General features: G+C 71.9%; 100 protein-coding genes, 6 tRNA genes, 1 other RNA gene and 1 riboswitch (2 of these 108 cut by a window edge). Of the genes, 79 read left to right on the top strand and 28 right to left on the bottom strand.

All coding sequences use genetic code 11. The features are described from left to right. Both RE027_RS00785 and RE027_RS00780 read right to left on the bottom strand, forming a co-directional pair. Positions 1 to 1,136, bottom strand: the beginning of a protein-coding gene (locus RE027_RS00785) for an alpha/beta fold hydrolase (protein ID WP_368806606.1). Its footprint begins 1,558 nt before the window's first position; 1,136 of the gene's 2,694 nt are visible here — the first part of the coding sequence; it begins with the start codon at positions 1,134 to 1,136; its stop codon lies beyond the left edge, outside the window. Positions 1,137 to 1,264: 128 nt separating this feature from the next. Then, on the bottom strand, positions 1,265 to 2,290 hold the full coding sequence (locus RE027_RS00780; protein ID WP_368806329.1) for a 3-oxoacyl-ACP synthase III: 1,026 nt from the start codon (positions 2,288 to 2,290) through the stop codon (positions 1,265 to 1,267). 261 nt (positions 2,291 to 2,551) lie between these two features. Between RE027_RS00780 and smc the strand changes: the two genes are divergently transcribed. Continuing rightward, on the top strand, positions 2,552 to 6,217 hold the full coding sequence (smc, locus tag RE027_RS00775) for a chromosome segregation protein SMC (protein WP_368806328.1): 3,666 nt from the start codon (positions 2,552 to 2,554) through the stop codon (positions 6,215 to 6,217). A gap of 10 nt (positions 6,218 to 6,227) precedes the next feature. Here smc and RE027_RS00770 read toward each other — a convergent pair whose 3' ends face one another. After that, positions 6,228 to 7,463 (bottom strand): MFS transporter, encoded by a 1,236-nt coding sequence (locus RE027_RS00770; RefSeq protein WP_368806327.1) that lies wholly within the window; start codon positions 7,461 to 7,463, stop codon positions 6,228 to 6,230. A 74-nt stretch (positions 7,464 to 7,537) separates the two neighbouring features. Here RE027_RS00770 and ftsY point away from each other — a divergent pair, with 74 nt between their 5' ends. The 24 genes from ftsY (at position 7,538) to RE027_RS00650 (ending at position 30,367) form a co-directional block, all read left to right on the top strand. Then, positions 7,538 to 8,692, top strand: a complete 1,155-nt coding sequence (ftsY, locus tag RE027_RS00765) for a signal recognition particle-docking protein FtsY (protein WP_438612399.1) — start codon at positions 7,538 to 7,540, stop codon at positions 8,690 to 8,692. Between the two features lie 209 nt (positions 8,693 to 8,901). Further along, on the top strand, positions 8,902 to 10,215 hold the full coding sequence (locus tag RE027_RS00760; protein ID WP_368806325.1) for an ammonium transporter: 1,314 nt from the start codon (positions 8,902 to 8,904) through the stop codon (positions 10,213 to 10,215). 51 nt (positions 10,216 to 10,266) lie between these two features. Then, a complete protein-coding gene (locus tag RE027_RS00755; RefSeq protein ID WP_368806324.1) occupies positions 10,267 to 10,605 on the top strand; it encodes a P-II family nitrogen regulator in 339 nt (112 codons plus the stop codon). Between the two features lie 200 nt (positions 10,606 to 10,805). Then, positions 10,806 to 12,398, top strand: a complete 1,593-nt coding sequence (ffh, locus tag RE027_RS00750) for a signal recognition particle protein (protein ID WP_368806323.1) — start codon at positions 10,806 to 10,808, stop codon at positions 12,396 to 12,398. Positions 12,399 to 12,405: 7 nt separating this feature from the next. Next, a complete protein-coding gene (locus tag RE027_RS00745; RefSeq protein ID WP_368806322.1) occupies positions 12,406 to 12,891 on the top strand; it encodes an NUDIX domain-containing protein in 486 nt (161 codons plus the stop codon). A gap of 71 nt (positions 12,892 to 12,962) precedes the next feature. Then, positions 12,963 to 14,300, top strand: a complete 1,338-nt coding sequence (locus RE027_RS00740; protein ID WP_368806321.1) for a hypothetical protein — start codon at positions 12,963 to 12,965, stop codon at positions 14,298 to 14,300. A gap of 67 nt (positions 14,301 to 14,367) precedes the next feature. After that, positions 14,368 to 15,870: a sensor histidine kinase gene (locus RE027_RS00735; protein WP_368806320.1), complete on the top strand. Its 1,503-nt coding sequence runs from the start codon at positions 14,368 to 14,370 to the stop codon at positions 15,868 to 15,870. Continuing rightward, positions 15,867 to 16,541 carry a response regulator gene (locus tag RE027_RS00730; RefSeq protein WP_368806319.1) on the top strand — a complete coding sequence of 225 codons (675 nt, stop codon included), beginning with the start codon at positions 15,867 to 15,869 and terminating at the stop codon, positions 16,539 to 16,541. Before RE027_RS00735 ends, RE027_RS00730 begins: the two co-directional genes overlap by 4 nt. A gap of 151 nt (positions 16,542 to 16,692) precedes the next feature. Then, complete coding sequence (locus RE027_RS00725; RefSeq protein WP_368806318.1) at positions 16,693 to 17,631, top strand: ABC transporter ATP-binding protein; 939 nt, start codon at positions 16,693 to 16,695, stop codon at positions 17,629 to 17,631. Then, positions 17,628 to 18,809: an ABC transporter permease gene (locus tag RE027_RS00720; protein ID WP_368806317.1), complete on the top strand. Its 1,182-nt coding sequence runs from the start codon at positions 17,628 to 17,630 to the stop codon at positions 18,807 to 18,809. Before RE027_RS00725 ends, RE027_RS00720 begins: the two co-directional genes overlap by 4 nt. Positions 18,810 to 19,038: 229 nt before the next feature. Further along, complete coding sequence (rpsP, locus tag RE027_RS00715; protein ID WP_368806316.1) at positions 19,039 to 19,452, top strand: 30S ribosomal protein S16; 414 nt, start codon at positions 19,039 to 19,041, stop codon at positions 19,450 to 19,452. Between the two features lie 2 nt (positions 19,453 to 19,454). Further along, positions 19,455 to 19,700, top strand: a complete 246-nt coding sequence (locus tag RE027_RS00710) for an RNA-binding protein (RefSeq protein WP_368806315.1) — start codon at positions 19,455 to 19,457, stop codon at positions 19,698 to 19,700. Between the two features lie 144 nt (positions 19,701 to 19,844). Further along, positions 19,845 to 20,423, top strand: coding sequence for a ribosome maturation factor RimM (rimM, locus tag RE027_RS00705; RefSeq protein ID WP_368806314.1), 579 nt, complete (start codon positions 19,845 to 19,847; stop codon positions 20,421 to 20,423). Further along, positions 20,423 to 21,259: a tRNA (guanosine(37)-N1)-methyltransferase TrmD gene (gene trmD, locus RE027_RS00700; protein WP_368806313.1), complete on the top strand. Its 837-nt coding sequence runs from the start codon at positions 20,423 to 20,425 to the stop codon at positions 21,257 to 21,259. The genes rimM and trmD overlap by 1 nt, the downstream gene beginning before the upstream one ends. Positions 21,260 to 21,457: 198 nt before the next feature. Next, positions 21,458 to 21,862 carry a 50S ribosomal protein L19 gene (gene rplS / locus RE027_RS00695; RefSeq protein WP_368806312.1) on the top strand — a complete coding sequence of 135 codons (405 nt, stop codon included), beginning with the start codon at positions 21,458 to 21,460 and terminating at the stop codon, positions 21,860 to 21,862. A 16-nt stretch (positions 21,863 to 21,878) separates the two neighbouring features. Continuing rightward, complete coding sequence (gene lepB / locus RE027_RS00690; RefSeq protein WP_368806311.1) at positions 21,879 to 22,559, top strand: signal peptidase I; 681 nt, start codon at positions 21,879 to 21,881, stop codon at positions 22,557 to 22,559. Positions 22,560 to 22,621: 62 nt separating this feature from the next. After that, positions 22,622 to 23,527, top strand: a complete 906-nt coding sequence (gene lepB, locus RE027_RS00685; RefSeq protein WP_368806310.1) for a signal peptidase I — start codon at positions 22,622 to 22,624, stop codon at positions 23,525 to 23,527. After that, complete coding sequence (gene rnhB, locus RE027_RS00680) at positions 23,517 to 24,278, top strand: ribonuclease HII (protein ID WP_368806309.1); 762 nt, start codon at positions 23,517 to 23,519, stop codon at positions 24,276 to 24,278. Before lepB (RE027_RS00685) ends, rnhB begins: the two co-directional genes overlap by 11 nt. Next, complete coding sequence (locus RE027_RS00675) at positions 24,275 to 24,619, top strand: DUF2469 domain-containing protein (protein ID WP_368806308.1); 345 nt, start codon at positions 24,275 to 24,277, stop codon at positions 24,617 to 24,619. Before rnhB ends, RE027_RS00675 begins: the two co-directional genes overlap by 4 nt. Before the next feature lie 137 nt (positions 24,620 to 24,756). After that, on the top strand, positions 24,757 to 25,125 hold the full coding sequence (locus RE027_RS00670) for a YraN family protein (RefSeq protein ID WP_368806307.1): 369 nt from the start codon (positions 24,757 to 24,759) through the stop codon (positions 25,123 to 25,125). Between the two features lie 90 nt (positions 25,126 to 25,215). Further along, positions 25,216 to 26,403, top strand: a complete 1,188-nt coding sequence (locus RE027_RS00665; protein WP_368806306.1) for a hypothetical protein — start codon at positions 25,216 to 25,218, stop codon at positions 26,401 to 26,403. Between the two features lie 185 nt (positions 26,404 to 26,588). Continuing rightward, complete coding sequence (locus RE027_RS00660; protein WP_368806305.1) at positions 26,589 to 28,145, top strand: YifB family Mg chelatase-like AAA ATPase; 1,557 nt, start codon at positions 26,589 to 26,591, stop codon at positions 28,143 to 28,145. Between the two features lie 47 nt (positions 28,146 to 28,192). Then, on the top strand, positions 28,193 to 29,419 hold the full coding sequence (dprA, locus tag RE027_RS00655) for a DNA-processing protein DprA (protein WP_368806304.1): 1,227 nt from the start codon (positions 28,193 to 28,195) through the stop codon (positions 29,417 to 29,419). 444 nt (positions 29,420 to 29,863) lie between these two features. Next, entirely contained in the window at positions 29,864 to 30,367 is a 504-nt protein-coding gene (locus tag RE027_RS00650) for a DUF3145 domain-containing protein (protein ID WP_368806303.1), read from the top strand. Positions 30,368 to 30,464: 97 nt separating this feature from the next. On the opposite strand, the gene RE027_RS00645 is transcribed toward RE027_RS00650, so the two are convergent. The 6 genes from RE027_RS00645 to aceE all read right to left on the bottom strand — a co-directional run bounded on the left by RE027_RS00645 (position 30,465) and on the right by aceE (position 38,584). Then, entirely contained in the window at positions 30,465 to 31,724 is a 1,260-nt protein-coding gene (locus RE027_RS00645) for a beta-ketoacyl-[acyl-carrier-protein] synthase family protein (protein ID WP_368806302.1), read from the bottom strand. A 112-nt stretch (positions 31,725 to 31,836) separates the two neighbouring features. Further along, positions 31,837 to 32,082 (bottom strand): acyl carrier protein, encoded by a 246-nt coding sequence (locus tag RE027_RS00640; protein WP_368806301.1) that lies wholly within the window; start codon positions 32,080 to 32,082, stop codon positions 31,837 to 31,839. A gap of 208 nt (positions 32,083 to 32,290) precedes the next feature. After that, positions 32,291 to 33,358, bottom strand: coding sequence for a beta-ketoacyl-ACP synthase III (locus RE027_RS00635; protein ID WP_368806300.1), 1,068 nt, complete (start codon positions 33,356 to 33,358; stop codon positions 32,291 to 32,293). A 111-nt stretch (positions 33,359 to 33,469) separates the two neighbouring features. Next, on the bottom strand, positions 33,470 to 34,384 hold the full coding sequence (locus RE027_RS00630) for an ACP S-malonyltransferase (RefSeq protein WP_368806299.1): 915 nt from the start codon (positions 34,382 to 34,384) through the stop codon (positions 33,470 to 33,472). A gap of 78 nt (positions 34,385 to 34,462) precedes the next feature. Beyond that, positions 34,463 to 35,737 (bottom strand): PucR family transcriptional regulator, encoded by a 1,275-nt coding sequence (locus RE027_RS00625; protein WP_368806298.1) that lies wholly within the window; start codon positions 35,735 to 35,737, stop codon positions 34,463 to 34,465. 108 nt (positions 35,738 to 35,845) lie between these two features. Then, entirely contained in the window at positions 35,846 to 38,584 is a 2,739-nt protein-coding gene (aceE, locus tag RE027_RS00620; RefSeq protein WP_368806297.1) for a pyruvate dehydrogenase (acetyl-transferring), homodimeric type, read from the bottom strand. A 425-nt stretch (positions 38,585 to 39,009) separates the two neighbouring features. On the opposite strand from aceE, the gene RE027_RS00615 reads away from it, so the two are divergent. The 5 genes from RE027_RS00615 (at position 39,010) to gnd (ending at position 42,591) form a co-directional block, all read left to right on the top strand. Next, positions 39,010 to 39,426 carry a DUF3052 domain-containing protein gene (locus tag RE027_RS00615; RefSeq protein WP_368806296.1) on the top strand — a complete coding sequence of 139 codons (417 nt, stop codon included), beginning with the start codon at positions 39,010 to 39,012 and terminating at the stop codon, positions 39,424 to 39,426. A 37-nt stretch (positions 39,427 to 39,463) separates the two neighbouring features. Beyond that, positions 39,464 to 39,922 carry a peroxiredoxin gene (locus RE027_RS00610; protein WP_368806295.1) on the top strand — a complete coding sequence of 153 codons (459 nt, stop codon included), beginning with the start codon at positions 39,464 to 39,466 and terminating at the stop codon, positions 39,920 to 39,922. A 29-nt stretch (positions 39,923 to 39,951) separates the two neighbouring features. After that, positions 39,952 to 40,854, top strand: a complete 903-nt coding sequence (locus RE027_RS00605) for an NAD-dependent protein deacetylase (RefSeq protein WP_368806294.1) — start codon at positions 39,952 to 39,954, stop codon at positions 40,852 to 40,854. Positions 40,855 to 40,985: 131 nt separating this feature from the next. After that, positions 40,986 to 41,058, top strand: a tRNA-Val gene (locus tag RE027_RS00600). A 75-nt stretch (positions 41,059 to 41,133) separates the two neighbouring features. Continuing rightward, on the top strand, positions 41,134 to 42,591 hold the full coding sequence (gnd, locus tag RE027_RS00595) for an NADP-dependent phosphogluconate dehydrogenase (RefSeq protein WP_368806293.1): 1,458 nt from the start codon (positions 41,134 to 41,136) through the stop codon (positions 42,589 to 42,591). Between the two features lie 81 nt (positions 42,592 to 42,672). Here the strand turns inward: gnd and epsC are convergent, their stop codons facing one another. From epsC to msrA, 3 genes are all read right to left on the bottom strand, one after another. Further along, positions 42,673 to 43,257 carry a serine O-acetyltransferase EpsC gene (gene epsC / locus RE027_RS00590; protein WP_368806292.1) on the bottom strand — a complete coding sequence of 195 codons (585 nt, stop codon included), beginning with the start codon at positions 43,255 to 43,257 and terminating at the stop codon, positions 42,673 to 42,675. A gap of 178 nt (positions 43,258 to 43,435) precedes the next feature. After that, positions 43,436 to 44,371 (bottom strand): cysteine synthase A, encoded by a 936-nt coding sequence (gene cysK / locus RE027_RS00585; RefSeq protein WP_368806291.1) that lies wholly within the window; start codon positions 44,369 to 44,371, stop codon positions 43,436 to 43,438. 127 nt (positions 44,372 to 44,498) lie between these two features. Further along, entirely contained in the window at positions 44,499 to 45,077 is a 579-nt protein-coding gene (gene msrA / locus RE027_RS00580; RefSeq protein ID WP_368806290.1) for a peptide-methionine (S)-S-oxide reductase MsrA, read from the bottom strand. Between the two features lie 91 nt (positions 45,078 to 45,168). Between msrA and RE027_RS00575 the strand changes: the two genes are divergently transcribed. Both RE027_RS00575 and RE027_RS00570 read left to right on the top strand, forming a co-directional pair. Beyond that, positions 45,169 to 46,092, top strand: a complete 924-nt coding sequence (locus RE027_RS00575; protein ID WP_368806289.1) for a Nif3-like dinuclear metal center hexameric protein — start codon at positions 45,169 to 45,171, stop codon at positions 46,090 to 46,092. Continuing rightward, positions 46,089 to 46,823 (top strand): zinc ribbon domain-containing protein, encoded by a 735-nt coding sequence (locus tag RE027_RS00570; protein WP_368806288.1) that lies wholly within the window; start codon positions 46,089 to 46,091, stop codon positions 46,821 to 46,823. Before RE027_RS00575 ends, RE027_RS00570 begins: the two co-directional genes overlap by 4 nt. 58 nt (positions 46,824 to 46,881) lie before the next feature. Here the strand turns inward: RE027_RS00570 and rnpB are convergent. Further along, positions 46,882 to 47,274, bottom strand: an RNA gene (gene rnpB / locus RE027_RS00565) — RNase P RNA component class A. A gap of 109 nt (positions 47,275 to 47,383) precedes the next feature. On the opposite strand from rnpB, the gene RE027_RS00560 reads away from it, so the two are divergent. Beyond that, entirely contained in the window at positions 47,384 to 48,157 is a 774-nt protein-coding gene (locus tag RE027_RS00560; protein WP_368806287.1) for a YaaA family protein, read from the top strand. 16 nt (positions 48,158 to 48,173) lie between these two features. Here RE027_RS00560 and def read toward each other — a convergent pair whose 3' ends face one another. From def to orn, 3 genes are all read right to left on the bottom strand, one after another. Then, the gene (gene def, locus RE027_RS00555; protein ID WP_368806286.1) at positions 48,174 to 48,746 is read right to left on the bottom strand and encodes a peptide deformylase; all 573 of its coding nucleotides are present in this window, start codon (positions 48,744 to 48,746) and stop codon (positions 48,174 to 48,176) included. A gap of 97 nt (positions 48,747 to 48,843) precedes the next feature. Continuing rightward, positions 48,844 to 48,917: transfer RNA gene (locus RE027_RS00550), tRNA-His, on the bottom strand. A 121-nt stretch (positions 48,918 to 49,038) separates the two neighbouring features. Continuing rightward, the gene (gene orn, locus RE027_RS00545) at positions 49,039 to 49,656 is read right to left on the bottom strand and encodes an oligoribonuclease (RefSeq protein ID WP_368806285.1); all 618 of its coding nucleotides are present in this window, start codon (positions 49,654 to 49,656) and stop codon (positions 49,039 to 49,041) included. A gap of 165 nt (positions 49,657 to 49,821) precedes the next feature. Between orn and mptB the strand changes: the two genes are divergently transcribed. The 6 genes from mptB (at position 49,822) to ettA (ending at position 55,609) form a co-directional block, all read left to right on the top strand. Next, entirely contained in the window at positions 49,822 to 51,393 is a 1,572-nt protein-coding gene (gene mptB, locus RE027_RS00540; protein ID WP_368806284.1) for a polyprenol phosphomannose-dependent alpha 1,6 mannosyltransferase MptB, read from the top strand. Positions 51,394 to 51,462: 69 nt separating this feature from the next. Beyond that, positions 51,463 to 51,535: transfer RNA gene (locus tag RE027_RS00535), tRNA-Arg, on the top strand. A gap of 188 nt (positions 51,536 to 51,723) precedes the next feature. Continuing rightward, entirely contained in the window at positions 51,724 to 51,945 is a 222-nt protein-coding gene (locus RE027_RS00530) for a hypothetical protein (protein WP_368806283.1), read from the top strand. A 256-nt stretch (positions 51,946 to 52,201) separates the two neighbouring features. Beyond that, positions 52,202 to 52,636 carry an ester cyclase gene (locus RE027_RS00525; protein WP_368806282.1) on the top strand — a complete coding sequence of 145 codons (435 nt, stop codon included), beginning with the start codon at positions 52,202 to 52,204 and terminating at the stop codon, positions 52,634 to 52,636. Positions 52,637 to 53,241: 605 nt separating this feature from the next. Continuing rightward, positions 53,242 to 53,817 carry a single-stranded DNA-binding protein gene (locus RE027_RS00520; RefSeq protein WP_368806281.1) on the top strand — a complete coding sequence of 192 codons (576 nt, stop codon included), beginning with the start codon at positions 53,242 to 53,244 and terminating at the stop codon, positions 53,815 to 53,817. A gap of 109 nt (positions 53,818 to 53,926) precedes the next feature. Then, complete coding sequence (ettA, locus tag RE027_RS00515; RefSeq protein ID WP_368806280.1) at positions 53,927 to 55,609, top strand: energy-dependent translational throttle protein EttA; 1,683 nt, start codon at positions 53,927 to 53,929, stop codon at positions 55,607 to 55,609. A gap of 153 nt (positions 55,610 to 55,762) precedes the next feature. Here ettA and RE027_RS00510 read toward each other — a convergent pair whose 3' ends face one another. Beyond that, positions 55,763 to 56,653, bottom strand: a complete 891-nt coding sequence (locus RE027_RS00510) for an acyl-CoA thioesterase (protein ID WP_368806279.1) — start codon at positions 56,651 to 56,653, stop codon at positions 55,763 to 55,765. 97 nt (positions 56,654 to 56,750) lie between these two features. On the opposite strand from RE027_RS00510, the gene RE027_RS00505 reads away from it, so the two are divergent. Further along, positions 56,751 to 57,245, top strand: a complete 495-nt coding sequence (locus RE027_RS00505; RefSeq protein WP_368806278.1) for an acyl-CoA thioesterase — start codon at positions 56,751 to 56,753, stop codon at positions 57,243 to 57,245. After that, complete coding sequence (locus RE027_RS00500; RefSeq protein ID WP_368806277.1) at positions 57,242 to 57,931, top strand: DUF8185 domain-containing protein; 690 nt, start codon at positions 57,242 to 57,244, stop codon at positions 57,929 to 57,931. The genes RE027_RS00505 and RE027_RS00500 overlap by 4 nt, the downstream gene beginning before the upstream one ends. On the opposite strand, the gene RE027_RS00495 is transcribed toward RE027_RS00500, so the two are convergent. Together RE027_RS00495 and pepN are read right to left on the bottom strand one after the other, a co-directional pair. Continuing rightward, positions 57,915 to 58,325: a globin gene (locus RE027_RS00495; protein WP_368806605.1), complete on the bottom strand. Its 411-nt coding sequence runs from the start codon at positions 58,323 to 58,325 to the stop codon at positions 57,915 to 57,917. The genes RE027_RS00500 and RE027_RS00495 overlap by 17 nt on opposite strands. 134 nt (positions 58,326 to 58,459) lie before the next feature. After that, entirely contained in the window at positions 58,460 to 61,027 is a 2,568-nt protein-coding gene (pepN, locus tag RE027_RS00490; protein WP_368806276.1) for an aminopeptidase N, read from the bottom strand. 206 nt (positions 61,028 to 61,233) lie between these two features. Here pepN and RE027_RS00485 point away from each other — a divergent pair, with 206 nt between their 5' ends. From RE027_RS00485 to RE027_RS00475, 3 genes are all read left to right on the top strand, one after another. Then, on the top strand, positions 61,234 to 61,755 hold the full coding sequence (locus RE027_RS00485) for a ribose-5-phosphate isomerase (RefSeq protein ID WP_368806275.1): 522 nt from the start codon (positions 61,234 to 61,236) through the stop codon (positions 61,753 to 61,755). Beyond that, positions 61,756 to 62,646 (top strand): Fpg/Nei family DNA glycosylase, encoded by an 891-nt coding sequence (locus RE027_RS00480; RefSeq protein WP_368806274.1) that lies wholly within the window; start codon positions 61,756 to 61,758, stop codon positions 62,644 to 62,646. A 189-nt stretch (positions 62,647 to 62,835) separates the two neighbouring features. Beyond that, positions 62,836 to 63,477: a class I SAM-dependent methyltransferase gene (locus tag RE027_RS00475; RefSeq protein WP_368806273.1), complete on the top strand. Its 642-nt coding sequence runs from the start codon at positions 62,836 to 62,838 to the stop codon at positions 63,475 to 63,477. Positions 63,478 to 63,563: 86 nt separating this feature from the next. Here RE027_RS00475 and RE027_RS00470 read toward each other — a convergent pair. After that, positions 63,564 to 63,634: transfer RNA gene (locus RE027_RS00470), tRNA-Gly, on the bottom strand. Positions 63,635 to 63,846: 212 nt separating this feature from the next. On the opposite strand from RE027_RS00470, the gene RE027_RS00465 reads away from it, so the two are divergent. The 6 genes from RE027_RS00465 (at position 63,847) to RE027_RS00440 (ending at position 69,160) form a co-directional block, all read left to right on the top strand. After that, positions 63,847 to 63,919: transfer RNA gene (locus tag RE027_RS00465), tRNA-Pro, on the top strand. 109 nt (positions 63,920 to 64,028) lie between these two features. Then, positions 64,029 to 65,453: a trigger factor gene (tig, locus tag RE027_RS00460; RefSeq protein WP_368806272.1), complete on the top strand. Its 1,425-nt coding sequence runs from the start codon at positions 64,029 to 64,031 to the stop codon at positions 65,451 to 65,453. A 201-nt stretch (positions 65,454 to 65,654) separates the two neighbouring features. Beyond that, the gene (locus tag RE027_RS00455) at positions 65,655 to 66,320 is read left to right on the top strand and encodes an ATP-dependent Clp protease proteolytic subunit (RefSeq protein ID WP_368806271.1); all 666 of its coding nucleotides are present in this window, start codon (positions 65,655 to 65,657) and stop codon (positions 66,318 to 66,320) included. A 60-nt stretch (positions 66,321 to 66,380) separates the two neighbouring features. Next, a complete protein-coding gene (locus RE027_RS00450) occupies positions 66,381 to 67,058 on the top strand; it encodes an ATP-dependent Clp protease proteolytic subunit (RefSeq protein ID WP_368806270.1) in 678 nt (225 codons plus the stop codon). Positions 67,059 to 67,200: 142 nt separating this feature from the next. Continuing rightward, complete coding sequence (clpX, locus tag RE027_RS00445; protein ID WP_368806269.1) at positions 67,201 to 68,496, top strand: ATP-dependent Clp protease ATP-binding subunit ClpX; 1,296 nt, start codon at positions 67,201 to 67,203, stop codon at positions 68,494 to 68,496. A 67-nt stretch (positions 68,497 to 68,563) separates the two neighbouring features. Next, a complete protein-coding gene (locus RE027_RS00440) occupies positions 68,564 to 69,160 on the top strand; it encodes a mycothiol-dependent nitroreductase Rv2466c family protein (RefSeq protein WP_368806268.1) in 597 nt (198 codons plus the stop codon). Between the two features lie 84 nt (positions 69,161 to 69,244). Here the strand turns inward: RE027_RS00440 and valS are convergent, their stop codons facing one another. After that, positions 69,245 to 71,881, bottom strand: a complete 2,637-nt coding sequence (gene valS, locus RE027_RS00435) for a valine--tRNA ligase (RefSeq protein ID WP_368806267.1) — start codon at positions 71,879 to 71,881, stop codon at positions 69,245 to 69,247. Positions 71,882 to 72,210: 329 nt separating this feature from the next. On the opposite strand from valS, the gene ileS reads away from it, so the two are divergent. The 4 genes from ileS to ndk all read left to right on the top strand — a co-directional run bounded on the left by ileS (position 72,211) and on the right by ndk (position 77,923). Continuing rightward, positions 72,211 to 75,558: an isoleucine--tRNA ligase gene (ileS, locus tag RE027_RS00430; RefSeq protein ID WP_368806266.1), complete on the top strand. Its 3,348-nt coding sequence runs from the start codon at positions 72,211 to 72,213 to the stop codon at positions 75,556 to 75,558. After that, positions 75,555 to 76,928, top strand: a complete 1,374-nt coding sequence (locus tag RE027_RS00425; protein WP_368806265.1) for a bifunctional folylpolyglutamate synthase/dihydrofolate synthase — start codon at positions 75,555 to 75,557, stop codon at positions 76,926 to 76,928. Before ileS ends, RE027_RS00425 begins: the two co-directional genes overlap by 4 nt. Before the next feature lie 100 nt (positions 76,929 to 77,028). Beyond that, complete coding sequence (locus RE027_RS00420; protein WP_368806604.1) at positions 77,029 to 77,463, top strand: DUF4233 domain-containing protein; 435 nt, start codon at positions 77,029 to 77,031, stop codon at positions 77,461 to 77,463. A gap of 43 nt (positions 77,464 to 77,506) precedes the next feature. Next, positions 77,507 to 77,923 carry a nucleoside-diphosphate kinase gene (gene ndk / locus RE027_RS00415; RefSeq protein ID WP_368806264.1) on the top strand — a complete coding sequence of 139 codons (417 nt, stop codon included), beginning with the start codon at positions 77,507 to 77,509 and terminating at the stop codon, positions 77,921 to 77,923. Between the two features lie 73 nt (positions 77,924 to 77,996). Here ndk and RE027_RS00410 read toward each other — a convergent pair whose 3' ends face one another. After that, positions 77,997 to 78,629 (bottom strand): vitamin K epoxide reductase family protein, encoded by a 633-nt coding sequence (locus tag RE027_RS00410; RefSeq protein WP_368806263.1) that lies wholly within the window; start codon positions 78,627 to 78,629, stop codon positions 77,997 to 77,999. 416 nt (positions 78,630 to 79,045) lie between these two features. Between RE027_RS00410 and RE027_RS00405 the strand changes: the two genes are divergently transcribed. From RE027_RS00405 to RE027_RS00300, 22 genes are all read left to right on the top strand, one after another. After that, complete coding sequence (locus RE027_RS00405) at positions 79,046 to 82,258, top strand: Rne/Rng family ribonuclease (RefSeq protein ID WP_368806262.1); 3,213 nt, start codon at positions 79,046 to 79,048, stop codon at positions 82,256 to 82,258. A gap of 93 nt (positions 82,259 to 82,351) precedes the next feature. Further along, a riboswitch (TPP riboswitch) is annotated at positions 82,352 to 82,445 on the top strand. Next, a complete protein-coding gene (gene thiM / locus RE027_RS00400; RefSeq protein WP_368806261.1) occupies positions 82,437 to 83,312 on the top strand; it encodes a hydroxyethylthiazole kinase in 876 nt (291 codons plus the stop codon). (Overlaps the previous riboswitch by 9 nt.) Further along, positions 83,309 to 83,992, top strand: a complete 684-nt coding sequence (thiE, locus tag RE027_RS00395) for a thiamine phosphate synthase (protein ID WP_368806260.1) — start codon at positions 83,309 to 83,311, stop codon at positions 83,990 to 83,992. The genes thiM and thiE overlap by 4 nt, the downstream gene beginning before the upstream one ends. After that, the gene (gene thiD / locus RE027_RS00390) at positions 83,989 to 85,509 is read left to right on the top strand and encodes a bifunctional hydroxymethylpyrimidine kinase/phosphomethylpyrimidine kinase (protein WP_368806259.1); all 1,521 of its coding nucleotides are present in this window, start codon (positions 83,989 to 83,991) and stop codon (positions 85,507 to 85,509) included. The genes thiE and thiD overlap by 4 nt, the downstream gene beginning before the upstream one ends. A 219-nt stretch (positions 85,510 to 85,728) precedes the next feature. Next, complete coding sequence (rplU, locus tag RE027_RS00385; protein ID WP_017834600.1) at positions 85,729 to 86,040, top strand: 50S ribosomal protein L21; 312 nt, start codon at positions 85,729 to 85,731, stop codon at positions 86,038 to 86,040. Between the two features lie 63 nt (positions 86,041 to 86,103). Continuing rightward, a complete protein-coding gene (gene rpmA / locus RE027_RS00380; RefSeq protein ID WP_017834601.1) occupies positions 86,104 to 86,361 on the top strand; it encodes a 50S ribosomal protein L27 in 258 nt (85 codons plus the stop codon). 152 nt (positions 86,362 to 86,513) lie between these two features. After that, positions 86,514 to 88,079 (top strand): GTPase ObgE, encoded by a 1,566-nt coding sequence (obgE, locus tag RE027_RS00375; protein ID WP_368806258.1) that lies wholly within the window; start codon positions 86,514 to 86,516, stop codon positions 88,077 to 88,079. 119 nt (positions 88,080 to 88,198) lie between these two features. Beyond that, complete coding sequence (gene proB / locus RE027_RS00370; RefSeq protein ID WP_368806257.1) at positions 88,199 to 89,452, top strand: glutamate 5-kinase; 1,254 nt, start codon at positions 88,199 to 88,201, stop codon at positions 89,450 to 89,452. Further along, complete coding sequence (locus tag RE027_RS00365; RefSeq protein WP_368806256.1) at positions 89,449 to 90,804, top strand: glutamate-5-semialdehyde dehydrogenase; 1,356 nt, start codon at positions 89,449 to 89,451, stop codon at positions 90,802 to 90,804. Before proB ends, RE027_RS00365 begins: the two co-directional genes overlap by 4 nt. A gap of 123 nt (positions 90,805 to 90,927) precedes the next feature. Further along, on the top strand, positions 90,928 to 91,176 hold the full coding sequence (locus tag RE027_RS00360) for a hypothetical protein (protein WP_368806255.1): 249 nt from the start codon (positions 90,928 to 90,930) through the stop codon (positions 91,174 to 91,176). Between the two features lie 120 nt (positions 91,177 to 91,296). Then, entirely contained in the window at positions 91,297 to 91,923 is a 627-nt protein-coding gene (gene nadD, locus RE027_RS00355; protein ID WP_387919329.1) for a nicotinate-nucleotide adenylyltransferase, read from the top strand. Next, positions 91,923 to 92,798 carry a hypothetical protein gene (locus RE027_RS00350; protein WP_368806254.1) on the top strand — a complete coding sequence of 292 codons (876 nt, stop codon included), beginning with the start codon at positions 91,923 to 91,925 and terminating at the stop codon, positions 92,796 to 92,798. The genes nadD and RE027_RS00350 overlap by 1 nt, the downstream gene beginning before the upstream one ends. A gap of 90 nt (positions 92,799 to 92,888) precedes the next feature. Further along, positions 92,889 to 93,323: a ribosome silencing factor gene (rsfS, locus tag RE027_RS00345; RefSeq protein WP_368806253.1), complete on the top strand. Its 435-nt coding sequence runs from the start codon at positions 92,889 to 92,891 to the stop codon at positions 93,321 to 93,323. A 115-nt stretch (positions 93,324 to 93,438) separates the two neighbouring features. Further along, positions 93,439 to 93,514: transfer RNA gene (locus RE027_RS00340), tRNA-Ala, on the top strand. A 219-nt stretch (positions 93,515 to 93,733) separates the two neighbouring features. Beyond that, positions 93,734 to 94,951: a formaldehyde dehydrogenase, glutathione-independent gene (gene fdhA / locus RE027_RS00335; protein ID WP_368806252.1), complete on the top strand. Its 1,218-nt coding sequence runs from the start codon at positions 93,734 to 93,736 to the stop codon at positions 94,949 to 94,951. A 107-nt stretch (positions 94,952 to 95,058) separates the two neighbouring features. After that, entirely contained in the window at positions 95,059 to 96,129 is a 1,071-nt protein-coding gene (locus RE027_RS00330) for an App1 family protein phosphatidate phosphatase (RefSeq protein WP_368806251.1), read from the top strand. A gap of 58 nt (positions 96,130 to 96,187) precedes the next feature. Beyond that, positions 96,188 to 97,663, top strand: a complete 1,476-nt coding sequence (locus tag RE027_RS00325) for an aldehyde dehydrogenase family protein (protein WP_368806250.1) — start codon at positions 96,188 to 96,190, stop codon at positions 97,661 to 97,663. Positions 97,664 to 97,959: 296 nt separating this feature from the next. Continuing rightward, complete coding sequence (gene nrdH, locus RE027_RS00320) at positions 97,960 to 98,196, top strand: glutaredoxin-like protein NrdH (RefSeq protein ID WP_368806249.1); 237 nt, start codon at positions 97,960 to 97,962, stop codon at positions 98,194 to 98,196. A gap of 95 nt (positions 98,197 to 98,291) precedes the next feature. Then, positions 98,292 to 98,777, top strand: coding sequence for a class Ib ribonucleoside-diphosphate reductase assembly flavoprotein NrdI (nrdI, locus tag RE027_RS00315; RefSeq protein WP_368806248.1), 486 nt, complete (start codon positions 98,292 to 98,294; stop codon positions 98,775 to 98,777). Beyond that, the gene (gene nrdE, locus RE027_RS00310; RefSeq protein WP_368806247.1) at positions 98,774 to 100,933 is read left to right on the top strand and encodes a class 1b ribonucleoside-diphosphate reductase subunit alpha; all 2,160 of its coding nucleotides are present in this window, start codon (positions 98,774 to 98,776) and stop codon (positions 100,931 to 100,933) included. The genes nrdI and nrdE overlap by 4 nt, the downstream gene beginning before the upstream one ends. 100 nt (positions 100,934 to 101,033) lie before the next feature. Beyond that, positions 101,034 to 102,032, top strand: a complete 999-nt coding sequence (gene nrdF, locus RE027_RS00305; RefSeq protein WP_368806246.1) for a class 1b ribonucleoside-diphosphate reductase subunit beta — start codon at positions 101,034 to 101,036, stop codon at positions 102,030 to 102,032. Between the two features lie 68 nt (positions 102,033 to 102,100). Beyond that, a protein-coding gene (locus RE027_RS00300) for an IS5 family transposase (protein WP_368806245.1) occupies positions 102,101 to 103,001 on the top strand; the annotation gives its coding sequence in 2 pieces (ribosomal slippage) (positions 102,101 to 102,457 and positions 102,459 to 103,001; 900 coding nt in all). Positions 103,002 to 103,672: 671 nt separating this feature from the next. Here the strand turns inward: RE027_RS00300 and RE027_RS00295 are convergent. The 5 genes from RE027_RS00295 to RE027_RS00275 all read right to left on the bottom strand — a co-directional run bounded on the left by RE027_RS00295 (position 103,673) and on the right by RE027_RS00275 (position 110,878). Beyond that, positions 103,673 to 107,065 carry a DEAD/DEAH box helicase family protein gene (locus RE027_RS00295; RefSeq protein ID WP_368806244.1) on the bottom strand — a complete coding sequence of 1,131 codons (3,393 nt, stop codon included), beginning with the start codon at positions 107,063 to 107,065 and terminating at the stop codon, positions 103,673 to 103,675. Between the two features lie 312 nt (positions 107,066 to 107,377). Beyond that, the gene (locus tag RE027_RS00290; protein ID WP_368806243.1) at positions 107,378 to 107,653 is read right to left on the bottom strand and encodes a restriction endonuclease; all 276 of its coding nucleotides are present in this window, start codon (positions 107,651 to 107,653) and stop codon (positions 107,378 to 107,380) included. A 101-nt stretch (positions 107,654 to 107,754) separates the two neighbouring features. Continuing rightward, positions 107,755 to 108,111 (bottom strand): winged helix-turn-helix domain-containing protein, encoded by a 357-nt coding sequence (locus RE027_RS00285; RefSeq protein WP_368806602.1) that lies wholly within the window; start codon positions 108,109 to 108,111, stop codon positions 107,755 to 107,757. Positions 108,112 to 108,191: 80 nt separating this feature from the next. After that, positions 108,192 to 109,361 carry a restriction endonuclease subunit S gene (locus RE027_RS00280; RefSeq protein WP_368806242.1) on the bottom strand — a complete coding sequence of 390 codons (1,170 nt, stop codon included), beginning with the start codon at positions 109,359 to 109,361 and terminating at the stop codon, positions 108,192 to 108,194. Then, positions 109,358 to 110,878: a type I restriction-modification system subunit M gene (locus RE027_RS00275; protein WP_368806241.1), complete on the bottom strand. Its 1,521-nt coding sequence runs from the start codon at positions 110,876 to 110,878 to the stop codon at positions 109,358 to 109,360. Before RE027_RS00275 ends, RE027_RS00280 begins: the two co-directional genes overlap by 4 nt. Before the next feature lie 592 nt (positions 110,879 to 111,470). On the opposite strand from RE027_RS00275, the gene RE027_RS00270 reads away from it, so the two are divergent. Together RE027_RS00270 and RE027_RS00265 are read left to right on the top strand one after the other, a co-directional pair. After that, on the top strand, positions 111,471 to 112,229 hold the full coding sequence (locus RE027_RS00270) for a TnsA-like heteromeric transposase endonuclease subunit (RefSeq protein WP_368806240.1): 759 nt from the start codon (positions 111,471 to 111,473) through the stop codon (positions 112,227 to 112,229). Continuing rightward, a complete protein-coding gene (locus tag RE027_RS00265; protein WP_368806239.1) occupies positions 112,226 to 112,711 on the top strand; it encodes a hypothetical protein in 486 nt (161 codons plus the stop codon). Before RE027_RS00270 ends, RE027_RS00265 begins: the two co-directional genes overlap by 4 nt. On the opposite strand, the gene RE027_RS00260 is transcribed toward RE027_RS00265, so the two are convergent. After that, complete coding sequence (locus RE027_RS00260; protein ID WP_368806238.1) at positions 112,664 to 113,674, bottom strand: IS481 family transposase; 1,011 nt, start codon at positions 113,672 to 113,674, stop codon at positions 112,664 to 112,666. The genes RE027_RS00265 and RE027_RS00260 overlap by 48 nt on opposite strands. Before the next feature lie 154 nt (positions 113,675 to 113,828). Between RE027_RS00260 and RE027_RS00255 the strand changes: the two genes are divergently transcribed. After that, positions 113,829 to 115,343 carry the 5' portion of a TnsB C-terminal domain-containing protein gene (locus RE027_RS00255; protein ID WP_368806237.1) on the top strand. The gene runs 54 nt beyond the window's last position, so the window shows 1,515 of its 1,569 coding nt (coding positions 1-1,515); the start codon lies at positions 113,829 to 113,831; its stop codon lies off the right edge, out of view.

Raw genomic sequence — 115,343 nt, 5'->3', positions numbered from 1 at the left:
TCGGCCCAGCTCAGGCTCGCCCGCACGGGCGCCACGCCGGCCCGCGGCCCCGTGGCCCCGGAGCTGGGGGCCATGTCGACCACGGCGGGGCCGAGGTCGGCGCGCCGCTCGTCGAGCTCCGCGGCGAAGGGGACGTGGGCGCCCCGGGCCGTGGCGCGGCGCTGCAGGTGCAGCTCCCGCCGGGTGGGGCCGGTCCCGAAGCGGTCGGCGAGCCAGGCCATGACCGGGCCGGCGATGTCCCGCGCCTCGGGCAGCAGGTGCTGGGCGCCCTCGTAGCGGTGGACGTCGGCGTGCGGCATCCGCCGCACGAGGTCCTGGAGGTAGCGCTCCTGGAAGACCGGGTCCCCGGTGCCCCACAGGAACAGGGCGGGGACGTCGAGGCCGGCCACGCCGGCGGCGATCTGCTCGAAGCGCGCGTGGGAGGGGTGGTCCGCGGGGATCGGGATGTCGGCCACGAAGTTGCGGATCGCCTCGCGCCGGGCGCTCGTGGCGTAGGGCGCGCGGTAGGCCGCCCGGACGTCGGGGGGCAGCGACGGGTCCGCCAGCGCCAGCGCGACGTCGAGGAAGGCCGTGGTCCGTTCGGTGAGCAGGGCGTGGGCGGCCGGGGCCAGCGCCAGGCGCAGGGAGGCGGGGATCTCCTCGGAGCTGTCGTGGTGGACGGCGGTGTTGGTGAGGACCACCCCGCGATGCACGGCCGGGTGCTCCAGCGCCCAGCCGGCGGAGACGAGCCCGCCCCAGTCGTGGGCGAGGGTCACCACCGGCGTCGTCGCGTCGTCGAGGCCCAGCTCGGCCGTGAGGTCGGCCAGGTCCCGGACCCGGTCGTCGAGACGGCGGAAGAGCCCGGTCCGCTCGGAGAAGCCCATGTCGAGCTGGTCCACGGCCACGACCCGCCACGGGTTGTCGGGGTCGAGGCCGGCGGCCAGCACGTCCCGCCACAGGTAGGACCAGGTGGGGTTGCCGTGCACGGCGAGCACCGTCCCGCGGGGGGTGAGCCCGGCGGCCTCCAGCGAGCCCGCGTTGTCCAGGAGGTGCCAGCGGCGGCGCCGGCCGGGCACGGGCTCCACGGGGGCGGTGGAGGCGACCGTGACCGTGCGGGACCACGCCGGGTCCACCCCGGGCAGGGGCACCTCCGTCATGGGCAGCCGCGCCGCGTCCGGCCCTTCGTGCTGGGGGGTCGTGGACGGTCGTCTGCGTGCCATGGTCGTGGGCTCCTCGTCGGCTGCGGTCGGGCGGGTGCGGTCGGGCGGCGCTCAGCGCCGGGGGATCACCAGTCGATCTCCATGTAGGTCGAGTTCAGCCCCGAGCCGACGCCCAGGAGGAGGACGCGCTGGCCGGCCTCGAGCTGCTCGGCCTCCAGGGCGAGGGTCATCGGCAGGGCGGCGGCCGCCACGTTGCCCCAGAACGGGAACGTCAGCGGGAAGCGGTCCGGGTCGATCCCGACGTCCTCGAGCAGCTTGTTGGTGTGGGACGTGGAGACCTGGTGGGCGATGTAGCGGTCCATGTCGGTCCAGTCCCAACCGTCGTCGTGGGCGTCGTGCCAGGCGTCCACGAGCAGGCCCACCCCGTGCTTGAGCAGGCCGGTCGCGTCGGTGTACATGCCGTCGAAGCCGCCGATGCACAGCCCGTGGTGCTGGGTCGCGGAGCGGGCCACGGACCCGGCGATGCGGTGCCCCTCGGGGTGCCGGTCGGTGGGGCCGACGACGGCCGCGGCCGCGCCGCAGCCCAGGGTCAGCGTGGCGAACTCGCGCACCACCTGGTCCCGGGTGACGTCCGGGGCCTGCAGTCGCTCGTAGGTCTCGCGGTGCCACGGGGTCGGGTCCTCCCCGGCGATCACCACGGCGTACTCGATCGCGCCGGAGTCGATCATCGACGAGGCGATGGTGAGGGCGTTGACGAAGCCCAGGCAGGCGTTGGTCACGTCGAAGTTCAGGGCCGACGGGGACAGGCCGAGCCGGTGGTGGACGGCCACGGAGACCGCGGGCTCGTAGCCGTCGCGGGTCACCGACGCGTTGATCAGCAGCCCGACCTGGTCCGGGCGGACACCGGCCTGCTCCATCGCTGCCACCCCCGCTTCCACGGCGCCGTCCGAGAAGTGCCGTCCCGGCGCCCACTCGCGCCGTTCGTTCACACCTGCCAGCCGCTGGAGCAGCCCCTTGGGCATCTTGAGTCTCGCGAAGGTCTCCTCGAGGATCTCGTCGGACCGCGACGAGGGGACCACCTCGTCGGCCTCCACCTTGGTGATGGCCAGGAGGGCGGCGTTCTGGTGACGGATCGTGGAATTACCGGTCAAGGTCTCTGGCTTTCGTTAGGGGCTCGCCGACGACCCCGTCCGGGGCCCGAGGGGCGCGGTCACGGGGAGGGCAGGTCGTGCTGGTCGCGGTCAGTCTACCGGCCGGTTCCGGGACCGGCGCTCGGACCCCCGCGTTTCTCTGTAGGCTTACCTTTTCCGCCGGCCGCCGCGCAGGCGGGCGGTGCCGCCGCCGCGGGAGTGCGCCCGAGTACAGTGGATGCGACCCCCCGACGCTTCCCCATTCCAGGAGACCGGCCGCCCGTGCACCTGAAGACCCTGACCGTGCGGGGGTTCAAGTCCTTCGCCTCGGCCACCACGTTCGAGTTCGAGCCCGGGGTCACCGCCGTCGTCGGGCCCAACGGCTCGGGCAAGTCCAACGTGGTGGACGCCCTCTCGTGGGTCATGGGGGAGCAGGGCGCGAAGTCGCTGCGCGGCGGCAAGATGGAGGACGTGATCTTCGCGGGCACCGCCGGGCGAGCCCCGCTCGGCCGCGCCCACGTCTCGCTGACCATCGACAACGCCGACGGCGCCCTGCCGATCGAGTACTCCGAGGTCACGATCTCCCGCACGCTCTTCCGCTCGGGGGGCTCCGAGTACGCCGTCAACGGGCGGGCCTGCCGGCTGCTCGACATCCAGGAGCTGCTCTCCGACTCCGGGCTCGGCCGCGAGATGCACGTCATCGTGGGCCAGGGCCAGCTCGACCGCATCCTGCACGCGAGCCCCGAGGAGCGCCGCGGCTTCGTCGAGGAGGCCTCGGGGATCCTCAAGCACCGCCGCCGCAAGGAGCGCACGCTGCGCAAGCTCGAGTCGATGCAGGCCAACCTGGACCGGCTCGAGGACCTCACGGCGGAGATCCGCCGCCAGCTCACGCCGCTGGGCCGGCAGGCGCGGGTGGCCCGCCGCGCCCAGCGGATCCAGCACGATGTCCGCGACGCCCGGGCCCGGCTGCTCGCCGACGACCTCGTCCGGGCCCGCACGTCCCTCGCGGCCGACGACGACCTCGAGCGCCGGCTGCGCGCCGAGCGGGCGGAGGCCGAGCAGGGCCTCGGCGCCGGGCGCGCCCGGCAGGCCGACGTCGAGGCCCGCGCCGCGCAGGCGACCCCCGCGCTCAACGCCGCCCGGGACACGTGGTACCAGCTCACCGCGGTGCAGGAGCGCTACCGCTCGCTGGCCTCGCTGGCCGCGGAGCGCCGCCGCCTGCTGGGCCCGGCGGCCGAGCCGCCCGAGCCGGTCCGTGATCCGGAGCGGCTCGCGGCCCAGGCCGCCCGCACCCGGGAGGAGCTGGAGCGGCTCCTGGGCCGGGTCGAGGCCGCCACGGACGCGCTCGCCGCGGCCGTCCAGGACCGGGAGGACGCCGAGGCCGCCGCGCGCGCCCAGGACGCCGAGGTCACCGGTCTGCTCCGGGCCGCCGCCGACCGGCGGGAGGGCCTGGCCCGGCTGACGGGCGCCGTCACGGCGGCCCGCTCCCGGGTGGAGGCGGCCGAGAACGAGCTCTCCCGGCTGCACGCCACCCACGCGGAGGCCGGGCAGCGCCGGGCGCGGGCCGGCACGGAGGCCGACGGCCTCGCGCTGGCCGCCCGGGACGCGGCCGCTGCCGCCGGACGGGCGCGCGCGGAGCACGAGGAGGCGGAGGCCGCGGCCGGCGACGCACGCGCGGCCGCGCGGGAGGCGGAGGACGCCGCGCAGGAGCTGCTGCGCGCCCACGACGCCCAGCGGGCCCGCGCCGAGACCCTGCGGGCGGGCCTGCGCCAGCCCGACGGCTCGGAGGCCGTCCGGGAGCGGCACCCGGACGCCGTGCAGGGCGCCGTCGCCGACCTCGTGGGCGTCGAGCCCGGCTGGGAGCGGGCCGTGACCGCCGCGCTGGGCCCGCTCGCGGAGGCTCTCGCCGTGCGCTCTCACGGTGCCGCCGTCTCGGTCTTCGAGGACCTGCGTGGTGACGGGGTGGGCCGGGTGCACCTCCTCGTCGCCGGCGATCCCGGCCCGGCCGCACCGGCCCCGGCCGTCCCGGACCTGCCCGGGGTCCGGCCCGCCGGCGCGGTCCTCGTCCCCGGCGCCGGGGCGGCGGCCGGGGACGACGGCGCGGTCCGCGGCGCGGCCGCGGTCCGCGCCCTGCTGGCCGGCACCGTGCTCACGGAGGACCCGGCCACGGCGGCCCGGATCGTGGCCGCTCGGCCGGAGCTGACCGCCGTGACCCGCGACGGCGACGTGTTCACCGCCTCCAGCGCCTGGGGCGGGGCCGCCGAGGCCGCCGGCACGCTCGAGACCCGCGCCGCCGCCGAGCGCGCCGAGCAGGAGCAGACCCGGCTCGCCGCGTCCCTCGACCGGGCCCGGGCCGCGGCGAGCACGGCCGCGCAGCTGCGCGGGACCACCCGCGAGCGCGCCCGGGAGACCGCGGCGGCGGCCCGCTCCGCGGAGCGCGCGGCCGAGCGGGCCGGCTCCGAGCTGGCCCGGGTCCGGGCCGTGCTGGAGTCCGCCGAGGCGGAGACCGGCCGCTTCCGGGAGCAGGTCGCGGCCGCGGACCGTCACCTGGCCGGGGAGCAGCAGCGGCTGCGCGAGGTCGTCGAGCGGCTCGAGGCCGCCGAGGACCTCGGCACGGAGGACACCGAGGACGCCCAGCTGGAGGCCGCCGCCCGCCGCGACGCGCGGCACCGCACCGCCGCGGCCGCCCGTACCGCCGAGACCGAGGCCCGGCTGGCCCTGCGCTCCCTCGAGGAGCAGGCCCGCGCCCTGGGCAGCCGGGCCGCCTCCCAGGAGCGGGCCGCCGCCGCGGAGCACCGGGCCCGGGAGGAGGCCGAGCGCCGGGCGCAGCGCCGCCGGCTCCAGGCCCGCACCGCCGAGGCCGTGCTCACTGCGGCCGAGCGGATGCTGCTGCGCATCGAGGCGTCCGTGGCCGCCGCCGCCCGGGACCGGGACCGGGCCGAGGCCGTGCGCGCCGGGCTGGACGCGGAGCTCACGGAGCTGCGGGCCACGAACGACCGGCTCGCCGCCCGGGTCGCCGAGCTCACCGACTCCGTGCACCGGGACGAGCTGGCCCGGACCCAGCAGCGCGCCCGGATCCAGGCCCTGGAGGAGCGCTCCCTCGAGGAGCTGGGCCTCACGCCGGACGCGCTCGTGGAGCACTACGGGCCGCACCTGCCGATCCCGGACCCCGCGGCACAGACGGACCCCACAGCAGAGACGGACCCCACGGCAGGGACGGGCCCGGCGGGACCGGAGGGCCCCGGCGACGGGCAGGACGTCTCGTCCGGGGACGCGGAGGGCGCGCCCTTCGTGCGCGCCGAGCAGGAGAAGCGGCTGCGCCGCGCCGAGAAGGAGCTGGCCTCGCTGGGCCGGGTGAACCCGCTGGCGCTGGAGGAGTTCGCGGCGCTCGAGGAGCGGCACCGCTTCCTCGCCGAGCAGCTCGAGGACCTGAAGCGCTCCCGGCAGGACCTGCGCAGCATCCTCCGCGAGGTGGACGAGCACGTGGAACGGGTCTTCACCGAGGCCTACGCCGACACCGCGCGCGAGTTCGAGGGAGTCTTCGCGACGCTCTTCCCGGGGGGCGAGGGCCGGCTGCGGCTGACCGACCCCACGGACATGCTCGGCACCGGCATCGACGTCGAGGCCCGTCCCGCGGGGAAGAGGATCAAGCGGCTGTCCCTGCTCTCCGGCGGGGAGCGGTCGCTGACCGCGATCGCGCTGCTGGTGGCGATCTTCAAGGCCCGCCCCTCGCCCTTCTACGTCATGGACGAGGTCGAGGCGGCCCTCGACGACCGCAACCTCGGGCGGCTGCTGAGCATCTTCCGCCAGCTGCAGGAGACCTCGCAGCTGATCATCGTCACGCACCAGAAGCGGACCATGGAGATCGCCGACGCCCTCTACGGCGTCGCCATGCGCGGCGACGGCGTGACCACCGTGGTCGGGCAGCGGCTCGCCGAGCTGCGCTGATCCCGGAGGGCTACGGCGCGGCCGGGCGCGCGGCCACGGCGCCGGGCCGCTCCATGGTGTCGCGCACGGGCAGCCACGCCCCGGCCGCCAGCAGCACGAGCGCCCCCGAGACGCCGAAGGCCCAGCCGAAGCCCGCGGCGTCGGCGAGCGCGCCGGCCACCACGGGACCGAGGATCTGGCCGGCGTCGGCGCTCATCTGGAACCGCGCCAGCACCGGCCCGCCGGCCCGGTCCGGTCCGATGACGTCGGCCACGGTGGCCTGCTGGCCGGGGTTCATCGTCCCGGAGCCCATGCCCGCCACCAGGGACAGGACCACGAACCACGGGACGTCCTGGACCAGGCCGAGGCCCATGGTGGCGACACCGTTGACCAGGAGCCCGGTGAGCACGAGCGGCTTGCGCCCGTACCGGTCGGTCAGCCGGCCGGTGACCGGCAGGGCCAGCGCGTTGCCCGCCGCGTAGACGGCCAGGGCCAGGCCCGCCACGGCGGGACCGGCCCCGAGGACGGCGACCGCGAACAGCGGCACGAGGGCCACCCGGATGCCGTGGGCGGTCCACCCGTTGGCGAAGCTGGAGACGAGCGCGGAGCGGTAGGCGCCCACCCGGCGGGCCTCGGCCACGGTCATCACCGGCTGGTTCCTCCGGTCCTTGCCCGTCCCGAGGACCTCGTCCTTGAGCCGGAAGTGCACCACGGCCACCGCCACGAGCAGGGCGACCGCGTAGATGAGGAACGGGGCCTGCATCCCAAGCCCGGCGAGCAGACCGCCGACCACCGGTCCCAGCACCCCGCCCACGAGGAACGCCGAGGCGTAGTAGCCGGAGACCCGCCCGCGCATCCGCGGCGGGGCCAGCCGCACGATGAGGCCCATCGCCGAGATCGTGAACATCACCGACCCGATCCCACCGAGGCCCCGGAACAGCAGCAGCTGCCAGTAGGTCTCGGCGAACGCGGTGGCCGCCGAGGACAGCGCCACGATGAGCACGCCCAGCACGTAGGTGGGCCGCTCGCCGATCCGGTTCAGGATCCGCCCGCCCACCGGGGCGAAGAACAGGCGGGCGAGGGCGAAGACGCTGACCACGGCGGAGGCCGCGGCCACCCCGACCCCGAAGGTCGTGGCGAACTGGGGGAGCACGGGCGCCACGATCCCGTAGCCGATCGCGATGACGAAGGCGGCGGAGATGAGCACCGTGATCTGCTGGGGGACGCGGTCGCGCTCGGGCGCGGGGGCGGAGGGCTGAACGGGCACCCGTCGAGTCTAGGACCCCCCTGGGACGCGGGACCCCGCCGCCGCCGGGCGAGGGCCGGGAGCAGTGTGAGAAAGTGGGGGACGTGGATTCGATACCCGTTCTCGCATACGTGCTCATCGCCGTCGTGGTCCTCGGTCTGCTCGGCCTCGTGCTGCTGCGCGGGCCCAAGGCACCCCGCGGCGGATACCCCTCCACCCGGGACGCCGACGACCTCGAGGGGGGTCCCGTCGAGGCCCCCGGGGACCTGGAGCCCGGCACCGCGCCGGCGCCGCCGGCGGACACCCGCCGGAAGCTGGACCGGCCCGAGTCGGCGGCGTCCCGGATGGCCCGCCTGCGCGGCCGGCTGGCCCGGTCCAACAACGTCCTCGGCAAGGGCCTGCTGGCCCTGCTCTCCCGCGACCGCATCGACCAGGACGTGTGGGACGAGGTCGAGGAGACGCTGCTGCTCGCCGACCTCGGCACGGACGCCTCGACGGAGCTCGTGGAGTCGCTCCAGCGCCGGGTCAAGGTGGAGGGCACCGACGACCCCGCCCACGTGAAGGCCATGCTCCGCGAGGAGCTCGTCAAGCTCGTGGACCCCACGATGGACCGGTCGCTGGCCGTGTCCCGCAAGGGCCCGGTCCCCGCCGTCGTCCTCGTGGTCGGCGTCAACGGGGTCGGCAAGACCACCACCGTGGGCAAGCTGGCCCGCGTGCTCGTCGCGGAGGACAAGGACGTCCTGCTCGGCGCCGCCGACACCTTCCGCGCCGCGGCCGCGGACCAGCTCTCCACCTGGGGCGCCCGCGTGGGCGTGCCCACGGTGCGCTCCGACGTCGAGGGCGCCGACCCGGCCTCCGTCGCCTACGACTCCGTGGTCGCCGGCATCGAGCAGGAGGCGGACGTCGTGATGATCGACACCGCCGGGCGGCTGCAGAACAAGGCCGGCCTGATGGACCAGCTCGGCAAGATCAAGCGGGTGGTCGAGAAGGCCGCCGTCATCGACGAGGTCCTGCTCGTCATCGACGCGACCACCGGGCAGAACGGCATGACGCAGGCCCGGGTGTTCTCCGAGGCCGTGGACGTCACCGGCATCGTCCTCACCAAGCTCGACGGCACCGCCAAGGGCGGCATCGTGGTGGCCATCCAGAAGAGCCTCGGGGTCCCCGTCAAGCTCATCGGCCTCGGCGAGGGCCCGGACGACCTCGCGCCCTTCGAGCCGGAGAGCTTCGTGGACGCCCTGCTCGACTGATCCGTCCCCCCGACGACCCACGCGCCCGCCGCAGTTTACACGCACGTCATCATCGCGGCGGGCGCGAAACATGTCCGCAACCCGGGGCGGGGACGGACGAAACATCTCTCTCGGACACTCGACAAGGAACGGTGAGCACCGGACGGCCCCGCGGGGAACGGGCCAGTGGCACCGGTGACCGAACCAACCCTGAGAGAGAGGTGCACATCGTGGAAATCACTGCTGGACACGTGTGGACGATCGTCGCGGCAGCCCTGGTCTTCTTCATGACCCCGGGGCTGGCCCTGTTCTACGGCGGGATGACCCGGGCCAAGGGCGTCCTGAACATGATGATGATGAGCTTCATCTCCATCGCCTTCGTCTCGGTTGTGTGGGTGCTGTGGGGCTACTCGATGAGCGGCGGGGACCCGCTCCTGGGCGGCATCACGGGCAGCCCGGTGCCCTCCTTCGCCCTGGCCGACCTCATCGGCAGCGAGGACCTGCTCGGCGCCGCCTACGGCGGGACCTTCGCCATCATCACGGTCGCCCTGATCTCCGGGGCGATCGCCGACCGCGCCCGCTTCGGCGCCTGGGCCGTCTTCGTGCCCGTCTGGGCCACCCTCGTCTACGCCCCGCTGGCCTACATGGTCTGGGGCGGCGGGCTGCTCACCGAGGACGGGGCCGTGGGCTCGGTCCTCGGCGAGGCCATCGACTTCGCGGGCGGGCTCGTGGTGCACATCAACGCCGGCGTGGCCGCGCTGGTCCTGATCACGATCGTCGGCGCCCGCCAGGGCTTCGGCAAGGACCCGAGCCAGCGCCCGCACAACCTGCCGCTCGTGATGCTCGGCGCCGCCATCCTGTGGTTCGGCTGGTTCGGCTTCAACGCCGGTGCCGCCGGCACCGCGGAGCAGGCCGGGCTCATCTGGATCAACACCCTCGTGGCGCCCGCCGCGGCGATGCTCGGCTGGCTGCTCACCGAGCGCATCCGCGACCAGCACGCCACGTCCCTGGGCGCCGCCTCCGGTGCCGTGGCCGGGCTCGTGGCCATCACCCCGGCCTGCGCCAACGTCTCCCCGGTCTGGGCGATCGTGATCGGCTTCGTGGCGGGGATCTGCTCGGCGCTCGCCGTGGGCCTCAAGTACCGGATGCGCATGGACGACTCCCTGGACGTCATCGGCGTGCACCTGGTCTCCGGCATCGTCGGCACCGTGGCCCTGGGCTTCGTGGCGCTGCCCTCCGAGGGCACCGCGGGTCTGTTCTACGGCGGCGGCTTCGGCCTGCTGCTCACCCAGGTGGTCGCGGTGCTCGTCTCGGTGCTCTACTGCGCCGTGCTGACCTTCGTCATCGCCCTCGCGATCGACAGGACCATCGGCTTCCGGATCACCGAGCGCGACGAGATCGACGGCATCGACATCACCCAGCACGCCGAGTCCGGCTACGCCCTGGCCGGCGACGCCACGGGTTCCTTCACCCCGGGCCGGCACACCGCCGGCGAGGGCGCCACGTCCTTCGAGCCGGGCCGCTCCGAGCCGGTGCGCGGCTGAGCCGTGCGCAGACGCCCGACGCCTCCCACCCCCACGAAAGGCAGCTCCACCATGAAACTCGTCACCGCGATCGTGCGCCCGGAGAAGTTCAAGGACATCAAGTCCTCGCTCGAGTCCTACGGCGTCCAGGGCATGACGGTCCAGAACGTGCACGGCTACGGCCAGCAGCGCGGGCACACCGAGGTCTACCGCGGCGCGGAGTACACGGTGGACCTGCTGGAGAAGGTCCGGGTCGAGATCCTCGTCGACGACCACCAGGCCACGGACATCGTCGACGTCATCGTCTCCTCCGCCAACACCGGCCGCGCCGGTGACGGGAAGGTGTGGGTCACCGACGTGGACCACGCCGTGCGGGTGCGCACCGGGGAGCGCGACGAGACGGCCCTCTGAGCCCTCCCGTCCCGGCGGCCGGCCCCCTCCCGCGGGAGGGGGCCGGCCGCCGTCGTCCCCGGACCGTGACGGCGGCGGGCCCGCGACCGCCCGGAGTTGCTAACCTTGGACACTGACCCGCCACACCGGGCCGGGCCGCGGCCCGCGGCGCAGGCCGCGGCGCACCGGCCGCCTCCCTCGACGAAAGCAGCTTTCGACCCGTGTTCAATTCACTGTCCGACCGGTTGACCGCAACCTTCAAGAACCTCAAAGGCAAGGGCCGCCTGACGGAGGCGGACGTCGACGCCACCGTGCGGGAGATCCGCCGGGCCCTGCTCGACGCCGACGTCGCCGTCCCGGTCGTGCGCGAGTTCACCGCCGCGGTCAAGGAGCGCGCCCTCGGGCTCGAGGTCTCCGAGGCGCTGAACCCGGGCCAGCAGGTCGTGAAGATCGTCAACGAGGAGCTGCAGAACATCCTCGGCGGCCAGACCCGCCGGATCCGGATGGCCAAGACCGGCCCCACGATCATCATGCTCGCCGGCCTCCAGGGCGCCGGCAAGACCACCCTCGCCGGCAAGCTCGGCAAGTGGCTCAAGGGCCAGGGCCACCGTCCCCTGCTCGTGGCCTCGGACCTCCAGCGCCCCAACGCGGTCACCCAGCTGCAGGTCGTGGGCGAGCGCGCCGGGGTCCCCGTCTTCGCCCCGCACCCGGGCACCACCTCCGAGTTCGACGACCCCACGGGCGATCCCGTCCAGGTCGCCCGCGACGGCGTGGCGCAGGCCCGCGCGCGGCTGCACGACGTGGTCATCGTCGACACCGCCGGCCGCCTCGGCATCGACGAGGCGCTCATGACCCAGGCCCGCGACATCCGCGACGCCGTCCGGCCGGACGAGGTCCTGTTCGTCATCGACGCGATGATCGGCCAGGACGCCGTGAACACGGCCCAGGCGTTCAACGAGGGCGTCGACTTCACGGGCGTGGTCCTGTCCAAGCTCGACGGCGACGCCCGCGGCGGCGCCGCCCTGTCCGTGGCCTCGGTGACCGGCAAGCCGATCATGTTCGCCTCCACGGGCGAGAACGTCGACGACTTCGAGCAGTTCCACCCGGACCGCATGGCCTCCCGGATCCTCGACATGGGCGACGTCCTCACCCTGATCGAGCAGGCCGAGAAGCAGTGGGACCGGGCCGAGGCCGAGAAGATGGCCCGGAAGTTCACCGACCAGGAGGACTTCACCTTCGAGGACTTCCTCGCGCAGATGCAGCAGCTGCGCAAGATGGGCTCGATGAAGAAGATGCTCATGATGATGCCGGGCGCCGCCGGCATGCGCGAGCAGCTGGAGAACTTCGACGAGCGCGAGATCGACCGCGTCGAGGCCATCGTGCGCTCCATGACCCCGCACGAGCGGGTGGCGCCGAAGATCATCAACGGGTCCCGCCGCGCCCGCATCGCCAAGGGCTCCGGGGTGACCGTCTCCGAGGTCAACCAGCTCATGGAGCGCTTCGCCCAGGCGCAGAAGATGATGAAGCGGCTGGCCCAGGGCAAGGGCGTGCCGGGCATGCCCGGCGGCATCCCGGGGATGCCCGGGGCCGGTGCGGGCGCCGGCGGCGGCAAGAAGGGCAAGGGCAAGGGCTCCGCGAAGAAGGGCGGCTCCCGCTCGGGCAACCCCGCCAAGCGCGCGCAGGAGAACGCGGCCCTCGAGCAGCAGCGCAAGCAGAAGGCGCCCGCCGGCTCGGCGTTCGGCGCCGGCCAGGCCCAGCCGGACCCCGCGGACCTGAACCTGCCCAAGGGCTTCGAGAAGTTCCTGGAGAAGTGAGGTCCCGATGAGCTCCTACCTCTCCGAGCCCGAGCTGAAGAAGTTCGTGGACTCCCTGCCCACCCGCCGGCTCGCCGCGGAGGCCCTCATCCGCGACCCCGAGGGGCGCGTGCTGCTCGTCGAGCCCAACTACAAGTCGGACTGGACCGTGCCCGGCGGCACCGTGGAGGCGGGGGAGGACCCCCGCACCGGGTGCTTCCGCGAGGTCGTCGAGGAGGTCGGCCTGCACCTGGCCCCCGGCCGGCTGCTCGTCGTGGCCCACGGCGTGGCCATGGGCATCTGGGGGGACTCGGTCTCCTTCGTCTACGACGGCGGCGTGCTCGACGCCGACACGCCCATCACGGTCCAGGAGGAGGAGCTGCTCAGCCACCGCTGGGTGGCCCCGGGGGAGTTGGAGTCCTACCTGCGCCCGGCTCTGGCCCACCGCCTGCGCCAGGCCCTGGCCGCGCTCGAGGACGGGACCACCGGGGAGCTCGTCGACGGCCCCCGCTGAGCGGTCCCCGGCCGGGCCCGGCGCCGGTCCCGGCCCCGGCCCGGCCGGGTCGACGGCGTAGCATGGACGGCATGACCTCACTCCCCGCCGACGACATCGCGTCCCCCACCTCCGCGTGGGACCTGGTCCCCGCCACGGTGCTCCGTGCGACGGAGGCCACCGCCCCGGAGGGCCAGGATCCGCGGCCCACGGGCGAGGGGATGCGCACGGTCATCGCCGAGCACCGCCTGATCAGCGCCTACGCGGAAGGCCCCTCGGCCACGCAGCTCATGTTCCTGGCCGACGCCGGGGGCCGGCTGGCGCGCGCGGCCGAGGACGGCTCCGTGGAGGCCGGCTGCACCCTCGACGAGCTCGCCGGGGCACTCGCCCGCGCGACCGGCCACCAGCTGCAGCCCGAGCACCCCGGCCTGCGCCGGGTGCTGCTCGTGCACCTGGACGCCCCGGAGCTGCCCGTGCTCGCCGCCCTGTCCGGCACCGGGTTCACCGCGGTCTCCCGGCACGGCTGGTCCGTGGTGGTCTTCGACGCCGAGGTCGACTTCTGGACCGTGCGCACCGGGCTCGCCGAGACGGCCGTGACGCTGTCCTCGGACGGCGCCACCCGTTCGTTCGAGGTCCTGCTCGGCGGGGAGGACCCCGCGTCCGTGACCGAGCTCGAGGCGGCCGACGCCGTGTGCGCCCTCGAGTGGGGTCCGGAGTGGCGGCCCGCCGGCGGGGTCGCGGTCGAGGTCGAGGAGACCCCGGCCGCCCGGTTCGAGCGCGACCTCGTCCGGCTGTGCTCCGGTAGCACCTCCGAGCTGCAGACCGAGTCCGTCGCCTCGGTCTTCGACCTCGACCCGGCCGAGGTGAACCGGCTGCGCAACTACGTCCTGGGCGAGTCCACGGACCTGGTCCTGGAGTCGGTCCTGCAGCTGCTGGGCCTGCCCGTGCTGGCCGCGAAGGTCGTGGAGGGCCGCCGCGAGATCACCGAGCTGGAGGGCGCCGAGCACTACGAGCCCGCGGCCGTGGCCTCCGCGCTGATGCACGGGCTCACCATCGCACCCACGGGCGACGGGCTGTTCGCCCGGTACCAGCGCGCCCTCGTCCGCCGCCCCGAGCTGCTGCTGGCCCTCGCCGGCACCGAGACCGCCCTCGGGGTGGGCCTCGCCGGGGCCGCCCGGCGCGGCGGCTCCGGGGCGCGCGTGCTCGGCACCCTCTCGGCGGCGCTGCTCGCCGACGCCGCCGCCGAGAGCGCCTACTACGCCGCGCTGCGCGGCGCCCGCCACCGCCGCACCGGCGAGCGCTCCGGCGCGACTCCTGCGGGGGAGTCCCCGGTGGTCGCGACCGAGGCCCTGCGCACTGGCCCGTCCCCGGTGCCGGGGACGGGCTCGCGCGCACGCTGGCGTCGGTTCTTCGGCCTCGACCGCAGCTGAGCCGCCTCCCGCGGGTTCCCCCGGGCGACGGACCGCGGCCCGGGCCCCGTCGGGCTAGCGTGGTCGCGTGCACACTCCATCCGCCACGGACCACACCGGCGCCGCCCGCGGGACGGCCGACGGCGCCGCGGCCCACGCGGTCACCGACCCGGCCCCGGTCGCCGACGCCCGGCGCCCCCCGTTCCCCGAGCGCGTCGCCGCGTGGCTGAACGACCCCCAGGACCCGTTCTGGGAGCGGCCCGGCCCCACGGCGGCGCAGCAGCGCAACGACGTCCTGGGCACGGCCGTCTTCCTGCTGGTCGCGCTGTTCAGCGCCGTGCTGATGCACAGCTACGCGGGGGTGCCGGAGACGGAGGAGCCGTGGGGGATGTACGTGGGCGTCAGCGCGCTGATCCTCCCCCTCGCGGTGCGGCGCCGCTTCCCCGTCGGCGTGCTGCTGGTGTCCTCCGTCCTGTTCTTCGCCTTCTACTACATCAGCATCGCGGCGGCCTTCCTCCTCGCCTACCAGGTCGCCTACTTCGCGGCCCTGTACGCCGCGGTGGCCTGGACCCGGAACCGGGGCGCGATGCTGACCGCCCTGTCCGTGGTGATCGGCTGCATGGCCCTGTGGCTGGTCGTGGAGCTGACGATCACCCGGGCCTACGCGGAGATCGTCGAGGTGCAGGAGCCCGTGGACGGGCCGATCCCGCAGCTGCTGGCCGTCCAGCTGCACTCCGGGCTCGTCAACGTCGTCTACTTCGGCGGGGCGGTGCTCGCCGGGCGGGCCTCGTGGCGGTCGGCGCTCCAGCGGCACCGCCTGGCCGCCCAGGCGGAGCGGATCAGGGAGCAGTCCGCGGAGATCGCCCGCCGCGCCGTCGTCGACGAGCGGCTGCGCATCGCCCGGGAGCTGCACGACGTCGTCGCCCACCACGTCTCGGTGATCGGCATCCAGGCCGGCGCCGCCCGCAAGGTGCTGGACCGGGACCCCCCGGCCGCCACGGCCGCCCTGCGCACCGTCGAGGAGTCCAGCCGGACGGCGGTGGGGGAGATGCGCCAGCTGCTCGGCGTCCTGCGCGCGGAGGACGAGGACGCCCGCGGGAGCGCCCCGGCCGGGCGCCGGCCCGACCCGGGGCTGGCCGACATCCCCGCCCTGGCCCGCCGGCACGCCGAGAACGGTCTCACGGTGACCGTGCGCACGGTCGAGGACGTGCCGGGGGACCTGGCACGGGTCCCGCCGGGCCTCGGGCTCTCCGTGTTCCGGTGCGCCCAGGAGTCCCTGTCCAACGTCATCCGGCACTCCACGGCGACCACGGCGTCGCTCGTCCTGCGCACCGGGCGCGGCCCGGAGGGGCCCTGGCTCGAGCTCGAGGTGCTCGACGGCGGCTCGCCCCGCAGCGGCACCGCAGGCACCGGGTTCGGTCTGCAGGGGCTGCGGGAACGGGTCCGGCTGCACGGCGGGGAGGCGGAGGTCGGGCCGCGCTCGGGCCGGCCGGGCTGGCGGGTGCGGGTCCGCTGCCCGCTGCCGGTCGACGGCTCGCCGGACGGGGCTGCCGCCGGCGGGCAGCGGTCGGTGGGAGGATCGGGAGCATGATCCGCGTCCTGCTCGCCGACGACCACGCCCTCGTCCGCTCCGGCTTCGCCATGGTGCTGTCCGTCGAGGACGACATCGAGGTCGTGGCCCAGGCCTCCGACGGCGCCGAGGCCGTCGCCGCGGCCCGCGACGGGGCGGTGGACGTGGCCCTGCTGGACGTGCAGATGCCGGTGATGGACGGGATCGAGGCGACCCGCCGGATCGTGGGGACGGGGTGCGCCAAGGTCGTGATCGTCACGACCTTCGACCGGGAGGACTACCTCTTCGACGCGCTCGCCGCCGGTGCCAGCGGCTTCCTGCTGAAGAACGCGGACCCGGACGACCTGGTGGAGGCCGTGCGCGCCGTCGCGGGCGGCCACGCCCTGCTCGCCCCGGAGGCGACGCTGCGCGTGATCCGCGCCCTGACCGCCGACGCGTCCCCGGCCGCGCCGGAGCCCGCGCCCGCTCCGGCCGACCCCGAGCAGCGCCGGATCGTCGCGTCCCTCACCGAGCGCGAGCACGAGGTCCTGCGGCTGGTCTGCGAGGGGCTCTCCAACGCGGAGATCGCCCAGCGGCTGTTCCTGGGCGCGGCCACGGTCAAGACCCACGTGTCCAACATCCTCGCCAAGACGGGATCCCGGGACCGGGTGCAGGCCGTCGTCTTCGCGCACCGAGCGGGCCTGGCCGGCTGAGCGGGCTCCGCCCGGGGACGGACGTCCCGCCCGCCGGACCGGGGGCCCGGCTCCCCCCGGGTGGGGATCCGCCGGAGCCCCGGACTTCCTAAGCTGGAGCCGAGCCGCCCGGCCCCCTGCGGGCGGGCCCCGGCCGAGAGGACCCAGGCCCATGAGCACCACCACGACGCCCGCGGCGCACGCCGCCCGCAGCCGCCCCGACGGCGACGTCCTGGAGGCCCGCCGGCTGAGCCGCTCGTTCGGGGGGCGCACCGTGGTCGACGACGTCTCCTTCACCGTGGAGCCCGGCCGGATGACCGGCTTCGTCGGGGCCAACGGAGCGGGCAAGACCACCACCATGCGGATGCTGATGGGCGTGCTGCGGGTCTCCGCCGGGCAGGTCCTGTGGGGCGGGCGGCCGATCACGGCCGCGGACCGCGCCGGCTTCGGCTACATGCCCGAGGAGCGCGGGCTCTATCCCCGGCAGGCGGTCCTCGACCAGCTCGGCCACCTCGGCCGGCTCCACGGCATGACCCGCCGCGACGCGCTGGCGGAGGCCACCCGGCTGCTGGAGCGCTTCGGCCTGACCGAGCGCGCCCGGGACAGGCTGGAGTCCCTGTCCCTGGGCAACCAGCAGAAGGTCCAGGTGGCCGCCGCCCTGCTGCACGGGCCCGCCGCCCTGGTCCTGGACGAGCCGTTCTCCGGCCTCGACCCCGTGGCGGTGGACGCCATGGTCGAGCTGCTGCGGGAGCGCACGGCCCGGGGGGTGCCCGTGCTCTTCTCGAGCCACCAACTCGACCTCGTCGACCGCCTCTGCGACTCCCTCGTCATCCTCTCCGGCGGCCGCGTCCTGGCCGCCGGCGCCGTCGACGACCTGCGCCGGGCCGGCCCCCGGCGGCACCGGCTGCGCTGCGAGCAGGACACCGGCTGGGTCCGCGGCCTGCCCGGCGTGCACGTCGTCGACGTCGACGGCCCGACCGCGGTGCTCGAGCTCGCCGACGACCGCGACGCGCGCCACCGTCTGCTCGAGGAGGCCGTCCGGCGCGGGCTCGTGGAGTTCTCCGAGATCGTGCCCGCGCTGGCCGACGTCTACCGCGAGGTGACGCGGTGAGCCCCCGCCCGCCGGCCGACCGGCCGTGGTGGACCGTCGCGGCCCGCGAGATCTCGGTCAAGCTGCGCGACCGCTCCTTCCTGCTCTCGACCGCGGTCACGGTGCTCCTCGTGGCGGCCTCGATCGCCGCCTCCGCGCTGTTCGGGGGCCGGGCCGCCGAGCACGTCGTCGCCACCGCCGGCCCGGAGGCGGCGCCCGTCACGGCACGGGCCGCCCAGGCACTGGCCGACGAGGGGGACGACACCCTGACCGTGCACGGCACGGGCTCCGCCGACGCCGCGCGGGCGGCCGTGGCCGCCGAGTCGGCGGACGCCGCGCTGCTGCGCGGGCTCGACGGCTGGACGGTGGTCGGCCGGGACGGCGTCGACCCCGGCCTCGCCCGGGTGCTGGAGCAGGCGGTCGCCGACGCGACCCTCGCGGCGAACGCCCGCGCGGCGGGCACGACGGCCGCGGAGCTCACGGCGGGCGCCGAGGTGCGCACCGAGCTGCTCACCGGCGGGCCGGACCGCGGGCCCGTGCGCCTCGCCATGGGTCTCGTGTTCGCGCTGCTGTTCTACCTCGCCGCGATCGTCTTCGGCATGGCCATCGCCAACTCCGTGCTGGAGGAGAAGCAGAACCGGGTCGTGGAGATCCTCGCGGCCGCCGTCCCGATCCGGCAGGTGCTCTACGGGAAGGTGCTGGGCAACTGCCTGCTCGCCTTCGGGCAGATCGGCCTCTACGCCGTCGTCGGCCTCGTGGGCGTCAACGTCGCGGGTCTCGCCGGAGACGTCGGCTGGGTGCTCGCGGCCTCCGGCTGGTTCCTGGCCTTCTTCGTGGCCGGCTTCGCCGCGCAGGCCTCCGTCTGGGCCGTGCTCGGCTCCCTGGCCTCCCGCTCGGAGGACCTCCAGACCAGCACCGGGCCGATCATGACCGTGCTCGTCGGCGCCCTGTTCGTGGGCCTCTACGCCGAGGGCACGTGGCTCACGGCCGCCTCCTTCGTGCCCGTCGTCGCCTCCGTGGCCATGCCCGTGCGGATGCTCGGCGGCGACGTGGCGTGGTGGCAGCCCGCGCTGTCCCTCGCCGTCACCCTCGGCGCGGCCTGGGTGCTGCTGCGCGCGGGGGAGCGGATCTACCAGCGCGCCGTGTTCCAGGGCGGGCGGTCGCTGGGCTGGCGGGAGGCCGCACGCCTCGAGCAGTGACCCGGGCCGTGAGCCCGGCCGTGACCCTGGCCGTGGCGGGGCGCCGGACGGGGCCGCGCGCCGGTGGGCGCCGGACTTGACCGCGTCTGGCATACTGGACGGGTACTCGATGCGTGCGGTCCCTCTCGCCGCACGTTTCTCGTGTCCACAGAACCCCTGCGACCGGCCCGCCCCACGGGAGCGGGACCAGGGCGTTCACATCATCCAAGAACCAGGAGAGTCCACTCCAGTGGCTGTTAAGATCCGTCTCAAGCGCATGGGCAAGATGCGCGATCCCCGTTACCGTCTCGTCGTCGTCGACTCCCGCAAGAAGCGCGACGGCCGCGTCATCGAGGAGATCGGCAAGTACCACCCGACCGAGCATCCCTCCTACATCGAGGTCGTCTCCGAGCGGGCCCAGTACTGGCTCGGCGTCGGCGCCCAGCCGTCCGAGGCCGTGGCCGCCATCCTGAAGGTCACCGGCGACTGGCAGACCTTCAAGGGCCTGGAGGGCGCCGAGGGCACCCTCCAGCAGCCCCAGGCCAAGGCCGAGTTCGTCGCCCCGGACAAGGGTTCCGTGATCGTCCCCGAGGCGATCACCCCCAAGGCCGAGAAGACCGAGTCCGACGACGCCCCCGCGGCTGACGCCGAGAAGGCCGAGTAGTCGTGCTCGCCGACGCGTTGGAGCACCTCGTCCGCGGGATCGTGGACAGCCCCGATGACGTCGACGTCCGTTCCAAGAGCGGGCGCCGGGCGGAGACCCTCGAGGTCCGGGTGCACCCCGACGACCTCGGCCGGGTCATCGGCCGCCAGGGCCGCACGGCCAAGGCGCTGCGCACCGTCATCGGCGCGCTCGCCGAGGACGGCCCGGTCCGGATCGACGTCGTCGACACCGACCGCCGCACCCGCTGAGGCGGACCGGTCCGCCGAGGCGACCGGTCCCGCCGCCCGCACGGTCCTCGCATCCGCACCGGATGCGGGGACCGTGCGCGTTGACGGCCCCGCGCCGTCGGCACCCGACCCCGGCCTCGCGGCCGCACAACCCCAGGAGCGCACATGTTGGTCCAGGTCGCCCGCATCGGCAAGCCCCACGGCATCCGCGGGGAGGTCACCGTGCAGCTGTTCACGGACGCCCCCGAGGAGCGCTTCGCGCCCGGTGCCCGGCTGCTGATCGAGCCGTCCTCCCCGCTCGCCCCGCAGGGTGCCGTCACCGTGCGCCGGGCGCGCTGGAACAAGTCCGTGCTCGTCGTGGCCCTCGAGGAGGTGCCCGACCGCAACGGCGCCGAGACGCTGCGCGGCACCCTGCTCTTCGCCGAGGCGCAGGACGAGGACCCGGAGGGCGAGGAGTGGTACGAGCACGAGCTGGTCGACCTCGAGGTCCGCACCGGGCCCGAGGACGGCACGGGGCCGCGGATCGGCGTGGTGACGGGGCTGCGCACCATGCCCGTGCAGGACCTGCTCGAGATCGTCCTGGACGAGGACGGCCGCGGGGCGGCGCTGCCCTTCGTCGAGGAGATCGTGCCGGTGGTCGACCCCGAGGGCGGCTTCGTCGTCGTCACCCCGCCGCCGGGGCTGCTCGAGCTCAGCCTCGAGGAGGGGACGCCCGAGCCCGGCAGCCCGGAGGGCGGACGCTGATGCGCATCGACGTCGTCAGCATCTTCCCCGAGTACCTCTCCGCCCTGGACCTCTCGCTCATCGGCAAGGCCCGGCAGCAGGGGCTGCTCGAGCTGACGGTCACCGACCTGCGCGGGTTCGCCACCGACCGGCACCGCACGGTTGACGACACCCCCTACGGCGGGGGCGCCGGCATGGTCATGAAGCCGGAGCCGTGGGCCCTCGCCCTCGGCGCCGCGCTCGAGCGTTCCCCCGCGGCGGCCGACGGCCCGGGGGAGCGGCCGGTGCTGGTCGTGCCCTCCCCGGCCGGCGAGGTCTTCACCCAGGCCACCGCCCGCGAGCTCGCGCTGCGGGAGCACCTCGTGTTCGCGTGCGGGCGCTACGAGGGCATCGACGAGCGGGTCGTCGACTGGTCGCGAGGGCACTTCGAGGTCCGTCCCATGAGCCTCGGGGACTACGTCCTCAACGGCGGGGAGGTCGCCGTGCTCGCCATGGTCGAGGCGATCGGGCGGCTCGTGCCGGGCGTGATCGGCAACCCGGAGTCGCTGGTGGAGGAGTCGCACTCCGACGGGCTGCTCGAGTACCCCGTCTACACCAAGCCCGCGCTGTGGCGGGACCGTCCCGTGCCCGATGTCCTGCTCTCGGGCCACCACGGCCGGATCGCACGCTGGCGGCGGGACCGCCAGCTGCAGCGCACCGCCGCCCGCCGCCCCGACCTCGTCGCGGCCCTGGACCCCGCAGGCCTCGACCGCGCCGACCGCGCCGTCCTCGCCGAGGCGGGCTGGACCGTGGCCGGCAGCCGGGTGCTGCGCGAGGACAGCACCGGGGGAGACGCGCCCGGGTCACCTGTGGCATAATGACCAGCTGTGTCTGCTGGGCACGCCCCCGCCGCAGGGGGATGAGCGACCAACAGCACGACACCCGGGACACCCCCATCGGAGCCCCGGTCACCACGTCTTGCGGATTCCGCACCCGCCCCGGGTTCCGACCGGGGCGCAGCACGGATCCGTGCCGACCCACGTGAGCGACCTGCGGCGTTCACCAGGAGAAACACCATGAACATCCTCGACCAGCTCGACGCCAAGTCCCTGCGCAGCGATGTCCCCGACTTCCGTCCGGGCGACACCCTCAACGTGCACGTGAACATCGTCGAGGGCAACCGCTCCCGCGTCCAGGTCTTCAAGGGCTTCGTCCTCGGCCGCCAGGGCGCCGGGGTGCACGAGACCTTCACCGTCCGCAAGGTCTCCTTCGGCGTCGGCGTGGAGCGCACCTTCCCGGTGCACTCCCCGGTCATCGAGAAGATCGAGGTCGTCACCCGCGGTGACGTCCGCCGCGCGAAGCTGTACTACATGCGCGACCGCCACGGCAAGGCCGCCCGCATCCGCGAGAAGCGGGACAACACCACGGCCAGGTCCGCGAAGTCGGGCAAGTCCGTCAAGTCCGCCAAGTCCGCCAAGTAGGACAGCGCGCGCCCCGGTGCCCACCGGAACCCGTGCGCGGGACCCGCACACCAGCGGGTCCCACGCCGTGCGGCGAGAACGCCAGCCCCGTGCTCGGGGCTGGCGTTCCGTCGTCCTCGCCCTGCTCGTCGCGGTGCTCGTCGCCGGGCTGCTCCGCGCCTTCGTCGCGGACGTCTACTGGATCGGCTCGGACTCGATGCAGCCCACCGTCGAACCGGGGGACCGCGTGCTGGTGACCAAGCTCCGCGCCGGGGCGGAGCCCGAGCGCGGCGACCTGGTGGTCTTCGACGGCCGCGGCAGCTTCGCACCGCTGCACAGCGAGGACCCCTGGCCCGCCCGGGCCCTGCACGCCGTCGGCCGGTGGACCGGGCTCGCCGGCTCCGACAGCGTGTACCTCAAACGGGTGATCGGCACGCCGGGGGACACGGTCGCCTGCTGCGGACCCTCCGGGCACCTCGTGGTCAACGGCGAGGAGCTCGCCGAGGACTACGTCTTCACAGGGGACCGCCCCAGCGAGGTCGAGTTCACCGCCGTGGTCCCCGAGGGCCGGCTCTGGCTGATGGGCGACCACCGCTCCGTGTCGGTCGACTCGCGCAGTCTGCTCGGCGCGCCCGGTGGCGGACTCGTCCGAGCGGATAAGGTCATCGGAGAACCTGTTGCTGTCCTCTGGCCCCTGGACCGGGCCGGGCAGCTCTGACGCGATCCCCACGGATCCGGACCCGGACGCCTGCACGCGCCCGCCCAGGAAGGACGAGAGCATTGGACGACAGGACCCCGCCCGCCGGCGACGGCGGGCCGCACGAGTCCCCGGGCGCCGCCGGCGACGCAGGCTTTCCCGCCCCGGCGGCCTCCACGGCACCGCTCGAGCCCGCCGCCTCCTCGTCCGCGGAAGCCGGCGAGGAGCCGGGCTCGTCGTCCCTGCGCAGCAGGGGGCGGCGTTCGCGCGGCGGGTCGTCCCGGCAGGAGCGCCCGGACACGTTCTGGGGCTCGGTCCGGGAGGTCGTCCTCGTCCTGGTCTGGGCCGTGCTGATCGCCTTCGTCGTCAAGACCCTGCTCGTGCGCGGGTTCTACATTCCTTCCGGGTCGATGGAGAACACCCTCCAGCTGAACGACCGCATCTTCGTCAACGTCGTCGAGCCCACGTTCGGCCCGCTCGAGCGGGGGGACATCGTCGTCTTCGAGGACTCCAAGGGCTGGCTGCCCGTGCAGCCGGACAGCGGCGGCGGCCCGGCGGACGCCGTCTACGACGCCCTCGCCTTCGTGGGCGTCCTGCCGGACCGCACCGACCAGCACCTCATCAAGCGCGTCATCGGCGTCGGCGGGGACCGCGTCGTGTGCTGCGACGGCTCGGGGCGGATCACCGTCAACGGGCAGGCCCTGGAGGAGCAGGACGCCTATCTGTTCCGCGGGTCCGCCCCCTCGGACATCGCGTTCGAGGTCGTCGTCCCGGAGGACCACTACTTCGTGATGGGCGACCACCGCGACGCGTCCGCCGACTCGCGGGTCCACTTCTCGGAGCTCGTGGAGAACAGCGCCTTCATCAGCCACGACGACGTCGTGGGCACCGCCTTCGTCATCGCCTGGCCCCTCGACCGCTTCCAGTGGCTGCAGAACCCGGACGACGTCTTCGCGGACGTCCCGGACGGGTCCTCAGGTGGCTCCTGAGCCGGGAGCCTCCCGGCGCCCGGCCGGGCCGCAGGGACGGGCGCCCGGGCTCGCCGTCGAGCGCTCCCTCCAGGACGCCGGTGCCCGGCTCGTGGGCGGGATGGACGAGGTCGGCCGCGGCGCCCTGGCCGGCCCGGTCACGGCCGGGGTGGTCGTCCTGCGCCCCGGCACGGTCCGCGGGATCCCCGGGCTGCGGGACAGCAAGCTGCTGAGTCCTGCCCGGCGCGAGGCCCTCGTCCCGCGGATCCGCTCCTGGTGTGCGGCCGGCGGCGTGGGCCACGCGTCCCCGCAGGAGATCGACGGCCTCGGGCTGACGGCCGCGCTGCGCCTCGCCGGGCACCGGGCCCTGGCGGCCGCCGCCCGGGAGGGCACGGCGCCCGACGTCGTGCTCCTGGACGGCCGGCACGACTGGCTCTCGCCGGCGGGGGAGCGGTCCCTGTTCGACGCCTCCGCCCCCGCGGACGAGCCCGCCTGGGCCGGTGCCGTGGTCACCCGGGTCAAGGCCGACCTGACGTGCGCGAGCGTGGCCGCGGCCAGCGTGCTGGCCAAGGTCGAGCGGGACCGGATCATGCGGGAGCTCTCCGGCGCCTGGCCGCAGTACGGTTGGGACAGCAACAAGGGCTACGGTGCCGCGGGCCACCGCGCGGCCCTGGAGGAGGCCGGACCCACGCCCCACCACCGGCTGAGCTGGCGGCTGACCGGGCCGACGGCCGCCACCCGACCCAGCGCGAGCGGAGACGAGACGACATGAGCGCCGAAGAACTCGAGAACTTCGAGACGGACCTGGAGCTGCAGCTCTACCGCGAGTACCGGGACGTCGCCGGTCTGTTCCAGTTCGTGGTGGAGACCGACCGCCGCTTCTACCTGGCCAACTCGGTGCGGATCGATCCGGTCGAGACCCGCAACGGGCTCTACTTCGACGTCGAGCTCAAGGACGCGTGGGTGTGGGACGTCTACCGCTCCGCACGGTTCGTCAAGCACGTGCACGTGATGAGCTTCAAGGACGTCAACGTGGAGGAGCTCGCCCACGCGGACCCCTTCGCCGTGCCCGCGGCCACCGGCCCCACCCCGGAGGACCCCGCCGCTCCCTGAGCTCGGGCTGCAGGATCCCGCGGCATCCCGACCCGCTCTGCACACCGCGCCGGTCCCGCTTCCGCCGCCGGCCGTCGCCGGCCATACTGGATCCCGGTCCGGCACGCCGCGGACCGAGGCGCAGCAGGAGGTGTCACGTGTCCGGGGGACTGGGAGCGCGCGGTGAGCGGCTCGCGGCCGTGCACCTGGCAGGCCTGGGCTACCGCGTGCTGGACCGCAACTGGCGTGCCGTGCCCTCCCGGGACGGCCTGCGGGGCGAGCTGGACGTCGTCGCGGAGCACGGCGGATGGCTCGTCGCCGTGGAGGTGAAGACTCGCTCCAGCCATCGTTTCGGGCATCCCTTCGAGTCCATTACGCGCGAGAAGACGGTGCGGCTGCACCGCCTCGCGGCGGCCTGGGCGAGGGTCCATCAGCGGGACCCGGCGGTGATCAGGGTCGATGCCGTTGCAATTACTTTTGCACACGGCGAGGTCCCGGAGATCGAGGTGCTGCAGCAGATCGAATGAGACGCGGCGCGCCCGGGCCAGGCGTGACATGCCTCGCGCGACGTGCCACTGTGGAACCGTCGACGACCGGGAGAACGACGGAGGTGTGCTGTGGTCGCTGCGGGACCGCTCGCCCCCGCGCGTCGTGCCGCGACCCTCGCCGCGGTCCTCGCGCTGGCCACCACGGGGTGCGGCGCGCTGAAGGCCGCCGAGCCCGAGATCGTCGCGCAGCCGGGGACCGTGACCACCGCCCCGAGCGGACTGAGCCAGGGACCCTACGCCCTCACCACGGAGGAGGGCGCCGTCATCACCTTCGACCTGCCGACCGTGCCCGCACCGGACGACGAGGTCGAGCAGCTGCGGCAGGACCTGCACGTCGAACCCGTCACGTACGTCGAGCTGCACGTCGACAACACCGAGGGCACGCGCGCCGTGGACATCGACGACCTCAAGGTGATCAGTCACGAGGGGGGCCAGTTCCCCTTCCAGCCGGCCGCCGACGTCCTCTCCGAGTGGGACCCCGACCGGTCCCTCGAGGGCGGGTACTGGCGTGCCGACGGCACGGCCCTCGACGCCGAGGAGGGAGCGGGGCTGGACGCCCGCACCCACGCGCTCATCACCCAGTACACCGGCGTCGTCCCGGCCGGGGTCGAGGGCCGCGAGCTCATGATCGGTGACTTCGAGCGCCTGCCGCGCACCTTCGACGACGTCGAGCTGTCCCCGTACCCGCACGAGCGTGCACTCGGCCCGGCGCCCGTCGGCCACGGGCCCGCCCAGCGCCAGTACCGGGCGGGTGCGCCCTCCCCAGCGCCGCGCAAGCAGGTCGTGGCGGATCCGGTGCCAGAGGCCCCGGCCCAGCCCGTCGCCCAGCCTCCGCAGCCGCCCGCAGCCGAGCCCGGACCCGATCCCGTGTACGTGCCCGACTGCTCGGACGCCGCGCAGCCGTCCGGGCCGGTGCAGCAGGCGGCCTGGAATGCGGCCTGCACGCCCGTGGTGAAACCGCTGCCCCTGCCGACGACCGCACCGACGAGCCCGCCGGTGGTGCAGCCGCAGCCGCAGCCGCAGCCGGAGCCGGAACAGACACCGCCGCCGCCCCCGCCGCCGCCGCCGCCTGTGCAGTCCCCACCCGCGCAGTCCCCGCCCGCGCAGTCCCCGGAGCCGGCGCCCGTCGATCCGGTCATGGCTCCGGCCGCCGGGGCGCCGGTCACCCAGGCCGCCCCGGAGCCCACCCCCTCGGCGTCGGCCGCGGCATCGCCCGCACCCGCATCCTCGCTCCCCAGCACGGGCGACGCGGCCTGATCTGCGGGTCTCCTCCACAGCGGGGCAGACCGGCTCCGCGTCGAGGGCGCGGCCCCCTGCAGCATGAGGGGCATGCGCTCCAGCCGCCCGCATCCACCTGCTGACCCCGGCCGTGCCCGCTCCGGCAGCGCCCTCGCCGTCGGCATCCACTCCCGTCGATCTCAACATCGGGCAGGGGCCCGGTGATGGGCTTCGCGCGCACCTGGGCGGTGGCCCTGGTCGGGCTCGACGGGGCGATGGTCGAGGTCGAGGCCGACATCGGCCAGACCCTGCCGGCGTTCTCGATCGTCGGCCTGCCGGACGCGGCCCTCAACGAGGCCCGGGAGCGGTTGCGGGCCGCAGCGCGCAACAGCGGCATGCCACTGAGCCCGCGCAAGCTCACCGTCAACCTCACCCCCGCGACCCTGCCCAAGCGAGGCTCCCTCTTCGACCTCGCCATCGTGCTCAGCGCCCTCCAGGCGGCCGGTGACGTGCCCGCCACCGGCCGCTCCGTGTTCCTCGCCGAGCTCGGCCTGGACGGGGCGCTGCGCCCCGTGCGCGGCATCCTCCCGGCGGTGATGGCGGCGGTGCGGGCCGGGCACGAGCGGATCGTGGTCTGCGAGGCCAACGCCGCCGAGGCCGCCCTGGTGCCCGGGGCGCAGGTGGCGGGCTTCGGCTGCCTCGCCGAGGTGCTCGTAGCCGCCGGCGCCGATCCCGCGGGGCTGCGCCGCCCGGCCCCGAGGGGTCCGGCCCCGCACGTTCCGGCACCGGACGGGACGGAGCCGGATTCCTCAGAGCGGGCCGCCCCCGACCTGGCCGACGTCGCCGGTCAGGAGGACGGTCGGCTGGCCCTGGAGATCGCCGCCGCGGGCGGGCACCACCTGCTGATGGTCGGCCCGCCCGGGTCCGGCAAGACGATGCTCGCCGAACGGTTGCCCGGCCTGCTGCCCGACCTCGAGGACGACGCCGCCATGGAGGTCACCGCGGTCCACTCGCTCGGCGGGGCCGCGGACCGGCGCACGGCGCTGATCCGGCGCCCGCCCTTCGAGGCCCCGCACCACACGGTCTCCTCGGCGGCCCTGTTCGGGGGCGGCGCGGGAATCCCGCGCCCTGGCGCCGCATCACGGGCCCACCGGGGTGTCCTGTTCCTCGACGAGGCGCCGGAGTTCGACCGCGGTGTGATCGACGCCCTGCGCCAGCCCCTGGAGAGCGGGCGGGTGACGATCGACCGGTCGGTGGCCTCGGCCGTGTACCCGGCCCGCTTCCAGCTGGTCCTGGCCGCGAACCCGTGCCCGTGCGGGCGGTCCGGCGGCCGCGGGGCCGACTGCACCTGCACCCCGCGGGCCCGCCGGTCCTACTTCGGCAAGCTCAGCGGCCCGCTGCTCGACCGCGTGGACCTGCAGATCGCGGTGCCGAAGGTCTCCTACGCGGAGCTCGCCGGTGGAGCGGGGCGGGGGGAGCCGACCGTCGCCGTCGCCGCCCGGGTCGCCCGGGCCCGGGGTGCGCAGGCCGAGCGCCTGCGCGGGCTCGGCCTGCGCACCAACGCCGAGCTCGGGGCCGGCCTCCTGCACGGGCCCCTCCGGCCGCCGCGTCCCGTCACCGCGCCCCTGGAGCGGGCCATGGACCGGGGCTCGCTGACGGCCCGCGGCCACCAGCGGGTGCTGCGCGTCGCCTGGACGCTCGCCGACCTCGACGGCCGGGACCTCCCGGCCGTGGACGACGTCGACACCGCCCTGTACTTCCGCTCGCTCGTGCCGGCCTGAGCCCGGCTCCCACGCCCGCCCCTCGCCCGCCGATGAGAGGAACGACCATGCATCCCGCCCCGCACGCTCCCGGCCCCGGTGCAGATCCCGTGCGCGCGGCCCGCGCCGGGCTCTGCCGGCTCGTGGAGCCCACGGACCCCACGGCCATGCTGCTGCTGGCGGCCCTCGGACCGGTCGCCGCCCTCGAGATCGCGGCGGGCCGCCGCCCGATCGCCGCCGCCGAGCACGCGGGTCTGGTCCGTGCCGGGGCGGAGGCCGGATACGGTCCCCGGCAGATCGACCTGCGCCGCGCCCTGGAGCGCTGGGCCGGGCGCGCCGCGGGGCTCCACCCGGCCGCGGACCTCGACGCCGCCGCCCGCGCCGGAGCGTGGTTCGCGGTCCCGGAGGACCCCGACTGGCCGGAGGCCCTGACTGATCTGGGCCTCTTCCAGCCGATCGGGCTGTGGGGCCGGGGCGAGCGCCGGCTGCTCCCGTTCCCCGCAGCCCGTGCGGTGGCCGTGGTCGGCTCCCGCGACTGCTCCGGCTACGGCCGCCAGGTGACCCTGGAGCTCGCCGGGGCCCTGGCCGCCCGCGGCTGGACGGTCGTCTCCGGGGGCGCGTACGGGATCGACCAGGCCGCCCACTCCGCCGCCCTGGCCACCGGCACGGCCGAGCCGCCCACGGTCTCGGTGATGGCCTGCGGGATCGACCGGCTCTATCCGCGCGGCAACGAGGAGCTGCTCCGCGGCGTCGAGGCCGCCGGGCTGCTGCTGAGCGAGGCGGCGCCGGGGTGCACGCCCAGCCGCTACCGCTTCCTGCAGCGGAACCGCATCATCGCCGCGCTCTCGGCCGGAACGGTGGTGGTCGAGGCCCGGTGGCGCTCGGGGGCGCAGAACACCGCCCACCACGCGGATGACCTCAGCCGGCCCGTGGGGGCCGTGCCCGGCAGCGTCCACGCCGGGACCTCCGCCGGGTGCCACCGTCTCGTGCGGGAGGGCAGCGCCGTGCTGGTCACCGACGCCGAGGACGTGCTGGAGCTGGTCCAGCCGCTTGGCACCGCCACAACCGGCACCGCCACGGCAGGAGCCGCCCTCGAGTGCGGCTCCGTCGTCGACGGCCTCTCGCAGCCGGACCGCGTGCTCCTGGACGCGCTGCCCCTGACGGCGCGCAGCCGCCCGGACCACCTGGTCCGGGTGGCCGGACTGTCCCCGCGGGAGGTCCTCGGCGGGCTGCGACGGCTCGAGGAGCGCGGACTGGCCGACGGGACGGGGGAGGGTTGGCGCCGCCGCCGCTAGGTGTACCCGGTCATCAGGTCGGTCGCAGGCGGCTGGCCGGTGGGCGTCCTCCGGGTGCACTGCGGCGCGGTCCAGCGCTGTTGTGCTCGATCCGGGGGCAAGGCCCGCGGCCGTCCCGCCGGGGAGAGCCGCCGCCTGCGCCCGCCGTGTCATGCCGCGGCGCACGGCGCCGGACAGGTTGACGGCCCCCAGGAATTTGCAGTTGAATGAGTTGCGTATTGTACCCATCGTTCCGGACACGCCGGCGCCCGCGCGGGCGGACCGGGACGGAGGGTGCGGCACCGGGCCCACCCGGCGCCGTGCGGGCCTCGAATCCCCACGGTCCACCGGGCACCCGGACAACTGCATCGCCCGGGTGCCGGCCCGTATGCCGGGACCCGCCGGGTGGACCGCTGCCGTGCAGGGCGTTGGGGAAGACGTACCTACACGACGGAGGAACAGGTCATGTCTTCACCCACCACGCGCGGCGTGCTCTACGTGCACTCCGCGCCGCAGGCGCTGTGCCCGCACATCCAGTGGGCGCTGGAGTCGGTCGCGCGCCAGCGCACCGAGCTCGAGTGGACCCAGCAGAACGCCGAGCCCGGCTCCGTGCGCGCCGAACTCGAGTGGTCGGGACCCGCCGGCACGGGCGCCCTCCTGGCCTCGGCCCTGCGCACCATGGGCCGGCTCCGGTTCGAGGTGACCGAGAACCCCTGCCGCGGCCACGACGGCGCCCGCTGGTCCTTCACGCCCGACCTGGGGATCTTCCACGCGACCACGGACGCCGCCGGCAACATCATGGTCTCCGAGGACCGGATCCGCTACGCCTACGAGACGGCGGCCGGCAATCCGCTGCTGGTCGTCAACGAGCTCTCGCTCGCCCTGGGCGAGGCCTGGGACGAGGAGCTCGAGCCGTTCCGGCACGCCGCCGAGGGCGCTCCCGTGCGCTGGCTGCACCGCGTCGGCTGAGCGCTGGCGGACCGGCCCCGCCTCCGGGGGCCGGCAATGACGAGGAGAGGGCCGCCCCGCGGGGCGGCCCTCTCCTCGTCGGCGCCGGCCGGGCCGGTCAGACGGTGCGGAACGCGGCGACGGCGTTGTGCCCGCCGAAGCCGAAGGAGTTGGACACGGCGACGAACTCCCCCGAGGGCAACTCGCGGGCGTCCGTGACGACGTCAAGGTCGATCTCCGGGTCCTGGTTCTCCAGGTTGATGGTGCACGGGGCCGTGCGGTGGTGCACGGCGAGGACCGTCAGGACGGCCTCCACGGCGCCCGAGCCGCCCAGGATGTGCCCGGTCATGGACTTCGTCGCGGAGACGCACATGTCGTCCACGGCGGAGCCGAAGGCCCGGCGCAGCGCACCGGCCTCCGGGGCGTCGCCCCTGGGGGTCGAGGTCGCGTGGGCGTTGACGTGCTTGACGTCGCCCGGCGCGAACTCACCGGTCTCCATGGTCTCGTACAGGGCGCGGGCCGCGCCGCGGCCCTCCTCGTCGGGTGCGGTGATGTGGTACGCGTCGGAGGTCAGCCCGGCCCCGGCCAGCTCCGCGTAGACGCGGGCCCCGCGGGCCTTGGCGTGCTCCTCCGACTCCAGCACCACAGCGCCGGCGCCCTCGCCCATGACGAAGCCGTCGCGGGCCGTGTCGTAGGGGCGGGAGGCGCGCTCGGGCTCGTCGTTGCGCTTGGACAGCGCCTGCATCGAGGAGAACGCGGCGATGGTGACGGGATGGATGGCCGACTCGGCGCCGCCGACCACCACGAGGTCCGCCTTGCCGGAGCGGATGAGGTTCATGCCCTGGTAGAAGGCCTCCGTGCCGGAGGCGCAGGCGGAGACGGGGGTGATGGAGGCCGCGCGGGCCTTGAGGTCCATCCCGACGGCCGCGGCGTTGCCGTTGGGCATGAGCATGGGCACCGTCAGGGGCATGACGCGGCGGGCACCGCGCTTCTGCAGGGTGTCGTAGGCGTCGAGCAGGGTCCAGACCCCGCCGATGCCGGTGCCGAAGGCGACCGCGAAGCGGTCGGGGTCGACCTCCTCCGCCGCCTCGGCGTTGGGGCCGGAGAAGCCGGCGTCCGCCCACGCCTCGCGGGCGGCGATGACCGACAGCTGTCCGGAGGGGTCCAGGCGCTTCGCCTCGACGCGGGGCAGCACCTCGCTGGCGGGGGTCGACACGGGCGCGGCGATCCGCACGCCGAGATCGTAGGTGTCCACCCAGTCGTGCTCGATGGCGCGGACACCGGAGACGCCTGTGGTGGCGCTGCGCCACAGCTCGGGGACGGTGCCACCGATCGGGGTGGTGGCACCGAGACCGGTGACGACTACTTTGCGGGTCATGACTGCACTTCCTCGTGTCCTGGGATGAAGCGGTGGGCGGCCCGCCCGGTTGCGGGTCGGCGGGGCGCGGCGGATCCTGCGCCCCGCCGCGCCCCGCTGAAGACCGGCCGACTCAGGCCTGGGCGTTGTCGATGAAGTTGACGGCGTCCTCGACGGTCTTGAGGTTCTTGACCTCCTCGTCGGGGATGGTCACGTCGAACTTCTCCTCGGCGTTGACCACGATGGTCATCATCGAGATGGAGTCGATGTCGAGGTCGTCGGTGAAGGACTTGTCCAGCTGGACGGCCTCGGTCTCGAGACCGGTCTCCTCGTTGACGATCTCTGCCAGACCGGTCAGGATTTCCTCTTTGCTCGCCATAGTGGCTTCCTTTCTCTGCGGCTGCCGGGGCAGCCGGTGGTGACGGGCGCTCCCGGGCGGGTGCCGGGTGCATCTGTCCCGGTCAGGCCCGTGGGGCCCGGCCGGGGGACAACGGGTGTGCGGTTCAACCCTACGACGACTCGCAGAGGCCTCGCGCCGGTACCGACACGTGCACCAGATCGGGATCCGCGCACGCGCCGGAGGAAGTTCAGGGGAGGACGACGACCTGCGCACCGTAGACCAGCCCCGCCCCGAAGCCGATCTGCAGGGCCAGCTTCCCGGACAGCTCCGGGTGCTCGGCGAGCAGGCGGTGCGTCGCGAGCGGGACGGACGCCGCGGAGGTGTTGCCGGAGTCGGCGATGTCGCGTGCGATGACCACGGACTCGGGCAGCTTCAGCGTCTTGGCCATCTGGTCGATGATCCGCATGTTCGCCTGGTGCGGGATGAAGGCGCTGAGGTCCTCGGGGCTCACCCCGGCGACGTCCATGGCCTCCTGGGCGCGCTTGGCGACCTCCCACGAGGCCCAGCGGAACACCGTCTGGCCGTCCTGGCGGAGCGTGGGCCACAGCGTCGCGTCCTCGCGCACCTCGCCGGTCTCCGGGTCCAGGAGATCGGGGGAGGCAACGCGCTCCCGGCCCTGCTCCACGGCCCGGATGTCGGTGAGCGGGTGGGTCATCCGGATCGCATCCCACTTGGAGCCGTCGGAGCCCCACACGGACGGGCCGATGCCGGGGGTCTCGGAGCGGCCGACCACCGCGGCGCCGGCGCCGTCGCCGAGCAGGAACGAGATGGAGCGCTCGCTGTTGTCGATGACGTCGGAGAGCTTCTCCACGCCGACGACCAGCACGTAGTCGGCCGCTCCCGAGCGGACCAGGGCGTCGGCCTGGGCGATGCCGTAGCAGTAGCCCGCGCAGGCGGCGGAGATGTCGAAGGCGGGCGCTGGAGTGGCACCGAGACGATCGGCCAGCGCGGCGGCCGCCGAGGGGGTCAGGTAGGGGAAGGAGATCGTGGAGACGATCACCCCGCCCAGCTGCGAGGCCTCGACGCCGGCGGCGGCCAGCGCCTCCCGGGCGGCGTGCTCGGACATCTCGAGGACGTCGACGTCCTCGGCGGCGCGGTGCCGGGTCTTGATGCCGGTGCGCTGCTGGATCCACTCGTCCGAGGACTCGATCCATTGGCAGACGTCGTCGTTGGTCACGACCACGTCCGGGCGGTAGATGCCCAGGCCGAGGATCCGGGAGTGCGCGTTGGTCTGGTTCTGCTTCAGGGTCACCACAGGGGTCGTTGCTCCTTCGTGCGGCCGGGCGCGGCGGTCGGGCCGGCGGTGCGGGGCGGGGCGGCTGCTCCGGCCTCGGGACGTGCCGCGCACCGGGTGCGCGAACGGACGTCAGACAAGCTTACTCCGGGCCTGCTCCAGGTCCTCCGCGGAGTTCACGGCCAGGGCGGGCACGCCCTTCATGCCGCGCTTGGCCAGGCCCACCAGAGTGCCGGCCGGGGGCAGCTCGATCAGCTGCTCGACGCCGCGCTCCAGCAGCGTCTGCATGCACAGGTCCCACCGAACCGGGCGGCAGACCTGGGCCACGAGCGCCTCGAGGTTGGCCGCGCCGGAGGCGACGGGGGCGCCGTCGGCGTTGGAGAGCAGCGGGTGCACGGGGTCGGCGGGGGAGAGCCGGGCCACGAGCTCGCGCAGGGGGTCGAGAGCGGGGGCCATGTGCTCGGTGTGGAACGCCCCGGCCACCTTGAGGGGCACGACCCGGGCCCGGGCGGGCGGGTGCTCGGCGAGGGCGGCCAGCTGCTCGAGCGTGCCGGCCGCGACGGTCTGCCCGCCTCCGTTGGCGTTGGCGGGGGTCAGCCCGGCCGCCTCGATCGCGTCGCGGACCTCGTCCTCCCTGCCGCCGAGGACGGCGCTCATGCCGGTGGGGACGGCCGCGGCGGCCTGGGCCATGGCGTTGGCCCGGGTGCGCACGAACGCCATGGCGTCCTCCTCGGTGAGGGCCCCGGCCAGGGCGGAGGCCGTGATCTCCCCCACGGAGTGCCCGGCGAAGACCAGGTCGTCCCGCCCGGGGCCGAACCGGTCGGCGAGCAGCCGTCCGGCCACCAGCCCGGCGGCCACGATGAGGGGCTGGGCCACGGCGGTGTCCTTGATGGCCTCCTCGTCCGCCTCGGTCCCGTAGTGGACCAGGTCCAGGCCCGCAGCCTCGCCCAGCCGCTCGAGGTGGGAGCGCACGCCGTCGAGGGCGAGCCACTCGGTGAGGAAGCCGGGTTTCTGGGAGCCCTGTCCGGGGCAGACGATCGCGATCACCCTCCCAGCTTGGCAAGGAAGCACCCCGCGGCGGGGGCGCGGAGGCCACCAACCCGCGCGGCGGTGTTTGTAGGGTAGCTACAAGACCGGTCCGACGGCCGGCGCGGAGGTGTCGAGCGGGGCGCAGGAGTCGGCCAGCCGGCCGGCCAGGAGGGCGCAGTGCAGCACGAACGCGTCTCGGGGGACGAGGGGGTCCCAGCCGGTCAGGTCGCAGATCCGGCGCAGCCGGTAGCGCACCGTGTTGGCGTGCACGAACAGCTCCCGGGCGGTGGCCTCCAGGGAGTGGCCGACGGCGACGTAGGTGGACAGGGTCTCCGCCAGCCCGGTGGCCGAGCGGGTCAGCGGGCGGTAGACAGCCTCCACCATCGCGGCGCGCGCGGCCTCGTCCCCGGCCATGGCCCGCTCGGGCCACAGGTCCTCGGAGTGCACGGGGCGGGGCGCGGCGGGCCAGGCGGGAGCCACGGACAGGGCCGCGTGGGCGAGCCGGGCGGAGCGGCCCGCCTCGAAGATGGTGGGGGACTCCGGGCCGTAGGCCACCGGGCCCGGCCCGAACGCGGCGGTCAGCTTCTCGAGGGCGGTCTCGCGCTCGGCCAGCCCGCCGAGGATGAGCACGAGCCGGTCGCCCTGGATGGAGACGAGGGAGTCCTGCGCGTAGCGGCCGGCGAGCCGGCGCAGCCGGGCGACCGTCGTGGGGCCGGTGGCCTCGGGCGCGGAGCCCGTGAGCACGGTGACGGGGCCGGTCGAGGCCCAGCCGAGGGCCGCGATCCGGGAGCGCAGGGAGTCGGAGTGCTCGCCCCGCAGGATCCCGTCGACCACGAGGGACTCCAGCCGGGCGTCCCACGACCCGCGGTTCTCGGCGGCCCGTGCGTAGACGTCGGCGGCGGCGAACGCGATCTCCCGCGAGTAGCGCAGCACGGCCTCGCGCAGGGCGGCCTCGTCGTGGTGCTTGGCGAGCTCGGGGACCTTTTCCTCCACCACGTCGACGACGATGCGCAGCAGCTGCAGGGCGTGCTGGAGGGAGATGGACCGGGTCAGCTCGGTGGGCGCGCTGCGGAACACCTGGGTGAGCACCCACAGGGGCTCCTCGGGGTCCTCGTACCAGCGCACGAACGAGGAGATGCCCCGCTGGGCCACCAGTCCCAGCTCGGAGCGCTCGTCGGCGCGCAGCTCCTCGAACCAGCCGAGGTCCGTCTCCAGCCGGCGGGTGGCGACCGTCGAGATCGCCCCCAGGTTCGCCTTGAGGTTCTCGAGCGTCCGGGGGTGCGGCGGGGCGACGGGGCGGGGCCGGTCGGTGGTGCGCTTGCGCGACGGGCGCAGCCAGCGCGTCGTCGGGTTCCCGTCCTGTCCTGCCATGCCCCCGAGCTTAGAGCACCCCGCGCCCGCGCCCGACCGTGACGACGACGGCGCCCCGGCCACCCGCGCGGGGTGGCCGGGGCGCCGTCGTGCACCGGTGGGCTCGGTTCAGGCGTCGCCGCCGGCGTTGCCGGAGGTCCCGGCGTTGACGTCGTGCAGGCGGTACTTCTCGATCGCCTCGACCGGCGTGCGCCAGTCGACCTCACCGCGCTTGGCGAGCATCTCCAGCGCCCGCACCACCATGGAGTGCGAGTCCACGTGGAAGAAGCGGCGGGCGCCCTGACGGGTGTCGGCGAAGCCGAAGCCGTCGGTGCCGAGCGTGGCGAACTCGTTGGGCACGAACTGGCGGATCATGTCCGGCAGGTCCGAGCTGAAGTCCGTGGACGCGACGATCGGCCCGGTGGCCCCGGCGAGCTGCTGGGCCACGAACGGCGTCCGCGTCCCCTCGCCCGGGTTCAGGAACGACTCCTCCTCCGCGGCGAGCCCGTCGCGGCGGAGGTTGACCCACGAGGTGACCGACCACACGTCGGCCGAGACGTTCCAGTCCTCGGCGAGCAGCCTCTGCGCCTCGAGCGCCCACGGCACGGCCACGCCGGACGCGAGCAGCTGGGTGCGGGGCCCGTCCTTCTCGGCGGGCTTGAGCAGGTAGATGCCCTTGAGGATGCCCTCGACGTCGACGTCCTCCGGCTCGGCCGGCTGCTGGTAGGGCTCGTTGTAGACCGTCAGGTAGTACATGACGTCGTGGTCCTCGTCACGGGTCCCGTACATCTGCTCGAGCCCGCGCCGGACGATGTGCGCGATCTCGTAGCCGTAGGCCGGGTCGTAGTGGAGCACCGCGGGGTTGGTCGAGGCCAGGATGGGCGAGTGCCCGTCGGCGTGCTGGAGGCCCTCGCCGGTGAGCGTGGTGCGCCCGGCGGTGGCCCCGATGAGGAAGCCTCGGGTCAGCTGGTCGGCGGCCGCCCAGAACTCGTCGGCGGTGCGCTGGAAGCCGAACATCGAGTAGTAGATGTAGACGGGGATCATCGGCTCGCCGTGCGTGGCGTAGGACGTGCCGGCGGCGGTGAACGCGGCGCTGGCACCCGCCTCGTTGATGCCCGGGTGCAGGATGACGCCCTGCTCGGACTCCTTGTAGGCCAGCATCAGCTCCCGGTCCACGGAGAGGTAGTTCTGCCCGTTCGGGTTGTAGATCTTCGCCGTGGGGAAGAACGAGTCCATGCCGAAGGTGCGGGCCTCGTCGGGGATGATCGGCACGATCCGGTGACCGAACTCCTTCTCCCGCAGCAGGTCCTTCAGGATGCGGACGAACGCCATCGTGGTGGCGGCCATCTGCTTGCCCGAGCCCTTCTTCGCCGACTTGTACGCGGCGTCGGTGGGCAGCGCGATCTCCTTCTGCTGGTGCGGGCGGTCCGGGACGAACCCGCCCAGCTCCTTGCGCCGCTCGAGCAGGTACTTGATCTCCGGGGAGTCCTTGCCCGGGTGGTAGTACGGGGCGTTGTAGAGGTCGTCCTCGATCTGCTCGTCCGAGACCGGGATGCGCAGGTGGTCGCGGAAGGCCTTGAGGTCCTCCAGGGTGAGCTTCTTCATCTGGTGGGTCGCGTTGCGCGCCTCGAAGTGGCTGCCCAGACCGTAGCCCTTGACGCCCTGCGCCAGGACGACGGTCGGCTGGCCCTTGTGCTCCATGGCGGACTTGTAGGCGGCGTAGACCTTGTGGTAGTCGTGCGCGCCGCGCTTGAGCTCCCAGATCTCGTCGTCGCTCATGTCCGCGACGAGCTCCTTGGTGGCCGGGGACTTGCCGAAGAAGTGGTCGCGGATGAAGCCGCCGGACTCCGCCTTGTAGGTCTGGAAGTCGCCGTCGAGGGTCTCGTTCATGATCCGCACGAGCTCGCCGTCGTCGTCCTTGGCGAGCAGCTGGTCCCACTCCCGGCCCCACAGGACCTTGACGACGTTCCAGCCGGCGCCGCGGAAGAAGGCCTCGAGCTCCTGGACGATCTTGCCGTTGCCGCGCACCGGCCCGTCCAGGCGCTGCAGGTTGCAGTTGACCACGAAGGTGAGGTTGTCCAGCTGGTCGTTGGCGGCCAGCTGCAGCGCGCCGCGGCTCTCCACCTCGTCCATCTCGCCGTCGCCCAGGAACGCCCAGACGTGCTGGTCGGAGGTGTCCTTGATCCCGCGGTTGTGCAGGTAGCGGTTGAACTGGGCCTGGTAGATCGCGTTCAGCGGTCCGATGCCCATCGACACGGTCGGGAACTGCCAGAAGTCCGGCATGGACCGCGGGTGCGGGTAGGAGGACAGGCCGTGCGGGGCCTTCGTCTTCTCCTGCCGGAACGCGTCCAGCTGCTCCTCGGTGAGCCGGCCCTCGAGGTAGGCGCGGGCGTAGTTTCCGGGAGCCGAGTGGCCCTGCCAGAACACCTGGTCCCCGCCCCCGGGGTGCTCGGGTCCGCGGAAGAAGTGGTTGAGGCCCACCTCGTAGAGAGTGGCCACGCCGGCGTAGGAGGAGATGTGCCCGCCCACGCCGATCTCGGGGCGCTGCGCCCGGTGGACCATCACCGCGGCGTTCCAGCGGAGGAACGCGCGGTAGCGCCGCTCGATCTCCTCGTCGCCGGGGAAGTCCGGCTCCTGGTCCACGGGGATCGAGTTCACGTAGTCCGTGGTGGTCACCATCGGCACGCCCACGCTCTTGGCGCCGGCGTGCTGGAGCAGGGCTCGCATGATGTACTGCGCGCGCTCCGTGCCGTGCGTCTCGATCAGGCCCTCGAAGGACTCGATCCACTCCCGGGTCTCCTCGGTGTCGGAGTCCTGCAGGTTGTTGGTCAAGCCACTGAGGATGTGGTGGTTGCTGGATGAAGGCACGTTCAACCTCTCTTCGTCGAGTTGCCGGTCGCGTCCGGACGCGCGCGCGTGTCCGGGGTGTACCGGCAGTCTCAAAATACCCGCCGACCGGTCCGCTGCCCGGACGCCACCCGCGAGGGCGGCCGTCCGGGGACCGGCCCGTCCTGCGGATCGCGCCGACGGGGTGTCCAGGCGTACGGGGTGTCTGTTGGGACCATGCTTCCACACCCGGGGCGGGCCGTCACACGGGGGGACCGCCGGACGAATCGGGGGGCCGCCACCGTGCGGGAGCTTGAAAGACGCCCTGATCCGGTGTTGTCTGGGAGATGAAGCCGGTATCCGGCCCGCCACCGTGCCCCCGCGGTCCGCCGACGGGCAGGCGGAGCCCCGCACCGGTACGCAGTGCGCGGTCGCTCGTCGGCCCGATCCCAGAAGGAGCAAGAACAGTGAGCGAGGCCAAGACCACCGCGGGTGACGCGGTAGTCCAGCTCGGTTTCAAGGATGGCGACTACATCCAGGAGTTCGGATACGACGAGGACGTCGACCTCGACCTGAGGGAGGGCATCGAGGACCTGATCGGATCGGACCTGCTCGACGAGGACGACCAGGAGGTCGTCGACGCCGTGCTGCTGTGGTTCCGCGAGGGTGACGGTGACCTCGTCGACACCCTGGTGGACGTCCTGCCCACCCTCGACGAGGGCGGTGTGGTGTGGGTGCTGACCCCGAAGGCCGGGCGCGACGGCTACGTGCCGCCCGCCGAGGTCCAGGAGGCCGCCCCCACCGCGGGTCTGCACGTGACCACGTCCGCGCGGGTCAGCGAGGACTGGGCCGCGACCCGCCTGATGCCCAAGCGCAACGTCTGAGCGGGCGCCCCGGCGTCCGCAGCACAGGAGACCACCCATGCCCGAGATCGGCGCCACCGCCCCGGACTTCACGCTCCCGAACCAGTTCGGCGAGCCGGTCGCCCTGAGCGGGCTGCGCGGCCACCCCGTGGCCATCGTGTTCTACCCCTTCGCGTTCTCCGGGACCTGCACCGGCGAGCTGTGCCGGCTCCAGGACAGCCTCGCCGTGTTCGACGACGCCGGGGTGGAGCTGCTGGCCGTCTCCGTGGACTCGAAGTACACGCTGCGGGCCTTCGCCCGCGAGGAGTCCTTCGAGTTCGACCTGCTCTCCGACTTCTGGCCGCACGGCGCCGTGGCCGAGCGCTACGGGGTCTTCGACCCGGTGTCGGGGCAGGCGGAGCGCGCCACGTTCGTGCTGGACGCGCAGGGCGTCGTCGTCGACGCCTTCCGGTCCGAGCCCGGCACGCCGCGGGAGCTCGAGGCCTACCGCGCAGCCCTGGCCAAGCTGCCGGCCTGAGCCCTCCGGTCCCCGCCGAGCGACCAGCGATGCCCACCGTCCGCGCCGGCTACGGCGCCCCCGTGAGCGCCGACCAGTTCCCCGACCCCGACGCCGCCGACCTCGGCACGGGCCTGGACGAGGCCGTCCCGCTGCTGGCCGGGCGCCGGACCGCGGTGCTCACCGGCGCCGGCATCAGCACCGACTCCGGTATCCCCGACTACCGCGGCCCCGGGTCGGCCCCGCGCACCCCCATGACCTTCCAGGAGTTCATGGGCAGCGCCGCGATGCGCAGCCACTACTGGGCGCGCAACCAGTACGGCTGGCGGCACCTGGAGCAGGCCCGGCCCAACCCCGGCCACGGTGTCCTGGCCCGCCTCGAGCAGGCGGGCACCGTCACGGGCGTGGTCACCCAGAACATCGACCGCCTCCACCAGGCCGCGGGCTCCCTGAACGTCGTGGACCTGCACGGGCGCTACACCCGGGTGCTGTGCATGCGGTGCGGCACGCGGATCCCGCGGACCGTGCTCTCGGACCTGTTCGACGCGCTCAACCCGGGCTTCTACGACGCGATCGCCTCGCCCGAGGAGATCGAGTTCGCCCCGGACGCCGACGCGGTGGTTCCCCGCACGGCGGGGTTCCGGGTGCCCGACTGCCCGGTCTGCGGCGGGATCCTGAAGCCGGACGTCGTGTTCTTCGGCGAGAACGCCCCGCGGCACCGGGTGCTGCGGGCCCTGCGGATGGTGGACACCGCCGACGCCCTCCTGGTGGTGGGCTCGTCCCTGACCGTGAACTCGGGCCGCCGGTTCGTCCGCCACGCGGTGCGCTCCGGGGTACCCGTGCTGATCGTCAACCACGGCCGCACGCGTGGGGACGCCGCCGCGCGGCTGAAGATCGACGCCCGCGCGAGCGACTTCCTGGTCCGCCTCGAGGAGCGACTCGCCCGCCCGTAGAATGGAGGGCGGAATATGGCCAACGTCACGGCCGGGCCGGCCGGCCACTGTGGTTACCAAAAGGTAACCACAGGTAATCTGTTCGGGAACCGGGTGCCGGCGGTTGCGGAAACCGCCCACCCGGTTGTCAAGGGTCTTTAGCTCAGCTGGTAGAGCGCCACGCTTACACCGTGGATGTCATCGGTTCGATCCCGGTAGGACCCACCGCCGACGCCCCGGTTCCGTGCCGTCCCGGGGTCGCCGGAGCCAGGGGCCGCCAGGGGTTTGTAGGCTGGGGGCATGGCAGCAGAACAGAAAGCTCAGATCGGGGTCACCGGCCTCGCGGTCATGGGCGCGAACCTCGCCCGCAACTTCGCCCGGCACGGATACACCGTCGCCCTCCACAACCGCTCGGTCGGCAAGACCGACGCCCTCCTCGACGCCCACGGCGACGAGGGGAACTTCATCCGCACGGAGACCCTCCAGGAGCTCGTCGACGCCCTGGAGACCCCCCGCCGCATCCTGGTGATGGTCAAGGCCGGGGCTCCGGTGGACGCCGTCATCGAGCAGCTGGTGCCGCTGCTGGAGAAGGACGACATCATCATCGACGGCGGCAACTCCTACTTCCAGGACACCCGCCGCCGGGAGCGCGAGCTCGCGGAGCAGGGCATCGACTTCGTCGGCGTGGGCGTCTCGGGCGGTGAGGAGGGCGCCCTGCTCGGGCCCTCCATCATGCCCGGCGGCCCGGCCAAGTCCTACGACTCGCTGGGCCCCCTGCTCGAGGACATCGCGGCCAAGGCCGAGGACGGCAAGCCGTGCTGCGCGTGGATCGACACCGACGGCGCGGGGCACTTCGTGAAGATGGTGCACAACGGCATCGAGTACGCCGACATGCAGGTCATCGGGGAGGCCCACGAGCTGCTGCGCGCGGTCGCGGGCATCGAGCCGGCCGAGCAGGCCGAGGTCTTCGAGCAGTGGAACACCACGGAGCTGGGCTCCTACCTGATCGAGATCACCGCCCACGTGCTCCGGCAGGTGGACTCCCGCACGGGCGAGCCCCTGATCGACGTGATCGTGGACGCGGCCGGGCAGAAGGGCACCGGTCGCTGGACCGTCCAGGAGGCCCTGGAGCTGGGCTCGCCGGTCACCGCGATCGCCGAGTCCGTCTTCGCCCGCGCCCTGTCCTCGGCCGAGCCGGAGATGCGCCTGGAGGCCCAGCGCGTGCTGCCGTCCGGGATCGGGGACACCACCGAGGACGTGGTGCACGACCCCGAGTTCGTCGACGACGTGCGCAAGGCCCTCTACGCCTCCAAACTGGTCTCCTACGCCCAGGGCCTGGACATGCTCACCATGGCCGGGGCCGAGTACGGCTGGGACCTGGACCTGGCCACCATCGCCAGCCTGTGGCGGGAGGGGTGCATCATCCGCGCCCAGCTGCTGGAGGTCATCATGGAGGCCTACAAGGGGGACAAGGCCCCGTCGAACCTGCTCTTCGCCCCCGAGTTCGTCACCGCGGTCGAGGACGCCCTGCCGTCGTGGCGGCGGGTGGTGGCCCGGGCCGTGGAGCGCGGCATCCCGGCCCCGGTGTTCTCCTCCACGCTGAACTACTACGACTCCCTGCGCCGCCCGCGGCTCAACGCGGCGCTGACCCAGGGACTGCGCGACTACTTCGGCGCGCACACCTACCGGCGCGTCGACGACGCCGAGGGCGTCTACCACACGCTGTGGAGCGGGGACCGCTCCGAGGTCGTCGCCTAGCGGGGACCGTCCACGACGACGCCGGCCGGCCCGCCCCACCGTGGGGCGGTCCGGCCGGCGTCGTCCGGGCGGCGGGCGGGCTCAGATCCACATCGCGGGATCGATGTAGGTCGAGGGGTCCACCAGCGGCTGCTGCTTCTCCGGGGTGCGGGCCCGGACCTTGCCGGGGATCCCGGTCACGATGGAGTCCTCCGGCACGTCCTTGACCACCACGGCGTTGGCGCCGATCGCGGAGTCCGCCCCGATCTCCACGGGACCGAGCACCTTCGCCCCGGCCCCGATCACCACGCGGTCGCCCACGGTGGGGTGGCGCTTGACCCTCTCCAGGGAGCGGCCGCCGAGGGTCACCCCGTGGTAGATCATCACGTCCTCGCCGATCTCGGCGGTCTCCCCGATCACCACACCCATGCCGTGGTCGATGAAGAAGCGCCGTCCGACGACGGCGCCGGGGTGGATCTCCACGCCGGTGAGGAAGCGGCCGAACTGGGAGACCGAACGGGCCAGGAGCCGCCGGTCCGGGTGCTGCCACAGCCGGTGGGAGAGGCGGTGGATCCAGATCGCGTGCAGACCCGAGTAGTTGAGGGCGATCTCGAGCCGGGAGCGGGCGGCGGGATCGTGCGTGCGGGCCGTCTGCAGGTCCTCGGCGAGTCTGCTCCAGAAACTCACGGTCTTCCTCTGTTCTTCCGGGGATCGGTGGTCGGGTCCGTCGCGCCGAGCGGGGTGCTGCAGGGGCCGGTGCGGGTCGGTCCGGGGCGAACGGGAACGACCCGCCCACATCCGGGGGCAACGTCGCCGGGTGGCGGCGCTATTCCCGGGAGGGGGCGGGTCGTCGGGACGCGGCGGCTCAGCCGCGGATGTCCTCGTAGAGCAGGGTCGAGATGTAGCGCTCGCCGAAGTCGCACACGATCGCCACGATCAGCTTGTCGCGGTTCTCCTCCTTGGCGGCCTCCTGCAGGGCGGCCCACACGATGGCGCCCGAGGAGATCCCGCCGAGGATGCCCTCCTTGGTGCCCAGCTCGCGGGCCACGCGCACGGAGTCCTCGACGCTGACGTCGTAGACGTCGTCGTAGATCTGCCGGTCGAGGTTGTCCGGGACGAAGTTCGCGCCGAGGCCCTGGATCTTGTGCGGCCCGGCCTTGCCCTGGGTCAGCAGCGGGGAGTCGGCCGGCTCGACCACGAGCAGGCGGATGTCCGGCTTCTGCTCGCGCAGGTAGCGCCCCGCCCCGGTGATGGTCCCGCCGGTGCCCACGCCGGAGACGAACACGTCGATCTCGCCGTCGGTGTCCTCCCAGATCTCGGGGCCCGTGGTGGCGTAGTGGACCGCCGGGTTGGCCTCGTTGGCGAACTGCTTGGCCAGCACGGCGTTCTCCGTGGAGTCGACGATCTCCTGCGCCTTCTCGACCGCCCCGCGCATGCCCTCGGAGCCCGGGGTCAGCACGATCTGGGCGCCGTAGGCGCGCAGCATGACCCGGCGCTCCGTGGACATGGTCTCGGGCATGGTGAGGATCACCTTGTAGCCGCGGGCCGCGCCGACCATGGCCAGGGCGATGCCGGTGTTGCCGGAGGTGCCCTCGACGATCGTGCCGCCCGGCTTGAGCTGGCCGGACTTCTCCGCGGCGTCGATGATGGCCACGCCGATGCGGTCCTTGACGGAGTTGGCGGGGTTGTAGAACTCCAGCTTCACGGCGACGTTGCCGGGCAGGCCCTCGTCGAGCCGGTTCAGGCGGACGAGCGGGGTGCGGCCCACGATCTCGGTGACGTCGTTGTAGATCTTCGCCATGTGCGTACCTCGGTTTCTGCGTGGTCGGTTCTCTGTCGGATCTGGAACGTGCTCCAGGCCGCCGGGTCATGGGGGCACCCGCGGCGGCGCGGTCCTAGCTCAGCCTAGCCAGGCTCCGCAACTGCTACTACGCGGTAAGCCACGCGGAGTAACGTTGCCGGACCCTGGCCAGCTTGGGGTTGATGATCACCTGGCAGTAGCCGTTCCAGGGCTGGTTCGCGTAGAAGTCCTGGTGCTCCGGCTCGGCCTCCCAGAACGCGCCCAGCGGCTCGAGCGTCGTCACGATCGGCTGGTCCCACAGCGGCTGCGTCCGCTCGATGGCGCGCTCGAACAGCTCCTTCTGGGCGTCGTCGGCCCAGAACATCGCCGAGCGGTACTGGGTGCCGACGTCGTAGCCCTGCCGGTTGAGCGTGGTGGGGTCGTGCCCGGTGAAGAAGAGGTCGAGGATCACGTCCGGCGGGACCACCGAGGGGTCGAAGGTCACGGCGACGCCCTCGGCGTGCCCGGTGGTGCCCGAGCAGACCTCGTAGTAGGTCGGGTGGTCCGTGGTGCCACCGGTGTAGCCGGAGACCACGGAGGTGACGCCCCGCGTGATCCGGTACACGGTGTCCAGGCACCAGAAGCACCCGCCCGCGAGCACGAAGGTCACGGAGGCGGGGCGGTCGTCGGGATCGGGGCGTGCGTCGTCGTACTCGGGGAAGGCCATGCCCGGTACAACACCCGGGGGCCCGCAACATTCCCGCGGCCCCGGCCGGGCCCGTCCCCGGCCCGTGCGAGACGGCTCCTAGACTGGGCGCATGACCCCGCAGAGCACGTCCCCGCCCGGGCCCGCCCCCACGCTGTCGGAGGTGCTCGAGGCCGTCGAGCAGCTGTGGCCCCTGCGCCTCCAGGAGCCCTGGGACGCCAGCGGGCTCGTCACCGGGCGCCCGGACCAGCCCGTGCGCCGGATCCTCTTCGCGGTGGACCCCGTGGCCGACGTCGTGGCCGAGGCCGTGGCCTCCGGCACCGACCTGCTGATCACCCACCACCCGCTGCTGCTGCGCGGCGTCACCTCCGTGGCCGCCGACGGCTTCAAGGGCGCCGTGGTGCACGAGCTCATCGAGCACCGGTGCGCCCTGCTCGCCTGCCACACCAACGCGGACTCCGCCCCGGACGGGGTCTCGGACGCCGTGGCGCGCGCCGCCGGGCTCACGACGACGACGCCCCTGGCCCCGCACCCCGCCGACCCGGCCGTGGGCATCGGGCGGGTCGGGGACCTGCCGGAGCCGCTGCCCCTGGCCGAGCTGGCCCGCCGCCTCGCCGAGGCCGTCCCGGCGACCGCCCACGGGGTCCGCGTGGCCGGCGACCCCGGCACCCCGGTGCGGCGCGTCGCGGTGTGCGGGGGCGCGGGGGACTCGCTCCTGGACGAGGTGCGGGCCAGCGACGCCGACGTCTACGTCACCGCCGACCTGCGCCACCACCCGGCCTCCGAGGCCCGCGAGGCCGCCCTGGGCCCGGGCGCGGACGGAACCCCCTGCCTCGTGGACCTCTCCCACTTCGCCAGCGAGTGGCTGTGGCTGCCCGTGGGCGCGGCGGCGCTGCGCACCGCACTCGCGGCCCGCGGTCACGACGTGGAGGTCGAGGTCTCCGTCCGGCGCTCCGACCCGTGGGACTTCCGCATCGACCACCCCGTCCCCGACCGCCCCGTCCACGGCGCCCCGACCGCAGGAGGAACCGCATGAGCACCGCCACCCCCGAGCAGCAGCGAGCCCTCCTGGAGCTCGAGCGCGTCGACGCCCGGCTGCGCCGCATCGCCGCCCGGATCGCGGAGCTGAAGACCGATCCCGAGGTCGCCGCCGCGCTGCAGCTGCGGGCCCGGGCGATCGCGGCCGCCAAGGAGCTGGACGCCGGCGAGCAGGGGATCCGCGAGCGCCTGGCCGCGGCGGAGGAGAAGGTGGCCCGCGTCCAGGCCTCCATCGAGAAGGACCGGAAGCGGCTCGAGCAGGGCGGGTCCGCGAAGGACCTGATGGGCCTGCAGCACGAGATCGACACCCGCACCCGCCAGCTCGCCGAGGCGGAGGAGGCGGAGCTCGAGCTCATGCAGGAGCTCGACGACGCCGCCGCCCACCGCGCCCGCATCACGCCGCGGCTCAAGGAGGCGGACGCCGACGCCCGCTGGCGCGTGGCGGCCCGGGACGAGGAGGGAAGGATCCTCACGACGGAGCGCGAGGAGCTCGCGGCCACCCGTCCGGCCGCGGCGCAGGCCGTGGGCGCTCCCGCGCTGGTCGCCCGGTACGAGAGGATCCGCACCGGCCGCGGCACCGAGCGCCCGGCGGCCGCGGCGCTGCGCGGCACCGCGTGCGGGTCGTGCGGGACGGCGCTGAGCCCCACGGACGCCGCGGCGTTCCGGGCCGCGGGACCCGACGAGGTCCTGACCTGCCCCGAGTGCGGGGTGATCCTGGTCCGCGGCTGACGCCGGGCGCCACGCCGCAGCCGCCGGGGCGGCCCCGGCGCGCGGGGGAGAGTTTCGGGGGACAGGCCGGCCTGTAAGCCGGGTTCTGTGCACACGGCCGGTCGCCCGCACCGTGCTGGTGACCATCCATCTACGCCCACCGTTGCCGGTGGGCTCCAGCGGCCTACCCGGGTGCTCGGGCGAGCAGCCCTCGGGCGCACCCTGTCTGGCCTTGCTCCGGATGGGGTTTACCGAGCCGCGCCGGTCACCCGGCGCGCTGGTGGTCTCTTACACCACCTTTTCACCCTCACCCGCTGCCCGGACGGACCGGGGGCGGGCGGTCTGTTTTCTGTGGCACTTTCCTGCGGGTCTCCCCGAGTGGGCGTTACCCACCATCCTGCTCTGCGGAGCCCGGACTTTCCTCGCGCCCCGGACCCGTGGGTCCGGGGCCCGCGGTCACCCGGCCGACCTGTCCGCCGTCCATCCTACCCGCCGGGCACCCCGGCCCGGGCCGCCCCGGCCGGCCGCCGACGGCAGTGCCGGGGCGCCCGGACCCCGAGCGGGTCACTAGACTGCTGCGGGTGCTGATCCTGCTGCCGCCCTCCGAGACCAAGACCGCCCCCGGCTCCGGCGAGCCCGTCGACCCGGGGAGCCTCGCCTTCGCCGAGCTCACGTCCGCCCGCGAGCAGGTCCGCGCCGAGCTCGCGCGCACGAGCGCCCGCGCGGACGCCCTCGAGGCTCTGGGCGTGGGGGAGCGGCTGCGCGGGGAGGTCGAGCGCAACACCCGGCTCGAGACGGAGCCGGCGGCACCGGCGCTGAGCGTCTACACCGGGGTGCTCTACGACGCCCTGGACCCGGCCGGGCTCACGGCCGCGCAGCAGGAGGAGGCCGCGGCCTCGCTCGTCGTCGTCTCGGCCCTGTGGGGGGCCGTGCGGCCCACGGACCGGATCCCGGCCTACCGGCTGTCGATGGGGGCGCAGCTGCCCGGCCTGGGCAAGCTCGCGGCCCACTGGAAGCGCCACCTGCCCGCCGTGCTGGAGCCCGCGGCGGAGGACGGCCTCGTGGTGGACTGCCGCTCGGCGGCCTACGCCGCCGCCTGGCGCGCCCCGCGGCAGCGGACGGTGGGGGTGAAGGTCGTGCGGGAGCAGGCGGGGACGCGCACGGTCGTCTCGCACATGGCCAAGCACACCCGGGGGCTGCTCGCCCGCCACCTCGTCGAGCGCGCCGCGCACGGGGAGCGGCCCGCGACGCCGCAGGAGCTGCTCGCTGCGGCGGGCGAGCGCTGGCACGCGGAGCTGCGGGAGCCCACGGCCCGCTCGGCCGGTGAGCTCGTGCTCGTGCTGCCCGGGGACTGAGGCCGGCCCGCCCGGCTCAGTGGCCGAACGGGTCCTCGTCGACACCGGGCGTCCAGGCGTGGCCGTCCCGGCCCCAGCCCTCCGCCTTGACGGCCCGGCGGGCCTTCCTGGACCACTTGTCGTTGAGCCGGTCCAGGTAGAGCTTCCCGTCCAGGTGGTCGTACTCGTGCTGCATCACCCGCGCGAACCAGCCGTTGGCCTCGAAGGCCACCGGCTCGCCCGCGACGTCGAAGCCCGCCACTCGGACCCAGTCCGCCCGCTTGAGCGGCCAGCTGTAGCCCGGCACGGACAGGCAGCCCTCGGACTCCTCGTCCGGGTCCGGGGCGTCCTGGGAGACCTTGCCCACGGTCAGCACCGGGTTGACGAGCACCCCGCGCGGCGCGACGTCGTCGTCGTTGTCGAACGCGTAGGTGAAGATCCGCAGGCCCACACCGATCTGCGGCGCGGCCAGCCCCACGCCGTGGGCGGCGTCCATGGTCTCGTACATGTCCTCGACGAGGGCGCGCAGCTCGTCGTCGAACGCCGCCACCTTGCCGGCGGGACGGTGCAGGACGGGGTTGCCGGTGATCACCACGGGGCGGATGGCCATGACGCACTTCCTTCGACTTGCCGGGCTTCGCCCCTCACGGACGGGGGCGGGAACGACGAAAGGCCGTCCCGAGTCCTCGGGACGGCCTTTCACAGCGGGTGAGCGACGGGGGTTGAACCCGCGACCTCCTGGACCACAACCAGGCGCTCTGCCGAACTGAGCTACGCCCACCATGAACGCCCACCGGAAGACCGTGCTTCCGCTGGGCAACGCATACGAGTGTACCCCATTCCGGGCCCGCTCCGGACCACGACGCCGGGGACCGGAGCGGTGCGGGGGCGGGTCCCGCCGATCAGGCGCCGGTGCGGGAGGCGGCGATCTCGGCGGCGACGGCCTTCGCGGTCTCCGAGTCGGGCCCCGGCGCCGCGGCGAAGACGGCCCGGCGGTAGTAGCGCAGCTCGTCGATCGAGTCGCGGATGTCCCCCAGCGCCCGGTGGTTGCCCGTCTTCGGCGGGGCCTGGAAGTAGGCGCGCGGGAACCAGCGGCGGGAGAGCTCCTTGATGGTGGAGACGTCGATCACACGGTAGTGCAGGTGCTCCACGACCTGCGGCATGTCCCGGACCAGGAACGTGCGGTCGGTGCCCACGGAGTTCCCGCCCAGCGGGGCCTTGCCCGGCTCGGGCACCCACTGCCGGATGTAGGCGAGGACCTGCTCCTGGGCGTCCTCCATCGTCAGGCCGGAGGGCAGCTCGTCGAGCAGCTTGGACGCCGTGTGCATGTTCCGCACGAAGTCGCCCATCTGCGCCAGGGCCTCGTCGCTGGGCCGGATCACGACGTCGACGCCCTCGCCGAGGACGTTGAGCTCGTCGTCGGTCACGAGGGCCGCCACCTCGATGAGCGCGTCGTCCTCGGGGGACAGCCCCGTCATCTCGCAGTCGATCCATACAATGCGTCCGTTGGAAGTAGCCACCCGGACAATCTACCGTGCCCTCCCGACGCCGCACGGCGGACGACGTGCCCCGCGCCCGGTGCCGGGTTTCCTCCAGCCACCGGAGATAGGATCGGGGCGATCACGGGTCCGCGCTGCGCCCAGCGGCGGTGCCCGCCACCACCGGACGGGCGCATCGGGAGAGCAGTGCAGATCACTTCGAGGACGCCGGCGCCGGACGAGGGCGCCAGCGGCACCGAGCCGCTCGCGAGCCCCGACGTCTCCCGGTACGTGTCCGGCTCCCCGCTGCGGACCGTGCTCATGGGCACCCTGGGCTCGCTCATGCTGCTCGTCGGCTCCCTCGGGGTCGGCTGGCTCGCCTCGGTGTCCCCGCTGCGCCAGGCGCCGGTGATCATCGCCATGCGCTTCACCACCACGGGCGTCATCGTCTCCATCCTCCTGCTCGCCGTGGGCGGGATGCTCCTGATCCGTGAGTGGCTGCGGCTGGGGCAGAAGCTCAACCGGTGGGGGCCCGGCAGCGGGCGCTGGGTGCTCATCGCCATCGCGGCGTGGTCGGCGCCCATGCTGGTCACCATCCCCCTGTTCAGCCGGGACGTGTACTCCTACATCGGCCAGGGCCGGGTGATGGCCAACGGGCTCAACCCCTACGAGCACGGGGTCTCCACCATCGACAACTTCTTCCAGCTGGGCGCCGACCAGATGTGGTCGGAGTCCCCGCCGCCCTACGGGCCGCTGTTCCTGTGGCTCGAGCAGTTCGTGGTGGCCGTGACCGGGGCGGACCCGGACGCGGCCGTGCTGTGGTTCCGAGGGATGTGCGTGCTCTCCGTGCTCGCCTGCATGTGGCTGGTCCCGCGGCTCGCGCGGCTGCACGGGATCAACCCGGCCCGGGCCCTGTGGCTGAGCGTGGCCAACCCCCTGTTCCTCACCAACTTCATCGTCTCCGTGCACAACGACGCGATCATGATCGCCCTGGCCCTGGCCGGCACCTACGTGGCCGCCAAGCACCGCAACTGGAAGGGCGGACTGGCCGGCACGGCGCTCGTCACCCTCTCCGTGGCGATCAAGCCCATCACGCTCGTCTTCCTGCCGTTCATCGGCCTGCTCTGGGCCGGGAAGAACGCCTCGTGGCCGCGCCGCCTCGCCGTGTGGTTCCTCACTCTCGCCTACGCGCTTGGGCTGCTCGGGCTGATGGGCCTGATCAACGGGTTCGGCTTCGGCTGGGTCGCCGCGATGTCCACCCCGGGATCCGTCTCCATCTGGTACGCCCCCGTGGGCTTCGTGGGCGGGCTGGCGGCGACCCTGGCCGCGGCGGTGGGGGCCGACGAGGGCCAGTGGAAGGGCGCGGTGCACTCGATCGGCCAGGCCCTGGCCGTGCCGGTCATCCTGTGGCTGATGTTCCGGGGCCGCGACGAGCGGATCATCCGCCGGCTCACCTGGGCGTTCGCGGCCATCGTGCTGTTCTCCCCGATGATCCAGGCCTGGTACGTGGTGTGGCTCATCCCGCTGTTCGCGGTCACGGGCATCCGCAGCGACTGGCAGGTGGACATCCTGTTCTTCCTCACCGTCTTCTTCATGATCTACGCGGTCTCCGACCAGCTCGACGTCTTCCCGTACCTTGACCTCGACCTCAGCTCCGGCCGGCTGATCGCGGCGGTCGTCGCGCTGTCCTACGGCGTGTACCTGTGGTTCATCGATCCCGCGACCAGGCGCCTGTTCCGCGGCCGCTACCAGCCCCTCGTGCAGAGCGCCGTGATCTGAGGTCCCGTGCACCCGGCGGCGAGTTGGTAAACTCGTCTGCGGTGTCCGGGACGCGGTCCCGGACGGCCCGCCTCAGTAGCTCAGTGGATAGAGCAGGAGCCTTCTAATCTCTTGGTCGGGGGTTCGACTCCCTCCTGGGGCACAGTACGGATCCCCGCCGTTTTCGGGCCTCGCGGTCCGGGATGGCGGGGATCTCGTCCTTCCTGACGGACGCCGTGGCGGCACGCCGCATCCTCTGTGGCGGGACTCACCGCAGCCGCCGACGGCGATGCACCGGGGCGCCAGGTGTGACACGGTGAAAAGCGTGTGCCCATCGAGTGAGGAGCGTCCATGATCGACCGCCGTTTCGCCGTCTTCTGCGTGGGAGCAGTCCTCGTGGTGGTCGTCCTCCTGAGCGGCGCGACGCTGATCAGCTACATCGACGAACGGGACAGGGCCGCCTGCGACGACGCGGGCGGGGTGTTCCACGAGAACATCTGCATGGACCCCGAGGCCTTGATCAACGTCGACGGGTTCCTCGACCCGGACGTGTACGTCAACACGGACTGGTAGCGGCACCGCTCAGTCACCGCAGTTCCCGCGTCACCCTCCGAACTCCCCGGCCCCGGGCAAAGCGTCCGGGGCTTCTGGCCTGTGGCGTCAGCATCCCCGTTCCGGTCCGCCGTCGAAGGGCAGCGACGGCGATCCGGACCGTCACCGGCCGTCCCGGTCCGGGATCGGGACGGAGCGGCGGGGCGGCACACGCATCCAGGGAGGAGCGGTACACCCGCCCGTTGACCTGCTCCTGCCACCTGACTACTGTGCCGCCATGGATCCCACGACCGAGCACACGAGGGCCTTCATCCGGGAGTACATCCGGCGCGTCTGGGACGAGCAGGACCTGACCGCCCTGCAGGAGCTGCTCGACCCCGATCCCGCCGTCCAGGCCCAGGCGCGGGCTCATCTCGAGGAGCTGTTCAACGCCCTGAGCGACTTCGAGGTCACCGTCCACGACATGATCGTCGAGGGGCACCGGGTCGCCGTCCGGGGGTCGATCTCGGGACGCCACACGGGTGCGTTCGCGGGCGTCGCTCCCACAGGACGGCGCGTCTCCTACGACACCATCCGGATCTTCGACGTCCGTGGTGACCGTGTGGTGGGCACCTGGGCCATCCAGGACCGCCTCGGTCTGCTCCAGCAGCTCGGCGCGCTGCAGGATGTGCCGCCGGTCGACTGGGGCGGGAAGATCTCCCGCGAGCGCTGATGCTCCGGCGCCGAGCGCCCGGGCACGCACGGCCGGCCCGGGCGCTCTCCCCGTGCGGTCCCCGCTCCACAGCCGGGAACGGCGGGGGTTCCCCACGCCCGGGTCCGGGAATCCGCGCCCGCGACGGCGGAGGCCGCCGCGGGCGCGGATTCCCGGACCACCGGCGGAGATCCCGGCGCCGGTGCATCCACAGCCGTGCCCGCCCCGGTAGTAGGGGTGAGGGCGCCCGCGCAGGATGACATCCGGCGGACCACCGCCCGACCGCTGCGACGTTCCACGAGGTGAGCACGATGGCCCAGATCCGGCTCTGTCCCTGCGGGGCTCCGCCCGTCCACGGGCCGTGGTGCTGGGCCTGCGCCCAGGAGCAGCAGAGGCAGCACCGGCCGCTGGGCCTCATCACGTGGGGCACCGCTGACATCGACTGACGCACGCGGCCGGACGCCCCGGTCCGCACTGCACCGGTCCCGGGCCGCGGGCTCCGCGGCCCTTCTCCTCCACAACGGGGGCCCGGGCGCTGTTCCCCGGCCCGGCCGGAACGGACCCTGGGAGCACCCCGGCACCGGGGCCCGCCCCGGCCGAACGGCCGCTGTCCAGAGGAGTTCCCCATGACCGACCAGATCACCGTCCGTGGCTACGTGGCCACGGACCCCGAGTCCCGCAACCTGCCCGACGGTACCGTGGTGGTGACCTTCCGCCTGGCCTCCACCCCGCGCTGGTTCGACCAGCAGAGCTCCTCCTGGCGCGATGGGCACACGAACTGGCTCACGGTGCAGGCGTTCCGCGCGCTGGGGCTCAACGCGCTGGCGAGCATCAAGAAGGGCCAGCCGGTGGTGGTGGTCGGCAAGCTGAAGGTCAGGTTCTGGGAGGGCGAGCACGGGCGCAACACGGCCGTGGACGTGGACGCCGTCTCCATCGGGCATGACCTCGCCCTCGGCACGGCGTGCTTCCAGCGCACGATCACCTCCTCGTCGACCGCGGAGCAGACCGGGCACGAGGTGCCGTCCGGGGACGGAACGGCGCCGCCCGCTCCCGGGGACGCCACGGCCACCCCGGACGAGGTCGGCGAACCCGAGGAGGACGGTCCGCCGCTGCCCGAGGACGTCGACCCGGAGACCGGCGAGATCCGCGCCGGAGGGACCGCACCGGGCCGGCGCCCGCGCAGACAGCCGGCGAGCGCCTGAGCCGCCCGTCCGGGGCCACCCGGTGTCCCGCCCGGACCCGGACGGGACCCCTGCTGCCCCGCTCCGTCCCCGCCGACCGGCGGGGACGGAGCGGGGTAGCCTTGTGGGCATGGCGGAATTCATCTACACAATGTCCAAGGCCCGCAAGACCGTGGGCGACAAAGTCATCCTCGACGACGTCACCATGTCGTTCTATCCCGGCGCGAAGATCGGCGTCGTGGGTCCCAACGGAGCCGGCAAGTCCACCATCCTCAAGATCATGGCCGGGCTCGACCAGCCGTCCAACGGCGAGGCCCGGCTCAGCCCCGGCTACACCGTCGGCATCCTGCTGCAGGAGCCGCCGCTGAACGAGGAGAAGACCGTCCTCGGCAACGTGGAGGAGGGCGTCGGCGAGATCAAGGCCAAGGTCGACCGCTTCAATGAGATCTCCGAGGAGATGGCCCAGCCCGACGCCGACTTCGACGCCCTGATGGAGGAGATGGGCCGGCTCCAGGAGGACATCGACGCCGCCAACGCCTGGGACCTCGACTCCCAGCTGGAGCAGGCGATGGACGCCCTGCGCTGCCCGCCGCCGGACGCCGACGTCAAGGTCCTCTCCGGTGGCGAGCGCCGCCGCGTGGCCCTGTGCAAGCTGCTGCTGCAGAAGCCGGACCTGCTGCTGCTCGACGAGCCCACCAACCACCTCGACGCCGAGTCCGTGCTGTGGCTGGAGCAGCACCTGAAGGACTACCACGGCGCCGTGATGGCCGTGACCCACGACCGGTACTTCCTGGACCACGTGGCCGAGTGGATCTGCGAGGTCGACCGCGGCCGGCTCTACGGCTACGAGGGCAACTACTCGGCCTACCTCGAGACCAAGCGCGCCCGCATGGAGGTGCAGGGCAAGAAGGACGCCAAGCAGGCCAAGCGCCTGGCCGACGAGCTCGAGTGGGTCCGCTCCAACGCCAAGGGCCGCCAGGCGAAGTCCAAGGCCCGCCTGGCCCGCTACGAGGAGATGGCGGCGGAGGCCGAGAAGACCCGCAAGCTCGACTTCGAGGAGATCCAGATCCCGCCGGGCCCCCGCCTGGGCAACCTGGTGATCGAGGCCAAGGACCTGCAGAAGGGCTTCGGGGAGCGTTCCCTGATCAAGGAGCTGTCCTTCTCCCTGCCGCGCAACGGCATCGTGGGCGTCATCGGCCCCAACGGCGTCGGCAAGTCGACCCTGTTCAAGACCATCGTGGGCCTCGAGGAGCTGGACGGGGGCGAGCTGAAGATCGGCGACTCCGTCAAGATCTCCTACGTGGACCAGAACCGCGCGAACCTCGACCCCAACAAGTCGCTGTGGGAGGTCGTCTCGGACGGTCTCGACTACATCAACGTCGGCAACGTGGAGATGCCCTCCCGCGCCTACGTCTCCGCGTTCGGCTTCAAGGGCCCGGACCAGCAGAAGAAGGCCGGCATCCTCTCGGGCGGCGAGCGCAACCGGCTCAACCTGGCCCTGACCCTCAAGCAGGGCGGCAACCTGCTGCTGCTCGACGAGCCCACCAACGACCTCGACGTCGAGACCCTCGGCTCGCTCGAGAACGCGCTGCTGGAGTTCCCGGGCTGCGCCGTGGTCGTCTCCCACGACCGGTGGTTCCTCGACCGGGTCGCCACGCACATCCTCGCGTGGGAGGGCAGCGAGGACGAGCCGGACAACTGGTACTGGTTCGAGGGCAACTTCGAGGCCTACGAGACCAACAAGGTGGAGCGCCTCGGCGCCGACGCCGCGCGCCCGCACCGCGTCACCCACCGCCGCCTGACCCGCGACTGACCGGGCCGCGCCCGGTCCCGCCGACGCGGCGGAGGGGCCCGTCCGGCCGGAGAGAACTGATCCTTCCGGCCGGACGGGCCCCTCCGCCGTGGAGCAGCACCTATCTCGGGGAGGCACCGAGCACCGGCGGGCACCGGGTGCCCGCCGGTGCGGTCAGGAGAACTCCGGGAAGCGCATCATGCCCTCCTGGGCGGTCGTGGCGACGAGCCTGCCGTCCCGGGTGAACATCCGGCCCACGCCCAGCCCGCGGGCCGAGGACGCGTTGGGGGAGGACTGCACGTAGAGCAGCCACTCGTCGGCGCGCGCCTCCCGGTGCCACCACATCGCGTGGTCGAGGGAGGCCAGGTTCATGCCCGGCTCGATCCAGGTCTTGCCGTGCAGCCGCAGGATGGGCTCGAGCAGGGTGTAGTCGCTGGCGTAGGCCAGCGCGGCGCGGTGGACGTCGGGGTCGTCGGGCAGCGGCTTGAGCGTCTTGATCCACACCGCGTTGAACGGCTCACCGCGGGAGTCCGGCCGGAAGTAGATCGGCTCGGTGATGTAGCGCATGTCGAAGGGCCGTTCGTGGGCGATCGCCCGCGCCTCCGGCGCGTCGATGTGGCCCAGCAGCTCGACGGCGCTCGGCAGCGACTCGGGGTCCGGGAGGTTGCGGGGGGACTCGTCCTGGTGATCCAGGCCCCGGGCCGGCACCTGGAAGGAGGCGATGGCCGAGAGGATGGCCTGGCCCCCCTGATAGGCGTGCACGCGGCGGGCGGAGAACGAGCGGCCGTCGCGGATCCGCTCCACGCCGAAGGTGATGGGCTGCGCCACGTCCCCGGCGCGCAGGAAGTACGCGTGCAGGGAGTGGATGATCCGCTCCGGGTCCACGGTGCGCATGGCGGCCGTGGCGGCCTGCGCCAGGACCTGCCCGCCGTAGACCCGGCCGCGCGCGGGGGAGATGGAGTGGCCCACGTAGATGTCCTCGAGGGTGCGGGCGCCGCCGCCGTCGGCGAGGTCCAGCATGTCGAGCAGGGCCTGGGTGGGGTCCAGGATGGGGCTGTAGGTCATGGGGTTCACTCTAGCCAAGCCACCGCACCGGCCCCGGCGCCGTCCGGAGCCGGCGGCGCGGTGCCGGGGCGCGCCCGGGTGTGATGGGATGGGAGGCATGTCTTCGCTGCTGATCCCCATCCAGATGCGCTTCGGCGACATCGACAGCTACGGCCACGTGAACAACGTCACCGTGCTGCAGTACCTGGAGGACGCCCGCGTCCGGCTCATGGCCCGCCCGCTGCCCCAGGGCGCCGCGGCGGGGATCCCGGCAGGCGCGACGTTCCGCACGCTCGTGGGGGACCGGCAGACGGTGATCGGGCGCCAGGAGATCGAGTACTCGGAGCAGCTGCTGTACCGGCCCGACCCGGTGTTCGTGCGGGTGTGGGTCTCCTCCGTGGGCGGTTCCAGCTTCGTCCTCGACTACGCGGTGCAGGAGGAGGACGGCTCCCGGGTCTACGCCGTGGCGCAGACCGCCGTCGTGCAGATCGACCGGGGGACCGGCCGGCCGGTGCGCCTGGACGAGGCGCAGCGGGACCTCCTGGAGCAGTGGTCGGACGCCCCGACCCGCTTCGCCCGCCGGCCCGCACCCGCCGGGGTCCGGGGCCGATGAGCCGCTCGCTGCCGCTGACCGATCCGCGCGACGTCGCGGACCTGCAGACCTTCCTGTCCCGTGCCCGCGGTGTCGACCCGCAGGGCGCGGCGCGCTTCCAGGCGCGCGGGCGCGCCGTGGGCGTCTACGTGTGCGTGCTCGAGCCCCACGGGCTGCTGGACAGCACGCCCACGGTGCTGGGCCTGCGCACGGCCGCGCTGGCCCGGGAGCAGGTCCTCGACGTCACCGTCCCCCTCGGCGGGGTCCTCGACCGGATGCCCCGCCAGGGCCAGGACGAAGCCGAGGTGGGGCTGCCGCCGATGGACGCGACCGTCTCCTGGGCCGGCATCGCCCCGCCGCTGGGCGGGTGGACGCCGGTCGGCACCGTCGCCGGGGACGCGCTGCGCGAGACGGCCCGGGCCGGGATCGCCGAGGTCGCCCGCACGGTCCCCACGGACGCGGGTGCCGCCGTCGTGGACACCGTGCGCTCGCAGGTCTGGGGCCGCTCGTCCGGGTGGGCCGAACCCCTGGCGGGGCGGCTGAGCGGTGCCCCGCTGCCGGACGGGGCGGCGTTCGCCGCGTACTCGCTCGGCTTCCTCCGCCCCGGAGCCGAGGTCGCCGTGGCCGAGAACGGCCGCTGGGTGCGCCTGAGCACGCCCGGCGGGCACGTGCTCGCCAAGCGCGGAGGGCTCAGCCCGGCCGGTTGATCATGGCGTGGGCGGCGCGGTCGAAGTAGTCCCAGATGATCCCGTCGTGCAGCGGCGAGAGCTCCAGGGTGTCCAGGGCCGCGCGCATGTGCCGGAGCCAGGTCTCCCGCGCCCACACGTCCACGGGGAACGGCATGTGGCGCATCCGCAGCCGCGGGTGCCCGCGCTGCTCGGAGTAGGTGGTGGGCCCGCCCCAGTACTGCTCGAGGAACATCCGCAGCCGCTCCTCGGCGGGACCGAGGTCGTCGTCCGGGTACAGCGCCCGGAACCGCTCGTCCTCGGCCACCCGGGAGTAGAACTCGTGCACGAGCTTCACGAAGGTCTCGTGCCCGCCCACCTGGTTGTAGAACGACGACGACGTGCCCGCCTCGGCCTCCTGCCGCTCGTCCCCCACCTGCGGCACGGGCCGGCGGATCTGGGACAGCGGCGCCGCCACCGAGAACGACCGCGCCCCGGGCGGGGCCGCGGCGGCGGGGTCGGTGCGCGGGGCGTCCCCCGGCCCGGGCGCGGGTCGCTGCTGCTCGCCGCTCATGCCCGCGCTACCTCGTACTCGGCGTCCACGGCCTGGCCGCGGACCGCCCGGGCCGTCGCGTCGCGCTGCTCGAGCACGAGCCGGCGCAGCCCGTGCAGGTCCTCGGGCAGCCCGGCCAGGAACGCGTCCGTGGCGTCGACCGTCTCCTGGGCCGGGATGTTGGGGTACATCCCCACGGCGATCTGCTGGGCGAGCTCGTGGGTGCGGGTGCGCCACAGCTCGGGGATCGCCGCGAAGTACCGCTCGGCCCAGGGCGCCAGCAGGGAGGTGTCGGCGGCCGTGCGGAAGCCGTCGATCGCCGCGTCCTGGATCGAGTTGGGCTGCGTGCCCTCGACCATGATCTGCTGCCACGCCCGGGCCTTGGCCTCGGCCGTGGGGATCGCCGCGCGGGCGCGGGCGGCGGCGATGGCGCCGTTCTCGGTGTTGTCCTCGGCCAGCATCGCGTCCACCGCCTCGTCCCCGAGGCGCCCGCCGGCGCACAGGGCGGTGAGCACGGCCCAGCGCAGGTCGGTGTCCAGGGCCAGGCCCTCCAGGGACCGCCGTCCGCCGAGCAGCTGCTCGAGGACGTCGAGCTGCGCGTCCGTGCGGGCGTGCCGGGCGAAGGCCTTGAGGAACTGCAGCTGCTGGTCGGAACCGGGCGCGGCCTCCTCGGTGAGCTGCCACAGCCGGTCGCCGGCGTCGTGCTGCACGGCCTCGCGGACCGGCTCGGCCACGTAGCCCTCGAGCACCGTGTCCAGTTGGCCCAGCTGGACCTGGATGCCGGTGGAGTCCGTCTCGTGGGCGATGTTGCCGAGCACCAGCTCCACGTAGCGGCGGGCCGGGGTCTCGCCGTCGTGCACGCCGTCCCACACGGAGGCCTGGACGAGGGCGCGGGGCAGGGTCCGCTCGAAGTTCTTCAGGTGCGTGAGCGCGGTGTCCAGGGAGCACTCGTCCAGGCGGATCTTGGCGTAGGCCAGGTCGTCGTCGTTGAGCAGGACGAGGTCCGGCAGCTCCCGGCCGACCAGCTCGGCCACCTCGGTCACCGGCCCGTCGACGTCGAGCTCCACCCGGTGGGTGCGCACGAGCTTGCCCTGCCCGTCGTCGTGGTCGTAGAAGCCGACCGCCAGCCGGTGCGGGCGCAGGGTCGGGTGCTCCGCGGGGGCGGTCTGCTCGATCCGGAAGGAGCGGATGACCCCGTCCGCGTCGGTCTCCAGCACCGGGGTCAGGGTGTTCACCCCGGCGGTCTCCAGCCACAGCGCGGACCACTGCTCGAGGTCCCGGCCGCTGGCCTCCTCGAGCCGGACCATGAGGTCGCGCAGCTCGGTGTTGCCCCACGCGTGCTCGCGGAAGTACCGGTTGAGCCCGGCCATGAACTGCTCCTGGCCCACCCACGCCACCAGCTGCTTGAGCACCGAGGCGCCCTTGGCGTAGGTGATGCCGTCGAAGTTCACCAGCACGTCCTCGAGGTCCCGGATCTCGGCCTTGATGGGGTGCGTGGTGGGCAGCTGGTCCTGCTCGTAGCCCCAGGACTTCTCCCCGGCGGCGAACGTGGTCCACGCGTCCGTGTAGCGGGTGTTCTCCGCCGCCGCGAGGGTGGACATGAACTCCGCGAAGGACTCGTTGAGCCACAGGTCGTTCCACCAGCGCATGGTCACGAAGTCCCCGAACCACATGTGCGCCAGCTCGTGCAGGATCGTGATGGCCCGCCGCTCCACGCGCGCCTGCGTGGGCCGGGAGCGGAAGACGTAGAGCTCCACGAAGGTCACCGCGCCGGCGTTCTCCATGGCCCCGGCGTTGAACTGGGGGACGAAGAGCTGGTCGTACTTCTCGAACGGGTACGGCATGCCGAACTGCGCCTCGAAGAACTCGAAGCCCTGCTTGGTGATGCCGAACATCTCCTCCGCCTCGACGTGCTCCATGAGCGAGCGCCGGGCGTACAGGCCCAGGGGGACCGTGCGGCCGTCGGCGCTGGTGAGCTCGTCGTGCACGGAGGCGTAGGGCCCGGCGATCAGGGCCGTGACGTAGCAGGGCACCACGGGGGTGGGGGGGAAGGACCAGGTGGCCGCGCCGGCCCCGGCGAGCACCGGCTCCGGGGTGGGCTGGGTCGAGACCACGGTCCAGTGCGCGGGGGCCGTGACCGTGAACGCGAAGCGCGCCTTGAGGTCGGGCTGCTCGAACACGGCGAACATCCGGCGGGTGTCGGCCACCTCGAACTGGGTGTAGAGGTAGACCTCGTCGTCGACCGGGTCCACGAACCGGTGCAGGCCCTCGCCGGTGTTCATGTACCGGCAGTCCGCGTCGACCGTCAGCACGTTCTCGTCCTGCAGGGCGGGCAACAGGATCCGCACCCCGTCGGAGACCTCGGCGGGGTCGAGCTCCGTCCCGTTGAGCACCACGGAGTGCACCGCGTCGGTGATCGCGTCGATGAAGCTCGAGGCCCCCGGGACGGCCCGGAAGCGCACCGTGGTCGTCGAGCGGAAGATGCGCTCGCCGCGGGTGAGGTCGAGGACCACCTCGTAGGCGTCCACGGCCACGGTCTCGGCCCGGGCGGCCGCCTCCTGGCGGGTCAGGTTCGTTCCGGGCACTTGAGTGCCGTCCTCTCGTCGGGGTCAGGGGGGCGCCCGCGGCCGGCGGGCCGCGGGGATTCCGTCCATTATGTCAGCCGGGTCCGCCACCCCGGGGGAGGGGGACCCGTGCGCCAGCCACTACGCTGGAGGGCGGCCGGTCCGCGCCCGTGGGACGGCCGGCACGATCCCGCCCCGTTCCCGCGAATCCCAGGAGCACGCCGCCCATGCGCGTCCACATCGCCACCGACCACGCCGGTCTGGAGCTCTCCCGCTACCTGGTCGAGGAGCTCGTCGCCGCCGGCTACGACCTCGTCGACCACGGCCCCGCCGAGTACGACGCCCTCGACGACTACCCCGCCTTCTGCATCAGCGCCGCGCGCGCCGTCCGGGAGGACCGGGACACGGGCCTGGACTCCCTGGGCATCGTCCTGGGCGGGTCGGGCAACGGGGAGCAGATGGCCGCCAACAAGGTCCGCGGCATCCGCGCCGCCCTCGCCTGGAACCTGGACACCGCCCGGCTCGCCCGCCAGCACAACGACGCCCAGGTCGTGGCCGTCGGCGGGCGCCAGCACCCGAAGGAGGAGGCCCTCGAGATCGTCAAGGCCTTCCTCGCGGAGCCCTTCTCCGGCGACGAGCGCCACGCGCGGCGCATCGGCCAGATCGCCGAGTACGAGGCCACGGACACCGTCGCGGGCCGGCTCGACGAGGTGCGCCCGCGCGAGTTCCCCGCCGCCCGGGAGGCCTGAGTGCCGGAGGGCCACTCGGTCCACCGCCTCGCCCGCCAGTTCGCCGACTGCTTCGTGGGCCAGGCCCTGTCCGTGAGCTCCCCGCAGGGCCGGTTCGCGGAGGGCGCGGCGGCGCTGGACAGTGCCGTCCTCGAAGGCGCCCGCGCACACGGCAAGCAGCTGTTCCTCGACTTCGCCGGTGACCGGGTGCTGCGCTCGCACCTCGGCCTCTACGGGGCGTGGAGCTTCGGCGGCACGGAGCGGTTCCGCGGCGCCTCCTCGATCGGCGCCCCGCGGCGGATCGGGGAGCGGGAGGCCGGCGACGACGGCGCCGCTCCCACCGGCCCGCTGCGCCCGCCCGCGCCGGTGGGGGCCGTGCGCGTGCGCCTGGTCGGCGACGAGGGGTGGGCCGACCTGCGCGGGCCCACGCTGTGCGTGCTCGAGACCCGCGCGGAGGCCGAGGCCGCCCGGGCCCGGCTGGGCCCCGACCCGCTGGACCCCGGCGCCGACCCCGCGCCGTTCGTGGCCGCCGTGCGGCGCAGCCGCCGCCCGGTGGGCGCCCTGCTGATGGACCAGGCCGTGCTGGCGGGGGTGGGCAACATCTTCCGGGCCGAGTCGCTGTTCCGGCGCCGGCTCGACCCCCTGCTGCCCGGCCGGGCGCTGGGGGAGCCCGCCCTGCAGGAGCTGTGGGCCGAGAACGTGGCCCTGATGCGCACCGGCGCCCGGCTCGGCCGGATCGTCACCACCGACCCCGCCGACCGCCCCGGGGTGGACGAGACCGCGGCGTGGCCCGAGCACGCGCACTACGTCTACCAGCGCGCCGGGCTCCCGTGCCGACGGTGCGGGAGCCCGGTGGCCGCCGCCGAGCTGGCGGGCCGCGGGCTGTACTGGTGCCCCGCCTGCCAGGCCTGAGCCGAGGACCCGCCCCGCGGCGCCGTACCGGCTGCCCCCGCCCGCCGCGGCCGGTGCCGACGGGTCGTCGGCCCGGTCGCCGAGCGGGCCGTGCGTGCCCGGCGGTGCCGACCCCCCGGTCCGACCGGCGGTGACCGCCCCGCGCGCTGTCCCGGGGTCCGGGGCCCCGCCCGGGGTTATCCTCGTGCCATGTCCGGCTGCTGCGGTTCCGCGAGCTACACGAGCGTGTTCGGGCCCCGGCTGGCCCGCGGGCTCGCCGCGCGGTACCGCCGGCGCGGCCCGGACCGGGCCACCCGTCGCGTCCTCGCGGTCCTCGACGCCCAGGGGCTCGAGGGGGCCAGCGTGCTCGAGATCGGCGGCGGCGTGGGGGAGCTCCAGCTGGAGCTGCTGCGCCGCGGCGCCGCCCGCACGACCAACCTGGAGCTGGTGGACTCCTACGAGGCCGAGGCCGCCGCGCTCGCCGCGGCGGCCGGGACGGGCGGGCGCACCGTGCGCCGGCAGCTCGACATCGCCGCCGACCCCGGGGCCGTGGCGGTCCACGACGTGGTCGTCCTGCACCGGGTCGTGTGCTGCTACCCCGACCACGCGCGGCTGCTCGCGGCGGCCGCCGACCACGCCGGGCGGGTCCTGGTGTTCAGCTTCCCGCCCCGGACCCCGGTGAGTCGCGCGCTCCTCGCCCTGGTCAACGGGTTCTACCGGGTGATCGGCAGCTCCTTCCGCAACTACGCGCACCCGCCCGAGGCCATGCTCGAGGTGCTGCGCGCCCGCGGGCTGCGTCCCGTCCACGCCTGCCACGGCCGGTTCTGGCGGGTCGCCGGCCTGGTCCGCTGAGCCGCGCCGCGCCCCGGCGCTGTGCCGCTCCGCCCCGGCAACGACGAACGCCCCGGTCCGAGGGACCGGGGCGAACGGGTGTGCGGAGGGGATGACGGGAATCGAACCCGCGTAATCAGTTTGGAAGACTGAGGCTCTACCATTGAGCTACATCCCCGGCGCCCGTGCGTCACGGGCCTTTCCATTAACCGGCCCGGCGCGCGCGGTGTCAAATCCCGGGCCGCACCGGTCCGGTCGTCCGGCCCGCGGAAGACGCCGGACACGGTCCCCGGCGGGCCGAGGTGCGGGCCCGTCCGCCCAGCCGGTAGACTCGCCGGTGGTCCGTGCCCGAGCACGGACCGCAGTCGTTGCAGCCGAGGCTGCAGGTACCGGGGCGTAGCGTAGTGGCTAGCGCGCCTGCTTTGGGAGCAGGAGATCGCAGGTTCGAGTCCTGTCGCCCCGACGTTGGAGCGGCTGCCCGGCCCCGCCGGGCGGCCGCCTCTCCGACTGTCCCGGGCCGGAGAACGGCCCCAGAACACCCACCCGACCTACCACTCAGGAGTGCAGCGGAAGTGAAGAGCGCCGTCGAGAAACTCAACCCGACCCAGGTCAAGATCGTCGTGGACGTCCCGTTCGCGGAACTCAAGCCGTTCATCGACGAGACCTACAAGTCTCTCGCGAACCAGATCCAGGTCCCCGGCTTCCGCCGCGGCAAGGTCCCGTCCCGGCTGATCGAGCAGCGCGTGGGCTTCGACTTCGTCGTCGAGAACGCGCTCAACGAGGGTCTGAACACCTTCTTCCAGCAGGCCCTGGCCGAGAACGAGATCACGCCCCTGACGCAGCCGCAGGTCGAGGTGGTAGCCAAGCCGGACGAGTCGAACCGCGAGGCCGACACCAAGGTCGAGATCGACGTGGCCGTGCGCCCCGAGATCGAGCTGCCCGACTACAAGGGCCTCGAGGTCGAGGTGGAAGCCCGCCAGGCCTCCGCCGAGGACGAGCAGGAGGCCCTCGACGAGCTGCGCGGGCGCTTCGGCACCCTCAAGGCCGTGGACCGCCCGGCCGCCGAGGGCGACTTCGTCACCCTCGACCTGCAGGCCCTGGTCGACGGTCAGGAGGTCGACTCCGCCAACGACCTGTCCTACCAGGTGGGCGCCGGCACCATGCTCGAGGGCATGGACGAGGCCGTCACCGGTCTGTCCGCGGACGAGGACGCCACCTTCGAGACCACGCTCGCCGGCGGCGAGTACAGCGGCGCGCAGGCGACCGTCAAGGTCAAGGTCACCGCCGTGAAGGAGCGCGAGCTGCCCGAGGCCGACGACGAGTTCGCCCAGCTGGCCTCCGAGTTCGACACCATCGAGGAGCTCAAGGAGGACCTGAAGAAGCAGGCCGCAGAGGGCACCGTCGTCGAGCAGGGCATCGAGGCCCGCGACAAGGTCCTGGAGAAGCTGCTCGCGCTGGTCGAGATCCCCGTGCCGCAGGCCGTGATCGACGAGCAGATCGCCCAGCACTTCGACAACCCGCAGGCCGAGGCGGACCACGACTCCCCGGAGCACCGGGCCGAGGTCCAGAAGAACGCCGAGGACGCCTTCCGCAACGAGATCGTGCTGGACGCGGTCGCGGAGGCCGAGGAGGTCGGCGTCGAGCAGTCCGAGCTGATCGACTACATCGTCAACATGTCCCAGCAGTACGGCATGGACCCGAACCAGTTCGCGCAGCTGCTGGACTCCTCCGGGCAGGCCGGGCTGATGGTGGGCGAGGTGCGCCGCCGCAAGGCGCTGGCCAAGGTCCTGGAGTACGCGACGGTCACCGACACCGAGGGCAACCCGGTGGACCTCTCCGAGTTCGTGCGCCCGCAGGGCGAGGAGCCGGCCGGCGAGGAGATCGCCCCCGAGGAGACCACCGCGGCCCCGACCCCCGGCACCGACGAGGAGTCGGCGGACGCGGCCGAGTCCCCGGAGCCGGCCGAGTCGGAGGACTCCGCGGACTCCGTCAAGTGAGTTCCTGAGCCCTGGCCGAAGGCGCCGTCGTTCCTCCCGGAGCGGCGGCGCCTTCGCCGTCGGCGGACCGGTCGGCGGACCGGTCGGCGGCCACCATGCGCCATCAGCGAACAACCCCGGGGTGCGCCCGTGCCGGTCCGGAGCGGGCACTAGTGTTCTGTTCAGATCACCGGACCACACGGACGAAAGAGGCACCGTTCCATGACCTCCGCTCACGAGTCGCCGTTCGGCTCGCACCACGCAACCTCCACCGGCCCGCGCCTGCAGGGCGGCGGCCCCCAGGGCGGCCAGGACGACTACGTCTACAACCGGCTGCTCAAGGAGCGCATCATCTGGCTGGGCTCCGAGGTCCGCGACGACAACGCGAACCTCATCTGCTCGCAGATGCTGCTGCTCTCCGCCGAGGACCCGCAGGCCGACATCTTCCTGTACATCAACTCCCCGGGCGGCTCCGTCACGGCGGGCATGGCGATCTACGACACCATGCAGCTCATCCCGAACGACGTCGTGACCGTGGCCACCGGTCTGGCGGCGTCGATGGGCCAGTTCCTGCTCTCCTCCGGCACCAAGGGCAAGCGCTACGCGACCCCCAACGCCCGGATCCTCATGCACCAGCCCTCCGGCGGCATGGGCGGCACCGCCTCGGACATCCGGGTGCAGGCCGAGCTCATCCTCTCGATGAAGCAGCGCCTGGCGGAGCTCACCGCCGAGCAGACCGGCCAGACCCTGGAGACCATCCTCCGCGACAACGACCGGGACAACTGGTTCGACGCCCAGCGGGCCCTGGACTACGGCTTCTTCGACCGCATCGCCAGCTCGGCCGGGTCCATGACCGGCGGCGGCGGCACCATGAAGGACCAGGAGTAGGACCTCGGCGGTCCCGTCCCACGACCAGGCAAGCACTCCAGACTCTCGAGGATCTCAACGATGACCTACACCTACGGACCTTCGTCCACGGCCGGTTCCGCGGCCGCCCTGCCCACCAGCCGCTACGTGCTCCCCGACTTCGAGGAGCGCACCCCCTACGGGTACCGGCGGCAGAACCCCTACACCAAGCTCTTCGAGGACCGGATCATCTTCCTGGGCGTGCAGGTCGACGACGCCTCGGCGGACGACGTCATGGCCCAGCTGCTGGTGCTCGAGGCGCAGGACGCCGACCGGGACATCACGATGTACATCAACTCCCCGGGTGGCTCGTTCACCGCGATGACCGCGATCTACGACACCATGCAGTTCATCCGCCCGGAGGTCCAGACGGTCTGCCTCGGGCAGGCGGCGTCCGCGGCGGCCGTGCTGCTGGCCGGCGGCACCCCGGGCAAGCGACTGGCCCTGCCGAACGCCCGCGTGCTGATCCACCAGCCGGCGATGTCCGGCCAGGGCGGCGGGCAGGCCTCCGACATCGAGATCCAGGCCAACGAGATCATGCGCATGCGCGAGTGGCTCGAGGAGACCCTGGCCCTGCACTCCGGCAAGACCGCCGAGGAGGTCAACCGCGACATCGAGCGCGACAAGATCCTCACCGCGGCGGCGGCAAGGGACTACGGGATCGTGGACCACGTCCTGGAGTCCCGCAAGATCCACAAGCCCGCGACCGTCACGGTCTGACGCGCGGCGGCACGCCCCGCCGGACCCCGGTGCGCCACGACCCGACCGGTCGCGGCGCACCGGGGCGTCCCGGTGTTGGGGCGCCGCCCGGTCCTCGCCTATCCTGGACCTGGATCCCCGTACCCGACCAGAGGACTGATTCATGGCGCGCATCGGCGAGACCGCGGATCTGCTCAAGTGCTCCTTCTGCGGCAAGAGCCAGAAGCAGGTCCGCAAGCTCATCGCGGGCCCACGCGTCTACATCTGCGACGAGTGCATCGAGCTGTGCAACGAGATCATCGAGGAGGAGCTGAGCGAGGTCAAGGACCTCGAGCAGCAGGAGCTGCCCACCCCCCACGAGATCTACCAGCACCTGCACCAGTACGTGATCGGGCAGGAGACCGCCAAGCGCGCCCTGTCCGTGGCGGTGTACAACCACTACAAGCGGGTCCGGGCCGGCGAGAACGGCAAGCCCCTGTCCCTGGCCACCGCGGGCGGTGACGAGGACGTGGAGATCGCCAAGTCCAACATCCTGCTCGTGGGGCCCACCGGCTCCGGCAAGACCTACCTCGCGCAGTCGCTGGCCCGCCGCCTCGACGTCCCGTTCGCCGTCGCCGACGCCACCTCGCTGACCGAGGCCGGCTACGTCGGCGAGGACGTCGAGAACATCCTGCTCAAGCTGATCCAGGCCGCCGACTACGACGTCAAGCGGGCCGAGACGGGCATCATCTACATCGACGAGATCGACAAGATCTCACGCAAGTCCGAGAACCCCTCGATCACCCGCGACGTCTCGGGGGAAGGCGTGCAGCAGGCGCTGCTGAAGATCCTCGAGGGCACCGTGGCCTCCGTGCCGCCGCAGGGCGGGCGCAAGCACCCGCAGCAGGAGTTCATCCAGATCGACACGACGAACGTGCTGTTCGTCGTGGCCGGCGCCTTCGCCGGCCTCGAGGACATCGTGGACTCCCGTGCCGGTCACACCAGCATCGGCTTCGGCGCCGCCCTCCGCGAGAGCGGCCCGCGCGGCGACGTGATGGCCGACGTCATGCCGGAGGACCTCCTGAAGTTCGGCCTGATCCCCGAGCTCATCGGACGCCTGCCCGTGGTGACCACGCTGCGCGAGCTGACCGTCCCGGACCTCACCCGGATCCTCACGGAACCGCGCAACGCCCTGGTGAAGCAGTACCGGAAGATGTTCCAGCTCGACGGCGTCGAGCTGACCTTCGACCCGGAGGCCCTGGAGGCCGTCGCGGAGCTCGCGATCCAGCGCGGCACCGGCGCGCGCGGTCTGCGCGCCATCCTCGAGGACGTCCTGCAGCCGGTGATGTTCGAGCTGCCCAGCCGCGACGACATCGCCGCCGTGCTCGTCACCGCCGAGGCCGTGGCCAAGCAGGCCGAACCGGAGATCATCACGCACGAGATGATCCGCGAGGAGCAGAACCGGAACAAAACGGCCTGAGCCGTGGCTTGTACCCCGTGAGGCGCCCGCCATTCCCGGCGGGCGCATCCGCGAGGAGAGGAAGCTGATGACGGACAAGGTCGATTTCTGGTTCGATCCCCTGTGCCCCTGGGCCTGGATGACCTCCCGCTGGATGGAGGAGGTGGAGTCCCGCCGCGACGTCGAGGTGACGTGGCGGATCATCTCCCTCGGCATCCTGAACGAGGACAACGTGGACAACCACCACCACGGCCACGAGGAGTCGATGTGGCTCGTGCGCGTGGTCGAGGCCGCGGCGCGCGCCCACGGCGACGAGTACCGCAAGAAGCTCTACGACGCCATGGGCACCCGTCGCCACCCCGGTGGGGTGGAGGACCTGGAGCAGATCATCACCGAGTCGCTCGAGGAGGTCGGCCTGCCCGCGGAGCTCGCGGCGGCCAAGGACTCCGCCGAGCTCGACGACGCGCTGCGGGCCTCCACCGAGGCCGCGCAGGCGGTCGCCGGCCAGGACATCGGGACCCCCTGCATCGCGGTCAACGGGGTCGGCTTCTTCGGCCCCGTGTTCACCCCCGCGCCGAAGGGCGAGGACGCCGCGCGGGTCTGGGACGGGGCCCTGGCCCTGGCCTCCTACCCGGGCTTCTACGAGCTCAAGCGGGGCCGGGAGAAGGGCCCCGACTTCTCCTGACCCGTCCCGGACGGATCCGGAGCACCGGAGACCAGGAGGGCCCGGCCGCAGCTGCGGCCGGGCCCTCCTGGTCTCCGCGGACGGCTAGCGGGCGGGCTCCTCGGCGGGGGCCAGCTCGACGTCGCGCACGCTCATGCCCTCCTCGGCGGCCACGAGGGTGAGCTCCTCGGCGTTGCCCGCGGCCCGGAGGTCGCCCAGGCCCGCCTCGAGCCGGGCGACGTCCTCGGCGGGCGCGGTGATGGTCGCCGAGCGCACCGCGGTGCGCTGCTTGACCTTCGCCTCGGACTTCGCCTTGCGCAGCCCGGACAGCGCCTCGCCCACGGTCGTGAGGATCTCCGGGTCGGCGCCGGTCACGGCGTCGGCGTAGCCCTCCACCGTGGGCCACGCCGCACGGTGGACGGAGCCGGAGCGCCACCACGACCACACCTCGTCCGTGGCGAAGGGCAGGACCGGGGCGAACAGCCGCAGCAGGGCGTCGAGGGTCGTGGCGAGGGCGGCGTGCACGGACGCCTGCGCGGCCTCGCCGCGGGCGCCGTAGGCGCGGTCCTTGACGAGCTCGACGTAGTCGTCGGTGAACGTCCAGAAGAACTGCTCGGTGAGCTGCAGCGCCCGGGCGTACTCGTAGTCGGCGAAGGCCTGCGTGGCGCGCTCCACGACGGTCGCGAGCTGGGCGAGCAGCGCCCGGTCCAGGGCGTCGGTGACGACGTCGGTGGACGCCCCGGCGCCGAGCACCGAGGCCTCGGTGACGCCCTGGGCGAGGACGAACTTCGAGGCGTTGAGCAGCTTGATCGCCAGCCGGCGGCCGATCTTCATCTGCCCCTCGTCGTAGGCGGTGTCCGCGCCCAGGCGGGCGGAGGCGGCCCAGTAGCGCACCGCGTCAGCCCCGTAGTTCTCGAGCACCTCGGTGGGGACCACCACGTTGCCCTTGGACTTGGACATCTTCTTGCGGTCCGGGTCGAGGATCCACCCGGAGAGCGCGGTGTTCGTCCAGGGCACGGTGCCGGCCAGCGACTCGGAGCGCACGACCGTGGAGAAGAGCCAGGTGCGGATGATGTCGTGGCCCTGGGGCCGCAGGTCCATCGGGAAGGTGTTGGCGTGCAGCCGCTCGTCGAACCCCCAGCCGGTGGCGATCTGGGGCGTCAGCGAGGACGTGGCCCAGGTGTCAAGCACGTCCGGGTCGCCGGTGAAGCCGTGCGGCCGGTCCCGCTGGGACTCGTCGAAGCCGGGGGCGGGGTCGGCGGCCGGGTCCACCGGCAGCTGGTCGTGGGCGGGCAGCACCGGCGCGTCGTAGTCCGGGTTGCCGTCGCCGTCGAGCCGGTACCAGACCGGGAACGGGACCCCGAAGAAGCGCTGGCGGGAGATCAGCCAGTCGCCGTTGAGGCCCTCGATCCAGTTCTCGTACCGCGAGCGCATGAACGAGGGGTGCCAGTCCATCTCGCGCCCGCGCCCGAGCAGCGCCTCGCGCCGGTCGGCGTCGCGGCCGCCGTTGCGGATGTACCACTGGCGGGAGGTGACGACCTCGAGGGGCTTGTCGCCCTTCTCGTAGAAGTTCACCGGGTGCATGACCTTCCGCGGCTCGCCCGCGAGGTCGCCGGAGGCGCGGAGCATCTCCACGACGGCCTGCTGGGCGGAGAACACGGTCTTGCCGGCGACCTCGGCGTAGCGCTCGGCCGGGGCGCCCGCGGCGATCCACTCCGGGGTCTCGCTCGCGAAGCGGCCGTCGCGGCCGATCAGCGCGCGGGTCGGCAGGTCCAGCTCCCGCCACCAGGTGACGTCGGTGAGGTCGCCGAAGGTGCAGATCATCGCGATCCCGGAGCCCTTGTCCGGCTTGGCCAGCGGGTGCGCCCGGACCTCGACCTCGACGTCGAACAGGGGGGAGCGCACGGTGGTGCCGAACAGCGGCTGGTAGCGCTCGTCGTCCGGGTGGGCCACGAGGGCCACGCACGCCGGGAGCAGCTCGGGACGGGTGGTCTCGATGTGGACCGTCCCGCCGTCGGGGCGGTGGAAGGCCACCCGGTGGTAGGAGCCCTCGCGCTCCCGGTCCTCGAGCTCGGCCTGGGCGACGGCCGTGCGGAAGGTGACGTCCCACAGGGTGGGGGCCTCGGCCATGTAGGCGTTGCCGGCCGCCAGGTCCTCGAGGAACGCGCGCTGGGAGACCGCCCGGGAGCGGTCGTCGATGGTGCGGTAGGTGCGGGTCCAGTCCACGGACAGGCCCAGCGTGGAGAAGAGGTGCTCGAAGACCTTCTCGTCCTCGACCGCCAGCTCCTCGCACAGCTCGATGAAGTTCTTGCGGGAGACCACGTCCCAGTCCCGCTGGTTCTTCGCGGGCTTCTCCGGCGGGCGGTAGCCCTCGACGTAGGGCCGGGTGGGCTCGCAGCGCACGCCGTAGTAGTTCTGCACGCGGCGCTCGGTGGGCAGGCCGTTGTCGTCCCAGCCCAGCGGGTAGAAGACGTTCTTGCCGGTCATCCGCTGGAAGCGGGCGATCACGTCCGTCTGCGTGTAGGAGAACATGTGGCCGACGTGGAGGGAGCCGGAGGCGGTCGGCGGGGGGGTGTCGATCGAGTAGACCTGCTCGCGGGTCGTGTCCTCGTCGAACGCGAAGGTGCCCTCCTCGCGCCACTTCCGGGAGTACGTCTGCTCCAGGCCCTCCAGCGCGGGCTTGTCGGGTACGGTCACGGTCTTCGGTGCGGGCGTGTCTGTGCCCTGCGTGTTGTCAGCCATGCCGACCAGTCTCTCACGAGCGCCGCGGCCGCCATGGTGGGCCCGGGGCGGGCGCCCGCGCCGTCGGCCCCGTGGGTTAAGATGGGGGCAGTCATCACGGCGTCGATCCGGCCATCACCGGGGAGCCTTCGGAAGAACAGGACCCCCGGGTCCCCAGTAGAACCGAACGGGTAAGCCCGTCACAGCAGTCAACGAGCGGCGGCCCGCCCCCTCCGGGGAGCGGACCGCAAGCGAGGTGGTACCGCGTTCCGCCCCGGGCGACCGGCCGGCAGCGTCCTTGCTCCCTGACCCGCACGAGCAGCACCGACGTCAGAACGAGGATGGACCCCGTGTCAGACCAGCCCGTCTACCCCAAGGCGACCACCGACCCCGCCGCCCGCGGCGTGCCCGCGGCCCCGGCGTTCCCGGCCGTCGAGGAGCGGGTCCTCGCCTACTGGGCGCAGGACCGCACGTTCCAGGCCAGCGTGGACCAGCGCGACCCCGGCCGGGACGGCTCCAACGAGTTCGTGTTCTACGACGGCCCGCCCTTCGCCAACGGCCTGCCGCACTACGGCCACCTGCTCACCGGCTACGTCAAGGACCTCGTGGCCCGCTACCAGACGCAGCAGGGCCGCCGGGTGGAGCGACGCTTCGGCTGGGACACCCACGGGCTGCCCGCCGAGCTGGAGGCCATGAAGCAGCTGGGCATGGCCGACAAGCAGGAGATCGAGCGGATGGGCGTCGCGGCGTTCAACGACGCCTGCCGCTCCTCGGTGATGCAGTACGCCTCCGAGTGGCAGGACTACGTGACCCGTCAGGCCCGCTGGGTGGACTTCGACAACGACTACAAGACCCTCAACCCGGACTACATGGAGTCCGTGATCGCGGCGTTCAAGGCGCTCGACGACAAGGGCCTCGTCTACTCCGGCTACCGGGTCCTGCCCTACTGCTGGAAGGACGAGACGCCGCTGTCCAACCACGAGCTGCGGATGGACGACGACGTCTACAAGGACCGCCAGGACCAGACCGTCACCGTCACCTTCCCCGTGCTCGACGACGCCTCGTGGGCGGTCCGGCCGGAGCTCGTCGCGGAGCTGGCCGGCGTCGAGGCCCTCGCCTGGACCACCACGCCCTGGACGCTGCCGACCAACCAGGCGATCGCCGTGGGCCCGGAGATCGTCTACGCGGTGGTCCCCGGCGCCGGGGGGCTCGCGGGCCGCCGCTTCCTCGTCGCGGAGGAGCTGCTGGGCGCCTACGCCAAGGACCTCGGCTACGGCGACGAGGAGGACCCCGCCGCGGCCGCGGCCGCCGCCGTGACCGCCCGCCACCGCGGCGCGGACCTCGAGGGGCTGCGCTACCAGCGGCTGTGGGACTACTTCGCCGACGCCGAGCGCTTCGGCACGGCCACGTCCTGGCAGTTCGTCGTCGCGGACTACGTCACCACGACCGACGGCACCGGGCTGGTCCACCAGGCGCCCGCCTACGGCGAGGACGACCAGAACGTCTGCGCCCGCTACGACATCCCCGTGGTGCTCTCCCTCGACGAGTCCGGGGTCTTCTACCGGCTCTTCGAGGACGACCGCCTCGCCGCGGGCGCGCCCCTGGCCGGGATCGCCGGGCGCAACGTCTTCGACAAGGACGTGGCCCGCACGGTGGTCCGCGACCTCAAGGCCCAGGGCCGGCTGGTGCGCCAGGCCACCTACGAGCACCCGTACCCGCACTGCTGGCGCTGCCGCAACCCGCTGATCTACCGGGCCGTGACCTCCTGGTTCGTGGAGGTCACCCGGATCAAGGAGCGGATGGTCGAGCTCAACCAGCAGATCAACTGGATCCCGGGCAACGTCAAGGACGGCCAGTTCGGCAAGTGGCTCGAGAACGCCCGCGACTGGTCGATCTCCCGCAACCGCTACTGGGGCTCGCCCATCCCGGTCTGGGAGTCCGACGACCCCGAGCACCCGCGCCGCGACGTCTACGGCTCGCTCGCGGAGCTGGAGGCCGACTTCGGCCGGCTGCCCCGCAACGACCGCGGCGAGGTGGACCTGCACCGGCCGTGGATCGACGAGCTGACCCGCCCCAACCCGGACGACCCCACGGGCCGCTCCACCATGCGCCGCGTGCCCGAGGTCCTGGACGTCTGGTTCGACTCGGGGTCCATGCCCTACGCGCAGGTGCACTACCCGATGGAGAACCGGGAGTGGTTCGGGACCCACAACCCGGGCGACTTCATCGTGGAGTACATCGGCCAGACCCGCGGCTGGTTCTACACCCTGCACATCCTGGCCACCGCGCTGTTCGACCGGCCCGCGTTCCGCAACGTCATCAGCCACGGCATCGTGCTGGGCTCGGACGGGCAGAAGATGTCCAAGTCCCTGCGCAACTACCCCGACGTCAACGAGGTCCTGGACCGGGACGGCGCGGACGCGATGCGCTGGTTCCTGATGTCCAGCCCGATCCTGCGCGGCGGGAACCTGGTCGTCACCGAGCAGGGCATCCGCGACGGCGTGCGGCAGATGATGCTGCCGCTGTGGAACGTGTACCACTTCTTCGGCCTGTACACGAACGCCGCGAACGGCAGCGCCGGGTACGAGGCCCGGACCCGCCACGAGTCCGGCAACGTCATGGACCGCTTCGTGCTCGCGGCCACCGGCCGGCTGGTGACGGACGTCCAGGAGGCCTTCGACCGCTACGACGTCTCCGGGGCCGCCGAGCACCTGCGCGCCTACATGGACACGCTGACCAACTGGTACGTGCGCCGCTCTCGGGACCGGTTCTTCGACGAGGACACCGTGGCGTTCGACGTCCTGCACACCTGTCTGGAGGCCGTCTGCCGCGTGGCCGCCCCGCTGCTGCCGCTGGTCACGGAGGAGATCTGGCGCGGGCTCACCGCCGGGCGCTCCGTGCACCTGACCGACTGGCCGGACGCGTCGCTGTTCCCGGCCGAGCCCGAGCTGGTGCGGCGGATGGAGACCACCCGCGGCATCTGCTCGGCCGGCTCGGCCCTGCGCAAGGCCCACAAGCTGCGCGTGCGCCAGCCGCTGGCCGGGATGACCGTCGTCGTCCCCGGCGGCAACGAGCTCGCGGGCACCTTCGAGCACATCGTCGCGGACGAGCTCAACCTGCGGTCGGTGACCCTGCTCGACGCCGCCGAGGCCTCCGCCGAGCAGTTCGGCATCTCCCAGCAGCTCAAGGTCAACGCCCGGGCGGCGGGACCGCGCCTGGGCAAGGGCGTGCAGACCGTGATCCGGGCGGCGAAGTCCGGGGACTGGTCCACCGCGGAGGACGGCACCGTGACCGCCGGCGGGACGGTGCTGCAGGCGGGCGAGTACGAGCTGGAGACGGTCGTGGCCGACGACGCCGCGGCCGGCTCCCGCGCCGTGACCGTCCTGCCCGGCGGCGGCTTCCTCGTCCTGGACACCGAGCTCACCCCCGAGCTCGAGGCCGAGGGCACCGCCCGGGACATGGTGCGGGCGATCCAGCAGGCCCGCAAGGACGCCGACCTCCGGGTCTCCGACCGGATCCGCGCCGTCGTCACCGCCGACGAGCGCACGGTCGCGGCCCTGGAGGCCCACCGCGAGCTGGTGGCCGGCGAGACGCTGGCCACCGAGCTCGAGCTGCGGGTGGGCGAGCCGTCGGTGGCCGTGGCCGTCCTCGGCGCGGCCCCCGCCGCGGCGACCGGCGCCGGGACGGTGCAGGCATGAGCGCCCCGTTCGCGGAGGCCGGCGACGCCGGCACGGTCGAGGAGGTCTACGCCCGGCTGCTCGACCGCGCCCCCGAGAACAAGATGGCCCCCCGCCTGGACGCGATGCGCCGGGCCATGGAGGTGCTCGGCGAGCCGCAGCGGGCCGCCCCGGTGATCCACCTGACCGGCACCAACGGCAAGACCTCGACCGCCCGGATGATCGAGGCCCTGCTCCTGGCCCACGACCTGCGCGTGGGCCGCTACACGAGCCCACACCTGACCCGGGTCACCGAGCGGATCAGCGTGGACGGCGCGCCGGTCGACGACGAGGCCTTCGTGCGGGTCTACGGGGAGATCGCCCCGTACCTCGCGTTCGTCGACGCCGAGCTGGCCGAGCGCGGCGAACCCCGGCTCAGCTACTTCGAGACGGTCACCGCGCTCGCGTTCGCGGTGTTCGCGGATGCACCGGTCGACGTCGTCGTGCTGGAGGTGGGCATCGGCGGCTCCTGGGACGCGACGAACGTGGCCGACGCCGTGGTCTCCGTGGTCACCCCGATCGGCCTCGACCACACCGACATGCTCGGCGACACGCTGGAGGCCATCGCCACGGAGAAGGCCGGGATCGTCAAGCCGCACGGCTTCCTCGTCTCCGCCCCGCAGGACCCCGAGGCCGCCGGGGTGCTCCTCGCGCGGGCCCGCGAGCTGGGGGTCCCGTTCCGCTTCGGCGGCGTCGAGTTCGGCGTGGAGTCCCGCGCCACGGCCGTCGGCGGGCAGGTCCTCGTCCTGCAGGGCCTGGCCGGGCGCTACCCCGAGGTGCTGCTGCCGCTGTTCGGCGTCCACCAGGCGGAGAACGCCGCGACGGCCGTGGCCGCCGTGGAGGCGTTCCTGGGCGGGGGCGAGAAGGAGCTCACCCCCGAGCTGGTGCGCACGGGTCTGGGCGCCGTGGAGTCCCCGGGCCGCCTCGAGCTGGTCCGGAAGGCCCCGCCGGTGGTCCTCGACGCGGCCCACAACCCGCACGGGCTCACGGCCGCGGCCACCGCCCTCAAGGAGGCCTTCACCTTCGGGAAGCTCAACCTGGTGGTGGGTGTGCTCCAGGAGAAGGACGCCGAGGAGATGCTGCGGGTCCTGCTGGACGAGTACGAGGAGTACAACACGGAGTTCTGGTTCACCCGGTCCTCCTCGCCCCGGGCGATCGACCCGCAGGAGCTCGCGGAGCTCGCCGTGGACCTCGGCTTCCCCGAGGACGTGGTGCACGCCTCGGCCCAGCTCGACGACGCCGTGGCGCAGGCCGTGCAGGACGCGGCGGCCCGCCCGGAGTTCGACGGCGCCGTGCTCGTCACCGGCTCGATCACCGTGGTCGGCGAGGCCCGGACCCTGCTGGGGCTGTGACCGTGCGCCGCGCCCCGCACCCGCCGATCCGGCCGTCGAACCATCCGCAGACCGACCCGCCGACCCGTCCGCAGGAGAGGAACCGTCCCACGTGGCACGCATGACCAAGGCCCAGCGCGAGTGGCGACCGGGGCAGCCCCGGCCGCGGCGCTCGATCCGCACGATGTTCGCCTCCTCCGTGCTGGTCATGGAGGCGTTCATCGCCTTCTTCGCCGCGCTCACGGCCTACGGCGTCCTCGGCCGCGACCTGGGGGACGGCGGCCGCACGGGGATCTTCGTGGGCGGGTGCGTGCTCGCCGCCGTCCTGCTGCTGGCGCCCGCCGTGCTGGGCCGTCCCTGGGGGTACACCGTGGGCTGGGCCCTGCAGGTCGTGCTCGTCGCGACGGGCTTCGTGCTCCCGCCCATGTTCGTCGTGGGCGGGCTGTCCCTGCTGGCGTGGTGGTACGCCGTGCGCACCGGGGCGCGGCTGGACCGGGAGAACGCCGCCCGCGACGCGGCCCAGGCGCGGTGGGAGCGGGAGCACCCGGACGGCTAGGCTGGGGACCGACATCCCAGACCCGTCCCTCGGAAGGATCCCCATGAGCACGGAACGCACCCTCGTCCTCGTCAAGCCCGACGGCGTGGCCCGCGGCCTCACCGGCCAGGTCCTCGCCCGGATCGAGGCCAAGGGCTACCGGCTGGTCGACCTGCGCCTGCTCCAGGCCGAGCGCTCCGTGCTCGAGCAGCACTACGCGGAGCACCAGGGCAAGCCCTTCTTCGAGCCGCTGGTCGAGTTCATGCTGAGCGGGCCCGTGGTCGCCGCCGTCGTCGAGGGCCACCGGGTGATCGAGGGCTTCCGCTCCCTGGCCGGGACCACCGAGCCCACCACCGCCGCGCCGGGCACCATCCGCGGCGACCTCGGCCGGGACTGGGGCGAGAAGGTCCAGCAGAACATCGTCCACGGCTCGGACTCCCCGGAGTCCGCCGAGCGGGAGATCGGCATCTGGTTCGGCTGAGCGCCCGTCCTCCGACGACGGCGGCCCGCCTCCCAGCAGGGAGGCGGGCCGCCGTCGTTCCCGGTGCGGCCGGTCAGGCCGGGAAGATGACCCCGGCGAAGCGGATCAGCACCGTGCCGAAGATCAGCACGAGCAGCGCCGCGGACACGAACCACGCCCACTGCTCGGCCCCGCGCGCCACGGCCGCCGGTGCGGGCAGGACGCCGGCCCGCAGGTTCCGGGCGGTGGTGTGCACCAGCAGGACGGTGTGCACCACCCAGACGAGCATGCAGTACAGGCACAGGGCGTTGATCTCGAAGGTGGTCTGGAACCACAGCCACAGCACGAAGACCCAGCCGAGGGTCACCCCGATCTGCACGCCCCACCAGTACCAGGCCGCGAACCGGGCACCGGCCAGCACCGCCAGGGCCACCGCCAGCACCACCGCGTAGGCCACGATGCCGATGAAGGGGTTGGGGAAGCCGAAGGCCTCGGCCTGCGGGGTGCGCATGACCGTGCCGCAGGACAGCCACGAGTTGATGTCGCAGCTGGTCCGGTGGCCGGCGTCGAGGAAGAGCTGGAGCCGCTCGTGGACCAGCGTGGCGGCGCCGTAGAAGCCGAGCAGGGCGGTCACGAGGGCCACGAGCCCCCAGCGCCGGTCGGCGCGCACGGCGTGCGCGGAGCGCTGGGCGGGGGAGTCGTCGAGGGCCGGGGCAGTGGAGGTCACAGGCCCGATCCTAGGGGATGCTGCCGGGGGTTCCCCGGGAGCCCCGCGGGGCGGTTTCGGCCCGTGACGGGGGCAATCCGGCCCGGACCCGGGCGTCTGTGAGATACTGGCCACGGTCGAGCCCGCCCGTACGCGGAATCTCGGCCCAGACGGACTTCGACCATCGGTCGGCAGGACCCGCGGCTCTCAACGGATTGAGCGCGTCCGCCGCCGGCCCAAGACCGTTGCCCTCGTGAGCAACGGCTCGGAGCACCGGACTGGCTCGTTGCCGTCCCCGCCCGTTCGCGTGGTGTGCGGGACGCGACGGGTACGCACAGGACTTCTGGCCGCCGCGTGGACCCCACCGGCGAAACGCCGACCAAGCCGTTGCGGGGCCCGGGTACGGACGGCGTACCGCGGCAGGAGCACAGCTGTATATGGATGCCGAACAGGTGAACCAGGACGGGGCGCAGGACGCCCTGGACGCTGGTCAGCAGAACACATCGGACGACGCGCGCCGGGAGCCCCCGGCCGTGGACGGGGCGGTCCCGGAGACCGCACCCGGGACCCTGGGGGAGACGCCGGGCGACGTCCTCGACGAACCGGCCGGCGCGGCGCAGTCCGCTCCGGCGCACGGCGACGCCGCCGGGACCGACACCCTCGACGTCGCGCCGGGCACCGCCGTGCCCGGTGACGAGCGGCCCGGATCGGTGGCCGAGGAGGTCTCCGCGCCGAGCCGTCCCGGACCCGACACGCCCGGGGCCGAGGTGGCCGCCGAGAGGATCGAGCCGGCCGGTGAGGCCGAGGACCTCGGCGTGCCCGCCGCGGCACCGGCGGCCGGCGACCCGACACCGGCGGCCGGCGACCCGGCGACCGACGACCCGGCACCCGCCGGGTCCACGCCGGACGCGGGCACCACCCACGACGCGGGGAGCGCTTCCGACGACGCCGAGGACGAGGACGAGCAGGAAGCCATCGGCTCCCTGTCCGCCGCCGTCACGGCGACCTCCCTGATGTTCCACGCCCCGGACCTCGACGAGCTGCGGGAGGCCGCGCAGCAGCGCGCGGCGCGCCGCCGTGAGGCCCGGCGCCGCCAGCAGGAGGAGAACGCGACCGCCGAGGACCCGGGCGACGGGTCCGAGGCGGAGCCGGCCGAGGCCGCCGACGAGGGCGAGGAGGCCGGTCAGGGCGACGGCGGGGGCGTGACCAACCGCCGCCGCCGTCGCCGGCGTCGCGGCGAGGTCGACATGGAGCTCGTGGGCGGCGACGACGACGACCCGCCCAACACGGTCACCCGGGTCCGCGCCCCGCGGGCCGCGGAGACCGCGACGTCCGACGAGGTCGTCGCGGTCAAGGGCTCCACGCGGCTCGAGGCCAAGAAGCAGCGCCGGCGCGAGTCCCGCCAGACCGGCCGCCGCCGCCAGGTCATCACCGAGGCCGAGTTCCTCGCCCGCCGCGAGTCCGTCGAGCGGCAGATGCTGGTGCGCCAGAAGGACAACCGGATCCAGATCGGGGTCCTCGAGGACGGCGTGCTGGCCGAGCACTTCGTCTCCCACACGCAGCAGGACTCGCTGATCGGCAACGTCTACGTCGGCAAGGTGCAGAACGTGCTGCCGTCCATGGAGGCGGCGTTCATCGACATCGGCCGGGGCCGCAACGCGGTGCTCTACGCCGGCGAGGTGAACTGGGACGCGTCGCGCCTCGAGGGCGGGCCGCGCCGGATCGAGCTGGCCCTCAAGTCCGGGGACTCGGTGCTCGTCCAGGTCACCAAGGACCCCGTGGGCCACAAGGGCGCCCGGCTCACGAGCCAGATCTCCCTCCCCGGCCGCTACCTGGTCTACGTCCCGGGCGGGTCGATGACCGGGATCTCCCGGAAGCTGCCCGACGTCGAGCGCGCCCGGCTGAAGAAGATCCTCAAGGACCGTCTGCCGGACGGCGCGGGAGTCATCGTGCGCACCGCCGCCGAGGGGGCCTCCGAGCAGGAGCTCACCCACGACATCAACCGGCTGCGCGCCCAGTGGGAGCAGATCCAGGAGCGCTCGGGCTCCACCAAGACCCTGCCCCCCGAGATGCTCTACGCGGAGCCGGACCTGACGATCAAGACCGTCCGCGACGTCTTCAACGAGGACTTCACCACGATGGTCGTCCAGGGCGACGAGGCGTGGGACAACATCGAGGCGTACGTGACCTACGTCGCGCCGGACCTGCTCGACCGGCTCAAGAAGTGGGACGAGGACGAGGACCTGTTCGTGAACTACCGTGTGGAGGAACAGATCCAGAAGGCGCTCGACCGCAAGGTCTTCCTGCCCTCGGGCGGCTCGCTCGTGATCGACCGGACCGAGGCCATGACGGTCGTCGACGTCAACACCGGCAAGTTCACCGGCTCCGGGGGCAACCTCGAGGAGACCGTCACCAAGAACAACCTGGAGGCGGCCGAGGAGATCGTGCGGCAGCTGCGGCTGCGGGACATCGGCGGCATCATCGTCATCGACTTCATCGACATGGTCCTCGAGTCCAACCGTGACCTCGTGCTGCGCCGCCTGGTGGAGTGCCTGGGCCGGGACCGCACCAAGCACCAGGTGGCCGAGGTGACCTCCCTGGGCCTGGTGCAGATGACCCGCAAGCGGATGGGCACGGGCCTGCTGGAGGTGTTCTCCGAGCCGTGCGAGCACTGCGCCGGCCGGGGCGTGGTCGTCCACGAGCAGCCGCTGGAGAGCCGCTCCGGCGGCGTCACGGGGGACCCGCGCGACCAGCAGCGGCCCAACCGCACCGAGCGCAAGCGCAACCGCCGCGGCCCGGCCGAGCAGCAGCCGGCCCGTGCCGAGGCCCAGGGCGCCGAGCCCGATCCCGCGGAGAAGGCGAAGGCCGATGCCGCGCGCACGGCGTTCGCGACCATCGCGGCCGCCACCCACCACGAGACCCCGGACGAGGCGGAACCGGCACCCGGCGACGAGTCCGCCGCCCCGGCGGAGTCCCGGCCGGAGGGCTCGGGACGCTCGCGGAAGAAGCGGCGCGGCAAGCGCAGCCGCAACCGCGGTCAGAACGGGGAGGCCGCGGCCGAGCAGCAGGAGGCGGGGGAGACCCTCGACCCGGCCGAGGACGAGCGCGGTGCCGACCGGGACGACCGCGAGGCGGTGACCGAGCAGGGCTCGCGCCTGACCATCAAGGGCGAGGTCATCGAGCTCCCGCAGGGCCACGTGCCCGCCGTCGAGGAGCCCGCCGAGGCGCCGCGGCTGAGCCTGGACTCCCTCGCGGAGGCCTTCGGCCAGAACACCCCGGAGGGGGCGGCCCCCGAGCAGTTGGCCCCCGAGCAGGAGGCCCCCGCCGCCGAGGAGGCGGAGGCTCCCGAGCCCGCCGCCCCGGCGCAGCGGCCGGCTGCGAGCGGGCCGTCGGCGGAACCCGCCGCCGAGGCCCCGGCCGAGCCGGTCCGCCCGCGCCGCCGCTCCCGGCGTGCGTCGGCCCCGGCCGCCCGGCCGGGCGAGGCCGAGGTGACCGCCGGGCAGGCGGCCGCCGCCGAGGGCGCGCGCCACGAGGCGAGGACCGCCGCGGAGTCCCCGCAGCGGAGCTCCCCCGACCGGGCGCCGACCGTCGTGGGCGTCGGCGTCAAGGCCGAGGACCTCACGAGCGGCCGGCCCACCGGCCAGGGCTGAGCCCCCGCTCGCCGACACCCCACGGAGGGCCCCGACCGCACGGTCGGGGCCCTCCGCCGTCCGGTCCCGGCGTCGCGGCGACTAGACTGGGGGACACCTGACACGGGGTGCCGCGCGAGCGGCTGAGAGCACACCCGTCGAACCTGATCTAGCCAGTACTAGCGAAGGGATGTCGCAGATGCGCGATGCCGTACCCCCGCCCGCCCGCCCCGCAGGAGCGGAGGGGACGGCGCCGCCGGACCCGGCGCTCGCCGAGGACGCCGCCGCGGCCCTCGAGGACCTGCGCACCGCGGCGCCGCTGGTGCAGTGCATCACCAACGCCGTGGTCACCAACTTCACCGCCAACGTCCTGCTCGCCGTGGGCGCCTCGCCCGCCATGACGGACATCCAGGGCGAGGGCGGCGTCTTCGCCGAGCTCGCCGACGGGCTGCTCGTCAACACCGGCACGCCCACCGCCGAGCAGCGCGGCGCCGCCTACGAGGCCGTCGGGGCCCGCCGCCGCGCCGGCCGGGCCTGGGTCCTGGACCCCGTGGCCGTGGGCGTGCTGCCCGTGCGCACCGCGCTGGCCCGCGACCTGCTCCAGCACCGGCCGGCGATCGTGCGCGGCAACGCCTCGGAGATCATCGGCCTCGCCGGCGGCGCCGGGGGGCGCGGCACGGACGCCACCCACGGCATCGACGCCGCCCGGGACGCCGCCGCCGCGCTCGCCGGGCAGGCCGGCGCCGCGGTGGCCGTCTCCGGACCCGTAGACCTCGTGCGCGCCCCGGACGGCGCCGTGGTGCGGGTCCCGCACGGCACGCCGCTGCTGACCCGCGTCACCGGCGGCGGCTGCGCCCTGGGCGCGCTCATGGCCGCGTTCACCGCCGTCCGGGCGGACGCGGCCGCGGCGGCGGTCGCCGCCACGACGGTCTACACCCTGGCGGCCGAGGACGCGGCCGCGGACTGCGGCGGCCCCGGCTCGTTCGCCGTGGCCCTGCTGGACCGGTTGCACACCATCACGCCGGAGCGGATCGCCGCCCGGGCCGGGCTCGTGCGCGAGGCGGGCGCCCGGTGAGCGCCCACCTCGATCCCGCCGCCCTGGTCCTGCACCTGGTGACCGACTCCGCGCTCAGCGCGCCCCGCAGCGTCCCCGACGTCGTGGCGGCCGCCGTGGCCGGCGGCGCCACCATGGTGCAGGTGCGGGAGAAGCACGCCCCGGTCCGGGACCTGGTGGCCCTGCTGATGGCCGTCGCCGAGCGCGTGGGCCGGGACGTGCCCGTGCTCGTGGACGACCGCGCCGACGCCTACCTGGCCGCCCGGGCGGCCGGGGCCCCCGTGGCGGGGGTGCACGTCGGCCAGTCCGACCTGCCGGTGGAGCTGGCCCGGCGGATCTGCGGGCCGGACGCCGTCCTGGGCCTCAGCGCCGCCACGGCGCAGGAGCTGGACGCGGCGGCCGCCCTGCCGCCGGGCACGGTCGACTACCTGGGGGTCGGCGCCGTGCACGCCACCCGCACCAAGCCCGACCACCCCGAGCCGCTGGGCGTCGAGGGCTTCGCCCGCGCCGCGGCCCGCACCGGCCTGCCGTGCCTGGCCATCGGCGGGGTGCGCGTCGAGGACGCCCCCGCCCTGCGCGCCGCCGGCGCCGCGGGACTGGCCGTGGTCTCCGGGATCTGCGCCGCGCCCGACCCCGCCGCGGCCGCCGCCGCATACGTCCGGGCCTTCGCCCGCAGCACCGCCGAGGAGGCAGTCCGATGAGCACCGCCGTACCCCGCGTCCTGGCCGTCGCCGGCACCGACCCCACCGGAGGGGCCGGCCAGCACGCGGACCTGAAGTCGATCGCCGCGATGGGCGGCTACGGGATGAGCGCCGTCACGGCCGTGGTCGTGCAGAACACCCTCGGCGTGCGTTCCATCCACGTCCCGCCGGTCGAGTTCCTCGCCGCGCAGCTCGACGCGGTCGCCGAGGACGTCGAGATCGACGCCGTCAAGATCGGCATGCTCGGCTCCGTGCCCGTGATCGAGACGGTGACCCGCTGGCTCGAGGCCCACCGGCCGCCGATCGTGGTCCTGGACCCCGTCATGATCGCGACCTCGGGCGGGCGCCTGCTGGAGCCCGAGGCCGAGGACGCCCTGCGCGCGATGCTCCGCCTCGCCGACCTCGTCACCCCGAACCTGCCGGAGCTGGCGGTGCTCGCCCGGGAGGACGTCGCGTCGTCGTGGGCGGAGGCGCTCGCCCAGGGCCACCGCGTGGCCCGCGAGCACGGGACGCTGGTGCTCGTCAAGGGCGGGCACCTCACCGGGGACCGCACCCCGGACGCGCTCGTGGGCCCGGCCGCGCCGGAGCCCCTCGTCGCGTTCGACGGCGCCCGCGTGGCCACCGAGAACTCGCACGGCACCGGCTGCTCGCTCTCCTCCGCCCTGGCGACCCTGCAGGCCCGGCACGGGGACTGGGCGCGGAGCCTGGGGATCGCCCGTGACTGGCTGCGCGGGGCGCTGGAGCGCTCCGGGGACCTGTCGGTCGGCCACGGCAGCGGTCCCGTGCACCACTTCCACCACGTCCAGGAGGCCCTCGAGACCTGGGGCACGGCACCGGCCCGGTTCAGCGACGAGCTGTGGGCGGCCTCCGCCGGCGTGCGCCGGGAGATCGAGGAGCTCGACTTCGTCCGCGGCCTGGGCGACGGCGGGCTGGAGCCGGAGTGCTTCCTCGCCTACCTCGACCAGGACCTGCAGTACCTCGACGGCTACAGCCGGGCCCTGGCCCTGCTGGCCGCCCGGGCACCGGACGAGCGCCAGCGGCTGTTCTTCGCGGCCGGCGCCGTGTCCTGCGCCGAGACGGAGACCCGGCTGCACCGCGCCCGTCTGCAGCATGCCGGGGCCGGGAGCGCCGGCGGCGCGCCCGGGGAGGTGACCCGGCGCTACACCTCGTTCCTGCTCGCGGCCACCGCCGCGGAGCCCTACCCGGTCGGCCTCGCCGCGGTGCTGCCGTGCTTCTGGGTCTACGCCGACGTCGGCCGGCACCTGGGGGAGCTCGCGGCGGCCGCGGGGACCGGCGACCACCCCTACGCGGACTGGCTCGCCACCTACGCCGACGAGGGCTTCCAGGAGGCCACGCGCACGGCCCGGGAGCTGCTCGACGAGGCCGCCGGGGACGCGTCCCCGGCCGTCCGGGAGCGGATGCGGGAGGTCTTCCTGGAGGCCTGCGTCCTCGAGCGGGACTTCTTCGACGCGCCGGTGGCGGAGCGCCGGTTGGCGGGTGCTGACCGGATCGAGTAGTCTTGATCTTCGGTGCCATGCCGGTGCGCGCGTGTAAAACTCGACACCCCACCTGGCGGCACATGCGGGTGCAGTTCCTGAATTGCGGCGAACCTGCGCTGACCTCGGCCTAGTCCCACGGGCCGGTCACCGTCAGCTCGTCTCAACGTCGTTGGTCCTGACAGGTATGCGCTCGACCCACACTGTTTACACATGACGTCGAGAGAAGTGAGTTCCCAAGTGGTGTACGCGATTGTCCGCGCTGGCGGCCGCCAGGAAAAGGTTTCCGTCGGAGACCTCGTTACCCTTGACCGCGTCGCCGGCGGCGCAGGCAGCACCATCGAGCTCCCTGCCCTGCTGCTGGTCGACGGGGACAAGATCACCTCGGATGCCCAGACCCTGGCGAGCGTCAAGGTCACGGCCGAGATCGTCGAGAACCTCCGCGGTCCCAAGATCTCCATCCAGAAGTTCAAGAACAAGACCGGCTACAAGAAGCGCCAGGGCTTCCGCGCCGAGCTGACCACCGTCAAGGTGACCGGCATCGACGCCTGACCGGCGCGAACCCTCCCCTGTAGACTCCGGACGCCAGTCCCAACACGAAGGTAGGAACATCCCATGGCACACAAGAAGGGCGCGAGCTCCACTCGCAACGGTCGGGACTCCAACGCGCAGTACCTCGGTGTGAAGCGCTTCGGCGGCCAGACCGTCAACGCCGGCGAGATCCTCGTCCGCCAGCGCGGCACGCACTTCCACCCCGGCCTGAACGTCGGCCGCGGTGGCGACGACACCCTCTTCGCCCTGGCCGCCGGCCAGGTCGAGTTCGGCACCCGCCGGGGCCGGAAGGTCGTCAACATCCAGGCTGCCGCCGAGTAGTCGACCGGGCCGGTCCGCCGGCCCCCGGTGCGGGTTCCGACCCGCACCGCCCATGTCTGATCTGTGGAGGGTGGGTGCGTCCAGCGCCCGCCCTCCACAGTTTTAACCCGGCCCGTGCGCGGGCACGCCCGTTCTTGACCAGAGGAGTTCCCGTGGCCAGTTTCGTCGACCGCGTCGTCCTGCACGTGTCCGGCGGTTCCGGGGGGCACGGCTGCGTGTCCATCCGCCGCGAGAAGTTCAAGCCCCTCGGCGGGCCGGACGGAGGCAACGGGGGAGACGGCGGCAACGTGATCCTGCGCGTGGACGGCCAGACCACCACGCTGCTGAACTACCACCACGTCCCGCACCGGTCCGCGCCCAACGGCGGCCCCGGCAAGGGCGACCTCCGGCACGGCCACAACGGGGAGGACCTCGTGCTCTCCGTGCCCGACGGCACCGTGGTCAAGGACGGCGACGGCAACGTCCTGGCCGACCTCGTGGGCCAGGGCGCCGAGTTCGTGGCCGCCCCCGGCGGGCAGGGCGGGCTCGGCAACGCCGCGCTGGCCTCGGTCAAGCGCAAGGCGCCCGGCTTCGCCCTCCTCGGCACCCCGGGCGCGTCCCGGGACGTGGTCCTGGAGCTGAAGTCCATCGCCGACATCGCGCTGGTCGGCTATCCCTCCGCGGGCAAGTCCAGCCTCGTCGCGGCCATCAGCGCCGCCCGGCCCAAGATCGCCGACTACCCGTTCACCACGCTCGTCCCGAACCTCGGCGTCGTCCAGGCCGGGGACGTGCGCTACACCGTGGCCGACGTGCCCGGGCTGATCCCCGGCGCCTCCGAGGGCAAGGGCCTGGGCCTGGAGTTCCTGCGCCACGTCGAGCGCTGCGCCGCCCTCGTGCACGTCCTGGACTGCGCGACCCTCGAGCCGGGCCGGGACCCGATCTCCGACCTCGAGACCATCGAGGCGGAGCTCGCCGGCTACGCCGTCGACGGCGACCTCGCCGGCGGGGACGCGCTGCCGCTCAACGAGCGGCCCCGGCTGGTGGCGCTCAACAAGATCGACGTCCTCGAGGCCCGCGAGCTGGCGGACTTCGTGCGCCCCGAGCTCGAGTCCCGCGGCTACCGCGTCTTCGAGATCTCCACCGCCTCCCACGAGGGCCTGCGCCCGCTGACCTTCGCCATGGGCGAGGTCGTGGAGCAGGCCCGGGCGGCGCGGCCGGCCCAGGCCGAGCCCCCGCGCGTGGTGCTGCGGCCCCGGGGAGTGCGCGGACCCGAGTTCACCATCACCCGCGAGGAGCGCAACCTCGAGCCGCTGTGGCACGTGCGCGGCGACAAGCCCGACCGCTGGATCCTGCAGACCGACTTCAACAACGAGGAAGCGGTGGGCTACCTCGCCGACCGGCTCGCGAAGCTCGGTGTCGAGAGCGAGCTGTTCAAGCAGGGCGCCCGCCCCGGCGACGCCGTGCTCATCGGTCCCGAGGACAACGGCGTGGTCTTCGACTGGGAGCCCACGATGGTCGGCGGCGCGGAGCTGCTGGCCGGACCGCGCGGCACGGACCTGCGCTTCGCCGACATCGACCGCCCCACCCGCGAGCAGAAGCGCCAGCAGTACCAGGAGCGCAAGGACGCCAAGGCCGCCGCCCGCGCCGAGCTCGAGGCCGAGCGGAGTGCCGGGGTGTGGACCGAGTCGGTCGACGCCCGTCGCGGCGACGGCGAGCCCACCCCCGGCACCGACGACTGACGACCACGGCCCGACCGGCGACCACGACCCGAAGAGGGACCGACCCGACGAAGCACCGACGGACACGACGAACGACCGACCTGCCCACCGACGCCCACCGGACGAGGAAGACGCACAGGATGAACGAGCAGACGAACGAGATCGACGTCGAGCGCCTGGAGGAGGTCGCGGAGAAGTCCGCGGTCCAGCTCAGCAGCGAGAACCGCGGGAAGAACCGGCGCAGCCCGATCGAGCGCCGCGAGGACATACCGCGCGCCCACCGCGTGGTGGTCAAGGTCGGCTCGTCGTCGCTGACGTCCATCGAGAGCTCGATCGACGAGCAGGCCGTGCGGACGATCGTGGACGCCCTGGGCCTGACCAAGGCGCGCGGCATCGAGATCGTGTTCGTCTCCTCGGGTGCGATCACGGCGGGCCTGGCGCCGCTGGGACTGTCCCGGCGGCCCAAGAACCTGGCCGGCAAGCAGGCCGCCGCCGCCGTGGGGCAGGGGCTGCTCATGGGCCGCTACATCGAGTCCTTCGCCCGCTACGGCGTCACCGTGGGCCAGGTGCTGGTCACCGCCGAGGACCTCATGCGGCGCAACCACTACCAGAACACGCACCGCCAGATCGAGCGGCTGCTCGACTTCGGCGTGCTGCCGATCGTCAACGAGAACGACGCCGTGGCCACGCAGGAGATCAAGTTCGGCGACAACGACCGGATCGCCGCCCTGATCGCCCACCTGATCAAGGCGGACGTGCTGCTGCTGCTCTCCGACGTCGACGCCCTCTACACCAAGGACCCCCGCCATGGCGGGGACCGGATCCCGGTGGTCAACGACCCCATCAAGGACCTCGAGGGCGTGCAGATCGGGTCGATCGGCCGCGCCGGCGTCGGCTCCGGCGGCATGGTCACCAAGGTCCAGGCCGCCCGGATCGCCGCGGCCTCCGGCATCCCCGCGCTCGTCACCTCGGCGCAGAACATCACCCGGGCGCTGGACGGCGACGACGTCGGCACCTGGTTCGCGACGTCCGGCGGGCGGCGCAACGTCCGGCTGCTGTGGCTGGCCCACCTCGCGGACATCAAAGGCTCCCTGACCCTGGACCCGGGCGCCGTCGACGCGATCCGCGACCGCAACTCCCTGCTGGCCGCCGGGGTCACCGGGGTGTCCGGGATCTTCGAAGCGGGGGAGCCCGTCTCGCTGCGGGACCAGGACGGCCAGGAGATCGCGCACGGGCTGACCAACTACTCGTCGGACGAGATCCCGCCGATGCTCGGCAAGTCGACCTCGGTGCTGGCGGAGGAGCTCGGGGACGACTACAGCCGGGAGCTCGTGCACGTGGACAACCTGGTGGTCCTGCGCGCCCGCGGCGCGCGGACTAAACTGAAGAAATGACTTCCGCCGCACACGATTCCGTGACCACCGACGAAGCCACCACGACCCGCAAGGCGGTCGTGTCCGACCACGGCATCATCGCCACCTTCGGGGAGGACCCCGTCGCCGGTGTCGCCGCGATGGCCGACGACGCCCGGGACTCCGCCCGCGTGCTCGGCCGCGCCACCCGGGCCTGGAAGGACCGGGCGCTGCTCGCCATCGCCCACCGGATCGAGCGCAAGCAGGACGTCGTGCTCGCCGCCAACGCCAAGGACCTCGAGCGGGGCCGGGCCGACGGGACCTCCGAGGCCCTGCTGGACCGGCTCAAGCTCGACGCGCAGCGGATCACCGGACTGGCCGAGAGCCTGCGGGAGCTGGCCGCGCTGCCCGACCCCGTGGGCGGGTTCGTCCGCGGCGGCACCCTGCCCAACGGCCTGCGGATGCGCCAGGTGCGCGTGCCGATGGGCGTGGTCGGGGCCATCTACGAGGCCCGCCCCAACGTGACCGTCGACATCGCCGGCATCGCCCTGAAGTCCGGCAACGCCGTGCTGCTGCGCGGCGGCTCCGCCGCGGAGGAGAGCAACCGGGCCCTCGTGGGAATCATCCGCGACTCCCTCGCCGACGTGAAGCTGCCCGTGGACTGCGTCCAGAGCGTCGACGAGTACGGCCGCGACGGTGCGAACGCCCTGATGGCCGCGCGCGGCAAGGTCGACGTCCTCATCCCGCGCGGCGGGCACGGGCTGATCCAGTCCGTCGTCCAGAACGCCAAGGTCCCCGTCATCGAGACCGGTGAGGGCAACGTCCACCTCTTCGTCGACCGCTCGGCGTCGAAGGACATGGCGGTCAAGCTCGTGGTCAACTCCAAGACCCACCGCACCAGCACCTGCAACACCACGGAGACCCTGCTGCTGCACAGCGGGTTCGAGCACGGCGGGGCCGTCCTGGCCGCTCTCGACAAAGCAGGGGTGACGCTGCACGTGGACGCGCGCGCCGAGGCCATGCTGCCGGCCGGCAGCCACCACGTGCGCGCCACCGACGAGGACTGGGGCACGGAGTACCTGTCCATGGACCTGGCCGTGAAGGTCGTCGACTCCCTGGACGAGGCCCTCCGGCACATCGACCGGTGGTCCACCCGGCACACGGAGGCGATCGTGACCAACGACCTCGCCGCCGCCGAGCGGTTCGTGGCGGAGATCGACGCCGCCGCGGTCATGGTCAACGCCTCCACCCGGTTCACCGACGGCGGGCAGCTCGGCCTCGGCGCCGAGATCGGGATCTCCACCCAGAAGATGCACGCCCGGGGGCCGATGGGCCTCGAGGAGCTGACCACGACCAAGTGGATCGTCCAGGGCGACGGGCACGTCCGCTCCTGAGCTCCGCACGCGGCGGGCCCGCCGCGGATTCAGTACGATGAGAACCGTCCGGGCCCGCCGGCCGAGGCGGCACGGGCCGCTCACCGATCACCGGCCGTCGTGCCGGCAGCAGAAGGGATCCCCATGTTCCAGCAGTCCGTCACCACCGTCCTCGCGGCAGTCGAGGGCGGGCACGCCGCCGCCGAGGCCGGGATCCCTCCCGTCGTCTGGGGGGTCTCCGTGTTCATCGCGCTGATCGGCTCGATGATCGTGGCGCTCTCCTTCGCCAACCGCGGGCTCAGCCCGGAGGTCGGCCAGCACCAGGACCCCGCGGACCTGCCGGCCGACGAGCAGGCGCTGCTCGCCGAGTACGACGCCAAGCGCCACGGCTGAGCCGGGAGCCCCTTCGTCGTGACGACCGCTGCACAGGATGCCACCGCCGCCTTCCGGGACCTGCCCGGGACGGGGACGGCCGTCCCGCCCCGCAGGCCGGGGAGGGCCCGGCTGGGCGTCATGGGCGGGACGTTCGACCCCGTCCACCACGGCCACCTCGTGGCCGCCTCCGAGGTGGCGGAGGAGTTCGACCTCGACGAGGTCGTGTTCGTGCCCACCGGCCGCCCGTGGCAGAAGGCCGCGAACGCCGTCAGCCCCGCCGAGCACCGCTACCTCATGACGGTGATCGCCACGGCGTCCAACCCGCGGTTCACCGTCAGCCGGGTCGACATCGACCGCAACGGCCCCACGTTCACCGTGGACACCCTCCGGGACCTGAAGCGGCAGCGCCCGGAGGCGGACCTGTTCTTCATCACGGGCGCCGACGTGATGGCGGAGATCCTGACGTGGAAGGGCGCCGAGGAGCTCTGGGAGCTCGCCCACTTCGTCGGGGTCACACGTCCGGGCCACGACCTCGCCGCGCCCGTGGGGTCCAGCGGGGTGCACCTGCTGGAGGTCCCGGCCATGGCGATCTCCTCCACGGACTGCCGCACCCGGGTCGCCCAGCACAAGCCGGTCTGGTACCTGGTGCCCGACGGCGTGGTGCAGTACATCCACAAGCACGGCCTCTACCTCGGTCCCGAGGAGAGCGCGGAGGCCGACCGCGTCGGCGGGCACCCGCGCTCGGTCCCGGCGAAGGTCGTCTGATGGCCGGCGACGACGGGACGAGGGACGCCGCCGGCGCGCCCGAGCCGCCGGGCCCCGCCGGGCCCGCCCCGATCATCGACCTCGGCGGGGATGCCGTGCCGGTGCGCCCGGTCAAGCCCCTCGGGCCGCGGCGCCTGGCCCGCCTGCAGCGGGAGCTCGCCGAACGCGCCCGTGAACTCGAACAGTCCGGCGGGGACCCGGCCGATCCGGACCTGCTCGAGAAGCAGCGCCGGTTCGCCGAGCTCGCCGCCGGGGCGGAGGCGGCCAACGCCGCGTCCGCCGGCCGGACCGGCGACCCCGAGCCCGTCACCCCGCAGTCCTCCGGACCGGCACCCGCGACCGCGGAACCCGCACCTGTGGAAACCGCACCCGCGGAACCGGCCGAGCAGATCACCGTCGTCTTCCCGGGCGCCGACGCCCCGGCCGGCGCCGACGGGCACGTCGGCCACGACCCGGTGCACGTCGACCCGTCCCTGTTCAGCAACCGGCTCGCGCCGGAGGAGCTGGCCGCGCTCACGCACATCGAGATCCTCGCCCCCGCCGAGCACCACGGCTCGCACGCGGCGGCGCCCGAGGATCCCGGCGACCCGGGCGGACCGCCGGCGGACCCGCCGGAGCCCGGTGACCCGATCGAACCGCCGGAACCCGGTGACACGCACGGGCCTCCGGCGGACCCGCCGGAACCCGCCGCGGCGTGGCCCGCGGCCGAGGAGGAGCCGGAACCCCCGGCTGCTCCCGTGCCCGCCACCGCGGCCGGAGGCCTCGAGCTGCTCGAACCGCGCGAGTACCGGCGCCGGGCAGGGGGCCCCTGGCTGGTCCTGCTGCTGGCCCTGATCGCGGCGCTGACCGTGGTCCTGGTGCTCCTCGTGCTCTGAGCGCGACTGCTTCTTCCTGTTCATCATCCGTTCGTTCGACCCCGCCCCTGCGAGGGGCGGAACCTCCGGTCCGCCGGGAAAGGATCCTCCTTGACTGTCAACGATTTCTCCCTGTCCATCCTCCAGGTCGCGGCCGCCGCGGCCGACGCCAAGCAGGCCCACGACATCGTGGCCCTCGACGTCAGCGAGGCGCTGGGCATCACCGACGCGTTCCTCGTCGCCTCCGCCTCCAACGAGCGACTCGTCAACGCCGTGGTCGACGAGATCGAGGAGAAGCTCGCCGAGCGGCTCGAGCTGCGCCCGATCCGCCGCGAGGGCCGCTCCGAGGGCCGGTGGGTGCTCCTGGACTACGGCGACGTGGTGATCCACATCCAGCACGACGAGGACCGGGCCTTCTACGCCCTCGAGCGGCTGTGGCGGGACAGCCCGGTGGTGGCCCTGGGGCTCTCCGAGGACGCCGCCGGCACCTCCTCGGAGGAGTCCGCGCAGGCCTCGCCGACCCCCGCCGCCGACGATTTGCCTTGATCCGGATCAGCTGTCTACTATGAATGCGTTGCCCAGCGGGGCGCAGGATCAACCGAAAAAGGATGACCGAAAAGGGAACTCTGAGGTTGTGATAGCGTACCGGAGGTAACGACCTGGGGCTGTGGCGCAGCTGGTAGCGCATTTGCATGGCATGCAAAGGGTCAGGGGTTCGAGTCCCCTCAGCTCCACCAGGACGAAAGAGCCCGTTCCGCATCGCGCGGGGCGGGCTCTTTTGCCGTTCCCCCATGCTGGGCGTTCCCCGCGATCTGCCCGGCATCCCTTCCGCTCGTTGACGCGTCCTGTTAGCGTCGGCACCACCGGCGGCCGGCCCCGTGACCCTCGTCACACCGTGTCGGACTCCGTCGGAGACGCGAACATCTCAGCGGACATCCTCAACGGAAGAGGTCATGATGGCAGGGAACAGAGCGGTCGCCTACAAGGGCCCGGGCAAGGTCGAGGTCATCGACACCGAGTACCCCGAGTTCGAGCTCAAGGACGCACCCGGGATCAACACCGCCAACATCGGCCGGAAGGTCCCGCACGGGGTCATCCTGCGGACGGTGAGCACGAACATCTGCGGCTCCGACCAGCACATGGTCCGCGGCCGCACCACGGCGCCCACGGACCTGGTCCTGGGCCACGAGATCACGGGCGAGGTCGTGGAGTGCGGCCCGGATGTGGAGGTCATCAAGGTCGGGGACATCGTCTCCGTGCCGTTCAACATCTCCTGCGGCCGCTGCCGCAACTGCAAGGAGCGCAAGACCGGGATCTGTCTCAACGTCAACCCGGACCGTCCCGGCTCGGCCTACGGCTACGTGGACATGGGCGGCTGGGTCGGCGGTCAGGCCGAGTACGTCCTGGTGCCCTACGCGGACTGGAACCTGCTGAAGTTCCCGGACCGGGACCAGGCGCTGGAGAAGATCATGGACCTGACCATGCTCTCCGACATCCTGCCCACCGGCTACCACGGCGTGGTCACGGCCGGGGTGGGCGTCGGCTCCACCGTCTACATCGCCGGCGCCGGACCGGTGGGGCTCGCGGCGGCGGCCGCGGCGCACCTGCTCGGGGCGGCCGTGGTGATCGTGGGCGACATGAACGAGGAGCGTCTGGCCCAGGCCCGCAGCTTCGGCTGCGAGACCGTGGACGTCTCCCAGGGGCCGCCCGCGGAGCAGATCGAGCAGATCCTGGGGGTGCCCGAGGTCGACTGCGGCGTGGACGCCGTGGGCTTCGAGGCCCGCGGGCACGGCAAGGACGCCTCCCACGAGGCCCCGGCCACCGTGCTGAACTCGCTCATGGACATCACCGCCGCCGGTGGGTCACTGGGCATCCCGGGCCTCTACGTCACCGGCGACCCGGGGGCGGTCGACGAGGCCGCGCAGAAGGGGTCCCTGTCGATCAGCCTCGGCACCGGGTGGGCGAAGTCCCTGTCCTTCACGACCGGCCAGTGCCCGGTGATGAAGTACAACCGGCAGCTGATGATGGCGATCCTGCACGACAAGATCCAGATCGCCAAGGCCGTCAACGCCAAGGCCATCCCGCTGGAGGACGCCCCGAGGGGCTACGCCGAGTTCGACGCCGGCGCGGCCACGAAGTACGTGCTCAACCCCAACGGCTACATCAAGAACTAGCCCGCACGCCGACGACCGCCCGCGGGGCGGGGCAGGCCGGGGAACCGGCCCGGCCCGCCCCGCGGGCGCCGCCGTTTCCTGGGCGCCCGCTGTGGAACACTGGACGCATGGCGAGAAAATCGAACAGCTCGGACCTCCTGCAGACCGTCGACCAGGTCACCGAGGAAGCCATCAACGTCGGCTACCGCCTCGAGCAGCGGTTCCACCGGTTCCGGCAGCGCCGCGCCGAGGGCCGGGGCGACATCCCCGTCATGGTGGCCTTCGAAGGCTACGGCTCCCAGCACCACGTCCGCGTGCTGGGCCGGGCGCTGCTGAAGACCCGCGGGCTGATCGAGTCGACGGACGAGAGCGCCGAGTCCATCCGCGGCTGGCGCTCGTTCACCTCCGTCCCCATCGCCTTCGCCCACGTCAACGTCTGGATCGACGACTACGAGTTCCACCTCGTGGCGGACAAGGGCGGGGTGGTCGACGTCGACCTGCAGGTGTCCCTGCCCCCCGGCGAGCACACCGTGTGGATGCAGACGGAGGGCTCGGACGTCGTCGAGGCCCGGGTCTTCGTCGTCACCGACGAGCAGCGGATCGGGGTGGTCTCCGACGTCGACGACACGGTCATGGTCACCGCCCTGCCCCGGCCCATGCTGGCGGCCTGGAACTCCTTCGTGCTCAACGAGCACGCCCGCACCCCCACCCCGGGCATGGCCGTCATGATGGACCGGCTGCTGCACCGTCACCACGAGGCGCCGTTCGTCTACCTCTCCACGGGGGCCTGGAACGTGGCGCCCACGCTGCGCCGCTTCCTCACCCGCAACGCCTACCCGGCCGGGGCCCTGCTGCTCACGGACTGGGGGCCCACCACGGACCGCTGGTTCCGGGCGGGCTCGGCGCACAAGGTGCACAACCTCGAGCGCCTGGCCCGGAACTTCCCGCACGTGCGCTGGATCCTCATCGGCGACGACGGCCAGCACGACCCCGAGATCTACAGCGGCTTCGTGCACCGCTATCCCGAGCACGTGGCCGCGATCGTGATCCGCACCCTGTCCCCGGCCGAGGCCGTGCTGGCCGGCAACCCGCTGGTCAACGAGGAGCGGCGGGTCAGCATCCCCGAGGGCACGCTGTGGATCGAGGGCAACGACGGCGCCTCGATCTCCCGCCAGCTCGCCGAGCACGGCCTGCTCTGAGCGGCGGCACGGCCCGCCGCCGGGCTGGCACGTCCGAGCGGGGCCCTACGCTGGGCCCATGACGAGCACCCACAGCACCCTCGCCGCCCCCGCCCCCCAGGACCTCCCGGTCACCGAGGACTTCTCGGCCGTCGACGCCGCCGTCGCACGGGCCCGGAGGGCCTTCGTCCCGGACCTCGACCTCGAGGCCCGCCTGGACCGGCTGCACCGGCTCGAGGACCTCCTGCGCGAGAACCGCGCGGCGCTCGAGGACGCCCTGGCGGCCGACCTCGGCAAGCCCCCCGCCGAGGCGTGGCTGACCGAGATCGGCTTCACCCTCGAGGAGATCACCGGGATCCGCAAGGAGCTCGGCCGCTGGGCCGCCCCGGTCCGGGTCCCGGTCCCGCTGAGCCTGGCCCCGGCCCGCTCCCGGATCGAGCACCAGCCGCTCGGCACCGTGCTCGTGATGGCACCGTGGAACTACCCCGTCCAGCTCGTGCTGAGCCCGCTGGCCGGGGCGCTCGCCGCCGGCAACACCGTCGTCGTCAAGCCATCCGAGGTCTCCGCGAGCGTCTCGGCGGTGCTGGCCGAGCTGCTCGAGCGGTACCTGGGGGACTGCGTCAGCGTGGTGGAGGGCGGCGTGCCCGAGACCACGCGCCTGCTCGAGCACCGCTTCGACCACGTCTTCTACACCGGCAACGGGGCGGTCGCCCGGATCGTCATGGCCGCCGCCGCCGAGCACCTGACCCCCGTGACCCTCGAGCTGGGCGGGAAGTCCCCGACCTGGGTGGACGGCTCCACCGACCTGCGGGCCGCCGCGCGGCGGATCGTGTGGGGGAAGTTCCTCAACGCGGGCCAGACCTGCGTGGCCCCGGACCACGTGCTCGGCACCCCCGGGACGCTCGCCGCCCTCGAGCCCGAGCTCGTGCGGGCGGTGACAGAGCTCTACGGGGAGGACCCGCGCCGCAGCGACTCGTACGGGCGGATCGTCACCGAGCGCCACCTCGAGCGGCTCACCGGCCTCCTGTCGCAGGTCCCGGCCGAGGACGTCGTCTGCGGCGGCCGCGCCGGGCCGGGGGAGCGCTACCTGGCGCCCACGGTCGTGCGCTCGGCGCCGGACGGCCCGCTCATGGCCGAGGAGATCTTCGGGCCGATCCTGCCGCTCGTGCCGGTGCGCTCGGCCGAGCACGCGGTGGAGCTGATCCGCTCCCGGGACAAGCCCCTGGCGCTCTACGTGTTCTCCGAGGAGAAGGCGGTCAAGGAGCTGTTCCGCCGGCGCACCTCCTCCGGCGGGCTGGCCTTCAACGCTCCGCTGCTGCAGCTGTCCAGCCCCGGGCTGCCGTTCGGCGGGGTGGGGGAGAGCGGTACCGGCGCCTACCACGGGAAGTTCTCGTTCACCACGTTCTCCCACGCGCGGGCGGTCCTGGACAAGCCGCTCGCCCCCGACACCCTGCGGCTGGTCTACCCGCCCTACCGGGGCCTGCGGGCCCGGCTCGCCGCCGCGGCGCTCGGGCGGCGCCGGTCCCGCCGCCGACACGCCGTGACCGAAATTTAATTCCGTCCACCGGCCGCGGGTCCCCGGCAGCGCACAGCCTGTGCACAACGGGACCCCGTCGGCGGAATTCCGCGACCCCCTGCGCAGGCCCCTGTGGATGGCCGGGGCCCGCCCTGGGGATAGCGAGAGAGGAGCTGTGGACAACCTCCACCACTGCATCTAGGGGTCGCTTCCCCTCCCGGCCACTAGATGTAGTATTGAAATCAGCCAGCCGGAGAGACCCCTTCACCCCCGCAGACTCTGCGGAGACCCCGGATCTCCCCCGAAGACCACCCGAACGACCAAGGGGAACAGCGATGTCCGTGACCGTGTACAGCAAGCCGTCCTGCGTCCAGTGCAATGCCACCTACCGGGCCCTGACCAAGAAGGGCATCGAGTACGACGTCGTCGACGTCACCGAGGACGAGGCCGCCCTGGCCCACGTCCTGGCCCTGGGCTACCAGCAGGTCCCGGTCGTCGAGACCTCCACCGAGCACTGGTCCGGCTACCGTCCGGACAAGATCTCCTCCCTGGCCGTCCTGCTCTCGGCCTGAGGACCGGCACGCCGCCCGCTTCCCCGCGGCGACCCGGACCCGGACCCCGGAGCAGGACCACCGGCCACCGACCCACCCCGGAGCGCGGAAGCACCATGAGCACGAAACACCCCGGCACCGTTCTGCAGGGCCACGGAGACGCCTCCGCGGCGTCGGAGCCCCGCGTCCCCCTGGTCGTCTACTTCTCCTCGGTCTCCAACAACACGCACCGCTTCGTCGAGAAGCTCGACGCCCGCACGGTGCGCCTTCCTCTTCTGACCGGGGAGGAGCCCCCCGAGATGACCGAGCCCTTCGTGCTGGTCGCCCCGACCTACGGGCGGCCCAACGGCAGCGGGGCCGTTCCGCCCCAGGTCGTGAAGTTCCTCAACCGGGAGGCCAACCGGCGGCTGCTGCGCGGTGTCATCGGCGCCGGCAACACCAACTTCGGGTCGACGTTCTGCCTGGCCGCGGACAGGATCGCGGCCAAGTGCGACGTCCCCGTCCTCTACAAGTTCGAACTCATGGGCACCCCCGAGGATGTCCGCAAGGTAAACCAAGGATTGGAACAGTTTTGGCGACAATTTCCGCAGCTCCGGGCGTGAGCGTCGAGCCCGGCCACGAGGACAAGCGCGTTCCGGAGAAGTACCGGGGACTGAGCTACCACGAGCTCAACGCCCTGCTGAACCTCTACGACGCGGACGGCAACATCCAGTTCGACGCCGACCGGCAGGCCGCGCGGCAGTACTTCCTGCAGCACGTGAACAACAACACCGTCTTCTTCCACGACCTCGAGGAGAAGCTCGACTACCTGGTCTCGCACCAGTACTACGAGCCCGAGGTCCTGGCGAAGTACAGCATGGACTTCATCAAGGAGCTCTCCAAGCGCGCCTACGCCCAGAAGTTCCGCTTCGAGACGTTCCTGGGCGCGTTCAAGTTCTACACGTCCTACACGCTGAAGACCTTCGACGGCCAGCGCTACCTCGAGCGCTTCGAGGACCGCGTGGTGATGGTCTCCCTGTACCTCGCCGACGGCGACGAGACCCTCGCCACCCAGCTCGTGGACGAGATCATCTCCGGGCGCTTCCAGCCGGCCACCCCCACGTTCCTCAACGCGGGCAAGCAGCAGCGCGGCGAGCTCGTCTCCTGCTTCCTGCTCCGCATCGAGGACAACATGGAGTCCATCGGGCGGTCGATCAACTCCGCGCTGCAGCTGTCCAAGCGCGGCGGCGGCGTGGCGTTCGCGCTGACCAACATCCGTGAGGCCGGGGCCCCGATCAAGAAGATCGAGAACCAGTCCTCCGGCATCATCCCGATCATGAAGCTGCTGGAGGACTCGTTCTCCTACGCCAACCAGCTCGGGGCGCGCCAGGGCGCGGGCGCGGTGTACCTGCACGCCCACCACCCGGACATCTACAGCTTCCTCGACACCAAGCGGGAGAACGCGGACGAGAAGATCCGGATCAAGACCCTCTCCCTGGGCGTGGTCATCCCGGACATCACGTTCGAGCTGGCCAAGAAGAACCAGGACATGTACCTGTTCTCCCCGTACGACGTCGAGCGCGTCTACGGGATGCCCTTCTCGGACGTCAACGTGAGCGAGAAGTACCACGAGATGGTCGCCGACGGGCGGATCCAGAAGAAGAAGATCAACGCCCGCGAGTTCTTCCAGACCCTCGCCGAGGTGCAGTTCGAGTCCGGCTACCCGTACGTCATGTTCGAGGACACCGTGAACCGGGCCAACCCGATCGACGGCAAGATCATCATGTCCAACCTGTGCTCCGAGATCCTCCAGGTATCCCAGCCGTCCACGTACCACGAGGACCTGGACTACGACGAGGTCGGCAAGGACATCTCCTGCAACCTCGGCTCCCTCAACATCGCGCTGACTATGCAGTCCCCGGACTTCGGCCAGTCGGTGGAGACCGCGATCCGGGGCCTCACCGCGGTGTCGGACATGTCCAACATCAACTCGGTGCCCTCGATCGAGCGCGGCAACCAGATGTCCCACGCCGTGGGCCTGGGGCAGATGAACCTGCACGGCTACCTCGCCAAGGAGCACATCCACTACGGCTCCGAGGAAGGCCTGGACTTCACGAACATCTACTTCTACACGGTCACCTACCACGCGGTCCGCGCGTCGAACGAGATCGCGAAGCAGCGCCGGGCCACGTTCGCCGGCTTCGAGCGGTCCCAGTACGCGTCGGGGGAGTACTTCAGCAAGTACACCGACCGCGAGTGGGCCCCGGCCACCGGCCGGGTCCGGCAGCTGTTCGCCGAGGCGGGCGTGCACATCCCCACCCAGGCGGACTGGGAGCAGCTGAAGGCCTCGGTCATGGAGCACGGGATGTACAACCAGAACCTGCAGGCCGTTCCGCCGACCGGTTCCATCTCCTACATCAACAACTCGACCTCCTCGATCCACCCGATCGCCTCGAAGATCGAGATCCGCAAGGAGGGCAAGCTCGGCCGCGTGTACTACCCGGCGCCCTTCATGGACAACGAGAACCTGGAGTACTTCCAGGACGCGTACGAGATCGGCTACGAGAAGATCATCGACACCTATGCCGCGGCCACGCAGCACGTGGACCAGGGCCTGTCCCTGACCCTGTTCTTCAAGGACACGGCCAGCACCCGCGACATCAACAAGGCGCAGATCTACGCGTGGCGCAAGGGCATCAAGACGATGTACTACTCCCGGATCCGCCAGCTGGCGCTCGAGGGCACCGAGGTCGAGGGCTGCGTCTCCTGCATGCTCTGACCGCCGGCCCCGGCGGCCACCCCACACTCCCCGCGCGCGTCCGCAGGACGCGCGCGGGGGTCCACCCCTTTCGAGGAAGACTTCGAGGAAGACACAGACCATGACTCTCGAGAAGAGCGAGAACGTCGAGCAGACGGCGCTGGACATGCTCCGCGCCGAGGCCATCAACTGGAACCGCGTCGGCGACGACAAGGACTCCGAGGTCTGGGACCGCCTGACCGCCAACTTCTGGCTGCCGGAGAAGATCCCGCTGTCCAACGACGTCCCGTCCTGGAAGACGCTGACCGCGGACGAGCAGCAGCTCACCATGCGGGTCTTCACCGGGCTGACGCTGCTGGACACCATCCAGGCCACGGTCGGCGCCGTGTCCCTGATCCGGGACGCCACGACCCTGCACGAGGAGGCCGTGTACACCAACATCGCCTTCATGGAGTCGGTGCACGCGAAGTCCTACTCCTCGATCTTCTCGACGCTGTCCTCGATGAAGGAGATCGACGAGGTCTTCCGCTGGGCGAAGGAGAACCCCTACCTGCAGAAGAAGGCCGAGATCGTCATCAAGTACTACCAGGGCGACGACCCGCTGAAGAAGAAGGTGGCCTCGACCCTGCTCGAGTCCTTCCTCTTCTACTCCGGGTTCTACCTCCCGATGTACTGGTCCTCCCGGGCGAAGCTGACGAACACCGCCGACCTCGTGCGCCTCATCATCCGCGACGAGGCCGTGCACGGCTACTACATCGGCTACAAGTTCCAGCGGGCCCTGGCCCAGGAGCCCCAGGAGCGCCAGGACGAGCTGAAGCTCTACACCTACGAGCTGCTCGAGGAGCTCTACGAGAACGAGGTGCTCTACACGGAGTCGCTCTACGACGCCGTGGGCTGGACCGAGGACGTCAAGAAGTTCCTGCACTACAACGCCAACAAGGCCCTCAACAACCTGGGCTTCGAGGCGCTGTTCCCCAAGGAGATGACGGCCGTGTCCCCGGCGATCCTCTCCGCGCTGTCCCCGAACGCCGACGAGAACCACGACTTCTTCTCCGGCTCGGGCTCCTCCTACGTCATCGGCAAGGCCGTGAACACGGAGGACGAGGACTGGGAGTTCTGATCCCGTGTGAGATGCCGGGCTAGGGCATGTCTCTTTAATGGTGTGAGCATCTCTGTCACGCTGGTCGCATGTCTCGTACCTCGGTGCTGACCGATGAGCAGTGGGAACGGATCCAGCCTCTCCTGCCTTCCTCCGAAGGGCGGCGCGGTCGGCCTTTCCGCGACGACCGCCCGGTAGTGGAGGGCATTCTCTACCGCTACCGGTGCGGGATCGCCTGGCGGGATGTGCCCGAGCAGTTCGGGCCCTGGCAGACGGTGTGGAAGCGCCACCGCCGCTACAGCGAGGACGGGACCTGGGACAAGGTCCTGGGCGCGCTGCTGACCGACGCGCAGAAGGTAGAACTGATCGACTGGGCGGTATCGGTGGATTCGACGATCAACCGCGCCCACCAGCACGCCACCAACTTCGGCCGCCACACAGGGGGATGCGTCGAACTACACGAATCTGCTCACCGAGCCGGCTGACCACGCGGTGGGCCGCTCTCGCGGGGGGCTCTCGACCAAGATCCACGCCCTGGTCGACGGGGCCGGGCGGCCCCTGGTGGTGCTCGTGGGCCCGGGCCAGGGCGGAGACTCCTCGATGTTCGGCCACCTGATGGCCCGCCTGCGGGTGCAGGGCCGGCGGCCCGGTCGACCTCGGACCAGGCCCGACCGGCTGCGGGCGGACAAGGCTTACTCCTCAAGGGCGATCCGGGCCCATCTGCGCGCCCGCAAGATCACCGCGGTGATCCCCGAACCGGCCGACCAGCAAGGTCACCGCGCCCGCCGCGGTTCCCGGGGTGGGCGGCCGCCGGCCTTCGACGCCCATGACTACAAGGGCCGCAACGTCATCGAGCGTTCCTTCAACCTGTTCAAGCAGTGGCGAGGCCTCGCCACCCGTTACGACAAACTCGCGCTGACCTACCGAGGCGGGGCCGTGCTGCGGGCCATCACCATCTGGCTCAAAGCCCTATTAGGAGACATGCCCTAGTTGGCCAAACCACTGGTAGTTGGCCAAACCGGCCGACCGAGTTGGCCAACTGGTCGTCTAGTTGGCCAACCCATGCCTGAAAAGGCAGACCGTACGGTGAGAGCTGGTCCCTGAGCGCGGGCCGCCCCGGCGTTCAACTAGGGACAGAGATCAGCATCAAGCTTGGCCGCAAGGCCAACAAAAACGGGGTGGCCCTGTTAGTGCAGGGCCACCCCGAGCCGGGCCAAAGACCCGATGCCTGGTACGGCGTCGACCAGTCTACGCGAGTCGTCAGCGCCCCCACCACGGGGCGTGCTTGGGCCCGGCGCAACCTCTCAGGAGGTGGCGATGGCACGAAGTGTCAATCGCAGCGCCCGTACCGGGCGATTTGTCAGCAATGCGGCCGCGGCCAGGTGGCCCGGGAAGACGACCAATGAGGCCGTTGGCCCGGGTACCAGCAACAAGCGGACGGTGACTCGCTCGGCGACGACCGGGCGCTTTGTGCCGAAGGCGCGCGGCGACAGTGATCCTGGCGGAACGATTCGCCAGCGCGTCTGACAATGGAGGGCCCGGCTGCACAAGCAGCCGGGCCCTTTCCTACTTATCTGTACCAGTAGTCACTAGCTTGGATTGACAGTTGAATCCGCTGTGCACATATCAGTTGCTCACTGTCGGAGAACTAATTATTCGAGCTACGCGGTTTCTCCGAGGGCGTCCCCGGACGCCTGGGGATTCGCGCCTCCGAAACGATCGACGACGGCAAAAATACGGTTGACGGTGTCCTCGGCGAATAGATCCTCGGGACCGTGGGGTGCGATCTCCGTGTACGGAGCCTCGTAGAGCGCGGCGGCGTCCATGTGGCCGCCGCGGGTGAGCTGGGCGATGAGCATGTTCAGCAGTTTCAGTTGGCGCGTGTTCAATGTGCTTTCGGAGATGAACTCAGCGAACGCCTCCTGGACAGCTTGCGGGTCCAGGCCGACCAGGGAGCGGATGAATCCAGCGAGGTCGCCCGCGGTGGCGCGTTCCATGTTCTCGCGGGATCCCGCACCACTTTCCAGGAGCATCTCCTCGAGTGCTTCAAGGTCGAGCGTCGTCAGCGCCCGTCCGTGGCGCAGCCTTTGCATGGCGATGTGGTCGAGGTGTCCCTGCAGATGGAGCGCCACACGCTGTCGGTAGTAGGACACGTCGAATACCGGCTGTTTCACGCCCTCCAGATCGATTCCGGTGAGTTCACCGCGGACGTCCGCAAAATTGGTGTAGACGAGGTTGCGCTTTCGTTTCTCGATCAGGGGCACGAGGTCCCGCAGCTTGCGTCTGACCGTTTCCAGCCAGAGCGGGTCCACGGCGGTCCACGTCCCGTCATCGGTTCCCATCTCCACGACGGCGTCGATCACGTGCAACTGCGCCGCGATCCTCGGGATATTCCCCTGGTCCTGGAGCGCCGCAGCGATTTTCACCAGCTGCGCCCCGAGCCGCGCCAGTCCGGCTGTGTCGCCGGTCAACGCCGCCAGCTCCGCCTGCAGAACCAAGAGATCGAAACGCCTGGACTCTTCCTCGCCTTCGCCGGGCACCACGGCGGCCAAGGGGGCGAGCTCCTGGTCGGCGATGGCTGCGTCGGTGTCGGTCAGCTTCTCCCATGTCGAGTCCTGGGCGAAGCGCTCCACGGCCGCCACATGGGGCCTGACCAGAAAATTGTGGCGGGGCAGCCCGCGCATGGTCGAGCCCAAGTGCGACACGAGATCGGTGCGGAAGCCATTGTCGTATCCGGGCTCCGCGGCCACACGTAGCAGCTGGACCCGGGTGGCGAAGGTCCGTGCGGCCAGTGAGCGTCCCAGCACGGCGTCAGGTGCGGAGAGCCCGGCGTTGAAGAACTCGGCGTTGCCGCACACATCGAGGATGAGGAAGTCGGTTTTGGACTGGCCGGGGCCGTAGAGGTCTGGCTGAAGTCGGGTGCCGCGGCCAACCATCTGCCAGAACTTCGCCTTGGACCGTACGGGTTTGAAGAACAGCAGGTTCACCACGTCGGGCACGTCGACGCCCGTGTCGAGCATGTCGACGCTGACGGCGACCTGTGGGTCTTTGGCGGGATCGGAGAAGTCGTCGATGAGCCGTTGCGCGTAGTTCACGCTGTGGGTGATGACCCGGGCGAGGTTCCCGGCCTGGGCAGGATAGTTGGCGTCGAAGCGGTCGACGATGAACCTGGCGTGGTCCTGGTTGCGGGCGAACACGATCGTCTTGCCGAGCTTGTCGCCGCCGGCGACCTTGTGCCCGCGTTCCATCAGCACTTCGAGCACCTTGTCCACGGTGTCGGCGTTGAACAGCCATTTGTTCAGGTTGGGGGCGGCGACCTCGTCGGGCACCAGCCCGTCCTCGTCCCATTCCTTTTCGTCCCACTCCGCCTGCTCTTCGGGGGAGAGGTCGTCGTAGCGGATGCCTTGGCGCATGAACCCGACCGGCACGTCGATCACCCGGGGCGGCACGAGCCAGCCCTCGGTGACGGCCTCGTCGAGTTCGTACGCGCTGGTGGGATTGTTGTTCTCGATCCCGAACAGGGCGTAGGTGTTGCGATCGACCTCGCTGTGCGGGGTGGCGGTCAGCCCGATCACCAGCGCGTCGAAGTAGGCGAAGATCTGGCGGTACTTCTGGTAGACGGAGCGGTGGGCTTCGTCCACGACCACCAGGTCGTAGTAGCCGACCCCTCGCCACTCCGGGCCGGTCGCCTTCCCTTCGGTCGAGGCGTTGATCAAGTTCATCATCGTCGGATACGTGGAGAGATGGAACCGGCTCCCCGACCCCTCGTCGGTGCCCAGAATCGCCGGTGAAGAGCCGGGAATGAGGTTTTTGAAGGCGCGGGAGGCCTGCGTGACCAAGGCGTTCCGGTCGGCGAGGAACAGCACCCGTTTGACCCACCGGTTCTCGCTCAGCAGCTGGGTCAGTGCCACCACTGTGCGGGTCTTTCCCGTGCCAGTGGCCATGACCAGTAGTGCTCGGCGGCGCTTGTCGGTGTCGAAGGCCTCCGCCACGGCGCGGATGGCTGCCTGCTGGTAGGGGCGGTCGGCGATGCCGGCAGGAATGGGCGCTTCGGCCAATGGATGACGTTGGGTTCTGCGGTCGACCATGAGCTGGAGTTCGTCCCGGGTGTGGAAGCCCAGGACCTCCCGCTCTGGGTAGACGGTGTCCTCCCAGAGCCAGTGCCGGTATCCGTTGGAGTAGTAGATCACCGGGCGCTGCCCGTAGGCGCGCTCGAGGCAGTCGGCGTAGTACTTGGCTTGTTGCTGGCCGACGTGGGGATCTTTGGAGGATCGCTTGGCCTCCAGCACGGCCAGAGGCTTCCCGTCCGCGCCCCACAGCACATAGTCCACAGCGCCGTGACCGTCCAGGGTTCCGGCTGCCGTCGGCATGGTGTGGACCGGGAACTCGCGCACGTTCGGCGCCACGACGTCCCAGCCGGCCTCGGCCAGGTAGAGGTCGATGTACTCGCGGGTCCCGGCCTCGTTGTAGTCGTGCTCGTCCGGGATCTTCTCGTTGGCCTTCTTTGCGGCCTCGACTTCGACCTGCAGCGCTTTGATACGGGCCTCGTAGCCAGCCTCTTTGAGGGCGGCCTCTTTCAGCGCGGCGTCCTTCGCGTCGAGCCTGCTGGCGAGAGCCTCCGCCTCTGCCCTCGTCAGTTGCACGACCCCGGAGGCCGGCTTCGGCGCGAGCAGCGCCGCGTCGAAGGTAATGCCCAAGAGAGGACGGGTGGCAGGGTCCGTGGCGTAATGCGAGGCCAACCAGACGGTCACGTGGAACAGTTCGGAGACGATGTGGCCGGAGATCTGCGTGCTGACCGGCTGGTTCCCATGGATGCCTTTGTTGGCGACCTTGCGGATGGCGTGCATTTTGTCTCGGACCATGGTCGGGACCAAGGCTTGGAACTGGTGCTCGGTCAGCCGATTGTTCAGGTCATCTTTCAGTGGCACGCGCAGGGTCGGGTCGGCCGTGTAGAGCCAATCGACCAGGGTTTCCAGTGCACGCCGGGCATACAGCAGTGAACTTCGCGGGTCCCGCAACGCGTAGGTTTCGGCGGCCCGAGCGTCGCCGAACACGCCGGGCCACTGGACGGACAGAAACCCATAATTGGACACGGGTCCACCACCGTTTGCGCCTCGTTCCATTCCCTGCCCTTCAGCCCCGTCGAACAATGCAACCTCATGCTAACCAACGATTGCTGACACCGGATTCCCCGGGCGTAAGCGCACGTCAGCGCGAATTAACAATTGGCCGGAGCGGGCACTGCTCTATTCGAAGAAGTCTTCGTCGATGTCCACCACGTCGTAGTTCTGCTTCACCTGGACTCCGACGCGGTACTTGATCATGAGCGAGACCAGGCGCCTGCCATCGATGAGGATCACCCTGGTCTAAATGTTCTTCGTACAATCGCGGGCGTTCTGGGTGACGGTGCTGGTGGTGATGAAAACCCCGCGACCAGCCCCGTATCCGTGCAGCGCTCCGATGAACGCTTGGATGGTCTCGCGGCCGATGCTGCTGCCCTCGGCGTATCGCTTGGCCTGTACGTAGACCTGTTCGGGGCCTAAAGCGTCCTGGTCGACCACCCCGTCAACACCGCCATCGCTGGAGCCGCCGATGCGCCGACCGGGCTGCTCGGCACCGCCATATCCCATAGCTAGCAACAACTGGATGACGCTTCCTCGAAGAGATCTGGATGGATGTTGCGTAGCCGCATCAGGAAGGCGTCACCGATCTCGGTCGTTATGCGGTTGATGCCGCCCTCGATCTATTCGATCGGGTCCTCCGCCATGGCCTTGGTTTCCTCCGTTACTACGCCGGGGCGCGTCTTCTCAGCATCAAACCAGTACGGAGCAAAAACCCGGTTGGCTTCAGAGCAACTCCTGATGCCTTCCGGGTTATCGGCGAACCATGCCCGGCCGGTCTCGGTGATGCGGTAGTTGGCCCGGGACGGACGTTCGATGATTCCGGCCTTGTTGAGATTGTTGATCGCCCAGCCGAGCCGCTGTTTCGAGCGAAACTCTCCGGAGTGGAGCGCTTCGGCCCGCGCGTCGTCCGACAGGCCGGCCGCGTCGATCGCACGTCCCACGATGCGCCGGTGCAGCGTGCTCCCGTCGGCCAGCACCGCCAAGACGTGGCACACAAAAAGGGGTCAGATCGGCACCTCAGACTCCAGGAGTTTGGCGGTTGTCGCCGCCATTACGTTTAACCCTTAAATGCGCGGTCTTGCAACGACAGGAACAAGTTTTCAAGTTGGCCCAGTTGGGCGCGATGCGTGGCCTTCAGGCTCTGGATTGCGGAAACTCGCCCTGCAAACTCCTGCTGCAGGCCCATCGGGGGTAGCGGGAAGCTGATCGACCTAAGAAGAGTTTGGTTCACCTTGAATGTACCGTTCGTAGTTCGGGATCCTTGCGCAATTTGCCCCCGGACATCCGGGCTATCCCAGACTGCCTGCAAAAACGCTGGGTCCACGATGTCTGTATTTATATCTCCCGAGATAATCGTGTCCGGAAAACCAACTTCGTCCGAGATTTCTCGGACAATTTTACCCTTACCGACGAGCTCTTTATTGCCATTCCCCCGACAGATAAGAATCTGACCCGGTCGAACGATCTGTGTGGTTCGGAAATCGTGGTCAAAAAGTCCAACTTTCTTTTGGGTCAGATCAAGTTCCGATCCCGTAATAGCGCTCAAAGTTAGAACTTCGCCCCTTACGGTACCCGACGTGGACGGCGAAAGACCGTTCCTAAGGCCATTCCGGAGCACATCAGAAAGGGTGGATTGTAAAGCGGCGTTAGAGTCGTCAAACATCGCATGAAAAACGGACTGGCTGAGAGCGTCAAGGTGATTGATGGCCTCGCGGCACTTGGCACGGAGGGCATCGACCTTGCCGAGGATGTCGGCGATACGGCGTTGCTCATCCAGTGAAGGAAGTGAAACGCTTGTGGCTTCCAGATCAGATTTGCGGATAGACGGAACAGTCGTGGAAGAGGCTATATCATAAAGCTTAATAGTCTGCATGAGTCGGAATAGATATTGTGGATTCACGCCATTTTTGGGTACGGCCGCCATCGCATTGTTGTCGATTATCATAGGGCATCCGGCCATGACTCGATGTTCCTGGCGGATGGCCTCGCCAATTTTTGCAAATAAGGTACTACCTGGCGGAACGGGTCTGGATTTAAGTCGCGCAAGATCCATCTCATCAACGTAGTGATCTGCAGTATCTAAAACGATTAAACCCGAGCGTCCAGCCCTAGATATATCTCCAACTTTAGCGAATGGATAGTCACCGCCAGTTCGCCCCTGAAATTCTCTTGGAAATCCAAACCCTGCGCGGAGGTCAGCAATCATCCCAAGTTGTACACAATTCACGCCAGCAGCCCCTTCAGCTCCGCGAGACCCTTGGCGATGTCTTCGTCGATCTGTTCGATGTCGGAAATAATGTCCGTTGGGGTGCGGTGTTTGATAATTTCGTACTTGATTTCTTTGTACCGGTTGACGGACAGGTCGTACCCGTTCACCGCGATCTCCGCCTTCGGGACCATGAAGGATCGCTCGGTGCGCGCACGATCGAGTTCCGCCGTCATACGTTCCTCGCCGAGTTCCCCGCGGAGGGCGCGCCAGCGCTCGAGAACGTCGGGTAGGTCGGAGGTGGCGAGCGGGGCACGCTTGTCATCCAGGCTGAATCCGTCGGAAGCCACCTCATAGAACCAGACGTTTTCCGTGCCGCCGGAGTTTGTGCGGGTGAAGAAGAGTACCGCGGTGGACACGCCCGCGTAGGGCTTAAACACACCGGAGGGCAACTTGACCACGGCTTCCAGTAGCTGGTTCTCCACGAGCTCTTCGCGCAACTGCTTGTGCGCGTTGGAGGAGCCGAAGAGCACGCCGTCGGGCACGATGACTGCGGCGCGGCCGCCGGGCTTAAGCAGGCGGAGAAAGAGGGCCAGGAACAGGAGCTCGGTTTTCTTGGTCTTGACGACCTTGAGCAGTTCCTTGGAAGTGTTCTCGTAGTCCAGACTGCCGGCAAACGGCGGATTGGCCAGGACGACGTCGTACTTCTCCTCGTCGGCTGAGTGCAGGTCGGCGAGGGAGTCGCGGTTCTCGATGACCGGGTTTTCGATGCCGTGCAGCAGCAGGTTCATGGCGCCGATGCGCAGCATGGTGGAGTCGAAGTCGAAGCCGTGGAACTGCCTGTTGTTGAAGAACGCGCTTTGGGTCGGGTCGATCATCAGGTCCCGGTTGTGTTCACGGAGGTGCTCGCCGGCCGCCATGAGGAAGCCACAGGTCCCAGAGGCCGGGTCGCAGATCGCCTCCATCGGTTTCGGGTCGCGCATCTCCACGAGGAGCTTGATGATGTGGCGCGGGGTGCGGAACTGGCCGTTGGTCCCGGCAGTGGCGATCTTGGAGAGCATGTACTCGTAGAGGTCGCCCTTGGTGTCGCGGTCCTCCATGGGAATGTGATCGATCAGGTCCACTGCTTTCTGCAACACGTGGTCCTTGGTGATGGTAAAGCGAGCATCCTTCATGTGGTGGCTGTAGGAAGAGTCGCTGCCGTCGGACTGGCGGGTGAGCTCCTCTCGCAGGAAGGGGAAGATGCTTTGGCTGAAGACCGTGAACATCTCGGTCTTGCCGAAGTTCTTGAACTTCGACCAGCGCAGGTCCTGGTATGAGCGGCCGAACTGGTCCGTGCCCTCGGGGAAGATCGGGCGCTCAACGGGTTTGCCCGTGCGGGCGGCCTTGCGCTCGGCGGCAATCTGCGCGTCGTCCAGGCGCTTGAGAAAGAGCAAGTACGTGATTTGCTCGATCACCTCCAGAGGGTTGGAGATGCCGCCGGACCAGAAGGCGTTCCAGACGCTGTCGACTTGGGACTTGAGCTCACCGGTAATCACGGCCTCCAGCCTATCCGCTGGGATGGACGGTTCTGCCCCAGCTGTGGCAGCTGAGCCCGATGATGATGGATGGGACAGCATGATGGCGGGTCTCCTCCCACACCACCCTCGAAGCTGGAAAGACCTGCCCCAGTCCGGTCCCTCCTGCGTGCTTCGTGGACAGGTTGGGCTCAGTCGGATGGTGCTTTGTTACGAGCCGACCGTGGGAGCCCACCGCGGGTTGCCGAGAAGGTGCAAGTCGCGATGAACTTATTTAATGAGTTTATGTCCTTGATGAGGAAAGTGTGTGATTTTTCTGAATCGCCGAGGTGTAGGGGTAGATTGCCTTGGGCTACGGATTGAGTGCGTAGGTCGGGGCGGGGATAAACTCGTTAATCGAGTTTATCCCCGACTGATATAGGGGCGGCTGGTACGGAGGAATGTGACTTGCCCTGGTCTGGCGCGTCGCTTGATACTTGACTGCCGTGCCCGTCGTATCGGCAAATGGTTACGTATAAGGTCCATGCCGGATTTAGGGCGTCTGTGGGAGAAGCAGACGACGCGCTTCTGAGTCGGGCCAAGTGCAACTTGCCTGGACAAAGCGGGGATCATCATGGTTCGACTGCGCAACGACCCTTTTGCCGATGTGAAGTCCTTTGACCGTGTGCTGATGCTGTGGTTGGACGAGGGCGGTGGCACCCACGAGCGGTCGTTGCACCGCCGTGTCACTGATGTAGCCCCGGAGTACCACGGGTCATGTCGGCTGTCGCCGAACTATCAGCATCGTCGTCACTACCTGGGGCAATACGTGTGTGTCGCCACGGGCCAGCAGGTGTGGTTCGAGTCGCTGCTAGAGCAGTCGTGTCTCATGCAGCTAGAGCACGGCGGGGGGATCAAGGCGATAGCAACCCAGCCGTTCTGTCTGGTGTTCCCGCAAGGTCCCCGCCACTATCCGGACTTTTGCTATCTGCGGTCAGACGGAACACGGGTTGTTGTAGACGTACGCGAGAAAGAACGAATCCGTGAAAAAGACCGGGACAAATTCGAACGCACACGGGACATCTGCCAATTCCAGGGCTGGGACTACGAAATTATGCACGGGCTCAGCGGCTGGCAGGCGGAGAACTTGGACTACCTGGGCGCATTCTATAGACCCCACCTCCAGCTAGGAGAAGCGCAATCTCTCCGGCTCATGGACTTCTTGCGGGCGCCCAAGACTTTCGCTGAAGCGGCTTGCTTCTTAGATCCAGAAACACCTGTGCGATTCAAGCCGCACCTGTACCACTCGATCTGGACGCGGGAAATTCTGATCCTCTCCGAAGGCCCCATCTTCGAGGAAATGCTGATCGCTGCGTCGGAGGTGGCGTCGTGAATTTCTTCCGAGTCGGACTCCTCGTCGAGATCGAAGAAGAGGAGTGGCGAATCACGACGATCAGTAGTAAGGGGATCTACGGACTTCGGAACGACCTGACCGGGGCAGCTATCAGCATGGGCTTCGGTGAACTGACGCTGGCTACGGGCCGAACACCGCAACTCGATGACTCCATCAGGTCGCTCGGAAGCCTGAGCGCCGCCAAGAACCCCTCCGCCGCCCGAGCTTGCCTGTTGGCGGACCATATGCGGGAGCTGGTCGACGGAACGCCTCCGGACGGCGGAGAACCGCGTCCGCAGTACGACCTGAGTCTCACCAAAGCCCAGCGATATCAGACAAAGCTGGAAGAGCTGAAGTCCCTCGGTATCCCCATGGGGGATCGCACCTTGAGGCGCCACGTTTCCGGTTACCTCAAAGGAGGCGCGGCCGAGCTCCTAGATGTAAGAGGGCATGACGTTATTGGCACGGGCCGGGATGCGTGAGGCCGGGGGCTGATCGCCACAGGCGGTATGGGGCCGATGGTAGTTGAAGTGGTTGACCCAGATTCCGATCGCGTCTCGGCGGTCCTGCTCGGTGGGGTAGGGACGGGCGTAGAGCACTTCGTCGGCCAACAGGCGGTTGTACCGCTCGACCTTCCCGTTGTGGCGGGGCGTGTACGGCTTGATCCGCTGGTGCCGCCCCGCCAGCGAGGTGACGGTGCGAGTGAAGTCCTTCGCCCTGTAGTTGGCGCCGTTGTCTGTGACCACCCGGTGGATCCTCTCGATCCCATGGGCGGCAAAGAACGCTCTGGCCCGGCAGAAGAACCCGATCGTGGTGGTGGCCTTCTCGTCGGCGAGGGCTTCGGTGTAGGCCAGCCTCGAGAAGCCGTCCACGGCCGAGTGCAGGTAGGTGTAGCCCACCTTCGCCCCGGGCCCGCGCTTGGCCGCCTTCGCAGCCGCGCTGCCGCGGCCGTGGGCGCGCCAGCCGCCGCCGTCGGGGATCTTGCCGACCTTCTTCACATCCAGGTGGACCATGTGCCCGGGCCATGCCGCACGGATCCGCCGCGGTGGGCGTCTCAGGTCGTCCCCGTCCGGGGTGAGGTCGCGCAGGCGGGAGATCCCCAGCCGGACAAGCCACCGACCCACGGTGCGCAGATGCAGCTCGTGCTCCAGACCCAGCAGGTGGCGGTGGATGCGCCTGGCCGACCACTTCCGTTCCCGGCGCAAGGCCTCGATCAACTCGACGACCGCCGACGGGGTGCGCTGAGGGCTGCGCCGCGGCCTCGAGGAACGATCGGCCAACCCCGCCTCGCCCTCGTCGAGATAGCGGGCCACCCAGGTCGCCACCGTCGGGCGGCTGACCCGGAACTCGGCGGCTACGTGGGCCTTGGGGATCCCATCGTCGAGGTGGCGGCGGACCATGCGCAGCCGGCCGGTGGGAGTCAGGGGTGCGTTAATGTGGGTCATGAACGGGCTCTCTTGTGCAGGTGGACGGTGTAGGAACTTCCATCCTGTGGCGAGGAGCCCGTTCCTCATCTCACCGGCGCACCCGTAGCAAGAACCTCATGCCCCACAACACCTAGACAAACGATCCACCCGCCTGCACCTCCCCCTGGACGGCGTGGCCGACGAGGTCATCACGCTCTGCGAAACAGTCCTCGACGACCGGGTCATGAAGTCCAGTACTACGTGGAACAACCTCGGGATCACTGTCCAGGTCGAGTTCGAGAACCGCTGGCCTGACAAGGCGGCGTTGCTGCCGGCCAAGGACCGGATCATCTCGGTGCTCCAGGAGCTGGCCGGTGACCGTGACCCCACCGGCTCGGCCAAGAATCGCCAGAGCGCGCACAACTCGCCCCCTCGCGTCTTCGACTCCCGGCCGGCCCTGTTGCCCGGCGGAGAGGTCCAGATCGACGGTTCTCCATTCGACGTTATTGTCCGGATGCCTGACGGAGAACGCGGCAGGGTCGTGCTGACCATCATGATCGACAAGGCCACCAAATCGATCCTCGCCACAAGCATCCAAAGGCGAAATAAGGGTCTGGATGTTGGCACGATGCTGGCGGACTCGCTCACGCTCCCCGCTCTGCGTCCCACCGGCGAGGGCATCATCGACGGCTGGACGTTGCGACGGATGGTGTTGCCGTGGGCCTTTCTTTTCGATGAGGAAGAGCAACAGAAATGGGATACGGCTCGACCTGCCGTGATGATCCAACGCCTCGTCACGGACAACGGTCGCGACTATCGCGGCAAGGTAGTCGAAGCGGCCTGTCACAACTTCGCCATCACGCTGATTCCGGCCGCATCACGCACACCCACCGACAAAGCCATCATCGAAAGTGTCTTCTCCACGATCAAGACCCGGTTCGTGATGCACCTACCTGGCCAGACCGGCGGCACGGTCGAAGCCCGCGGCTACAAGCCAGAGACAGAGAACCTACTGACCGTCGAACAACTGATCTGGTTGTTCGACCGTTGGATCACACAGGTGTGGCAGAACACCCCAACGGAGGGCTTACGCAACCCGTCGACACCCGCGGCGCCCCTACTGAGCCCCAACGCCATGTACGCCGCCATGTTCCCGTTTGTCGGCTACGTCCCGATGCCGTTGAGCGAGCGTGACTACATCACGTTGCTGCCCGTTGACTACCGCACGATCCAGAAAGACGGGGTGCAGTTCCACAACCGGATGTACGACTCGCCAGCGCTGGACAAGTACCGCCTCCGCCATGCTCGCTCCGGCGGGCAGACCAACTGGGAAGTGCATTTCAAGCCCACGGACCCCACTCGCATCTGGGTTCACCTCCCAGACGAGGACGTCTACGTCACCTGCCGTCTCAAGGAGCGCAGGCTTCGATCCCCGCACGCCCAGCGCGAGTGGGAACTCGCCGGGGAACTGTCCAAGGTCTACCGGCCGGTGGCGCCTGACCAAGGCATCCGCGACACCATCACCCTCATCGAAAAGGCCCAGAAGCAATGGCGCCGCGAAGAGGCCCAGCGTAAGCAGGATGAAGAAGCTGAGCACCTAAACGAGATTCAGGGACGCGGAGCAACCGCTGGGCGCTCCAAGCTCGTGCCTGCCGACGACATGGATACCGCAGGCAGCAGGAACAACGGCTCGGACGCGGACACATCG

It is taken from the genome of Kocuria sabuli, from assembly GCF_040981185.1.
Taxonomy (GTDB): domain Bacteria; phylum Actinomycetota; class Actinomycetes; order Actinomycetales; family Micrococcaceae; genus Kocuria; species Kocuria sabuli.
The sequence above is the reverse complement of the archived record's forward strand: the minus strand, read 5'-3'. Positions and strand labels throughout refer to the sequence as shown.

Excerpts from the sequence above, each read along its gene's own strand:
- RE027_RS00730 (WP_368806319.1), top strand. The coding sequence starts at position 15,867 with ATGATCCGCGTCCTGCTCGCCGACGACCACGCCCTCGTCCGCTCCGGC.
- RE027_RS00360 (WP_368806255.1), top strand. The coding sequence starts at position 90,928 with ATGTTCCAGCAGTCCGTCACCACCGTCCTCGCGGCAGTCGAGGGCGGG.
- RE027_RS00485 (WP_368806275.1), top strand. The coding sequence starts at position 61,234 with ATGCGCGTCCACATCGCCACCGACCACGCCGGTCTGGAGCTCTCCCGC.
- trmD (WP_368806313.1), top strand. The coding sequence starts at position 20,423 with ATGCGCATCGACGTCGTCAGCATCTTCCCCGAGTACCTCTCCGCCCTG.
- ettA (WP_368806280.1), top strand. The coding sequence starts at position 53,927 with ATGGCGGAATTCATCTACACAATGTCCAAGGCCCGCAAGACCGTGGGC.
- RE027_RS00440 (WP_368806268.1), top strand. The coding sequence starts at position 68,564 with ATGACGGACAAGGTCGATTTCTGGTTCGATCCCCTGTGCCCCTGGGCC.
- RE027_RS00745 (WP_368806322.1), top strand. The coding sequence starts at position 12,406 with ATGAGCTCCTACCTCTCCGAGCCCGAGCTGAAGAAGTTCGTGGACTCC.
- RE027_RS00640 (WP_368806301.1), bottom strand. The coding sequence starts at position 32,082 with ATGGCGAGCAAAGAGGAAATCCTGACCGGTCTGGCAGAGATCGTCAAC.
- RE027_RS00325 (WP_368806250.1), top strand. The coding sequence starts at position 96,188 with ATGACGAGCACCCACAGCACCCTCGCCGCCCCCGCCCCCCAGGACCTC.
- clpX (WP_368806269.1), top strand. The coding sequence starts at position 67,201 with ATGGCGCGCATCGGCGAGACCGCGGATCTGCTCAAGTGCTCCTTCTGC.
- RE027_RS00420 (WP_368806604.1), top strand. The coding sequence starts at position 77,029 with ATGACCAAGGCCCAGCGCGAGTGGCGACCGGGGCAGCCCCGGCCGCGG.
- RE027_RS00660 (WP_368806305.1), top strand. The coding sequence starts at position 26,589 with ATGGGCTTCGCGCGCACCTGGGCGGTGGCCCTGGTCGGGCTCGACGGG.
- RE027_RS00270 (WP_368806240.1), top strand. The coding sequence starts at position 111,471 with ATGGTTCGACTGCGCAACGACCCTTTTGCCGATGTGAAGTCCTTTGAC.
- RE027_RS00610 (WP_368806295.1), top strand. The coding sequence starts at position 39,464 with ATGCCCGAGATCGGCGCCACCGCCCCGGACTTCACGCTCCCGAACCAG.
- rimM (WP_368806314.1), top strand. The coding sequence starts at position 19,845 with ATGTTGGTCCAGGTCGCCCGCATCGGCAAGCCCCACGGCATCCGCGGG.
- RE027_RS00365 (WP_368806256.1), top strand. The coding sequence starts at position 89,449 with ATGACTTCCGCCGCACACGATTCCGTGACCACCGACGAAGCCACCACG.
- dprA (WP_368806304.1), top strand. The coding sequence starts at position 28,193 with ATGCATCCCGCCCCGCACGCTCCCGGCCCCGGTGCAGATCCCGTGCGC.
- nrdF (WP_368806246.1), top strand. The coding sequence starts at position 101,034 with ATGACTCTCGAGAAGAGCGAGAACGTCGAGCAGACGGCGCTGGACATG.
- proB (WP_368806257.1), top strand. The coding sequence starts at position 88,199 with ATGAACGAGCAGACGAACGAGATCGACGTCGAGCGCCTGGAGGAGGTC.
- RE027_RS00455 (WP_368806271.1), top strand. The coding sequence starts at position 65,655 with ATGACCTCCGCTCACGAGTCGCCGTTCGGCTCGCACCACGCAACCTCC.
- RE027_RS00740 (WP_368806321.1), top strand. The coding sequence starts at position 12,963 with ATGACCTCACTCCCCGCCGACGACATCGCGTCCCCCACCTCCGCGTGG.
- RE027_RS00260 (WP_368806238.1), bottom strand. The coding sequence starts at position 113,674 with ATGACCCACATTAACGCACCCCTGACTCCCACCGGCCGGCTGCGCATG.
- RE027_RS00510 (WP_368806279.1), bottom strand. The coding sequence starts at position 56,653 with ATGACCTACAGCCCCATCCTGGACCCCACCCAGGCCCTGCTCGACATG.
- RE027_RS00525 (WP_368806282.1), top strand. The coding sequence starts at position 52,202 with ATGGATCCCACGACCGAGCACACGAGGGCCTTCATCCGGGAGTACATC.
- RE027_RS00645 (WP_368806302.1), bottom strand. The coding sequence starts at position 31,724 with ATGACCCGCAAAGTAGTCGTCACCGGTCTCGGTGCCACCACCCCGATC.
- RE027_RS00725 (WP_368806318.1), top strand. The coding sequence starts at position 16,693 with ATGAGCACCACCACGACGCCCGCGGCGCACGCCGCCCGCAGCCGCCCC.
- RE027_RS00425 (WP_368806265.1), top strand. The coding sequence starts at position 75,555 with ATGAGCGCCCCGTTCGCGGAGGCCGGCGACGCCGGCACGGTCGAGGAG.
- rpmA (WP_017834601.1), top strand. The coding sequence starts at position 86,104 with ATGGCACACAAGAAGGGCGCGAGCTCCACTCGCAACGGTCGGGACTCC.
- def (WP_368806286.1), bottom strand. The coding sequence starts at position 48,746 with ATGGCCATCCGCCCCGTGGTGATCACCGGCAACCCCGTCCTGCACCGT.
- RE027_RS00520 (WP_368806281.1), top strand. The coding sequence starts at position 53,242 with ATGACCGACCAGATCACCGTCCGTGGCTACGTGGCCACGGACCCCGAG.
- nrdI (WP_368806248.1), top strand. The coding sequence starts at position 98,292 with ATGAGCACGAAACACCCCGGCACCGTTCTGCAGGGCCACGGAGACGCC.
- thiM (WP_368806261.1), top strand. The coding sequence starts at position 82,437 with ATGCGCGATGCCGTACCCCCGCCCGCCCGCCCCGCAGGAGCGGAGGGG.
- gnd (WP_368806293.1), top strand. The coding sequence starts at position 41,134 with ATGGCAGCAGAACAGAAAGCTCAGATCGGGGTCACCGGCCTCGCGGTC.
- RE027_RS00530 (WP_368806283.1), top strand. The coding sequence starts at position 51,724 with ATGATCGACCGCCGTTTCGCCGTCTTCTGCGTGGGAGCAGTCCTCGTG.
- RE027_RS00330 (WP_368806251.1), top strand. The coding sequence starts at position 95,059 with ATGGCGAGAAAATCGAACAGCTCGGACCTCCTGCAGACCGTCGACCAG.
- RE027_RS00570 (WP_368806288.1), top strand. The coding sequence starts at position 46,089 with ATGAGCACCGCCACCCCCGAGCAGCAGCGAGCCCTCCTGGAGCTCGAG.
- RE027_RS00605 (WP_368806294.1), top strand. The coding sequence starts at position 39,952 with ATGCCCACCGTCCGCGCCGGCTACGGCGCCCCCGTGAGCGCCGACCAG.
- RE027_RS00450 (WP_368806270.1), top strand. The coding sequence starts at position 66,381 with ATGACCTACACCTACGGACCTTCGTCCACGGCCGGTTCCGCGGCCGCC.
- RE027_RS00575 (WP_368806289.1), top strand. The coding sequence starts at position 45,169 with ATGACCCCGCAGAGCACGTCCCCGCCCGGGCCCGCCCCCACGCTGTCG.
- thiD (WP_368806259.1), top strand. The coding sequence starts at position 83,989 with ATGAGCACCGCCGTACCCCGCGTCCTGGCCGTCGCCGGCACCGACCCC.
- fdhA (WP_368806252.1), top strand. The coding sequence starts at position 93,734 with ATGGCAGGGAACAGAGCGGTCGCCTACAAGGGCCCGGGCAAGGTCGAG.
- nrdH (WP_368806249.1), top strand. The coding sequence starts at position 97,960 with ATGTCCGTGACCGTGTACAGCAAGCCGTCCTGCGTCCAGTGCAATGCC.
- RE027_RS00350 (WP_368806254.1), top strand. The coding sequence starts at position 91,923 with ATGGCCGGCGACGACGGGACGAGGGACGCCGCCGGCGCGCCCGAGCCG.
- RE027_RS00405 (WP_368806262.1), top strand. The coding sequence starts at position 79,046 with ATGGATGCCGAACAGGTGAACCAGGACGGGGCGCAGGACGCCCTGGAC.
- RE027_RS00755 (WP_368806324.1), top strand. The coding sequence starts at position 10,267 with ATGAAACTCGTCACCGCGATCGTGCGCCCGGAGAAGTTCAAGGACATC.
- RE027_RS00675 (WP_368806308.1), top strand. The coding sequence starts at position 24,275 with ATGAGCGCCGAAGAACTCGAGAACTTCGAGACGGACCTGGAGCTGCAG.
- RE027_RS00650 (WP_368806303.1), top strand. The coding sequence starts at position 29,864 with ATGTCTTCACCCACCACGCGCGGCGTGCTCTACGTGCACTCCGCGCCG.
- RE027_RS00500 (WP_368806277.1), top strand. The coding sequence starts at position 57,242 with ATGAGCCGCTCGCTGCCGCTGACCGATCCGCGCGACGTCGCGGACCTG.
- RE027_RS00625 (WP_368806298.1), bottom strand. The coding sequence starts at position 35,737 with ATGGCAGGACAGGACGGGAACCCGACGACGCGCTGGCTGCGCCCGTCG.
- valS (WP_368806267.1), bottom strand. The coding sequence starts at position 71,881 with ATGGCTGACAACACGCAGGGCACAGACACGCCCGCACCGAAGACCGTG.
- ndk (WP_368806264.1), top strand. The coding sequence starts at position 77,507 with ATGAGCACGGAACGCACCCTCGTCCTCGTCAAGCCCGACGGCGTGGCC.
- RE027_RS00475 (WP_368806273.1), top strand. The coding sequence starts at position 62,836 with ATGTCCGGCTGCTGCGGTTCCGCGAGCTACACGAGCGTGTTCGGGCCC.
- msrA (WP_368806290.1), bottom strand. The coding sequence starts at position 45,077 with ATGGCCTTCCCCGAGTACGACGACGCACGCCCCGATCCCGACGACCGC.
- cysK (WP_368806291.1), bottom strand. The coding sequence starts at position 44,371 with ATGGCGAAGATCTACAACGACGTCACCGAGATCGTGGGCCGCACCCCG.
- rplS (WP_368806312.1), top strand. The coding sequence starts at position 21,458 with ATGAACATCCTCGACCAGCTCGACGCCAAGTCCCTGCGCAGCGATGTC.
- nadD (WP_387919329.1), top strand. The coding sequence starts at position 91,297 with ATGGGCGGGACGTTCGACCCCGTCCACCACGGCCACCTCGTGGCCGCC.
- RE027_RS00505 (WP_368806278.1), top strand. The coding sequence starts at position 56,751 with ATGTCTTCGCTGCTGATCCCCATCCAGATGCGCTTCGGCGACATCGAC.